We start from the raw sequence: 112,406 nt of genomic DNA on the forward strand, positions 1-112,406 counted from the left end.
GGTCGCTTCTCCGGTCACCGTCTGTTTCGTTTTGGACGCGACGACGCCGCTAGAAACACCCGAATCGGGGGAACACGGCATCGAATACGACGTGTGTTTTCGAAATTCTCGGGCTCGGTCACACGAAACGCCGACCACGAACGTCGACACCCCGTTCGATTTCGTCACCGATGCGACGGGAAGAACGAGCGCGCCGTCGTCCGCGTCAACGCGGGCTTCCTGCATCGTCTCGTAGTAGGTCGCTCGTCCGCCAGCATCGTACTCCTTGGCTATAGACGTCGTCTGGGAACCCGCGGCGAGAACGACCAGTGTTACGCCCGTGATGAACGCCACGGTTACGACGACAACGAGGACGGCGAGCGCATCACGTCGAGACCACCGTGTCAACAGGTGTCGTCGATACCCCATGTCTTACCCTCGCTCTCCTCGTCGGGTAGTCTTCGATTCGTTCGCCGGTGTGGTCCACAGATGTGTTTCCTGCGCCGCGCTGTCCATCGTCGGCGTCGGTGGTGGGCCACCCTTGTAGAGGAGGAATGCCACTCGCTGACGGTTTCCGACGACGGTTGGCGGAGCGGAGTAATCGAGTTGTCGCCTCTCACCGTCGGTGAGGGTCACTCGAAACCGTTCGAGCGTTCTTCGGTTCGTTACCGACGTCGGGTCGTCGGCAGCGACCTGCTGTCGCTGGACGATGACGGTATACCGAACGGTGCGACCCTCGTGGTTTTCGACACCGATTCGTAGGTCCCGTGGTTCGTCGCTCCGGACGAGCGACCGTCCGTCCGGCGGTACCATCTCCGAGCCGTTTTTCGTGAGGAGGGACATCGTCGTGTACGACTCGGTATGGTCGAGACCGGCAAGTGCGAACCCGATGCTCCCGACCGATGCAAGAATCAGGAGGACCAATACGACGTTCAATCGCCGATCCAGATTCGAGCGGAGTCGGGGAGCAATCTTCGGTGTTCGAACCCGTCGCCGAGATTCATTCCACCAGTTCCGTATCGAATCGCCGAGGCATCTGTCACCGACCGTTCGGAGACGCAGTGCAGCGACCACTGATGCGGCGAAAGTGCAGACACCCGCCGACACCGTCACCGGAACTGCTCGGATGCCGATACCGGCATGATCCAGCGTCAACGCGATTGCGGCGACGAGGAGAACGCTGATACCGATGGCAAACACGTTACGCTCCAACTCATCGAACTGGATCGCTACTGTTCCGTTGGAGCGGTTCGATTTCCCGCCATCGGCCACTGGAAGCAGGGCTGTGACGACGGCGTAACCGGGGAAGAATAGGAGCAACGGTAGCGTGAGAACCAATCTAATCGGTTGTTCGCGGATCCCCGGAGCGAACGGAGCGATGGCCCCGAGAACTGAGAACACGTCCACCATAACGAGAGTAAAAAATAAACGGAGGGCTCGATGGGAGTCCGACGTGTCACTCATTCTGCTAGTCCGACAATAGCCATCGTCAAGTATCCTTCTGAAATTTTGACACTCGGTTGCGTGGTAAGAAGGGAAATAGTTAGACGTTTGTCCTGCTGTTTCGACGGTTTTTCGTCGTATATCGAACGATTGGAGGACGGAAAACAATGGCCATAGACCGGAAACGGTCGGTTTCGGAAGGGTCACTTTCGCCCGACGCCGGGGAACTGAGAGTCTGCTCACGTTACCATCTTGGAACTCTTTCCAACTATCGGATCCGCGTCGCTAGCACGTCGATTTGATGGGCGATGTACGTGAGTTCTCCCCGTTCGACCTGTCGCGTACGCGTTCGAAACCACTCCGCGAACGCGTCCGAGTCGATGTCGCGGTCGTTACCGACCACCGACGCCACGGTTTCCAGAATGTAATTCAGAAACGTGGCTTCGTCCGCAGGATACGAACCATCCCGTGGATACACCACCCAGTCAGAACTTCCTGCGGCGAGTATCTCTGCTTCGTGGCCCGGGAGGTCGGCCAGCAATCGACGTCCTGCGTCGCTGAACCCCCTTCCCCCTCCCATGTTTCGATGATACAGCCGCTCGACCTGTTCGTCCAGTGGATTCGGCGGATGAAAAAACGACCCTCCGTCGAAGGTGATCGGAAAGTAACACACGCCGCCGGGCGCGAGTGCCGAAAGAAATGCGGGAAGTGCGGTCTCGAGGTCGAACAGGTCCACGACCGCATGCCCGATGAGTGCGTCCCACTGCTCGTCGGTCTTTTCCACGAATTCCACGGCGTCCGCGACTTCGAACGTCACCCCCAGCTGGTGATTGCCGTCGTCGAGTCGCAAAGTCTCATCTTCGGGTTCGAATCCGTAGGCGACCAATCGCTCACGAGCAGTTGCGACGTTCTCCGGATCTATATCGAGGACTGTGTACTGCACCCGTTTCGGAAGACGCTTCCACGAGACGAGTCGCTCGAGCATCGCACCAGTTCCACCACCAATTTCGAGGATTCGAATTCCGTCCGAAAGCTCACACTCGAACTGACCGAGTACGCGGCGATTCAACGCCCTATCGTCCACCGTCCGTTTCGCGTCGAGATACTGTTGGAACGTCATGGTTTCGTGGAAATCGGTTCGTGTTCGATGACGGTATCGAGCAATCGCTCGACCGCGTCCGTCGCGTCGTCCCATCCCGTTTGCGCGTCGTATCGGTCCCGTGCTGCCGTGCTCATTCGTCCGAGTTCGTCCCTGTCGTCCCGCACCGTTCGAACCGCTTCGGAGATCGCGCTGGGGTCCGCCGGTGGAAGCAAAAACCCGTTTTCGCCATCGGTGACGATTTCGCTCGCGCCGCCCGCCGTCGTCGCGATGGCAGGAAGCGAGAACGCCATTCCTTCGAGGTAGACGAGACCGAATCCCTCGTACAGCGACGGAACGGTCAGCACGTGGCTTCGAGCGAGATGCCCGGCAACAGCCTCGTCGGGAAGTCTCCCCGTGAACGAGACGTTCCTGCGGAGACCGAGGTCGTCACGAAGGCGACGCATTCGGTTTGCATACTCCTTGTCCGTCGATGACCCGATAACCGTGAGATGCCAGTCTCCGGACACCGACGAAAGCCCGTTGAGCAGAACGTGCAGTCCTTTTCTGGGAACGAGATTACCGAGGAAGACGAGATGGAGGGTTCCATCGAACGTCCGACGAACCGGTGGCAATGGTTCGAACCGGTCACCTGCCGGGTACGCGACCGTCGTCGGTAAATAGTTCGAATCGTTGGAATCGAGCAGGTCGAGGACGGACCGTCGCGTCGTCTCGCTGTTACAAATCGCACCATCGAGAGTCAGGAAGTAGTTGCGCTCGACCCGCCGATAGCCACGGTTTTTCCACCCCGCTCGCGGTTCGTCCGACCGAAGGTGATGAACAACGGAAACGACCGGCACGTCGAGACCGTGGTTCAGCCAGATCAGCGATGGATGACAGAGGTGGTCCTCCATGAGGACGTCGAACCCCGAGAGTCGCGATCGGAGTCGGGACGAGAGATTATGTAGGAGACAGCGACCGTACGACTGCCACGGGATAGTGATGACCTGTACGGTATGCCCTCGCTCACGGAGGGTTTCGACCAGTTTTCGGTCGTATCGAAACCCCCCCGAACGCTCCGAAAGCGACCCGTAGACGACGAATCCGAGACGCATCACACTGGCCGTTCGAAACGAGCGTATGCATCGTCGTCTTCCCACAGTGTGACCCCGATTTCCGTGACTTCCGGGGTATCGATATCGCCGAGCACACGTTCACAAAACGATCGGGCGAAACGCTCGACACTGGGGTTTCGTCCTTCGAACTCCGGCAGGTCGTTCAACGTTTCGTCCTCGTACCGGCTAATCGCCCCGTTCATCGACTGACGAACGGCGTCGATATCCACGAGATAGCCGAACTCGTCCAGCGAGTCGCCACGGAGATGGATTTCCGCCTTGTAGCGATGGGAGTGGTGGTCCCCTTCCTGACCGGGGTTCGGGACTGTCAAATAATGCTGTGCGACGAACGTCTTTGAAACGGTTACTTCGTACATTGGTTAGTCGTATGTCAGGAGTACACCCACCGCCTCGTCCGGCCGTTCGTCCAACAGCTGGTACGCTTCGTGGGCGTCTTCAATGGGAATTCGATGCGAAACGAGGGAACTGGAATTGAGATGTTCGAGTCGTTGCCAGGCGACGGTGATCCTGCGTTCGGTATCCCACCGCCCTCGCAGCTCTGGGTCGAGCGTACTCACCTGCGTGCTTTCTATGTTGATACGGCTCCGATGAAACGACCCACCCAGATTCAACTCGGCACGCTTCTCACCATACCACGACCCGACTAGCAACCGCCCATCGTATCCCGTCACCGCCACTGCATCGTCCAGCGCTGCGGGATTGCCGGAGAGTTCGTAGGTCAAATCCGACCCGTTCGGCGTTCCCATTTGGGAAAGGACGGTTTCGATTTCTTCGCGCACGTTACCGCTCGCGTCGAGACAGCAATCCGCACCCATTTCCCTGGCGAGTTCGCGTCGCTTGGCGTAGCAGTCGAGCGTCACGAGGTTCGCGAGCGGGCAGTCCGCAAGGAGGGCAGTCGTTACCAATCCGACGAGACCCTGACCGAAGACGACCGCCTGTTCACCGATTTTCGGTGCGCCATCGAGGACGAAGTTCACCGCCGTCTCGACGGTCGGTAAGAGGACGGCGTCCGCCGGTGAGATCCCACCCGGTATCCGGATGAGATCCGTCGGCGACGCGAGGAAGCGACTGGTATGTGGATGAAACGCGAACACTGACTCGCCCATCCACTCGTGCGAAACGTTTTCACCGATTGCCACCACGGTTCCAGCCGTTGCGTAGCCGTATTTGAGCGGGAACTCGAGCGTTTCTGAAAGCGCGCTAATCGTTTCGTCAGCTGCCAATTCTGTCGGAGCGTCGCCCCGATACACGAGGAGTTCGGTACCCGGACTGACCGCCGAAACCTCCGTTCGAACGAGCACTTCGTCCTGTCCCGGTTCGGAAACCCCTTCCACGCGAATGTCGAGTTCGCGTGCCCCCGTGAAGTAAACCGATCGTGCGGATGGCACATATGTCATGCAACGGATTTGAACAAATCCCTTTCGGCTACCACGTTCGGCCACGACGTCGCCGAACGAGGTCGCACACTGACTCTCGAATGGATTCCAGTAGCGATTTCGAAGGAACGCCAAGATATGCACGTACTGTGTCGTAGGAACCTAATTCTAGCATCCGAAGCGCCCGCGCAGTCGCTCGATAGTTACCGTCCGCAACGCGTGGCGGCAAGCAGTCACGATGGTCGATCAAGACGAGTGGGTCATCGGATGGGTTTTCGGAAAATGCCCGCACGCGACGTACATCGACTCCCGTCTCTGATTCCAGTATGGCAATATCACCCGCTGAAATACGTCTTGCCGCACCCAGAATCGTATCGTCCGGAGAGAGCGCTCGCCACGACAGCGTTTCCGGTCCGTCGATAACTCGTAGCCCCTCGAACGCATCTCGGGAGAGCGTTAGCCGTCGCCATTCGATAGGTGCCTTCCGCCAAACGAACGACGCGGCACCTGGCTTCGCATTCAACAGTTCGTCGAGCGCTTCTTGTTCCGAGAGGGAACTGACGTCCATTGTCGGGACGTCCGGCTTTTGGACTTCGAGTTCGAGCCACCGTTTGAGGACGTATTCCTGTGACACACGAGTCATCTTCTCGTCAGTTCGACTCCGGAGAACTCGAATTGGGAGCCCCCACCCATCGCTTCATAAAGCGGACTATCCGTGGGAGACGTATCGCTCATTCTGCTCAGTTTTCTCGATAGAGACTCCATACTGGCATAATTGTTATGGATGAAGAATGTTTTTCGGCGGGTGGGCGACCACCGGCGCGTATCTTTATTCACGCTTCGCCCGTCAATTCAGACGGGGAAACCATGTTCAAGGACAGAACGGATGCGGGGGAACGACTCGCGGAACTCGTCCGTAGTGAGGAGGTAACAACCGATATTGTACTCGCGATTCCGCGCGGTGGATTACCGGTCGGACGTCCGGTGGCGGATGCACTCGATGTGCCGTTGGATGTGGTGGTCGCGAAAAAACTGGGCGCACCCGGCAACCCGGAACTCGCGATCGGTGCCGTCGGAGCCGATGGGAGCGTCTGGTTGAACGACGCACTTATCGAGCGTGTTGGGGCCACTGACGCATACGTCGAACGGGAGCGCCAACGAAAGGCCGAGGAGGCTAGTGTGAAAGCGACACAATACCGTGGTACTGGATCGATACCGGATCTCGATGGCAAACGCGTCGTCGTTGTTGACGATGGAGTTGCAACCGGTGCGACGACGGTTGCCTGCATTCGCCAGGTGAAGAATGCGGGTGCGAGTCACATCATCCTCGCCGTTCCGGTCGGATCTCCCAGTTCCATCGAGCGACTGCATAGCGAAGCGGACGAGGTCATTTGCATCGAGGCACCACCGCATTTCGGGGCAGTCGGCCAGTTCTACCGTGTGTTTGGCCAGGTGCCGGACGAAGTTGCACGGACGTATCTGCGTGAATAAGTGCAGATGACTGTCTTCGAAGGAAAAGCGCTCGTTCGCATCGGCCGCAATCAAAACATCGGTACTGTCGGGTGTGAACAGACACCGTATTCGCTCGTTTTGTTCCACTGAGGGCGACGTAATTGACAGCAGTATAGAGGACAACAGCAGTAACCGGCGGACGTAATATCGAAACGGTTTTGTCGGTTTCGCCTCACCTTTTTCAGAGTAGTGTCCGTTCAAACTGCGATTAACCCCGGATTCAGACTTCATTAACCGGGAATACGGTAGAGTGAAGATCACACCATATTCCGAAATGCTTAAGTACGTTTCGTCCTAACTACTGGTTAGGAAGCAAGCTTCCGGGATTTTTCAGGTTTTCCCTGCCGGGAGCCTCCGCCAACGCACAACCATGACTTCAACAAGAATCCAGCGCTACGACGAGTCCGGCGTAGCGACCCACGAAAAAGAGCGCGAGAGCGAGGACGAACAGGAACAGGAGAACGTCTGCCCCGAGTGTGGTGGGAACCTCATCACCGACACGGGCCATGGCGAAACCGTCTGTGCCGAGTGTGGTCTCGTCGTCGATGAAGACAACGTGGACCGAGGGCCGGAATGGCGTGCCTTCGACGCCAAAGAGAAGGATGAAAAATCCCGCGTCGGCGCGCCGACGACGAAGATGATGCACGACAAGGGGCTTTCGACCAACATCGGCTGGCAGAACAAGGACGCCTACGGCAACACTCTCGGCGCCCGTCAGCGCGAGAAGATGCAGCGACTCCGAACGTGGAACGAGCGGTTCCGCACCCGCGACAGCAAGGAGCGCAACCTCAAGCAGGCGCTTGGCGAAATCGACCGGATGGCCTCCGCACTCGGCCTGCCGAAAAACGTCCGCGAAACGGCGAGCGTCATCTATCGACGCGCGCTCGACGAGGACCTCCTTCCGGGCCGTTCCATCGAGGGTGTCGCCACCGCGTCACTGTACGCCGCCGCTCGACAGTCCGGCGTGCCTCGCAGCCTAGACGAAGTAGCAAGTGTCAGCCGAATCGAGGGGATGGAGTTCAAACGCACTTACCGGTATATCGTGCGTGAACTCGGCCTCGAAATCCAACCGGCCGACCCGCAGAGCTACGTGACTCGGTTCGCCTCTGACCTCGACGTCAGCGATGAATCCGAACGGAGGGCACACGACCTGCTCGAAGCCGCGAAAAAGCAGGGCGTCCACAGCGGAAAGAGTCCAGTCGGACTCGCTGCGGCGGCAGTATACGCCGGTGCGTTGCTCACCAACGAGAAGGTAACCCAGAGCGAAGTGAGCGAGGTCGCGAGCGTGAGCGAAGTCACGATTCGTAACCGATACCAGGAACTGCTCGAATCGGCGGAAGACCGTCGTGCCGTCGCCTGATCTCTGGTAACAGCGAACGGGTCCGTACTCGAATCGGCCGCCACACTCATTTCATACGATGCTGTATCAGTTGATTATAGATGCCCGAGTCTCGAATCGGGTTGCGTCGCTACGTCGCATCGATTTTCGCGTTCCTCCTACTCGCTAGTCTTCTCGTCGCTCAGCCAGGGATTCTCACGCAGACCACATCGGATGAAGACATCTCGAAGGGCGCTGAGGACGTACGGATCGTCTCGCCGCATCCGAACAGCGAGGTACAACTGTGGCCCTTCACGAGTCGGCGCAAGTCGTTCGACTCGTTGACGCTCCCTATCAACGCTGTCGTTCGCGGCCATGCTTCGCGCGTCGTAACTCAACTACGCAATCGCCGGGGATCGGAGTGGCGAAACGACAGTCGTGAGTGGCAAGGTATCGGCGGTGAGGACGACCCGAGAAAGACGGACGGCGAGTCCGTTCAATGGGACAATACCACCGGTGCGGTGCGATACACCTACATTCAGGCACCCGGTTCACGTGGCGGCTGGATCTCGGAGACGGCCCAACTCCACGATGGTACCTACTTCGGGTCGCGCTATCACCTCAGGTTGTATGAAGGCGGCAACGGAAACGAAACGTGGACGGCGATTCAAGCACACCACGAACACTGGGACTGGTTTCGACTACGGCATTCGGTTGGGTCGCTCGCGTCGGCCCAGTACTACCTCGATAGCCAGTTCTACGGGAAATGGTACGTCGATGGCATTTCCCGCAAACGATTCGCAAATGGTGGTATCGCTGATGGCGACGGTTGGGTTTCGGTCGTCGATTTACGGCCGGTGAGCGACCTGCATCCAGTGACGCTCCTCTGGATTGCGCTCTTCTTCGGTTCGGTCGGCGTCGGGCAATCCCTGCGGTCATCGGCTCGAAGGGTCGTCTCGTGGCTATCGATGGAAACGTCCCAACGGGGCATCGTTCTCTTTTTCTGTCTTTCCTGTTTGCCGCTCGCGGTTCGTACTACGAGCATCACCGTTGAAACCACCGTCTCGGCGATTCCGGTGAAAGCTATTGCTGGTGTCGGCTACCTGATTCTCGTCGTCGGTCTTCCTCTCGTCGCCGTTGGACTCCCGGCGGGTGGCAAATCGCCCGACTGGTTCAGTGTCGCGACGTTCGGGTTAGGGCTGGGATTCCTGCTCGATTATGGATACATCGGCGTCACGGTCCTCCCGATTATGGTCGTCCTTCACCGACTCTCCATTATCGGCATCGTTGGTCTGCTCGCGGTCGGCGGTGCTCGACAGAACGAAGCGGGTCGCTGGAACACGGTGGTGAAAATCGGTCTCGTGCTGTGGGTCTGTGTGCTGTCGTGGCCGCTGTTTTACAGCCTCTGAGTCGACCCTCAGTTCCCGGTACCCAAATGGGCTACACCGAAAACTGCATCTTCGGCATCGTCATGAATGCCGTCTCGTAGCCTTCGTGCCGGGAAACCTGGGGGACCGAATCCACGGCGACGACCAGTTTATCGCCCGATTTGACGCTCGACACGTTCGCGCCGTAATGATACCCAACGTCGGGGTCGATGGTCGGTTTCAACGGTCCGTCGAAGATGGATTCACCATCCCGGTTCAGTTGCGCCGAGAGCGACATCATCGGGATTGGATACCGGTTGCTGTACGGCGTCCGCGGCGAAACGAGCAGATAGGTGTCCTGCGCGAGGTTCGAGTCGTTCACCGCCGTCACGAGGAATTTCGCGTCGCCGCTCGTGGCCTCGCCGACGAACTGTCCCGGAAGGTCGTTTTTCGGCGGAACGTGGCTCATTGGCATCATCTCCATCTCCATCGGTGGGACCGACCCCTGCGACCCTTTCTTCTTGTCCAGGCGGTCAAACGATAGCTCATCTAACTTTCGTTGACTGAACTCGAACTCGGTCGAAAGCGTCGTGGCGGATCCGAACTGCCCGGAAAGCGCCCCGGTTCGGCGGATACCCAGCCCGCTAACCTGCACGTCTGCCTTGTATTTCCCCTCGCCGTTCAATTCCATGTTGTCGCCGAAGTGGAACCCCATGTTCTGGGAAAGCATCGGCCACATCGTCCGGGTATCGCTCCAATCTCCCTTCGAAAGTTCTACGCGGACGTCCCCGGCAGGGAGTACTGTCATCGTCTCGGAATCCCACACGGTCGCCATCAAATGCAGGTCGTCGCCTTCCTGAACGGTGACTTTTTCCTGCTGTTTCGACGTTCCGCCACCCATCAGCCAGAACCGGTGTGGAAACGAGTACATCAAACCGAGTCGCCAACGACCTTGCTTCGCCATTCCCGCCATTGCCATCCCTTCGGTGTGCGTCGGGTAGTACACCGCATCCGGTCGATTTTCGACCATCGGCGGTTCGCGAGGTATCGATCGTGTCTCGAACAGCCCGGCACATCCCGCAAGCGCAGTCGCGCTTCCGAGGGCTGAAGCCTGCAAAAACCTCCGTCTGTTCATTGGCTTGGAGTTACAACTAATCGGGAAAAGGGGTTCTGGTACACCCGTCGAAAAGGCGAACAGCTGAGACGCGGATTCGTCGTTTTTCAGCCTCAACGGACGGTTTCTAATCGCGGTTCGGGTTTGGAAGCGAACGAAGCGAACGAGGTGGCACCAAAAAGTTCCCCCGGCGCTCTACGGTCATGTACTGCAAAATACCGTTGTTCACGCGCTGACCGACGGAGGAGTTCCCGGCGAGATCCTCACCGTTCATCGACTCGCGCGTCCGCTCGAAATCCGCGATAGTACGCTGAACGGCGACGAAGTGAAGCCCTGCCTCACCGCCGTCAGTCGAATCGAAATCACGGCGAAGAATGACGGGGGAATCGTCTTTTCGTGCCCCGGCGGATTTCTGGGAATGACCAACCATCCCGCGTTTTCGGGCGTGTTCCTCGACTTCGCCGATACAGTCGTCACCCATCCCGCTCGAATCGCCGAGGTTGTCGCCCGCTCCCTCGACGCGGCCCTCCTCGGCGTGAACTGGACAGAACATCTTGGCGACGCGCTGGTCGCGACTGTCCTGTTCGTACCACTGGTCCAAATGCAGGCTGATGTTGGAGACGTGCTGTGTCGTCCCCCCGGCGAACGGGCCGTCCTGAATCGTTACGCTGTCCTCGCTGGCCTGGTTCTTCTTGAACCCGGATTTGAACCCCATGTACAGTGGCGATTCCTTCGGAACAGGGTTCGAGTCGGGGATCCCGTTCACGTCCTGATGGTCGGCGGGGAGGCCGTCGCCGACGAATCCGGTGCGACGGTCGGCTTTGTTGAACACGGCTGAGAGTCCAGTTACGTCCACGCCGTTCAACTCGTTGCGGTTTCCGAGCAGGGCTTCTTCCGCCGCAAGCACGAGTTGCGCGTGGTCGCTGGCGAGGTGGACGACGGCGTCCTGTTTGTCGAGTTTCGGGTCCTCGAAGGACGCGAGGGACTTCGGTTTCGGCAGTACGTTGTCGGCACCGAACCGGGTGAAGTACGACGGGGAATAACCGACCGAGAAGAGCAGTCCGTCGTGACTTCGTCTGTACGCGCGTTCGAGACTCTTGAATGCCGATTCTGTCGTTTCGCGCTCCGATTGAGTCGGTGTCGCATTGCTCGCGCCGGCGTAGTTCAGGAAGAGGAGCACCTGGTGCCGGGGAGCAACGTCGTTGCCGTGTTCGTCGTTCTTCAGGAACCGATTCCACGCGTGCTGGCGCTCGGGAAGCGTCGAGAGGTCGTTCGGCCCTTTCGGAACGTCGGGCATGCCACCTCTGTCGAGGCAGGCCGACAGCGCCGCAGACCCGCCGATGGCGACGGCGGCTTTCATGAACTCCCGTCGAGGAATTCCACGCGTCGAATCGCTCATTACTGGTCGTTAGTGACCACGCGAGAAAAGGGGTTCTGGTACGTCCGTCGAAACTCACGTCGCCACTGGGCGCGAGATAATCCACAGCGAAAGGACAGTGTACCCCACCATCAACGTGGTCAGGGGAAGGTGTGCCCACCCAACTCGATCTGTGCGTTCCAGCGCCACATAGTGTGCAGAGAGAACGGCGACGAGGTGACCAGCGACGATGAGGAGGACCTGTGACACCCAAAACGCCGAGAGCGAGAGCCACGCGAGCAACTCGATTTCCGGACCGCCGAGCACCGATAGCAGGCGCGAGAACTGCTGGAGTACAAATGGATAGTTGTGAGCGATTTCGTAGGCGACCGCGATCGGAACGACGGTCGGAGCGAGTGCGCGGGACATGCCGTCCCACGATTCGTCCGATTTCGTGCGTCCAGCGATTTGCCGTGTCAGCGCCGCGACGAGGGTGAAGGCGGCGAGAAACACCAAAAGGCCGCCGAGATAGAGCGGAACGGAAACGACCGGACCGAAGCCTGTCGCATCCCGCGCCGAGAACAGCAGTGTTTGATACTCCGGCGTTTCGGTAAACCCGTCGAAACTAACCGTGTAGACGCTCGCCACGACGAACGCCGAGAGTGCAAGCGACCGAGCAGGTGGGAGACATCCCTGCCACGGTGGTCGGAGGTCCATTCCGTTCCCATCTATTTTGAACGGTGCTACCCGTCCGAAGAGGCCATAAAGGACTGCGAGCGGGTCGGCACGCTCGAACCACGACTCCCCGAATAGGACGCCACCGACCAACATGAGGAGGGCATACCCCGCGAGAAGTACGGCAGTAAGCCGCGGCGAATCCGGAACGCTGGTCAGGTTCTCCGCGATTCCGACGAGGACGAGAAAGCCGACGAGGGCGGGCCAGTCGCCGAGACGGTCCGGGTAGACGAACAGTGCCACCTGCTCTCCCTCCACCTTCGAGAGGCCGTCGTATATCGTACGCCACGGGGCGAGCGTCCGCCAGGGACTGCCGAACAGCACCGCGAACAGGCCGATGCCCTTCAGCCAGACCGACCACGTGAACAAAGTCGCAGGATTGTCCCGCGCGTTCGCCGGGCCGACGGCGCCGACGACGAGAACGAACGAAAAGATCGCCAGAAAGACCACACTCGCGATCCGTCGAAGCAGCGATGTGGTGTCGGACGAGAGTAGGGAAAGTCTCTGTACACCAGTCGGCGTTTTCTCGACCGTGACGGTGAGAAACAGCGCCGTAAGCGCGACGGTCACCCCCGCGCCTCCGAACAAGAGGGGAAGTGGAATTGGCGCGTCAAAACGCGTCGTGACACCATGGGCTGACGCGACGCCCGCGAAAAGCGACAGCGAAGCGAGGGCGAGAAGGAGCGTCCGTCGAAGTCGCATACCGGAAACTCGGGGGGCCGAGGAAAAGTGGCTGTTGGTCTACGATTCGAACCGTTCGAGGATCGGTCGAACATCCCTGAACCGGTCCCCCCGTCGTACTTCGTCAGTTCCCTCATGCCACTCGACGAGCTCGAGTTCGTCCAGTTTCGGCAGATGGATGGCGTACAGCGCCAGTTCGATATGCTTCCGTTCACCCCCGTATTCCCCTTTCAACCGCCGGGTAAAGTCGTGAAGGTCACACTCCCCGTTCAGTAGTTCGGACAGGAGCCGTCGTCGGTAGGCGCTCGAAAGGGCGTCGAATACCGTATCGAGTCTTGTTGACTTCCCGTGCAGTTCACTCTGCATGTCTCCTGCTAGCGATGGCGTTGATAAAGAAATAGTCCCTACTCTGTTTGGGTTACGATTCGTCTAGTACGTCGTCCACTCGGTCCGCCGTCTCGCTCGCTCGAATGTTCGAGTAGCTTTCGTGCGTCGTCGCAATCGATGCGTGTCGAAGTGCGGATTGGGCGAGTTCCGCGTGGCCCTCGCTGTACAACTGGTGTCCCAATCCACGTCGCGCGCCGTGTGGTTTCAGATATTCGCCATCGATATCTAGTCCAGCACCCTCACAGAGCCGTTTCATGAGGTTGCGTGCGCCGCGAGTGGAAATCGCTGGGATGACGATTTCGTGTTCGCGGATCACGTCGTCGATGTCGTTTTCGTCGAGAAGCGTTTCGATTCGACGCTCGCTGTAGTCGCCGTCTAACTGCTCGCGGACGGCGCGATATTTCGACGGAGCGTGGTCGGTCGGAAACACCGGAAACCGTGGTGTTGGCGGGTCGAAAACCCGGTGATAGCGCTCCAATGCGTCGGCGGCTTTCTTCGGGAGTTGGGCGTGCTCGTACTCCCGTGATTTTCCGAAGACGCGAACCGCGCCACCCTCGATATCCACGTCCTCCCACGTGATGCCGGGTCGTTTGTCGTCGGCAGGGGCGCGGAACACTTCCGCGCCCCGAACGCCCGAGAGGGCGAGCAGACGAACCAGTGCTCGGTCACGGTAGGCGCGTTCGCGTGAGATACCTTCTCCGTCCAAAGCCCGCTCGACCCGCTTGTCCATGAACGCGAGGATCGCTTTCCGGTCGCGTTCCGACCAGAACTGGCGGTTCGCGTCGGCGGTATTTTCCGGCAGTTCGGCTTGTGCTCGTGAAACAGCGGCCGGGTTGGTCGTGATGAGTTCGTCGGCCTCGCAGAATCCGAGAAACGCCCGAACGTAGGCGTAGTACGTGTGAGCCGTCGATGATTTCAACTCGCCCTCGCGAACCCGACGTTTGAGATGGCGGGCGTATCGACGGCAGTCGATGACTTTCACGTCGTCTAACTGGGACACGCTTCGCTTCCGTTCGAGCCACTGTTGCCACTGCCGAAGGGCGGAGTTCGCGTTGGTGCGGTAGTTCCCAGCTTCGATACTGGACAGGTACTCGCCGATCGCTCTGGAAAGTGATGTCCCTGTCATGCCAACCGTGGGTCGAATGATCCGGGGAGTCCAGTCCCACACCGGGGACACGTCAGTTCTCGCTCTTCACCGACAAAACGCCCGACTGGACCGAGGTAGCCGCATTCCGAACATCGCCGTATCGGTAGCTGAATCATCGCATCTGTCGATTGGTGAGGGCGGGAAGGATAAAAATCTACGTCCCTTCGTCGGGTGGATGAATGGCGATGAGGCCGTTGCTCTGGACGTAGATGTGATACCCCTCGAACGTGAATCCGATGTGGCTCCCCGTTGGGGGATGTCCACCGGGTCGTGAGGAGAACAACCCGTCCAATGCATCGGGGTCGAACTGATCATACAGAGGACCGATTTCCCGCGGATCTTTGTTCATCGCCTCCGCAACCGCCGTCATCACTGTCGTGCTGAGTGGTTCCGTATCGGTCCAGTCGTGAGTTGTATGGTACGCTGCCGGGGTCGCTCGCGATTGGGTCGTGTTTGACTTGCTCATTGTGGGCACCTCTGAAGTATGTGACTCGTGTGCGTCACACATAAGACCTGAAAAATCATAAAGCCCTGTCAGACGAAATATGGGTGAAAGTCATACGGTCGGAGTCAAAACAGCAAGAAGGGGGAACCGCACTGTTCACGATGTTTGTCTTACGTACTGCTGTCATGCGATTTTGCGTTTTGTGTGGCGATCTACCCTCACTATTGACGTCGAAACCGAACCCTGCCGGGACCATACGGTTTGAGGACACGTTCGAACTCATCAGTCCGACAGTCGATTACTAATCAGTTAGATCAAGTTATCCGTCAATAGTATTCGTTTCAGTATATGTGGCTATTATCATGTCGTTGACCGAAGTCGTTACATCGTTCAACGATCAGTTCATCGCTGCACCGGTTCAACTCGTTAGCTTCTGGCTCTCGGTCACTCTCCCGTTGTTCTACGTTCCACTGTGTGTCGAAGAAACTGACGGCACGACATGCATTCCATCCCTGCCAGCGGATCGTCTCGTCGTTGATACCGTAATCAGGCGCTGCGTCAGAATCCAGTTTTGAGCCCGGGTGATGATGAATCCGTCGTTCGTTGAAACCGTTGATCACTCCCAGTCGTCTCTTTCGATGGTGTACCCGCCACATTCGGGACAGACCTGATAGCGAACCGTATACGTGGTATCACATCCCTTGCATACGTACACAAGGTCCGATACCGATTCCGAATCGGAATGCACACCGAGTCGGCGCATCAATCCCATGCCCCGCGCTTCGAACGTGACAAGTATATAGTTCACCAGAGCGGAGTGAAAGTGAAATTTTTCGGACTTACCGTGACAGCCCAATGGGGCGATCTATTTTCACTCGGAGAATCGGTGTGGAGAGCCAAAAGGAGAACCAAACGGGTAGATCGCCGAGCTATTCAAACGGTATTCATTCGCGTGCTTGTGGTAGTCCCGCAGAGAAGACAGTCAGTGACGCGATACGGTTCACGCGAGAACGCAGCGTTTTCACCCTCGCTTTCCGCTCGCACTTCGATGCTGACCTGATGCCTGGTTCGTCGTCGGCACGTCGAACATTCCTCCGTTCGATTCCGAACGCCTGAATCTCGGGTTATCATGGTTTCGTGTGGTTGGTCGTGTCGTTTGGCCGTGTCTCGCACGATCGTGTCAGTTGTCGATTTTCTCCGGGGAAGTGACGATGAATTCCCCTACCATGTCCATCGTCGGTCGTTAAAAGGAGGTTATGACCAGTTTCTCGAAACCGACTCAGTCGGCGTCGAGAGCGTCACGGACTGTGTTTGTGAGGCTCGTGACGACGGCGTTGCCGACGCGTTCCCGTTCGACGAGTTCGTCGTCAGCGAGTCGCTCCAGATGGTACGAAACGGTCCCTGGCGTCAGATCGAGCGTGTCCGCGAGTGCGGACACGCTCACGGGCTCGTCGCGGGCGACTGCATCGAGCAGTGTGGCCGTCGAATCGTCAGAAAGGGACGCGGATAGGGCGGGGTTCTCGTTTTCGGCCGGATAGACACGGTGTTTGCCGCGAACCGTCGCGGTTTCTACCAACCGTTCTTCCTCCAAGATGCGGACGTGATAGCGGACCGTAGAGCGAGGAATATTTGTTCGTTCGCTGATTCCCGAAAGCGACTGTCCGGGTTCGTCACCTACGGCGTCGTGAATCGTTGCGCGCGTCACGTTTTCGAGAGGGTTCGAACTATCATATCGACTGTAACTTCTGACGGTGTTTGCCGCGACCATCGAGTCGGGTTCGATGTACTCCGTGGATGCGAGGACGAATCCTGCGTATGGGTTGCTAAGGGAGTTCGACACGGTTAGTACGTCGATAGTTTGGAGGTCGTTCGAAGAGTGGTCTCCTGCCGTGGAATGATGAGCGGGGACGTTCGCGCTCACGGGGAGCACGAATCCGAATGGCACGGCCACTGCCACGAGGAGGGCGACGAACGTCACGAGGACCTGATTGACATGTGAATTCATGATACCACGTCGATTTGGTCGGTCTGAGAGTGGGTCTGTGTTCTAAACGAGCATCACCTTTTTGGTGGAGTTCAGTATCAAACACGTGAATAAAGGTCGGAAAGGATACGAACAATACGGAGCTTCGTTGTAGTGACCCCGGAGAGTGGTGGTTCGATCTGCCACCGATACTGTATGGGAACAACAGCAACGATGCAATACCGCTCGACGAACTTCCGCCAGTCGGGTGTTCGTCCGTCAGCTACAGGGTCCACACATCTCCGATTCGGTCACCGACGTCGAGTCCGGTTTCGAGCGCAGGAAGAACGCGACCGTCCCCGACTATCCAATCACCGGCGAACCGGAGGTTTGCACCTTCCGCCTGCCGGAGAACCTCCTTGTCGGCACCCGAGTTTGGGAGTGCATCGCGCCAATGGACCACGTCGTACCAATCCGGCGCGGAGAGTGCGTGGTCGGAGAGCAAGTCAGCAACGAGGTCCGCTGTCGCAGCGACGATTTCCGACTGCTCGTCGTCGTAGTGTTCGGCTGACCAGTCCGGCGCCATCTGAACGACGAGAAGGCTTTCTCCCGCCGGAACGTGCCCCGGTTTACAGGACTCGCGGGCGAGCCACCCGATTTCGTGGTCTTTGTCCGTATTCACCAACGCATAATAGGGTCGGTCGAGTTCGAATGGATAGTGCAGTACGACCGAAAGGATCGTTCGGTAAGGTACGTGCCCGATATGTTCCCGAAGTTCCCGTCGCAGGTCGCCGTCCCACTCAGTGAGGTCCAGTAGGGACGCAGTGACCGGAGCCGGTGGAGTCAACACGAGTTCGTTCCATGGACCGTATTCCCGCCCATTTGTGTCCGTCACGTGCCAACTATCGTTCCGTCGGATTTCCGAGATTCTGGTGCCAGTTCGAACCGTTGCCCCGCTTGCGTCGAGCAGTTGTCGGCCCATCCGTTCGATACCCTCCCGATACGTCCATTTCGGAGCGTCCTCGTCTCTACCTTCGGAAATCTCCCCGTCAACATCGAACGTCCAAACCGGATCCTCGATATCGACGAGTCCATTCGAGTGCCCCTCTGCGAGTTCTCGAACGACGTGAGAGGCGCGTTCGCCGTCTCCTTTAGCGTAGTTTGCGCCGGTGTCGTATCTGCAACCAGCCTGCTCGCGCGTGGCGACGCGGCCGCCGACACGCTCAGTCCGTTCGAACAGGGTAACCGTCGCCTCGTCCCGCAACGCGTAGGCGACACCGAGACCTGCGACGCCAGCGCCGACGACGGCGACACGAGTCACGTTAACGCCCCTCCAACTGCCCTTGCAGACAACGTCTTCGTTCGATTTGACTGTGCAGATTCACGAGCAGAACGTTCGTCGGCCGGCAGGAAAGCGGTTGTGGCGAAGCAGTTCGGAACCGATTCATCGAGCGAAGGATTGTATACTTCAACGGGAGCAGATCATCCGTCGTCAATAGTCAATTGTCCGACCTGTGATGCAAAAATTCAAGGAATCTCTGTCGAATCAAGCACGCAAGAAGATGGACAACGAACAGCAACTGCCGGTCGGGCATCTCGTTGCAGACGACACCGAGGTGTCGATTCCCGTGGTCGAAATTCTGACGGGACGCGGGTTCGTCACCGGTAAATCCGGGTCGGGCAAGTCGAACACCGCGTCGGTCATCGTCGAAAAGCTTCTGGATGCGGGCTATCCGGTCGCCATTATCGACGCGGACGGCGAGTACTACGGCCTGAAAGAGGAGTACGAGCTGTTACACGCGGGAGCGGACGAGGAGTGTGACATCCAAGTTGGCGCGGAACACGCCGAGAAGATCGCATCGCTCGCACTCGAGCAGAACGTTCCTATCATCGTGGACGTGTCCGGCTATCTGGATGACGACGAAGCGGACGAACTCATCCGCGAAACCGCACGTCACCTGTTCGCCAAGGAGAAAAAACTGAAAAAGCCGTTCTTACTCGTCGTAGAGGAGTGTCACGAGTACATCCCGGAGGGTGGCGGAATGGGCGAAACCGGGAAGATGCTCATCAAAGTCGGCAAACGTGGACGGAAACACGGACTCGGTGTCATGGGCATCAGTCAACGACCTGCTGACGTGAAAAAAGACTTCATCACGCAGGCGAACTGGTTGGTCTGGCACCGACTGACGTGGGAAAACGATACGAAAGTCGTCAGTAGAATCGTCGGCGACGAATACGGTGATGCGGTTCCCGACCTCGATGCGGGTGAGGGGTTCGTCCAGACCGACTGGACAGACGGTGGCATTCGGCGAGTCCAGTTTAACCGTAAGCAAACGTTCGACGCTGGGGCAACCCCCGGATTGGATGATTTCGAACGGCCGGAGCTCAAATCGGTCAGCGATGCGCTGATGGGTGATTTAGAGGAAATCACCGAGATACAAGAACAGGAACACAACCGAGTTGCAGAACTCGAAAGTCAGTTAGAGCGCAGAGGCGAGCAAATCGCGGAGTTGGAAAACGAACTACAAACTGCCCGAGACGTCTCCGCCGCCGCGCGAAAGATGGCGAACGCCCTCGCGCACGGCGATGTCGGCGGACCTGAGGACTTCGAACAGCGATTGCGGGAGAAAAACGAGCGAATCCGCGAACTCGAAGCGCGTATCACGGAGTTACAGGACGAACAAACCGATCTGAACGCCTTCGAGACTGAGCCCGAAACCGAGCGAGTGGAACCGTCGGCCGAATCAGCAGCGACGGATGAACAAGGGGAAACGGAGGATGAACCGGAATTCGAGACGGACGATACCACGACGGATGAGGAACCCACGGAAGGCGAGATAGGTCCTGTCGAAGCCTATCGAAAACGCCTTCGAAAACGTGGCTACGAACTCGGAAAGACGGTCTCACGATCATCGAACGACGAATCGACGTCCGTGGTCGAATTAGCCAACTCTGACTCCGTAGTCGTCCGAATCGATGCGGCGCGCCGCGAATCACTCTGTAACGACGACCACACGTGGGACATCATCGCCACTCTTGCGGCGGACGGCCCGATGACTGTTCACGAAATCGCGGACAACGTAACGGCATCCGTCGAACAGATTCAGAGCCTCCTTGCCGAACTTAGAAGTCGCTCGCTCGCCACGCGAGACGAAACTCGAAAGTATGCGCTCGACCGTGCAGGGATGATGGACATTATTACTGATCCCGATGAACGCGCACACGACACGGAACTCCATAGCCAGTGGCGAGAGTAGTGGGAAGCTATCGCCATTCCTCTTCGATACCGGCGTCGTGTTCCGCGTCCTGTAGCCCCCGCGGTTGCCACTCACCGGACGCTCGACATCGATGGATGAGAATTCCGCCGGCCGACAGAAGCACGACTGCAACGAGGAGTTCGATGAAGAGGAATACACCGACGTTCATCGATGACAGTACGGGACGCGTCAGCCTCGTTCTTTCGGTCGTTCTTCTTTCTCGGTAGTAGTACGGAGGAACCGGAACACTCCGGCGAGCATCAGTCCAGCACCGAGCGTCATAGCAACGAAATCGACGTTCGCACCATCTCCATGGAGCTCTGAGTAGCCGAGAAACGCCAGCCAGCAAACTCCTAGCAGGGGGAGGACGAGTGTGCTCCGGTGGCTTTCGGATGTTTCGGTGTTCGATTTGTCGTTTGTTCGTTGGTCCACTCCTGACCAGCCTGTATCGCCACTGTCTCCGCAAGGGTTATAAATTTTTGTTAGATGTCGGCATCTGTATCAGAAACACACCGAAATCACCGACTCATAATTATCTCAAATGTTTTACTATGGATTAATCTATAAACTCAACCGGGATGCCATCGTCGTCGCTATCGTCCACGCTTTGATGTGTCCATCTGGCCGTACTGCGATGGATAGTGGGGCTGGGGAGAATGTCGCGTGTCGCTTGCCGCGTGCCATACGTATAGATGGTCAAATCCGTCGTTCTTGAAGCTTCCCATCTGTGTTCAATGCAGGAACAAAAACTTAAATAGTAGCTACCTTATCGCACCGGAACGCGCTGACCTGCCGAAGTACGAATCGCGTCGAGATGCTTTTGAATCCACAGCTCGAGTGTCGTCAACGCCGAAATCGGTTTTATGTGATCAGCGCGGCCATCCAAATGATCACGCTGGAGGTCACGAATCGTGTTCGAATCGAAGATCTCACGACTGCAGGCATCCTCGAGCAATTCGTCGATGAAAGCCCGCATATCAGTATCGTTTCGATACCAGAGACCCATTTGCGAGGTCGTTTGTCCGAGAACACGTTTCTTGACGTTGTCCGCGACGAACCCCAATGCATGCAGAGTGAGGGGCGACGTCGGTGGCCGTTTCGTTCGATTGTACGGGACGGTAGCAGCAGGTCCTGCGACTCGTCGAGCGACTTCGAGTTTGAGGGGTGCAACGGCGGACGGAACTTTGCCGCGTGTGCCGGGAATCGATCCGATTCGGTATCGGTCGTAGGGCATTTGAGCGACGTGGTTCATGAACTCTCCATCCGCAAACGGTACGCGAGTACCAGCCTGGCTCCGATAGAGCCGATTCGAACGGAAATGTGAATCCGCGAATATTTCCCAGAGTGCATCGAGCGTTCTGTGCTCACGCCGAGGTTGCGCGCTTCGTTCGACCACGCGGCCCAGCGATTGTTCCGGGGAAACGTCCACGGAGAGGAGGTTCTGTACGTCAGCGGGGGATAACTGGCTTTTCAGGGAGGTGAGCGCATCCACAGGCTGTTTGCCGGTGAGATACGACCGGTACATCACATCGCCGAAGAATTCGCCTTGGCTGCTTCCCTCGAACAGCACGTCCACCTGCCCGGAAACGCTGTTCAGCGAAGGAGCGAGATTGACGAAAAACGACCACTGCAGCATCCCGTCCATGATGTCCACGCCACGTTCGATGGCCTCCACGAACTCGGTGGAGGAGTAGTCGTGAAACTGGTTCGGCAGTTCGAGCGACTGGGCGACCCGTTCCGCGCCGATTCGATCCTCTTGTGTTGCGGAGTTATCGTAGGTGAACGTCTGAACTGAACCGATTTCGTCCCTCAGCGCGGCGGCGAGCGTCCTGCTATCGAGACCGCCGGAAAGCCATACACCTGCCCGACCGTCGATGGTATCCGCGACGTTGCTGACGACCCGCCGATACCGGCGAACCGCTTCTTCGACGTATTCCTGCTGCGGGGCGACACCGAAATCGGGAGTCCAGTATCGAGACATTTCCACGTTACTCGCCTCGTGACGCAGATACGAAGCTGGTCGAAGCGAGCGAATGTCGGAGACGAGCGTCTTGCGACCGAACACATACCCCATATGCAACATATCGCTCACCGCTCGTTCGTCCACTCGTGGGTCTTGCAGTTGCGTGACCAGCGATTTGAGTTCGCTTCCGAAAAGAAACCCGTGAACGGTCGAATAGTAACACGGCCGCGTTCCGATTTTGTCAGTGGCGATGATAGTAGACGTCTCGTCGGCAACAACGAGCAAGAACGGACCGCTCAGTTCCGGAAGCGTGTGGTCGGGATTGGAGAGAACACGCTCAAAAATTTTGGCGGTCGAAAGCCCCAGCTCCGCGCGGTTCGAGATAACACCGTGGAGCACGCCGACTCGTTTTCCATCACGCCACGTCGTCCAACCGTTCGAATCTCGCTCGCCATGATGGACGAATCCGATTCGGCAGTCGCCAGCCGAAAGTTCGGCAGTCTCGTACCACTCCTCGTAATCCATCGCGTCGAACATCTCACCGAGAGATCGACTGCTGACAGTACCACCAGTTACGCCAGGCATAGCGGATAAGTTCACGACTGCCTATATTGTTATGAGACGCCTTCGGCGGAATTAGGCGACGTTTGCGCGAATCGTAGGACGACAAAACCCGATTTGGATCGGTCTAACGGGAAGTAGGCATCGCGTTCGGTCGAAAAAAGATTGCGAAACTGAAAGCCGCGGTCCGGTGTTTATCCGGAAGCGTTAGCCGGTGCCGTTGGTTCCGGCTGTGGCGGTTCGGTCGGTTGTGGTTCTGGTTGGGTTGGTTGTGGTGGTTCGGTCGGCTGTGGTTGTTCGGTTGGCTGTGGTTGTTCGGTTGGTCCTTCGGTTTGGGTTCCGGCCTGCGTTCCCGTCGCCGTCCCATCGACTTCCGCGGTCTGCTCCGCGGTGTTTTGAATCTCTTGTAGGCTCGCACCGGTCGCGGCTGCATTGACGCCCTGCTGAGCGCCGTTTGCCGCGATGTTCTGGATGACGTTGATGTTGACGTTCTGGTTCACCGATGCCGTCTGTATCGCACCAGTTGCCCCACCGTTTGCCGCGGCTTGGACTTCCTGTGGCGAGACGTTGGGGTTCTCTGCGGCCGCGCCGACAGCGCCCTCCGCGCTACCGAGCACGGCGTTGAGGATGATGTTGATGTTCACGTTCTGATTCACTGCAGCGGAACCGACGCCACCTTCAGCGGCACCGAGCGCCGCGTTGAGGATGACGTTGATGTTGACGTTCTGGTTCACTGCACCGGCCTGTCCAGCACCCAATGCAGCACCCTGCGCTGCGTTGAGAATGACGTTGATGTTGACGTTCTGATTGACCGCTCCCTGCACGGCACCCTGTGCGCCACCGAGTGCCGCGTTGAGGATGACGTTGATGTTGACGTTCTGATTGACCGCTCCAACACCGACACCACCCTGTGCTGCACCGGCAGCTGCGTTGAGAATGACGTTGATGTTGACGTTCTGGTTCACTGCACCCTGCACGGCACCTTGCGCACCGCCGAGCGCGGCGTTCTGGATGACGTTGATGTTGACGTTTTGGTTCACCGCCCCTTGCTGCACGGCCCCACCAGCCGCGCCGAGTACGGCGTTCTGGATGACGTTCACGTTCACGTTCTGGTTCACTGCACCAGCTTGGACGCCCCCCTTCGCCGCACCGAGTGCGGCGTTCTGGACGACGTTCACGTTCACGTTCTGGTTCGCGGCAGCAGCTTGCACGGCTCCGCTCGCGGCTCCGAGCGCGGCGTTCTGAATGACGTTCACGTTTGCGTTCTGGTTGATCGCCCCGGCCGCCGCGCCAAGTGCGGCGTTCTGGACGACGTTCACGTTCACGTTCTGGTTGACGGCGCTCTGAACTGCACCGGCGGCCGCCCCGAGCGCGGCGTTCTGGACGACGTTCACGTTCGCGTTCTGATTGACGGCTTGTTGCAGCGCACCCTTCGCTGCACCAAGCGCAGCGTTCTGGACGACGTTCACGTTCGCGTTCTGGTTCGCGGCCGACACCGCACCGCCACCCGCTCCGAACGCTGCGTTCTGGACGACGTTCACGTTCGCGTTCTGATTGACGGCTTGCTGAAGCGCACCCTTCGCTGCACCGAGTGCGGCATTTTGGACGACGTTCACGTTCGCGTTCTGGTTCGCAACACTACCCTGAACACATCCGTTCGCAGCGCCGAGCGCGGCGTTCTGGACGACGTTCACGTTCGCGTTCTGGTTGATGCCCTGCTGAGCGGCACCGTTCGCCGCTCCGGAAGCAGCGTTCTGGACGACGTTCACGTTCGCGTTCTGGTTGACCGCTCCAGCGGCCGCACCGAACGCCGCGTTCTGGATGACGTTGACGTTAACGTTCTGGTTGACTTGCTTCAATCCCAGTTTCGAGGCCGAACTCGCGTTACTGGTTGTCGTGTTGTTTCCGGAAGTCGTCGTTCCGACAGCTCCGTCGGTGAAGTTGCCGGTCGTCGCGTTCTCACTTGCGTTCGACGCACCAGTGAGGGCACCAAATGCTGCTCCTTGTGCGGACGCTGCGAGTTGTTCAGGGCTCGCATCTGCATTCTGGAGCGCACCGCCAACGGCGCCAGTGACTGCCGCCTCTCGCTCGGCGGAACTCACGTCAACTCCAGCGTCGGTCGCTTCCTGAACGCCCTGGAGCGCACCCTGGACGGCGGCCTGTCGGCTTTCGTTGCCCTGTGTCGCGTTGCCGACCGTCGTCTGGTTACCAGTTTGATTGCCGAGTTGTCGGCTACTGATCGCCAGTTTCGACGGGCCATCGAGCGAGTTTAGGCCATCGACTGGAGAAGCTTGCGAGAGATACTCCGGATTCGGTGTATCCTGTATTGCTACGCTATTCGACTGACCAAGCGCGACGAAGGGGACGCTCGTGCTAGCAATCAAGAAGATTGCGACGGTAGCGACAAGTCCTTGTTTTACGCTTATGGACATCGTCCCACCTGTACGTCCCGAAGTCGTATTCGCTGTACAGTACGTTCGATGTTCGGTGTTGAAATCATGGTCTTTTGTAGCGGCAGTGCCGCTCAACAGGACAGTATCGCGAGACGCCGTTGTTAAGCCAGTATAGTGTTAATTACGTTCAACAAAAGTAACGGAAGTGACGATGGGGGGATCCGATCGGTATTCATCAAAACCGATAGTAGAGCTTATGAACGCAGGTATTTTGTACATTCGAAAAATCCGACCGATACTAACTGTACATTGGACCATATCATAGTTCTACCGCTACGGGCAACCAGTGTATCGTACGATAGAGCGCAGTAATTGACCGCTGCCCTCCATCTCCGAACAGACACGGAAAAGTATCGAACATAGAAACCCTAGAAACGCAATCGTATCCACTTTGCTTTCTGGACAATCAAATGAACGGTTCGGCAATTTTCGTGTTTTGGAACGAAACCGACTTTGGATATCGACAGTACGCGAAAAAAGGACTCAACTTTCGATCGGTTATTTCGTCGCGTCCCGTGCCGCCATGAGGTTGAAGGAATCACAGTCCGGTTCATCGTCCGGCATCAGGGTATCCCTCCACAAATGTATTGTATGCCCGTCCACCGTCCGTTCGATGGCTGTTCGCACCGACGACTGCCGCCGAGCATAGCCAGTGTCCCTGCATATCCGATAGCATTTGTCGTCTCCCGTCGGCTCGTCTACGTCGATCACTACGTCCTGATGACAAATGATCGACACTAACCGAGATCGACCAACTAGTTTGATCGGACTGCCCCTGAGTAATATTGATGGGTTTTCCACATATTACGTGATAAGTCGTTCTCACGGCTATTTCGGTCTCGTCGGTGCTCACCGCGATCGCGATGCTCGTGTGCGAAAAGAGGTAGTACTCTTCCGACACGGATGGTGCCTAAAAAACGAACGACGACTCTCAGACCACTTCGTCGCCGAAGAATTCACCGCAGAGTTTACGCTCCGCCGCTCTGAGATGTTCGTGGAACGTCGAACGTGAGATCCGCATCGACTCGGCGAGTTCTTCGCCTGTCACCGGACGCGGCCAATCGAAAAACCCGCTAACGTAGGCGGTCTGGAGCGCAGTCAACTGCCGTTCGGTGAGATTGTCGGTCAGGTTTTTGATGAAGTCCTGCTTTGTCTTCGCTGGACGCTCCCGATGCCGGTAGGCGAGTAGTTCGGTTCCTGGATACGAATCCTTCAACCTCTCGACGAGTCCACGAACGTCCGCCGCCTGTGGAAATTCGACGACGACTCGCGACTCGCTCGGTGTCGCCGTAATCGCCTGTGTTTTCCCGCCGTACTCCGACATGGTCGAAACGAGCGTCCCTGCCGGGAGAACGAACTCGAACAAGGCTTCACCATCGTGTTCGGCGACAAGTCGAGCCTCGGTCACACCCGATTTGCTTTCGACAACGTTCAGTACGTCGTCCGTGGATGCATCACGAACCGAGAAGAACGAGACGACGGAGCCATCGTCCCGGTTAGTCGATTGCAGATATTCGACGTTTCCCCCGGTACTGTCGGCGATATCTACGAAGAAGAGGTCGGAGCTTTGGAAGGCGAACTCGGTTTCGACCACGCTGTCGGCAATGAGAATACGGCGTGTCTCGCGGGCATTGATGGCACTCGCGATGGCTCGGCTCAACGACCGAAGAACGACCTGTTCCCGTTCGTCGAACGCGTCCGATTCCGTCGCACAAATCGTGAGGACACCGTACTCCGTGTCGTCGTATGCGATGGGGAGCGCGGCGACTGCGGCACATCCTTCGATACCGAGTTCGTCGACCTGTAGTTCTCCGGTTTCGAGCGCCTCAGCGACGATCGGATGGTCCGGTTGAGGCTCGCAGTCGCCCGCCATCGCGCGCACTTCGACGCTATCCGTTCTGATGTCGTGCTCTCCGACCCAGGCAAAGTTGTACGGCTCGACGCTCGATATGCGGTCACAGACAGCCGTCTCGATCGCCTGTCTGGTGGGTGCCTCGACCACTGCGCTAGTCACATCGCCGAGAAGCCCCTCGATTCGTTCGAGCAAATGCTCCCGTTCCTCAGCACGCCTGCGGGCCGTGAACTCGGCGTTTTTACGTTCGCTAATATCCGTCTGGAAGCCAACGAAATGGGACACTTCGCCATCCTCGTCGCGTATCGGTGCGATATCGACGCGGTTCCAGAACTCTTTGCCGTCCTTCCGGTAGTTGCGTAGTTCGACCGAAACTGGTTCCTCCGCATCGATTGCGGCCCGCATTTTCGCGATGGAACCGGGGTCGGATTGCTCGCCCTGAAGGAATCGACAGTTGCGCCCGATCACGTTCGCAGAATCGTACCCGGTCAGCTCCTCGAACGCCTCGTTGATGTAGATGAGCGGTTCATCGTCGGATTCAGCATCGGCGATGGTGATGCCGATGGGAGCCTCGTTGATCGCTCGCTCCTTTAGTTCGAGTTCAGCCGCCACATCCTCGAACGAGCCGACTTCACGGAACACGATCGTCACGCCGGAGTCGTCCGGATGGGTAGTCGCTTCGTAGCGTAAATCCCGAAACAGCATCGAAAACGTCCGGGATTGCCCATCCGCAATCGACGTTCGACAGCGTTTGTGGATCGTCTCGCCTGCAGTCGTCGGTAAGGCGTCGGGCAGTCGCTCGCCGATGCCGAGTGCAAAAACGTCGCGTGCAGGGTCGTTTAGATAGGTGACTCGCCACTCGTCGTCGAGCGCGAGCACCGGGTCGGTGAGACGCTCGACGGCGTGTCGCGCCGTGCGAGTCTGGTCAGCTGAATCCATACGTGACCGTACGTCCTGCCGAACAATAGTCGTTCAGTTATCGGTGACGTCTCGCCGATTTCTCCCAAGTAGCTGTAAGGCGTGCCGGGTTGCTGAGATTCTTGATGGTCCAGTTGGAGAGGACACCATGTCACGAATTCCCAAATCGGTCGCCGGTGACGCCATCACGAGCACTGAATCGTGGGAGACACTCGAAGCGCTCGTCTCGATCGGCAACCGAATGGCCGGACAAGACGGGGAAGCGAGCGGCGCACGGGTCGTCGCGGACACCTTCGAAAACGTTGGTGCGCGGGAGATCGAAATAAACGAGTTCCAGATTCCCGGATGGTGGCGCGAATCGTCCTCGCTCGCGGTCGAGGACGAGGATTTGTCTGGTGACCACGAAGTCATCGCACTTCCCGGAACGCCGAGCGGTGAGGAGACAGGGGAACTCGTCGATGTCGGCTATGGTTTGGCAGCGGACTTCGAGGAACGAGATTTGGAGGGGAAGGTCGTCATGGCATCCAGCGAGACCCCCGACGACCACGGTCGATGGATTCACCGGATGGAAAAGTACGCAAGCGCCGCGGATGCAGGAGCGGTCGGTTTCATCTTTCGAAATCACGTCGAAGGCTGTCTGCCGCCGACCGGCGAGGTCGGCTACCACAACCGTCCCGGACCGATTCCGGCAGTCGGCGTCTCCGCCGAAGTCGGGGCGCGGTTACTGCGTGAATATGGGGGAGCGAAAGCGGAAACGAAGGGTGAAAAAGGAACCGAGGCGACGATTTCGGTGGAGTGTCGAAACGAACCGACGAACTCCCGAAACGTCGAGGCGGTAATCGGACCGGAAACCGAAACGGAAGTCCTCGTAACCGCTCACGTCGATGCCCACGACATTAGCGAGGGTGCCAACGACAACGGTGCGGGAAGCGCACTCGTCGCCGAAATCGGGCGACTGCTCTGCAACATAAACCTCGATACGCGGATCAGACTCGTCACGTTTGGTTCGGAAGAAATCGGACTCTACGGTGCGTACCACTGGGCACAAACCCACGACTTGGACTCCGTAAAATGTGTCATCAACATCGATGGAGCAGGTAACTCCCGAAACCTCGGCGTCGGGACGAACGGGTTCGCCGAACTCGGCGAAACCTTCGAGGAAGTAGCTGACGACTTGCGGGTTCCACTGTCAACCCACGAGGGAATCAGTCCACACGGCGACCAGTGGGCGTTCGTCCAAGAGGGCGTTCCGTCGGTGATGGCCTACTCGCGGTCGGAGGGAAGCGGGCGCGGATGGGGTCACACCCACGCCGACACGCTGGACAAACTCGATATCCGAGACCTACGGGCGTTGGCCATCGTTCTCTCGAACGCCGTCGTCGCGGTTGCGGAAGAGGGGCGCGAAATCCCACACAAATCACGTGAGCAAATTCGAAAGGAAATCGACGACGGGTACGTTGAGGAGTTGAAAATCGGCGGGCGATGGCCATACGACGAGTAGTTCGAATCGGGTGGAAATCGTCCCTTCAACGGCGTCAGCGTATCACCTACCGATATCCCTGCCCATTCATGCAAGGGGATTTTGAGGTGTCAGCTTCGTTTTTTAGACATGCCGAACACAGTCAGCCTCAGTGACAGCGAGATCAATCGTCTCGTTTCGATACTCTCCGAGTACCAGATGCAGACGGGGAAGAGCGTCGAAGACCTCCTCGAAACGTTTCAAGAGTACGAACGAGAACCGGAAAAAGTGTATTCGACATCGATGAGACCGCCCGACGATGGCGACGAAGGCGAATCGTCGTGGGAATCGGAAACGAGGGAGTAGTGCCGTTCACACGAGCGTCGTCGAGCGATTCGAGAGATAATCGAACACGGCACCGAGAGCGAACCCGTAGGCGAAGTGGGCGATGAGGGTGAGCACGAGATACAGTGCGAGCAACACCCCAGTGTAACCCTCGTAGAACGCGAGGGCGAACCCAGTCCAGAGGACGAACCCATACGGAAGCCCTTTCGTCGCGTATTTTTCACCCGGGAGATACGACCCGATGGAGGCGAACAGAAGCGGCCACGTCACCATGCCGCCGCCGAGGAAGATGAGGTAGCCGATAGCCGCGGGATTCGAGGGGAAAAACGTCTGCGTTCCGGTGAGTTCGGCAAGAACGGCGAACGAGTTCAAATCGAACGCCCCGAGCGTTGCCCCGACCAACAGTACAGCGGTCATAACTGCCGTGCCGACGAGGCCACCGACAGCACCGATGAACCCGTCAACAACGATGCCAGTGATGCTGTCGTAATCCGGCTCTGTCGCTCCCTCGCTGACATCGACCTCCATGACCGTTTGTGTGTCATTATCTGCCATGATAGATGCTACTGTGGGAAAGAGCAAAAACGTTCCCGACGTTTCCTCCGAAACACATAAGTAAATAGAGATCATTAATTATTAGGGATGGTGGGGTTTGGTCGTCTAGTTCCACTACATGACGGCGCAAGCGGACTCATACCACGTGGGACGCGAGCAGAGGTGTTTGAGCAGATTTTCGGCGTGTTCCTCCTTCTTGGTATTCTCGTCACCGTCGTCGTCATCGGCTATATGCTGTTCACCGCGTACAAATACCGGGACGGCAACGGAACTCACGAATTCGACCCACCCACACTCGGTGAACTCCCGACGGGCGACTCCCATGGCAGCAAAAAGCTACGATTGTCGTTTTTTTTGAGCGCTATCATTGTCGTTTCGCTCGTCCTTTGGACGTACGGGACGCTCCTGTACGTCGAAGACGACACCACGGTGGAGGCGAAAGACGCAATGCAAGTCGAGGTCGTCGGTTCACAGTTCAACTGGAAGTTTGTCTACCCGAACGGGCACGAGAGCACTACGCTCCGAGTACCGGAGGGGAAAACTGTCCAGCTCACCGTCACATCAACTGATGTGTTCCACACGTTCGGCGTCCCAGAGCTACGCGTAAAAACGGATGCGATACCGGGACAGCAGACCGATACGTGGTTTATCGCCGACGAGACGGGAACCTACGAAGTTCGATGTTTCGAACTCTGCGGAGCGGGCCATTCCTATATGACCGCGGACGTCGTCGTGATGGAGCGAGACGAGTACCGGTCTTGGTACGATGGTACCAACGAATCCGGGAGCGATTCTACGAACAACACTTCGAACAACTCGACGAATAGAACGGAAAATAGCTCATGACCGACGAACCTCACACTCACGGCGCCTTTCCGCCAACGAGTTCCGTCCGGCGATGGCTCGTCACGACGAATCACAAGGACGTTGGGATCCTGTATACGATAACCGCGCTCTTTTTCCTCGTCTTTGGCGGCGTACTCGCCCTGTTGATACGTCTCCAGTTGTGGACGCCGGGGACGGGAGTTCTCTCGGCCACGTCGTACAACCAGGCGGTCTCCACCCACGGTCTCATCATGATCTTTTGGTTTCTTTCCCCCTTCGCGTTCGGCTTTGCGAACTACGTCGTCCCGCTCCAGATCGGGGCGAAAGACCTCGCGTTTCCGCGACTCAACGCGCTTTCGTACTGGCTCTACCTCTTTTCCGGTATCCTGCTCGGCGTCTCGTTCTTCCAAGGCGGTAGTTTAGCGGGCGGATGGACGATGTACGCGCCGCTCAACCTTCCAGTCTACACGCCGAACATCGGGGCATCAACCGGGATACTCGCGTTGATGCTGTTCGTCGCCTCGGTAACCGTGTCGTCCGTGAACTTCCTGACGACGATGCATCGAATGCGAGCGGAGGGGATGACCCTCTGGCGAATGCCACTCTTTTCATGGACGATTCTGCTTACGGTCTGGATGATGTTGTTCGCGTTCGCCGCATTGCTCGCCGCGCTGCTCATTCTCGCCTCCGACCGACTACTCGGAACGACGTACTTTACCGCGACCGCGGGTGGGTCGATTCTTTGGGCGCATCTGTTCTGGTTCTTCGGTCATCCCGAGGTGTACATCGTCTTTTTCCCTGCGGTCGGGGTGATGGCAGAGACGTTCCAGACGTTTACCGGTAGGCGGCTCGTCGGGCGCAAATGGTTCATTTTAGCGATGATTCTCGTTGCTGTGCAGAGTTTCGCGGTCTGGATGCATCATATGTTTCTGACGAGCATCAACCTCCAGATCAAGACGTTGTTCATGGCGACGACGATCGGCATCTCGCTTCCCTTCGATCTAATGGTGTTCGCACTCATCTACACAACAATAAAGGGTCGCGTTCGGTTCGCTACGCCGTTTCTCTTCTCGTTCGGGGCGCTCTTGCTCTTCGTTCTCGGTGGAGTTACTGGCGTTTTCCTCGGTGCGGTCGTCCTTGACTACGAGTTCCGGGGGACGTACTGGGTGGTCGCTCACTTCCACTACGTGATGGTGGGCGGCGTGACGGCGCTGATCGGCGGTCTCTACTACTGGTTCCCGAAAATGAGCGGCAAGCAATACGACGAGTTCCTCGGGAAAGTCCACTTTGCGCTGTATTTCGTCGGATTCAACCTGCTGTATTTCCCCATGTTTCTCGCTTGGGAGACGCCACGCAGGGATTTCGTCTACGATCCGGCGTTCATTCCGTGGCACCAACTCGCCACAGTGGGCGCGTTCGTCCTCGGTGCGTCCTTCCTGGTGATGTTCTATAACCTCTCGAAAAGCCTCGTCGTGGGCGAGCCAGCAGACGGCAATCCGTGGTCGTATTCGACGACAACCGAGTGGGCGATTTCCTCGCCGCCGCCGCTCGAAAACTTCCCCGGTATTCCGAGTTTCGCTGATGGAAAACTCCGATTCGAAAGCAAGGAGCACGGTACCTTGGAGGCCGGAGGTGCGGATGGAGCGACCGACGGGGGCGTAGTCACACACAAGAATATGCAAACGGTGCACGACGACCACGACGAAGACCATGCAAGCATCTGGCCGTTCATCGTGAGTATCGGGGCGTTTTTCACGCTGCTCGGACTGTCAGGGTTCGACCAAGGTCAGTTTACCGGCGGGACGACGTCTCTCCTTATTCTGGGCGGCGGGATCGTACTCATGGGATTCGCCCTCGTCTCGATGGCCAGGGAGAAGTTCAGCGGCCCTGAAGGGTCGTTCGATGAAAGCTGGCCGTTCGCGGACGTGGAGAACACGAAACTCGGGATGTGGATCTTTATTGCTTCGGATGTGGTGTTGTTCGGGGCGTTCATCGGGTCGTATGCCTTCATCCGGGTCGCCTACGGGTGGACCGACTGGCATCCCGTTCCTCACGACCCGCTGCCCGGATTGGTGAACACCTACTTCCTGCTTACGAGCAGCTTCAGCGTCGTATTGGCACTCGTCGCAGCGGAACGGAACAGCAAGCGCGGACTCATAGCAAGTCTCGCACTCACGTTCACCCTCGGCGTCGCCTTCCTCATAAACAAGGGACTCGAATGGCAGGAGCTGTTCCACGAGGGGTTGACAGTGTCGAATGGCGTGCGCACCTCGACGTTCTATTTGACGACGGGACTTCATGCGGCTCACGTTATCGTGGGGCTACTCATCGTCCTTTACCTCATCGCGCGGGCATGGAATGGGGCGTATCTCGACGACGAACGACCGGTGGAGTATTTCGGCCTCTATTGGCACTTCGTGGACATCGTTTGGCTGTTCCTCTTCCCGCTGTTTTACATCCTGTAACCATGACCAACGCAAAACTGTACACGGTGGTTTACGTCCTGCTGTTCGTGATGGCGACCGCGCAGGTACTCGTGGAACTCGCGGGGCTCTCGTACTGGACCGCCTTCGTGGGAATCATCGCGCTGTCGTTCGTGAAGGCACTGCTCGTCGCGGGCTACTACCAACATCTACGATACGAACCACGGGCGATTACGGCCGTCGTGTTGGTGGGGTTGCTCGCCGCGCTCGCGCTGACGCTCGCGGCGTCGTATTCGATCCTCTGAACCGTCACTCGACATCCCTCGATTACGCCGTCACGAGTTTGAGAACGACAGCCACGATGAAAAGGATCCCCCACACCCAGAGCGCTGCGAGGGTTGCCTGTGCACTGTCCAGACCTCGGTAGCGCGAGGACTGGTAGGTTCCCCAAAAGATGTAGCCCGCGACGAGTGCAATCGAGAGGGAAACGACCGAAAGCCACGCGTTTTGGCGAAGCGATGCCGGAACGGTGGTTCCGCTTACGAAGAGAACGGCACCGGCACCGATGCCAAGCGAGAGAAGAATAAACGAGAGCACCCAAACCGTCGAATTCGTTGCAACCGCTCGGAGCAGTTCGAATTCGGCCTCGCCATCCGACCAGTTTGCCCCTGGCTGCTTCGGTAGGATATACCTTTGCCAATCCCTCGCTCGAACAAGGGCGAGTCCGAGGACGGTGAGCAAGAACCCCATCACGAGGGCGCTTGCGACGTACTCCACCGGCGCCATATGCTACCATTTATCATTACATTTCCAACAGCATAAACGTTCGTTCGACAGGATGAGGGATATGCTGAGGTGTCGGTCGAGTTTCGAAGCGAAATTAGTCCACTTCGGCACATAGCTCTGGAAGTACCTCAGTTACGTCCCCACGAATATCGAAGTCTGCGAGGGGACTGAACGGCGTTTTGTCCAAATTGATAACTGCGGTGGTCGCCCCGTTTCTGTCGGCAGTACGAGGCAACGATGCCGCCGGTTCGACCGAAAGGGACGACCCGATCGCGAGGAACACGTCTGCCTTTCGAGAAAGCTCACGGGCGCGACGAAGGTCGGTTCGGTTCAACTGTTCGCCGAACAGCACCACGTCCGGTTTGAATACACCGCCGCATTCAGTGCAACTGGGTGGTCGCTCACCGGATGCGACACGCGACCGAATTGGGGCCGCATCGGTTCGGCGGCCGCAAGAATCGCAGACGACTCGATGGGCGTTGCCGTGGAGTTCGACGAGTTCCGCGGCCGTCGCGTCATCGTGGAGACCGTCGGTGTTCTGCGTGACGATTGCATAGAGGAACCCATCCCCGGCGAGTTCGTCGAGGGCGGCATGGGCGGGGTTCGGTTCGACGTTCCCGCTGAACATCGTCTCATGGAGTTCGACGCGGTCCGTCCAGAACCCCTCGGGGTCGTTGCAGAATCGATGATACTGAAAATCCTCCGGATCGAAATGGTTCCAGATGCCCGAATCGCTCCGGAAATCCGGAATCCCCGACGCGGTGCTCATGCCTGCACCGGTGAGTGCTACCGCGGTTTCGGCACCTCGAATCGCCGCCGCGAGGGATGCGACCTGGTCCATACGACTTTGTCAGGCGTGGCGGGGTTGAATAGTTGTGGAAGTTCGGCCGTCGAACTGTACTCGTGACCGAGTCGCAGGAATTTCCCCCGCCATCCACTTTATAATGTCCCCTGCTCTCTCTCCGCACATGACGCACATCGTCGTCGGAACCGACAGCGACGAGACGAGCGAAAAAATCTGTGAGTACCTCGAGTCGCGACTCGACGGGGACGAAACGGTTTCCGTTCTCAACTCGCTTCACGGTGGAAACGACGAGGAGAAAGTCCGTGATGGAAAGGAAGCGCTCTCTGTATTCGAGGAGCGACTGGCCGGGATGGTCACAGTCGAGACCGAGCAGAACACCGGAGCCAGCGATCCAGCACACGACATTCTCACGCTCGCGGATGCGGAAGATGCCGACGAAATCGTCATCGGCCTCAGCCAGAAGCGGAGTCCGGCCCAGAAAGTACTGTTCGGCAGTATCACCCAATCAGTGCTCACCCAGACGACCCACCCTGTCGTCGGCGTTCCTCTTCGGGACGCCAACTAGGCGGTAGTTGCCCGTTTTCACTCCATGGGAATGGCCCGGAGGATTAAGAGACGTCCGTCCTAACGTCGAGGTGAGAACCTGTATTGCCCGTTGACTATCGCCAGCATTCGACGACATCGCGTATTCGATCACAATGAACCTCTTCGGTGAAGCCGCCGCTGGTGCAGGACTCGGAATCGCACTGGTAGCGGTCGCACTCTGGCTGTCACGTTCGATAGATTATCAAACAAAAACCCCGACTGCCAAGGCTGACGGGGGGTACGTCACCGGCTTCGAGTCCGGTTACGGCAAACCGACCGGCCTCATTCGATGGATAACGACCGTCGATCACAAGGACATCGGTGCTCTCTACTTGTTACTCGGTGCACTAGCGTTCTTCTGGGGTGGTACCGACGCCATGATGATTCGGACCGAGTTGTTCACGTCACAGGTGGACGTGTGGAACGCCGAGACATACAACGGTCTGTTTACGATGCATGGAATTACGATGCTCTTCTTTTTCGCTACGCCCGTACTGTTCGGGTTTGCGAACTACTTTCTGCCCCTCCTTCTTGGAGCCGACGACATGGCATTTCCCAGGCTAAACGCCATCGGGTTTTGGCTCCTCCCGCCTGCCCTGCTGTTGGTTCGATTCGGCCTCATCTCCGACGTGGGAGGGCATATAATCCAGCCGATTCTGGGGCAAGCAGCTGCACAGCCGTTTTTCGAGCTCAAACCGCCTGAGACGGGGTGGACGATGTACACGCCGCTTTCGGCGGAGCAGCCGAATCCCACGATCAACTTGATGCTGCTCGGACTGCATCTATCCGGGGTTAGCACCACCATCGGCGCGATAAACATCATCGCGACAACATTCACACAGAAGGAAGTCGCGTGGGCCGAGATGGACATCCTGTCATGGACGTTCCTCACGCAGGCAGGGCTCATCCTCTTCGCGTTCCCGCTTTTGGGCAGCGCGCTCATTATGCTCCTGCTCGACCGTACCTTTGGAACTACCTTCTTCGCCCTCGACGGTGGTGGGCCCATCCTCTGGCAACATCTGTTCTGGTTCTTCGGCCATCCCGAGGTGTACATCCTCGTTCTCCCGCCGATGGGATTGGTCAGCCTCATCCTCCCGCGGTTTGCGAGCAGGCGGCTATTCGGATTCAAATTTGTCGTCTATTCGACGCTCGCCATCGGCGTCCTCTCCTTCGGCGTCTGGGCGCACCACATGTTCACCACGGGAATCGACCCGCGAATCCGGGCGAGTTTCATGGCCGTCTCGGTAGCGATCGCAGTTCCGAGCGCGGTGAAGGTGTTCAACTGGATTACGACGATGTGGAACGGAAACGTCCGCCTCGAAGCACCGATGCTATTCTGCGTCGGGTCGATTGCGACGTTCATCATCGGCGGCGTGACTGGTATTTTCCTCGCGTCGATTCCGGTGGATCTGGTGCTTCACGACACCTACTACGTCGTCGGCCACTTCCACCTTATTATCATGGGATTGATTCCGTTTGCCATGTTCGCCGCCGTCTACTACTGGTTCCCACTCTTTACGGGACGGATGTTCAACAGGACGTTAGCACGGGTTCACTTCTGGCTCACGTTCATCGGGGTGACCGTGACCTTCAACGTCCTCATCGTGCTCGGAATGCTCGGGCTACCACGCAGATATGCGGCATATCCGGCGGAGTTCCAATTCCTTCAACAACTCGCCACCGTCGGTGCAGTCATCATCGCGCTAGGGACGCTCGTCTGGATGTGGAACATGTTGCAGTCGTTCCGAAAAGGGCCAGTCGTCACTGACGCCGACGTGTGGAACCTGAAAGAGCACGGCTTTTTCTCGGGCGAATGGCAGTGGTTCGAAAAGCGACTAGAGTAGAAGTTTTCGACGGTTAAATAACGTAATGATATAGATGACGCCGATTATCGTGCAAACCAATGTGATAATCATGGTTCCAATCACCCGACGGTGAGCAACTAACCATCTCGCTTATTATTTACTCAGTCGTATAGGGAGTGAGATGCGATGCGGCTGACTTCCACGAAAATCGCGGTTATCGGTATCGCCTTCGCTGTCGTAGTCGTGGGCGGTCCAGTGGTCGCCGACATCTTTTTGCCTGAACGGTCCACGACGGTAACCGAAGCGTCCATCCCAGCCGATGCAGAGGTCATCAAGACGGGAGCGTTCAGCGGCGCGGACGCCGCCCACAGCGTGTCCGGGACCGTTACGCTGTATCAGGACGGTGATGGCTACTTCCTGTATTTCGAATCGTATCAACAGACGCAAGGCCCGGACGTGTTCGTATATCTGACTCCGTCCGAGAACCCGGAAACGGAGACCGACATCGCGGCCGGAACGAAAGTCCGGATCGACGGCGGAGCTGACGGCGGCGAAAGCACGAAAGAGGGTACGTTCATCCAACGGCTCCCCGCCGATTTCAAACCGGGACTGTACAACGGCGTGAGTATCTGGTGCGACGATTTCGGTGTTCCGTTCGGCTCGGCGACGCTCTCGGACGCATGAGGCGACAGCGCGGACCGTCAGTGAACGCTGAGTTCGTCGTCTTCCTGGACCTCTTCGCTGGCCCATCGGAGCGTAAAGCTCACGCTTTCCTCAGCACCCGAATCCATCAGTGACGAGTCCGAATCGACAGCGACACCAAACGAGAGCGTCTCGGGAGGGTTTACGGTCGCGCTGTCGTTCCCGACGAGTATCGTCACCTTTTCTTGATCGCTTGTTTCGGTCGATTGCGACGAATCGTCGTCCGTCGTGTCGGTCGGAGGGGTCGTCTCTTCAGACCTTCGGGTTCGACCGCTCGTCCCCGAACGAAGCGTTCCGTTCGAGTCCAGTTTGTCAGCGAACTCACGGAGGTACGATGCGACGTCCGACCGGCTTTTCTCGAACTCGGCTTCAAGTTCTGCCATACGAGTTCTTCCGTCACACTCCGAATACCTCCACTGGTTGCTGGAACAAGGTGCTTTTACCTTCCGTCCCGACAGCCGTTGAAAATTCACTTCAGAATACATCCAGTTCGGGACCACTCAAACGCCGACGATACTTGAGGTCCGTCTTCGACTAGAAAGCCACCACAGCCGTCCTCAACGTGTGGTCGGCTGCCGTGTGAATCGTGCGTACAGAATACCGAGCGAGTAGCCGTACGCGAGATGGGCGAGTAAGGTAAAGACGAGGTAAAGAACGAAAAACGGCCCGGCAAGTTGGAGTCCTGCCGACCCCAACAGCAGGAAAGCAGCCCAAAGAATCAGCGCGAAAACGATACCGCGGATGCCGACGTCTTCACCGCCCGGAATCGTCCTGAGATTATCGTCGATGGCCGCGAACAATAATGGCCAGACGATGACACCGGCGAAGACGAAGACGGCGAATCCGAGGTACAACTGGCCGGGCATCCGGACGAATTCCGCGATAGCGGCAGGGACACCGAGCGCGAATCGAGTTTCAGCCTCCGCGATGAGAAAGATAAACAACATCAGGCCGGTGCTCAGAAAACCCGCCTTGACGGTCTGGAGGGCCTCCCAAACGGCGGGCGGGAGACCGGATTCATCGTCGAGTCCCGCGACTTCCTGTGACATACTAACAGGCATGTTCGGAAAGAATTTATAAGTACTGCCATTCTTCGCGTCGTCCCTTAACAGTTTCAGACACCCTACATTGTTTGCCACAAGACGTTACTCGGAGCTTCACAACCATCCAATATGGCACTCGAAAACCGGAGCGACACGTTCGACATCGGTGGCGACATGACCGTCCATCGACTGGGCTACGGTGCGATGCGACTCACCGGAGAGGATATCATCGGCCGACCCGACAACGAGGAGGAGGCACATCGAGTCCTCCACGAAGCGGTCTCGCTCGGGGTGGATTTCATCGACACGGCGGACTCCTATGGCCCCTGCGTTAGCGAACGACTCATCGGAGAGGCCTTGCATCCGTATCCCGAGAATCTGGTGGTCGCGACGAAAGGCGGACTCCTCCGGAACGACGGCGGCGATTGGCTTCCCAACGGCACGCCCGATTACCTCAGAAATGCGGTTCTAGGGAGTCTTGACCGCCTCGGAACGGACAGCATCGACCTCTACCAACTGCACCGTCCCGACCCGGACGTGGACTTTTCGGATTCGATACACGCGCTCGCGGAACTCAAAGACGAGGGAAAGATCGAACATATCGGGGTGAGCAACGTGGACATCGACCAACTCGACACTGCGCGCGATATCGTCGAAATCGCGACCGTACAGAACCAGTACAACGTCGCCAACCGGGAACACGAAGCCGTCCTCTCGACCTGTGAGGATGCCGGAATCGGATTCATCCCGTGGTATCCGCTCGGTGCGGGTGACTTGGGCGACAAAGCTGACGCGTTACGGGACATCGCGAACGACCACGACGCCTCTCAGCGTCAGATCGCGCTCGCGTGGTTGCTCCACCATTCGCCGGTTACGCTCCCGATACCCGGCACGTCGAGCGTGGAACATCTACACGCAAACATCGCATCCGCCGCCATCAACCTTTCTTCCGACGAAATGGAACGACTCGACTGACGTCCGCGGTGACCCGGATTACACCGTCCGGCCCGTCGCGGTTCCGTCCGAATCGCCAGAAACCCCCCAAGAGATGATTCGTTTCGGGGTGATACGTATCCATGCCGCACCGAAACCCGGTCCGAATCGCTCGCCACCTTCACCGAACGTTCGGGCACGGCCGCGTATCTCGATGCCACGCGGTCGCCACGGGTCGATGCTGGCCAAATCGTCCACGACGAAGGCGACGTGCGGATCGTGTTCGACATCGCGGAATTTCTTCGTCTCGCTCAGATTGCGCCCGCCGATGTGGATCGCGTCATCATCGGCATCGTAGCGAAAGCCGACGGGGACGACGTGTGGTTGGGTATTCGCGCCGACGGTAGCGAGACGCCCCAACCGTTGCTCGTTCAAGTATGTGATCTCCCTTTCAGTGAACACGCTCATGCTAGTTTCCCCATGATACAGTTACTCGTTCAACATCTAAACACCTCCGTGAGAGTCGAACCGATGCAAGAGGGGCAGTTATCACGCATCGGTGAGAACGCCACGACGAATGGAGCCGACGACGCGCGAGGAACTGCTCACTGCCGCCGAACGCTATGCTAGGACCGTTCCAATCGAGGTTGACCTGTCGGGGATCGACTGGGAGTGCTCGGACCGTGCGGTTCGGCGTGCGGGGGCGTGTATCTACAACCGACGAACCGGAAACGTCACGATTCGATTGACGTGGAGCGCCTACCGTTCGTTCGGTTGGGAGGAGTTCACCGGTACGATACGTCACGAGCTGACACACGCGTGGGAATTCCAGCAGTTCGGCGAGTCGGGACACGGAGGGCGATTTGCCGAGAAAGCACGGGAACTCGACGCACCACGACACTGCCGGTCGTTTTCGGATGCCAGACTTCGGCTATGCTGTTCTTCCTGTGATCGGGAAGCACGCCGATATCGTGCGTCGAAAGCGGTCAAGCGACCGGCGAAGCGTCGGTGTGGTTCCTGTGGGTCGCGATATCATGTCAAACACGTCGAGAGCGGACACAGCTGGCGAACGCACGCGGGATATCTAATTGCGCGCAAGAAACTCGATGAAGATTGGTAGCCGACGTGCTGCGGTCGACGGTGAACAGTGACGATACTTGGTATCACGTCGAAAGATCGTCCACGGATGAGAGCAGTTCGGCGATCGGCTCCGCATTCTCGCCCGGGTACAACGTTTTGCTCGGACCGTCCGGTGCTAAGAGCACTCCAGCGTCCTCGAGCACCGAAATATGCTGCTGTTAGAATGTCGTATAGACGGTCGTCCGTTGGTTACTGGTCGCATTCGAACCGAACTCCCGAACCGTCACCTCATCGACTAGCGTTCGCATCAGTATCGAGTCCTCCACCTCGGCCATGATGGAAATCGCGTGTCGGCGACGTTCGGCCCGGCAGAGGTTGAACAACTCGTCTTTTGGGCAGGTTTATGGGCCCTAAACCCGGCTTTCTACCGAGCAAACGTCCCACATTCAGTTGAATTGTCACTGGATTATCATCTTACCAATTGTGATTCGAATCGCCGCTATTCGGTGACGACGGTGACTGCACCGTCGAAATCAAGGATAACGGCCTGTGTTCTGTCGCCGAAGATGGCTTTCCCGGTCGGCGAGCGTTTACGGCCGGCGAGGAAGACGTGGTCGCAACCGTACTCCTCGGCGATGTTGAGGATCTCGTCGCGTTCGTCACCGACACGGCCCACAGCTTCGTATTCGATATCGACACCCTCCAGAACCTCCCGGCCGATATCCTCTGCGAACTGCTGGGCACCATCGAACGCCTGACCAGCAGTGTAGGATGTCTCGAGATTCGGGATCCCCTCCAGTGACTTTCGTGTGTTTTCGTACTCCTCGTCGCTCGTAATGTGGAGTAAAACGAGGCTCGCCCCGACACCGTCAGCGAGTTCGCCCGCTTCCCGAACGAGTTCTTTTGCCGATTCGGATGCTTCAACGACAGCGAGTGCTCTGTTCATACCAGAAATTGCCGCGGACAGAAGATAAATAAATTGCCTTTCGGAAACGGTTGTTCTAATCGACGTAGCCAGCGACCAGTTTCGCTTCGATTCGTTGGAAATGTTCGCTCACAGTCCCGGTAGAGAGGTTCAGTTTCTCGGCGAGTTCCCGATGCGTCGTCTCACGTGGAACTTCGAAATACCCCTCACGAACGGCGAGTTCGAACAGTTCCAGTTGACGGTCCGTCAAAATCGAGGAGAGTTCTCCCGCGCTCGGTTCGTATTCACCCAGTCGTTCGAGGCGGAGGGTAATCCCGTCGGGAAGGTCACTCACGGCCCGTCGAATTGCCGAATTCGTACCGAGGACAGTCAGTTGAATCCCACGCGAACTACCGACGTCGATGTACCGTATCGGCCAGTCGAGCACGAGTTCGTGTTCGTGGAGTATCGAGAGCAGTTCATCGACGAGACCTGCGGTTCGACACTGGAGGTACGCCACACCGCGCCCCCCACTTCCGACGACATCGTATTCGATTGCGTCCGGCGAATGGTCCAGTAACGCCCGTGCGTGGTCTAGATCGCCGCGTAACTCGAGCAGTTCGACATACATTCCGTCGTGAACGGGACTCAGATACCGAATCGCTTCGACGATCACGGTCTCGTTTTCCGCGAGCAGTTCGTCGATGGGGTGGACCTGAACCTCATTCCACGTCAGTACGACCGTTGCAGACCTCATGACCTCCCGTCGCATCCGCCGGCATATAAATACGCCTAGGATAGTCGGATATAGAGATAGAGGGAAGGGACGTCATGGAAAAACTAGAATGAGTAGCGACACTCCACCGATCACGAACGAGACGCCGCCCGGTCCCAGCGGACTCCCAATAGTGGGAACTCGACTGGCATTCCTTCGAGACCCGTTCGGGTTCATGACTCGTACGGCACGTGAGTACGGCGACATCGCGTATATGGAGGAGCCACACGGGAGTATGTACCAGCTCAATCATCCGGACTATATCGAGCACGTCCTCGTGAAAAACAATCAGAATTACGTCAAAGGCGACATCTTTCAGGGTACCTTGAGCCCGATGACGGGTAACGGAATTTTGAACAGCGAAGGTGCCGTCTGGCGGCGAAATCGCCATCTCATTCAGCCCGCGTTCCATCCGCGTCGGATCGAAGCCTACGCGGAGATGATGACGGAGCTGACCGAGGAGCTACTGGACACGTGGCAAGACGGCGAAACGCGACTGATCCACGAAGATATGATGACGTTGACGCTGAAAATCGTCGCTCGCGCGTTGTTCGGCGTCAATATCGACGAGCACGTTGAACCAATCGCCGAATCTCTCGAGGAGTTCATGGAAGCGACGGAAAGCCTCGCAAATATGGTTCTTCCACCGAGCATCCCGACGCCGTCGCGCCGACGAATAAGGGACGCTCGAAAGAAACTCGATACCGTCGTCTATCAACTCATCGAGGAACGGCGAGCCAATCCGGGCGATCAGGACGTTCTCTCCACGCTACTCGAGGTCACCGATGACGATGGGAACGGGATGACTAACGAGCAGATACGAGACGAGGTCGTGACCCTCTTGCTAGCCGGACACGAAACGACTGCCCTCTCGCTGACACTGACGATGTACGTGCTCGGTGAGCATCCAAAAGTCGAGAGGAAACTCGTCGCTGAACTGGACGGCGTTCTCGACGGACGAACGCCGACGATGGAAGACCTCTCCGAACTGCCTTACACCGAACAAATAGCCAAAGAATCGATGCGGCTCTACCCACCGGTGCCGGGAATCATCCGCGAACCGGTCAAACCGGATATCGTCGGCGGTTACGAGATTCCCGCCGGTTCGACGGTACAGATGAACCAATGGGTCGTTCACCGTGACCCACGATGGTACGACGACCCGCTCGCGTTCCGACCGGAACGCTGGACCGACGAGTTCGAACAGTCACTTCCGAAACTCGCCTACTTCCCGTTCGCGGCGGGTCCACGCCGCTGTATCGGCGACCGATTCGCCATGTTGGAAGCGCGACTCCTGCTTGCGACTATCTATCAACAGTACCATATGGAACTCACACCGGAGACGGAACTCGACTTGATGGCGACAGTAACCGCCCGACCGAAGTCGGAGATTTCGATGACGATTCATCACCGAGGTGATTGATAGGAACCTTCGTGGACGAATTCGATGGAACCGGTATGTGAATCGAGCGCGACCAACCCCTTCCCGACCGCGAAAAGGATCTCGGCGAGGCAGTACCGCCGGAAAACCCACTCGGGGTCCGACGCCATTTCTCTCGGACATCGTCTTTCGGCCCGGTCGCGTTCGGGTTGTAGCAGGTACCTGCGGCGTCATAGCGTGCCATCGGCTAGTCGAAATCGGAATCGGATTCGAACGCACTGAAACCGACAGCAGCACCAGAAAGGACTGAGCTGCTCGAAACACCAGCGACAGCAAGACCACCAAGACCGACGATGGAACCGATAGTGGAGAGAGCAAGCCCGCCGGAAGTTGTCGGGAACCATTCTAGGAACGTGTTGTCGATCTATAATAGATGGAGACTTCTCGGACGAGTGACTCCCCGGAATCACCATTCGACGATTTTCTTATCTCTCCACAGGCGACCGGTCGGATTTGATCGCTCGAACCGAGCGAGCCAAACAGGCGTTTCAGCCCTTTCTCGACGCTTCGAGGGGCCCCCGATCCGCCCATCTCGGTTCGAACCCACCCCGGACAGACGGCGTTCACGAGGAGGCCGGGATACTGTGATGCGAGGGAATTCGTAAACGCGTTCAAACCCGCCTTCGATACGCCGTAGGGAAGATGACCCGCATCGATACCGCCGCCGCTGAATTGCCCGGAACCGCTCGAAACGTTCACGATTCGGACACCCGCTCGCTCCGAAAGGAGGGTCAGCGCGTGTCTGCTCAGAATCATCGGCCCGTGGAGGTTCGTTCGGAGTGTCGTTTCGATATTCGGGGTATCGATGGTCCCGAGCCGTCCAGTTGGCCCGTAGACACCGGCATTGTTGACGAGAATATCGAGTCGTCCTCGGTCCTCCCCGATCGTCTCGATGACGTTTCGAATCGTCGATTCGTCCGTAATATCCAGTCGAATCGGAACGACTGACGACGTGCTGGTCGCCACGTCGTCGGGATTTCGTGCTCCGGCGTATACCGTCGCACCGTGGGCTGCAAGTCCCTCCGCAATTTCCGCGCCGATGCCTCGGTTCGCACCAGTAACGAGTGCGATCTGGCCTGAAAGCGATTCGTAGAGGTCGATGTTCATAGTCGATGTCCTCGTTTCGCGGATTACCCGGTCGTGCGTTCGATCCTGAGCACGTCGATATCGGTTCCCGTATCCGTCGTTCGTTCGGCGACGGCGTGCAGCGTCCGCCGGACGAGCGCCTCGGTAGCGTCCAAATTGTCGTCCGTCTCCGCCTCGTCGAGTAACCCGAATGCGACGGGAGAGCCACTTCCGAGGGCGGCAGTTTCGGTTTCCAACGTTCGTCCGTCACTTCCAACCTCGTGGAGGGAGACCAACCCATCCCCATCCTGAACCGCGACGAGCGCATCGATACCCGTTTCCTCGGCGATTTCGCTTGCGGTGCGAGCGACACGAACGGGCGACATTCGTTCGCCGTGCTCAGTTCGATACGTTCGGAGTTCGGAACCGAATCGGCGGTCGAACTCATCGATGGAACCGACCTCGCCCACGACCGCACATCCGGCGAAATCGTAGTCGAACACTCGCTGTACCACCTCCGATGTAACGGTATTACTGTCCGTCTGTCGTCGGTCACCGGCGAGAACGGCCCCATCTGGACGGACGATTCCCAGTACAGTTGCCATAATCGACCAACGATAGAAGACTAAAAGAGCGTTGTTGTAGACCGATTTTATTCGACCGATTCGAGAAATCGATCGACTCGATCGGAGACGGGACCGATTTTGCGACCGGTCCGGCCACTGTCGAGGTGGTCGGTAAGCGTTCGTCGGATCGTTTCTTCCAGTGGTGTCGATTACCATCCCAATGCGGTCAGTTTACTCGTACTTCCGACGAATGGAACTGGTGTGTAGAGCGGAAAATCAGTAGGCGAAAGGTCGTAATCAGCGAGTTCGCGCTCGCTCGCATGAACGATTTCGAGTTCGGTATCGAGTGTTGCAGCCATTCGTGAAAGCGAACCTTTGAGTATCATCAACTGTCGGTCACCGACGTTCTACGCTTCACCAGGGGTCCCCATTTGGCGACGGTTCGAATCGAGCTCGCAACATCCTCGACGTATACACGATGGAGAAGGCTGTCACCGTCACCGGGAACGAGAACACGGTCGTGGTTTGCTACGCGGTCGGTCCAATAGTCGGTTCGTTCGGTGTAATCGTACGGTCCGTAGACGAGAAACGGACGGACAGTCATCGCATTAACGCCACGTTCCGCGGCGGAGAACACCTCGCGGTCGCCCTCGGCTTTTCGGGCACCGTAGGTTTCCATCGAATCGTCCGTCGCCTGTTCGTCGGAACACGGTTCGAGTGGCGCCTCGTTTTCACGCTGTGGAATCATCGGTTCTGCATAGGCGGACCCACTCGAAATGTACACGTAGGCATCGGCAACATCGAAAATATCGGTGGCACTGGCGACCGACTGTGGATGGTACGCGACGCAGTCCACGACGATATCAGGGTCGGTGATTTTCGCCGCGTTTCGAAGGGCATCTTCGTCCGTTCGGTTCCCTTCGATGTAGGAGACGTCGTCGTTCTCGGCGAACGGATTCGAATGGTAGCCACGGTTGAACAGCGTCACACGATAGTTATCGTTCAGAGATTCGGTAACGGTGTGGTGACCGATAAATCGGGTACCACCGATAACGAAAACGTGGTTCATATCGGTATCAGTATGGGTGATACCCTAAAAATTCGGTTGTCGGACGAAAATGTAAGCACGATTCAACGTGATAGATTGTATTGATTTGCAGATAAAAACACGGGCGAAGGATTAGGTATCATCGAGTCGCAGTATCGAAGAATGGAGCCACAGGAACCCCTCGGTTTTCACTCGCTTACCGACGAGATCGTGACGGACCTGATAATAGAGGGGACCGTCCCGAACTGGCTCTCCGGAAGTCTCATTCGGAACGGACCCGCTGCGTTCGAAATCGGCGACGTGGGAGTCGAACACTGGTTCGATGGACTGGCGATGCTTCACAAGTTCAGGTTCCGTGACGGAGAGGTGCAGTATCGAAACCGGTTTCTTCGTACCGAAGCGTACGAGCGTGCCCAAAATGGCTCCTTCGAGGGTGGGTTTGCGACGGGAACGACCACGCTGTTCGACCGTCTGAAACGGTATCTCTTCGATGCCCCCTACGACAATACGAACATTATCGCCGAGCGTCTCGGTGGGCGATATTTCGCCCTGACAGAAACACCCAGATGGGTTGCGTTCGACCCCGAATCGTTGGCGACGAGGGGCTACGTTCAGTACGAGGGGCCTGAACCATCTGGAAACCTCGCCTGCGCCCATATGCGACGCAGCTCCAAGACGGGAGAGATGGTGAACTTCGAAATCGAGTTCGGTCGGACGAGTCAGTATCACGTCTACTCGATGACCGCTCCGACGGAGCGCGACCACATTTGTTCGGTACCCGTTTCGGAACCAGCGTACATGCACAGCTTCGCGATGACGCCGAGCTACGTCGTTCTGACCGAATTTCCATTCGTGGTAAACCCCCTCGATCTGCTTCGTCCTGGGAAACAGGGGCCGTTTATCGAAAACTTCGAGTGGAAACCGGACCGGGGAACCCGGTTCATTATCATCGACCGAAACCGTGGCGAAGTCGTCGGAGAGCCACGGACAGGGGGGTTTTTCGGATTTCACCACGCCAACGCATACGAAGAAGACAACGAACTCGTCATCGACCTGGAAACCGTTCCCGACGCGCTCGCGATCGACACACTCTATCTTGACCGACTTCGGGCGGGTGAACTCGATGTGTTTGCCGGGCGAATGGAACGGTTTCGTGTCCATCCGGGCCGTTCGGGGGAGACGACTATCGAACGCGAATTACTCAGTGATGGAACTGCATTGCCAACCGTTTCACCGGCGAGGTGGTGTCAGGCGCATCGATATATCTACGCACAAGGGACGGAGCAGCCAATGGCCGAGTGGCCGCGAGAAATTCGAAAAATCGACACAGAAACCGGTGCCGTCACGGTGTTTAGTGATGGTGAGAACAACCTCAGCGAACCGATTTTCGTTCCCCGACGGACAGGGGAAACGGAAGATGAAGGTGTGGTTCTCTCCGTCATGCTCGATGTTTCGGACGAACGTTCGTGGCTCGTAGTGTTGGATGGCGAGTCATTCACGGAACTGGCGAGAGCGCGGATTCCACACGCGATCCCGTTCGATTTTCACGGCCGGTTTTTTTCGGAGCTGGACTGATTCGAGTCAGTCACATCTTCGGCCTCCCGCACAACTGCTGAACAGAGGAGTTCCGGTGTTCGTTGGTGACGTGGCGTCTGTGCGAACTTTTTTATTTGCCTGAAATCGTCGTCTGTAAGCCCGGTTACCATACAGTAAACGCGTCTTTATTCAATATAAATATACCCTAAATAGACACAGAGATGAGTTATCAAAAAAGAAGGATGGGTCAGTAATCGAAATCGTAGTGGACCAACAATTTCAAGAGCGTCTGACGGGGATTTAAATATAACATCGTTGCGAATGGTTGCAGACAACGCGAGTGAGGCAACAGATGCTACCGAATCACACGCCGATGCCAGAGACACCAGCAATGACCACGAGTGAACCGCCACAATTCTACACGATACGCCCCGACGAACGAGCGAGCGAAGCAGTCATTAGAGCAGTCACTGCGGAAGAGGGGACGGAGTTCCAATTGGACAGTCCGCTGTACGACCATATCGAACCGGACGCGCTCGACAGCCTCTTTCGTTCCGATCAGGAGCGACCCAACAGGCATATTTCGGTTGAATTCGACTACTGTGGGTACACAGTAGTCGTCAGCGCTAGAACAGTCGAGTTACACTAACAGCAGGGTCGTTACATCTAACGCTCCGAACAATTATCTCCTCCCGGTTTGACGATGGAGTATGAACGAATCGTTCGACTGGTTTTCCGCGGACGAGGGCGAGGAAATACTGTGGGCGGGCAAACAGCACAGCTACAGCCTCGTTCCTGCATTCGTGGTCGGGGTCCCGCTTTCCATCGTCGTCGTCGGACTCGTCATCATCTCCTCCGCATATCTCTCGTATCAGAACACGAACTATGTGGTTACGAATATGGCGCTCTACAAGAAAACGGGCGTCCTCTCGCGAAACGTCCAGCGTATCGAGTTCGACAAGGTACAGGATACGTCCTACCGCCAGAGCTTTTTCGGCGCGCAGTTCGGTTACGGAACCGTCGATATCAGCACCGCTGGAGGCAGTGGGGTCGAGATGAGTTTCGACGATATCGACGACCCCCAGGATTTGCAGTCGCTGATCAACGAACGGAGTAAGAAACGAGACGGGCCGAATACCGAAGGGGACAACAAAGCAGCCATCCTGGACGAAATATTGGTCGAGCTGCGAGCGATTCGAGAATTAGTCGAGGGAAATGAATCAACCACGATGGATACGACACGGAATCGAACGGCAGATGATCGGCGATGAGTGAGGACGATTGGCTCGTTCTCGACGATCGAGAGACGGTGCGTTGGCGAGGAAGACCGAGAGTGGCGACCGTCCTCCCCGCCGTACTGGTCGGCATCGTGCTCGTCGTCTTGACACTCGCCGTCACCGTCATTACGGGTCAGCGGATAGTACTCGTTCTAGTCCCGTTCGGCGTCTCGGTTCCCCTCCTCTCGTATCTCATCGTGTCGAACACACGGTTCGTCGTCACTGACCGTGCACTGTACCGAAAGACGGGGGTTCTTTCCCGAAACGTTCAACGCCTCTCCGTAGATCGGGTTCAAAACAGCAGTTTTCGACAAGGGATCCGCGGGTCACTGCTCGACTACGGTACCGTTGAAATCGAAGCGGCAGGAGGCGGACGCATTCGATTCGACAGCATCGAAAACTCACGTGACGTTCGGGCGATAGTGGACCAGCATTCGACACCGGAATCGATTCCCGGAACTCTCGACCAGTGGGAAGCAATCCTCACGGAAGTGCGTGCACTTCGGTCGGCGATGCAGGGTAGAGAGACGAGTCGATAACCACAGACCGCAGTAGTACGCCGTCGTCATTCGTCGGAAAAAGAGCTGCTGGTGTGCCCTAACTTCCCGACTGAGGAGTACATGGCTCGGGTTTGGCGTGCGAAACTGATCGATTAAGTAGCATATAAAAGAAAAATAGCACCATAGAAATATACAAAATTAATATAATAAGTTTATAAATAATAGTTATATGTGTGATCATGATTATAGATGGAGTGTCATGCAACGTCGAACATACTTGGGGGCATTCGCCGGTGTAGGGACGCTAACGTCTACGAGAAGAGCGCTCGAACCCGACGAAAGCGACCGTGAACCTCCGAAAGAAACGGCGACAAGAGACACGCTACTCGATGAAAGCGAGCGAAAGAGAATAACGGAGTTCCTCGAAACACATGTCTCCGAGGGGACGTTCCCCGGAGCGGCCGTGGCAGTCGTCAACGAGGACGGACAACTGTATCGAAACGCCGTCGGTGCGGCTCAGAACGTCCCAGTGGTGCGGGAAATGACCGAGGAAACCGTCTTCGACCTCGCGTCGGTGACGAAGGCGGTTGCGACGGCAACGTCTGTCGTCCAACTGATCGACCGCGGCGCGTTGCGCCTCGACGACTCGCTCTGTGGCATCTACTGTGGCGTCCCTGAAGAGGAGTACGGAAAGTGCGATATCACCATCGAACATCTTCTCACGCACACGTCAGGGTATCCGGCGTGGTTACCACTCTGGACGGAAATGGACAGTCCTGACCACGTGATAGATCACATCCTTCGTGACACGCCGCTCGACGCCGAACCCGGAACTAAGGTCACCTACAGCGGTCTCGGCTATATCTTGCTCGGAGATATCGTACACCGTGTGAGCGGTTCGCCCCTCGATGAATACGCCGACGAGAACATCTTCGAGCCGTTGGAGATGACGATGACTGCATACAATCCGCTCGATACGCTTCCGGACGATCGCAGTTATGCGGCGACTGAAGATAGTGCGTACTATGGCGAAGTCGTCGTCGGGGAGGTTCACGACGAAAACGCCGCCTTCCTCGGTGGAGTCAGCGGAAACGCCGGGCTGTTTTCGACTATCGATGACCTCTCGACGTACGCGATGGCGATGCTCAACTGTGGAAAAGTGAACGGGACACAAATCCTCTCGAAGCAGGCAGTAAAAGAGATGACCGGAAACTGGACTGCCGACCTCGACGGGGAACGCGGTCTCGGGTGGGATTTGACCGAAATGTTCGGCCACCGTGACAGCGGAACCTCCTTCGATACGAGAACGTTCGGCCACAATGGGTTCACGGGGACCTCGATTTGGTTCGCACCGCAGATGGACTTCTCCGTCGTCACACTGACGAACCGCGTGCATCCGAGCCGCGATAACTACGCTATCACCGACTTTCGTCCCGCGTTCCACAACCTCATCGCCTCACTTGTCTCGGGCTAACCGATATGGGGGAGTGTAACGATTGGTTTGCGGTCGTCAGATCCCTATAGAGCCGGAATTCTCATGTGAAGAGTTCGGGGTTCGTAATCGCCCAATAGCTATTTTCTACAACATCCCCAAACACGAGTACAATGTACGATCGAATTCTCATCCCAACAGACGGAAGTGAAGGGACACAGACCGCAATATCTCATGCGATTACGCATGCAAAAACGTACGATGCGGAACTCCACGTACTCCACGTCATCGACCAATCGGCCGTCGAAGTTACGGCGCCGATGGCCGATGGAGTGCCCGTAGAAATAGTGCAGGAACAACTCGGTGAACAGGGACAAATGCTCGTAGAAGCGGTTACGGAGCAGGCGACAGCCGCAGGCGTCTCTACTACCACAGAGCTCGTAGAATACGGTCAACCACACGAGAGGATTCAAGCGTATGCAAGCGAACACGGGATCGATCTCATCGTTCTCGGCACCCATGGACGATCAGGAATCCAACGCCACTTGTTAGGGAGCGTCGCCGAAAAAGTCATTAGAAGTGCGGAAATTCCTGTCTTAGCAGTACAACTCGACGAGGATGAGTGAGTCAATACTGACACGAACTCGGTCGAGATTATTGCCTGAGATAATCGACAATACAGTCATAAAACGGGGCGATATGGGGTCCAAGTCGGGAGATACGTAGCTGTACCGTACCCCGCTGAGGATACGATCGAGTATTCACCGCTGGGACTCTCGAAGGATGAGCGGACCGATAGCGAGCGTTCGCTTCGCGACCGGAGCGATACGGAGGATGTAGGAGGTAAACAGGAGGAACGGAACGAGGGTCACAGTAAATGCCGCTACGACTATCCACGAGATGTGAGAAATCGTGAAGAGCTCTCCACTGAACGTTTCCGCCCCGACGAATATCAACATGCCACCGGCGATGATGAGGGCTGGAATCGCCGCGTAGAGGATATACTGCGAGAGATCTACGAGCGCCCATTGGAAATAGAGCGTCTTGACGTGCTCGCGCGCCGGACCAAACATCGTCAGTGCCGTTCGAAGATCGTCGAGCGCGGTCCGTTGCTCATCAGTCAACGAGTCGTCGAACTCGGACATGATCCGTTCGACCTGATAAATCTTCCATCCATAGTTGAAGTTCAATGCGGCAAACAAGACATCGAACGTCCCAAATTGTGATCCTTCGAGTTCGTCCTGTACTTCCTTTGCGTTTCCGTGGAGACTATCGACGAACTCCGAGACCTGTTCGACGAGCTCCGCATCGTCGCTCTCCCCGATCAGTCGGTCGAGCACCTCGGCTCGCCGTTCTGTTTCGTTTACGAGTTGGCTCAAAAATGCCGACGGGTCGGCTGGTACGACGGAATTGAATAGATCACTCGTATACGTTCGAAAGTCCATCGCATCGCTCATTCGCTTGCGTTGGTCTCCCAATGGACCGTTTTCTTGCGAGAGAACCAACTGACTGATCGTGACGACGAGTGTCGTTCCCGTGACGATAACACCGATCATCGCTGAGAACGTCGTCTCAATGGTGTCCGTCGATTTGATTTCACTCGCAAGTGACGGGGTAAGTGTCGCACTGAATACGAGCAAAACGCTGAAGATGAGAAGCGCAAGCAACGCGGTGACGTAGAACCGATTCATACGGAACAACAACCACATTTTGAGACGGCTCTCTTCCGATCGTCCTCGCATCGTGTTCGCGGTGCCGATGTCGTCCGTTCCGGTGTCACTCATCATTCGACTCACTCCCACGATTACGGGGTCGTTTTAGAATCAAATATTTCGTCCCACCACCTGAATACTCGATCGTTTCGGTAAGCTCCCACCCTTCCGCACCGAGTTCGTTGAGTCGGTCTATCGGATCGCTCGCTTCTTTTTTGGTCTCTTCCCGTGGCGGTCGAAGACTCCGGTACTCCCACCGGTCAGTGGATTGAATACTCATCGGAAATTAGTCGTCGCCCAAGTATAAGCATATTATCACCGTATGGCCGTTCCGGGACCGGAACAGGCACAGGAGAACATTTCGGCCGGAAGCTACAGCAAGAAGGGGATACATAGATGAGTGAATGCGTGAACTCCACGTCCGAGTCGCTGACGACCACGTCGACGAAGTCACGTCGATTCTTAATGAACACGATGCCGATTTCACGACCGTTCCGCAGAACGACGATACGCTCGTTCTGTGTCCATTGCCGACGGCAGCGGTTTCCCCGGTTCTCGATGAAATACGGGAATCGAATGTCGCCGATGACTCGTATACTGTCGTAACGAAAGCGGAACTGGTCGAAACGCCGAATTTTGCTGATTTACGTCAACGGTATTCGTCGTCGCTTCGCAAGCTCGCAAAATCCGAAATGCACGCGAAAATCCGGGAGCTACAGTGGCCCTTTCAACTGTACTACCTGGGAACTATCCTGAGTGTCATTGCGGCGGCGGCCGGACTCCTTCTCGACCAACCAGCGCTCATCATCGGTGCGATGGTAATCGCACCGCAGGCGAGTTCGGCTCTCGCCGCCCCTGCTGGCACGTTACTGAGTGACTGGGAACTATTCGTCGAGAGTATCAAAGAGCAGATTCTCGGTCTCGGAGTCGCAATCGTGGGTGCTGCACTCTTTGGGTGGTTCGTTCGTTCGACGGGGTTCGTGCCGCCAGGACTGGCGATTACCGAAATCGAGTTGGTCGGAGTTCGTCTTGCCCCGACGTTTCTCTCAACGATCGGGGCCGTGACCGCGGGAATCGTTGGCGCGTTCGGCTACACGACTGAGCAATCGACCGCACTGATCGGGGTGATGATCGCCGCAGCGTTGATACCTGCGGCAGCAGCGACCGGGCTCGCGATCGCCTGGGTAGCCCCCATTTTCGGCCTCGGCGCATTGTTGCTTCTGTTAGTGAACGTCTTGGCGATCAACCTCGGCGCGTTCATTACGCTGGTCGCAATGGGCTACCAACCCGACTGGCGGAGGTCTGGAACTTCGTTTCGGGAGTCGATCTCGTCCGGTCGTCGAACGGCTGTCTACGGAACGATTCTGTTACTTTTGGTAGCAACGATCGGAACCGGCTATCTAACTGCAGCGAATATCGTGTTCGCACGGTCAGTCAATCAGGAGGTCGAACTGACACTCGACCAACCAGCATATTCGAACCTCTCGATCTCGGGTGTGCAAGCGGCATATGGTGGTCCAAAGTGGCAGGCAGGTGCGACGAACGTGACAGTGAGTGTGAGTCGAACGTCGAATCGTGAGTACGAAAACCTCGCGAGCCGGTTGGAACGGAGAATCGAGCGACGGACAAATCAGGACGTCCGTGTCACGGTCGAATTTACCGAGTCACGGACTGTCAAATCGAATGAAAAGACGACAGCGAGGGCTGCCATTTGAACATCCCGAGTAGCAACCGCGTACTGTGGACTATCGATCATCACCCTTCGTATCCATAGAACACAATCGGCGGTCGTTCTGATCCGTCCCACGAAGACAGAGCGTCGGCATCGAGAAGTTCACGTCATTCTTTCGTCGTTCGCGAGCGAACGGAATCGGTGCGTCCACGAACGGAGACGCGATACCGACCCGATCAACAGTGTCGTATCGAAGCTCGGCGATACCAGAATACGCTTACCATCGGGAGCCTATTGATTCGACTATGGTCGATGTTAGTGGACATTTCGCGATGGCATTATTGTTCGCCACGCCGGCGTGGATTATCTGGGGGGGACGCGGTGCGTTGGCGTTTACGGCATTCACACTGGTAACCGCGATGCTCCCGGACGTCGATCTGGTTCTCCGACATTTCGTCCCGGTCTCACATCATGGAGTGACCCACACACTGCTATTTGTCGTGGTTGTGAGTAGCATCATCGGGGCGATCTCGGCACGATACCTCACCAGTTATCTCAATGCTCATAGTCGGATTCGAAGCACTAGGATAAGCCGCGAAACGGTCTTCGTCTTCGCAACGGCCGGTTTTATCATCGGTGGTGTCAGTCACATTTTTGCGGACTTGCTTTCTGCCCCCGACATCGCAGCACCGCTCGCACCGTTTTGGCCGATCTACCGTCAACACATCGTAATCGACGTGATCTACTATGATTCGCCGATCTGGAACTTTGGATTGCTCGGTGTGGCGGTTGCGCTCCACTATCTTCTCGCCCGGCACAAGCGATATCCACTCCACACACGCTACCGAATTGGTGACCCAAAAAAAGGGAACAAATCGTGAGTGTTCAGGAACTGATCGTAGGATAGATCGTCCATGTGCTCACAGCAGTATACGTCATATGATAACTAATCAAACACCCCGTGAGATTGTTTGTCTACCCGGGAGTGCCTTTGGTCGTCGTTTGTTCCAAGTCGAGATCCTCCGCTAATCGAATCCCCTCCGTTTCCGTTATTGGCCTTCCCATCGTTTTCCATCTTCGTGTATCCGAAAAGCACAAAACGAAATCGATCGACAACTACTCATCTTCCGTCTCGCCATCGATCAAGGGGCCCATCGATCGTTCGATGATTTTCTTGTTCGCTCGTCGAAGCCGTTCGGATGCCGCTTGGTGGCTGATTCCAAGAAGCCGACTGATATCCTTTTGTGAAGCCTTTCGAGGAATTTCGTAATAGCCTTGATTGTAAGCGGTCCGAATCGCTTCTAACTGCTCAGGGGTAAGACCGAGTCGAAACACATCGGGAGGATAGACGTCCCGTAATTTGTCGAGAGCGAACTGTATCTCGTGGTTTTGGCAGTAATTATCGAATCGAGAGAGATCCGCTTGCGTGCCGAATCGGAGACGAAGCGTCCAGATACCGTGCTCACCGAATCCTTCGATGATCGTTCCCTTTGTCTGGCGTACACCGTCAAGCAGACTCGTACCCGATGGCTGCCACTGAAGACGGTAGAGTCGTTTTTCTTCAACGATGGTCAATAGCTCGAACTCCGCGATATCGTCACTACTGGCAAACGCTTCTTCTATACCTTCCGGGTCCGGCGTCGTCTGTGTACCTGCCACCCACACAAACGGGAGGAACTCATCTTCACGTCCGGTCGGAACGATGCGGTCAAATTCGATACGCAACGCGGACATCGTCTGAAAAACTTGCCCGAAAGCAAATTCATCAGCATCGATACGAATATCGATTTCGATGGACATGAAGGGTGGTACGACCTCCGACCCACTGACCTTTTCGTCTCTGAAAGTCCGAGACGTGTCGCGTCGAATCTTTGATATCGATAAATTATAAATAGTTGCCGGCTCGGAGCCCCCAGCCACATATTTGGAAAGGAGTGTTACGCTACAGCGATATACGAATCACCCTGCCACAACTCCTATTGGACAGTTCCTACAATTATCCGACATGGTACGACCCTCGACGTTGGTACTTCTCATTGGAATCGTCCTGTTGTTTGTTCCGATTCCTCCAATAGCGACGATTCTCGGTCTTATCGTGATCGTTATCGGTGTTGCACTCCGGCTGCTCACCGATCGATAGCCGAAAATACGGTATCAAGGTTTCTCATACTCCGCCACTAGTACGAACTTCGAAACGCTCGTCAGCACCGGTACCTCTGACGAAATGGACAATGTCTTCGAACCGCTTCCTCAATCATCACGACTAGTGGTAGTTCGTTGGCACGAACCGGTGCCCGTAAAAACGTTGCATCCGAGCCGACTCCGGGGGAGGTCATCGGCCGCCGTCGGTGGCTTCACCGCCCGTCGCCGTGTCGTCGAAACTATCGTCCGTTTCTTGTGTCGTCGTGGGCCCGATATCGAATCCGGTCGTCGGCTCCTCGCCGCGAAGTCGGGGGACGACGACCTGAAGGAACTGGACGACGATGACCATGACCAGCGGCCCGAGAAAGATACCGTACCAACCGAACAGAATCGGTCCGAGCAGATAGGCGAACATGACGAGCGAGAGATGGAACATTTTTCCCGAGAGATACGGGCGAATGTAGGTTCTAACGACGTTATCGAACGCGAGTGTCATGAACAGGAAGAACACGATGGGATACCAGAGGGCGGTCGGATCCCGTTGAATCGCCTGCACTGCGAGGACGGCAGCGATCGCGAGATAGACGACTGATCGGCCGACCAATGGAACTAATGTAAAGATACCCGTGATGACTGCCAGCAATATTGCCACAGGGATCAACAGGTTTCCTGGCGCGAAGAAATTGAAGACGTTGTAAATAACGGCGGTCAATATCATGATGACGAAGATGGTGAGCGTGTAGCCAAAGTAAATCGAGTTGAGTCCTTCATCGACTGCCACGAGAAAATCGATCGATAGCGGATCGTTTCCGAGGATCTGTTCCTTGCTCCACCGAGCGAGGCGTTCGTCGTTGACCAAGAGGAAGAACCCTAACAAAACCGACAAGAACATCATGAACACGCTGGATGCGGCGGCACCGAGGAAAGCTTGTGCGCCAGTGAGTGCGGATTGCACTGAAGGGTCTTTGAGCGTAGTAGTCGCCGTGTCGAGCAACTGATTCGGATCGTTTGGGACCGTCCCAACGTTGATCGGTAGCTGTTGTAGGAGTTGCGTCGCTGCGTTCGAGGTCGCAAATGCGGCTAATTGAGCGATCGCAATCGATAGGAAGACACCCAGGAAAAGGATGATCGGCACGACGATGAGCAACAAAGAAATCGCGGCCGAAAGGTTTTCTCTCTTGACTCGAGTGCCGAGACGTCGGTTTATCGGCCGTGCGACGTAATAGATGAACACCCCGAACACGACCCACGGAAGGAACGCAAATACGACTGCGGCGATAATCCCAAACACGATCAGACCGGCGATCCACCATTTCAAATTCGGTCGCACGACACGAATTCGCGTCGCTTCTGACCTCTTCCCACCCATGGCCATATGGTACCATAGGCCATCGGTGAGGTTAGCTTTGCCGACGGATGAGATGACGGGTGACAAAATGAGATGTTCCATCTTCACGACATCTTGAGCGATTATTTGTGAAACCACTCGTAAATTACTGCATTAACCCCGTCGACAGCGATTTTTCTCTATATTTATAAGGTCGAGGAGATAAGAATGGACCACTCGCTGGTGATGGAGGGTCTCGTGCTTTCCCGAGGGCATAGGACGACATAGGAACTCATAGACACAAAGAATCCCGTTGAATGATTCTATTTTTCTCGTAGCCGTGTTTCGAGAGCGTCCAACACTTCCCAGAGAACTCCAACGACTGAAGTCGCGTGAAGGGTGAACTCGTCATAGACGCAGTTTTCGTCCGATGACTCCCGTTCTAGAAAATGGAAATGACCGCGAATATGCGGATTTGGTTCGAGATGCCATCCGCAATCGAATCCCGAGGACTCGCTGTAATGAAAGGCGAAGTTGGATGTTAGCGACGTACGTTCGCGGTCTTCGAGCCCAATCTCTGGTGGAAATGTAGGATTCGGTTGCCATGTCATTCGAAATGTCGCTTTGTCAGCGTTGCGTCCAAAATACCGAGGATCAACCTGTGCTTGCACTTCAGCATAGTACCCATCTGGAATGCCATGTGCGTTCGTGATCGCCGGATGTCGATCGAGTTGTCTCGCAGCGCTCGAAGGATGCGGTGAAGTTTCTCAGCTGCCTCATCCGGGTTGTGTGATCCACCATCCGGTCGAAGACGTACCAATGATTCACTCACTGCTATACCTCGGTCTGATCGATAGTGAGTCGGCAGAACCGACCATTCAGACGAATCTGTCATGGCGAGGCGGATGGGTGAGCAGTGTAGCAGTGAGTACAAATGCCTGAAACCACAGCAGTGAATATCGGCAGCCTACCTTCCTTGATATCGTGTCTGGATCGGTCGTATTCGAGCGTTGAGTATTGGTTGAGATAGTTACTTGCACCCCATGGAGAATCCATTGGCAAGCAGGTTCGTGGTTCCGGGAATCTTACTCAGTAGATGATTTCCGCGGTGTACCCGGCAACATCCTCGATATCATCCCCCGAACAATTGCTCTATCAAAGTGCAAAAATCCATCTATCGGAGTGGTTCGGATCAGCCTTCGGCAAAAAGGTCATATTTGTACGTATTATAATCAATATATCTTTTTCCACTTTTAGGTGGTTATTCATCATATGGGGGATATCACAACCATCCAGATGGACGAGGAAGAACGAAACGAGCTTCTCATGACTGGAGGAACTGGCGTAATTTCGTTCTCGGCTGGCACCGAAGATTCACCGTACACACTACCGGTATCGTACGGATATGACACGACTTCCACTCGCTTTCGGCCCAGACAGCAAGAAAGAAGAGTTGATCGATCGTCCTATCACGTTCGTCACGTATGACAAGACGGTAGAAGGGTGGTGTAACGTCGGCGTTACAGGACGACTGAAAGGAGTGGCGGAAGCTGACATCGACTCGAACATCGTGCAAGGAATACAGCACGTCGACGATTTCGAGGATCTCTTCGAATTTCCTTGTTTAGCGGCGATGGACGAACGCCTTCAGGAGAAAAAACCAGTTCGGAAAGACCTGTTTAATCTGGTGCGGATGGCATGGTGGCTACCCCAGTATCGAGACGCTAGCGCGGGAGAGTTTATCAAAGATATGAAAGACCTGTTCTCTCGGTGGCCCTGGTATGATGAAGAGACAACGGAGTACCAAATTCGATACGAACTTGCGAACAATATTGGCGGTGAGATCCTCCTCCCAATGAATTGTTCGAACGATGATATGAAGCGCTATTGCATCGGACGCGACCAGTGTCCATACTCGATCTATGGCAGTCTTCCGTTCCCTAACGATATGTACGAGCAACTCGATAGTCGGTCAGAGTAGCCATCGTGATGACCTCCCGTTGGGGGTTGCTTTCCACTGTTGTATCATATTTGTTACCTACTGTTCGACTTCTTTCTTGGAGTGCTTGTACTACCGATTTTGCAAATACGAATGAGCTATTCTGTGCAACGGATTCAGGCGTCTGAGCCGTTTTCCGACCTCTATTTTCACATAGCAAATCCAACTTTATTCATATAGCATGAGTAACAAGAATAGACAATTCAACTTCAAACGCGAAATTCAAGGGCGAGAAGGCCCAAAACAGTGCATATATCTCTGAAAGAAGCCAAAATCAGTTGCATATAACAAATAACGGATTGAGAGAAGCCCTAAGTTATTATATGCAAACCTAACGCCGCCATATTGCTTTGCGTACCTCCAAAACCGTCCAAAGTAATAGGGGGGTACGAAGAACAAACGAGACTAGCGCGACCGGGGGAAAACAAGCGGAACAAGCAATCAGGGAAAACTGCCGAATTATCAGCAATCTAGAAGAGGTGATCCGAGCAATCTGGACGCTGAAAACGGAGTGGCATGCGATAGTGCAGAAGAAAGATGGGCAATCAAACGGCAGATGGTACTGATATGATAGTGACCACTGGATTTCCTCAATCAAGTTTTCAGGGTTTAGATGATTTGAGACGAGTGCGTGTATTGACTGCTGGACGATCAACGGATGCTACGATGGAGTGAATCGAGTGGAACCTCGTCTCGTGAGCAGCATGAAATTGCGATCTCTTTCCGTCGTCTATCAAAGTAAGCACCATAGATAGAATGCAAATAGTACGTCTCGAGAGGGAAGAAATACTGGGTCGTGAATGAGGATTGAATGGCATGCGAAGTGACCGATCTATCACTATTGAGAGTTACTGTTCGGGTCCATCTGTGATATACCCATGAAGAATTGCTCTCTCGACCAAACCGGAAATGATTCCTCGAAGTAAGAACTATATCCTGCCAGCTCTAACACGTAATATGGCTAATTCAGATCCCACCGACGGGCCACCCCCCTTCGAGGACGCATTCAGCGGCGACGACGTCGAACAACAAATCTATGGGACTGTCCTCCGGACGCGCGAGCCAGTAACGGCGAGTGCAATCGCAGATCAAATCAATTGTGATCCGAAAACTGCTCGGAAATACCTCAACTGGTTTGCGGATCTCGGGATCGTCACCCAACACGACGGGCATCCAGCCACCTACAAGCGCAATAACGCCTATTTCGAGTGGCGACGCATCAATCAGCTCGCGGCACGTCATTCACTTGAAGAACTCCAGCAGCGCGTGCGTACGTTGACGACAAAGATCAATAGTTACGAAGACGAGTATGACGCTGCGATCCCGGCAGACGTTGATGCACTAGCCGTTGTCGAGACAACCGTTGATCGATCGATCGATGACGTGTACAGTGATCTCGCCGACTGGATGACTGCTCGCGAAGAGAGAACACGCTATGAACGAGCACGCCAGCAACGCGCGGGTACCGCCGACCACGAACAAGCTTCTGGATAGCAATGGTACCGCCAACTGGTGATGGGGGCAGTCCTGCACCCATCGACCACCCAATCCTTGAGTTTCTACAGACCAGGCTCAGCGCCACACAGCAAGTCGAACAGGCAGTCATCACTGATGCCAACGAACATCTTGAGCTTCGCGTTACATTCGCCGAGCCATATTATCCGACGTGGGTAGATGAGGCGACGCTCGCTGTCCGGTGGTACACGAACGGCGACTTCAAAATTCACTATCGAGAAGTACACGCCGATAGCGCCTGGGAGTGTCGCTGGGATCGCCATCGGAACCCGCACAATACTGGAGATCATTTCCATCCACCACCCACTGCTCCGACGCTTGGTGAGGATGCCACATGGCCAATTGATCATCGTGATATCCTGACGCTCGTCCTTGACGAGATTGAACAGCGGATCACGACGCTGTGGGACGAATAGGTAGTGAGGTCGTCGACGGACAATTATAAAGTACGGCACACGTAGCACTGAACGATACGAGTGCGCCTAAGAGCTCACCCTAGAGCGTGAATTTCCATTGCAGGTTCAGACGCAATTATTGAATTCAACTTTTCACGAACGGCACAAGTTCTGGTCGCAATCATCATTCTTGGCGCCGGTGGCATAGCTGTAAACGGCGTTATGACGCCAGATGATCTTTCTGATAGTGCTTTCGTCGATGGCGATCTTTGCGACAGTGGCGTTCTGGCTCGGGATGAAATACGGTGAACACCCGTCTCTCTAGTAATTTCTATTGCACATCACCACATAGATTGGCAAGGTGGGTTTGTCACACGGGCCTTCAAATTTCTGTCTTCATGAAGAAACAGAAAGGGTTTGACAGTGTTCCGAGAATCGAGTACACAGACTGTGAATGACCGACCAACCACAGAGGGTTCTCAACGCGAGACACTAGGCCTGCTCATCGGTTTTTTCTTGCTTTCGACAGCGGCCGCAGCCTATGAGATCGCCCCGGCAAGCGTCTTGCCGGTGATTCAAGAATCACTCGAACTCAAGGCGAGTACTGCAGGATGGCTTGTCAGCATTATGTATGCGACTGCGGTCGTCACCAGCGTCCCCGCTGGCATCGCTATCGACCGCTTCTCGGTGCGTCGGATGATCGTCTTCGGCACCGTCGCACTCGTCGTCGCGGGTGTCTGGGGCTGGTATGCGGCCACGGCCAGCGCGTTTCTCTGGCTGCTCGTTTCGCGCGTCCTCGGCGGTATCGCGTATGTCATCTTCTGGAACGCAGGTGCGAACGTTGTCGGAAGCGCCGTCGCACCTCGCCATCGGGCAACCGTAGTCGGCGTGTTTACCGCGAGCGCACCCGTCGGATTCGCGCTCGGCCAGTTCGGCAGTCCCCTCATCGCAACCGTTGCTGGGTGGCCAGCGATCCTCCCGCTGTATGCCGCCATGGGTGTCGTCGGTGTCACTATTTTCTTGCTCGCGACCCGCCACCACGTTCCTGGCGTTGACGCATCGGCACCGGATCGCACGGCGCTGCGCGGAATGTTCACTAATCAGGGGGTCTGGATGATCTGTGTGCTCTGTTTCCTTGCCTACTCGCTGTATCTCTTCGTCAACACATGGTTACCGAGCTATCTAGTCGACGGATTCGACATCTCGCTAGCGGCAAGCGGCCTGCTGACAGCGCTGTTCCCGGCGATTGGAGCAATTGGACGGTCAAGCAGTGGTGTCGTCTCTGATCGGATGTTTAGCGGGAAACGTCGCCCCGTTGTAGCGTCGTCGTTCGTCGTCGCACACCCGCCGTCGTCGCCTTCGCGTTTGTCTCGCAGCTCGGGCTCGTCGGCGGGGCGGTGGTCGTCGTCGGCTTCGCTATCCAACTCGTTACTGGACTGCTCTTTTCGTACATCGCCGAACTCGTCCCGCCGGCGGTGCAGACTACGGCTGTTTCGTTGCTGACGAGTGTTGGCTTGTTAGGCGCGTTTGCTGCACCGATCGCCGGCGGAATCATTATCGACCGTGCAGGCTACAGCCCGGCGTTTTTCGTCGCCGGTGGGGTCGCCCTCGTCGGTGGGATCTTAGCTCTGCGGGCACCTGAACCCACCTAAGAGCACGTCTCTTCTGACAGCAGTTGGTGGGGTTGTTCTGATGGTTGCCGGAGGGGTTTCAACGAGCATGCTGAATGTCGAGTATATTGGTCCGAGGCTTTCTGGATTATACTGTTTGAGATTGCGGTGCTTAGCTTGCGAGAGCAAGCTCTCACTGCTTCTCACTCGCTCACGTTCGTTCGTGGAACGTCGGCTCGCTCGACGAGCGCACGACCCTTTTCAATCCCACCCGGAGTGGACTGTCGAGATTTGTACTCACTGTTTAACTGGTGATTCGTAAACGGCACGCCCCGATTGCGACCGATCAGTTAAGGCGTGCGGCGCGGGATGCTGGGTGAGCATTAGCTCATCAGAAACGATTATCGGGTGGCGTGAGAAAGCCAAGCGTGTGACTGACGACGTCGAGTATCCTTCCGTCGAGTTGATTCTCACCCTCCATGAACAAATCGTTGAGGAGGGCGACACTACGGAACCAGATGTTCAGTCAGAGGACTCGATTAAATCCGCATTGCAGTACGTTTCGGAGGGATTCTTCGGCGAAGTACCAGAAACACTCCACGAAAATGCGGTGCATCTGATGCGACTGCTCGTTGCAGACCATCCGTTTGTCGACGGGAACAAACGAACTGCACTCCGAACGGTGGTCATCTTCTACATGCTGAATGGATATACATTCAAGTATGGCGACGAAATTCGCGCATTACTCCATCGCTTCGCGATTGACGAAGCCACAGTCGACATCGATACCGTAGTCATCTACTTCCGTGCCTGCGCTCGTCGCAACTGCTAAAGGGACACGATGAATATATTCAATCCAGCAATGGCGTCCAGCACCGATTCCTCAGAGACGGTCGATGAAGAAGTTCGCCGACTGTACGAACGGTATCAGTCAGCGGAGAGTGACGAAGAACGTCAAGAGATCGCCCTCGAGATGGGGAAACTCGATGGGCGTCGTCACGCCGATATTTACGCAGCACTTGAGGACGAGTGAACTGCCTCAGGATCAAGATCCGTATCATCCTTCCACGAATTTCTGTGAGTCTTTGAGCAGGCACGTGGTAAACATTTAATTCACATTGAAGCGCAAATACTCAGTATCACCATTAGTCCGCATTAGCGCTTGACAACCCACCGTCTGCCGCCAAGATACATGAACGAACGGATGAAGGTCTCGATTTATGGCTGCTGACAAAGCACTCTACAACGTTCGAGAGCAATCTGGAAACCCTGCCCACACGTCGGTTGAGGACGTGGTCGAACGTGTGTTTGAGCGAGCAAGGAACCCGCGTGAAGACTATCAGGACGCGCATTTCGACGGGATAATGGCTGACGTCGTTGATCGATATGGAACTACTGTCGTTCGCACCGTCATCCATCGCGTCCTCGTCGAGCAGTACCCGTTTCGGACAGCCACGATTGGGCTTGATATGCGCACCGTTGATGGCGTTCGAATCGGGACGACAGCTATCTGGTCCCTTCAAGAGTTGAACCGCAAGCAAGACGCCTGAGAGAGATATGGCCTTATTTTTGCTGTAAGTCTCTCCAATCATCAGTCCTTCTATCGGGAGAGAAACGGTGACTGGTTCGTCTTCGAGAAGCGGACGAAGTTCACTGTAATAGGCCTCTCCGGCGTGGATAAAGAGGTGGACGTCGTTGCGAAGGAATCCTCGGTCACCGAATTCGTCGACGATATCCGCTGCCCACGCTCTTCGGGTTGCAATAGATGCATTCGTCAACGTCTCGTCGTACGGTTCGATAGGCGGCCCGTCCGGGTCAAGGAGACCGTGTTTCGCCGAGAGGATATACCATTCATCGTACGTGCGCTCACAGTACTCGCGAGCGTTCTGAAAGAGCGTCGAGGGTTCAGAGAGGTCTCTTGGGGGAGCAGGCTCGTCCGTTTTGGACTTCGTACAGCTGATCAAGCCGGTCTCTCGAGTCATGTAACTATGAGCGATCTAGAAGTAGTAGGCGGTTATTCTTCCAGTATATACGTCATTAATTGAGAGTGTAGTGTCAGTCTCGATCTGATCTTTGTTCCGAGGATTGCAGTCAGTATCCATAGTGTTCCTAATTCGGTTTTCGAATCGATCCTTTGTTTAGGACAGAAATTGCACGCGCGCCGGAAATTCACAGGAACACCGATACTCACGAGCCGCAGTCCCGCAGGTGGTTTTTTCGCACCCTGAGGGTGCGGGGGGTTCCAGAACGAGCGTCTCGATGAGGAATGGTTTCGATGATACTCAGCGACAGCTACGCAACCGGCTTCGACGAAGATGTACCGAGCGAACCAACTTCCCAGTGTCCGAAATGCGACGGCCTGGTCACAACCAATGTGGTCGAAACAGTCTGCGAAGACTGTGGGCTCGTCATCAACGAACAACAAATCAATTACAGACCGGAGTTTGCATGAAAGACCTCCTGATGCAACTTACTGGCCGGTCACACAGCACAGTCATTGCTGAGTGTCGGCAGTGTGGAACCACGGTCGAGGTCGAAACGAGCGAGTGTCCGGAATGCAACCACGATGGGATCGCGATTTACCGATTCGACTAACCGACCTGGGTTCCTGTCGACCCTTGCTACGAGTGATCCCGTTCTGTACACGTAGAGAGCGTGTTATGTTGGTCCTATGAATGCAATTAGCACTATTCATTCATACTGACCGATATCGGCACGTGAAATTTGCACCACTTGCCTCCATGAGCGTCGATCTCACTGCGATTTTCATAGAACGGTCTAGCTGTAGTGTTTCGATATAGAATGAATTACCCTCAACCTATATGAAGATTCAACCCATACGTACAGACATGGACAAGGATTCAGAGGAACCAGACACAGGGCTCATGGAGCGTCACACGACAGGCGAAGACCGTGTCCGGATGGTGGCCCGCCAAGTGTCTGAACCCCGTACTGTGAATTGGATTGCCTCGGAGGCAGAGTGGTCACACGAGCCGACCAAACGCGTTCTTGAGCGACTCGTGGATGATGGCGTGCTCCGCCGCGATGAGAGTGGTGCTCACACGACCTACTCCCCAGACTATCGTCGACAGGCAATGCAAGAGGCCGTCCGACTTCGCGATAGCCACCGGACAGTTGAAGAATTAACTGATCGGCTGTCCGAGATGAAAGCCCAGATCCGGGACTGGGAAAAGACATTTGCAATCGAGTCACCGAATCAATTGCGGGCGACGATTGCAGATGAAACTCTTAGCTCGGATGAAGAAGCCCAACGACGGGAAATCGCCCGAGAGTGGGAGCATCTCCAACAACGAATCCAGATCGTCGGATTTGCAATTCGGGAATGGGACTTCTTGGCCCCAAGCGCAGACCGTGCCGAGGCAAGTAACTGACAGATGTCCGTCCCACATCCAGGCGGAAATCCGAATGCACAGTTATACGAGCAGCTGAAACGAGATGTCCTCGAACGCGTTCCCCACATCACAACGATCGAGTACGTTCCGGACGACGTGGAAGCCACACAGCTGCGGGCAACCTTCGATCCGAGCCGCATCAATCCACCCACTGGTCCAGAGGCACCCGAACTCGTCATCAAGTGGTATCGCCAAACACCGCATGATTGGTTTCGTATCAACTATAGCGACCCGAACACAGATTTCCATGCTGGGTGGCACCAGGACGAGGATCACGAAGACCTCGGACGAGAGCATTTCCAGTACTCGATTGACGAGGAAACGATGCACCAGCCAGTGACGTTTCAACACGAGACCCCATCGCTCATCCTCTGGGAAATTATTGAGAATCTTCTGGAGGAAATCCTTCCGACCTACCACCGCTAGTTACGCACACACTCATATTCACTAACTGACTCTACTATTCCCTCCGACACCTCACGTGTGAGAGCAAAGTAGTCTGGGGAGATCCTGCCTAAAGATCTCTGGGCATTGAGTTGAAAATCATCGTCGAAAACGTGTTTTTGTACCTCCAAGGGATACAAACGATGTAATGATGTTCTCGACAGCACTCGCTGCATAGATTGAAGCTCAATATTAGTGCTGTAAAGTATACCTGCATATATATTGGTTGCACAGAGAGGCCGAATTGAGGGTTGGAAATATACAATCCGGGCTCGGTTTCCACGTAATACTCCCTTAGCGAGCCATTCGTATACCGAGTATAAAAACAACTATACCAATAGAGACATAGAGTGGTACTACAGAAATGCCCACGAGAGAGCTTCCTGATAATGCACCGGGAACGTACGTCCCGTATCACCCGAATCCGTACTATTCTCCAGAAGCGCTCCCAGTAGAGCCGAAGCTCGAGATTTCTGATCAAACACGTGACCTCGTGGCCGATGCCGCGTATCAGATCGGCCGTGTCGACGGGATTAGCTCAACAGTCGACTTTTCCGCCGTTCTCTACACGTCTCTCATTCGTATCGAAGCTGTCGAATCTGCACGTATCGAAGGCGCAGACGTCGAGTATCAGGATCTCGAAGCGTATCACACACAGCACCCCACAGGAGAGACAGATCCAACAATTGAGAAAGATCTGAAAGAGGCACTCAACTACGAAAATGCACTCAACTACGGGCTCGACAGAATAGCGAACGGGGATTCGATAACGCTCTCACTCATTAAAGAACTCCGCTCGATGCTCCTTGAAAACGTCCGGAAAGACGGTGACGTCATCGGCGACTTCCGTGACCACATGGTTCATCTCGCAAGTTCGCGGTCTGGACAACGTCCGTTCGTTCCCCCAACCCCAGAAGGCCTCAATGGACTCATGCAGTCGCTCGAGTCATACATCCAGATGGGTGGACAGTACCATCCGCTCATCGACGCTGGCATTATCCACTATTTCTTCGAGACAGTACATCCCTTTTCAGACGGAAACGGTCGGCTCGGACGCCTTCTCATCATTCTCTACCTGACGAGTGAGGGCTATCTCGAAAGTCCGTACATTTACCCGAGTGCGTATTTCAATCGCCACAAAGTCGAGTACATCGAGCGAATGCGTGCAGTGAGCGAGGAGGGTGCGTGGGACGAGTGGCTTACGTTCTTCATTGAAGGGCTTCGGAGTCAAGCCGAGACATCGTACACCCGGACACAACAACTCCGAGAACTCCAAGAGCGGTACGAGAACGAGTACTCGGGGAGTACAACCACGGACGCATTCGCTCGTCAGTTGCTCCAACATCCATATTTCACTGCGCCAGACCTGGTGGAGTATCTCGATGTTTCACGTCGAACCGCCTACAAGATCGTCGACAATCTCGAAGCAGATGGCCTCATCGAGGAAGTGACTGGAAAGGAACGCGGAAAAGAGTACAAAGTAGTCGATGTGTTCGACATCCTCGAGTGAGGAGCGAGCGGACACGAGACGACGTACAGCTGTTTTTTTTGAGCCCCCGAGGGGTGCGGGGCACACTTGCCTCGTGGAGTGAGTATGTCCAGTAAACCTAACCCACCCGTATACAAATCAACATTCGAAATCAAATCATGAATCTCATGCGCCTCCTTGACGAGTTGCGTATCCTTAGTCAGAACGGGGTAAAGTACGCCGAAAACCCATACGACAAACAACGCTACGAACGGATACTTACGCTGACGAATCAGTACTATGGAGAGGCACTCTCGCTTCCCCCGGCCGAAGTTCGTAACCGGTTTGCCGCCGAACTCGGACATATTACACCAAAGGTCGGTGCAGAAGCTGCGATATTCAACTCCGCAGGAGATATCCTGTTGATGCAACGTGTCGACGATGGCACGTGGTGTCTGCCCTGTGGATGGGTTGACCCAAATGAATCGCCCGCCGATGCTGCAGTCCGGGAGACAAAAGAGGAGACGGGCCTCACCGTCGAAGTGGTCAAATTAATTGATGTATACTATCACGCACCGAGTGCCGAATTCGGTCCACACGGCCGCATCGACGTTCTCTATTACTGCTCCATCGTCGGCGGATCACTCGAATTATCGTACGAAGGTGACGCGCTCGAATACTGGAACATAGACGATGTTCCGGTCTGGCACAAACAGCACGAAACGTATGCGCGAGATGCCGAGCATATGCGGAGCAAGAATGCGTGACGAATATTTTATAATTTTGATGGCGGAACGGCTATGTTAATAGCACACATCTCTTCAGTGAAATGGTTCGACCGGCGATTCAACTGTACACGCTCCGTGATCTCGAAGAACCGTTGACTGAAACACTTCACCGTATCGCCAATACTGGATACGAAGGCGTTGAGTTCGCCGGATTTAGCGACGAGTCGCCCGAAGCTATCGCCGACGCTCTTGACGATACTAATCTCAAACCTATTGGTGGCCACGTCGGTCTCGATATACTTCAGACCGACTACGAGGAAACAGTTGAGTCATACCAAACGCTGGGTTGTGAGCGTATAGTTATTCCCTCCTACGGCGAGGATGGCTTCACTTCCAAGTCTGCCGTTTCAGAGCCTGCAAATCGACTCTTGACGCTTGCCGACCGCCTCGTCGACGACGGTTTCGAAGTACACTACCACAACCATACATACGAGTTTACAGAGTTAGGGGGCAGTTTTGACACCACATATGACGCATTTGCTGCACAGACGGACGATCGGCTCGGTCTTGAGTTCGATGTTGGCCTTGCGCGTCACGGCGATATTGATCCAGTACTGTACCTCGATCGCTATTCCGATCGGATCTCGCTGATTCACCTGACTGATACGATCCCTGGTGACGACGACTCACTCCATGTTGACCTCGGTGAAGGTGTTGTCGACCTCAATGCATGTGTTCGTGCAGCCCTCAACGCCAATGCAGAGTGGCTTGTTTATGAAAATGGCCAGACAACAAATCCAATAGCGACGCTTACTTCAAGCAATACTCGTATTCAAGAACTGCTCGACACCGTCTGATCTCTCAGTCGCCGACCCCAAACCGACATAGCACGTGGGCAACTGACCCTACACCGGCTACGAGTTCACAATACTTATCCCAAGTGCTATGAGACGTATCCCTATGTCTCGCATCGTCATGGTTGGAGAAAGGGCGGCGGTGCAAGCGCATGCTGAACGCTACAAACGGTTCGACGAGGCAACCGTCTGTGGGGCCGTCGAACCTACCGATAAGTCACTTGACGAACTCGACACACCGGTCTACGATTCATTAGCCCACGCCCTTCGGGACAATAACGTAGATGGGGTGGACATCTGTGGACCGGGCGCAGCCTACGACGACTCGCTCAACGCAGCTCTTGATGCGGGAATACCGATTCGCTGCGATCCGCCATTCGCGCTCAATGAGGCGCAGTTTGATCGACTTGTCTCAGGAGCGTCGAACGAGAAGGGGTGGTTGATGGCAGACTCCCCACACCGCTTCTCACGGCTGTACAGCCGACTCCGGTCGGACGTTGAAACAGGTGCTATTGGAACAATTGGCGTCGCCAGAATCAAGCGAACCGCACCATTTGGCGGCCCAGGATGGAACACCTCGTATGACGGCGTCATGGCCGATACCGACTACGTGGAAGTGCTTTGTTCTGTTCTCGCGCACGATATTGACGTTCTTGATTGGACATTCGGTGCTGTCAGACGCGTCTTCGTTCGGGCTCGCTCTAGCGAGCGTTATGACCACGCACATGCTGTGCTCACGTTCCAGGACGGAGGACGAGCGACCATCGAAACGACGTGGAGCAAAGAATGTACTCCTTCGCCACGCGTCAATGTCGAGTATAGTGGCAATCACGGGCGTCTCGATTTCAATGAGCGTGATGCAACATCTGCGCTCCAAGAAAATTCAAAGTCGTTGAACGTAGATCGGCCGGAAGACGACTGTCGGGGTCGGGTGCTACGTGAGTTCGTTACCCAAATTCAGGACAGTGAAAAACCCCCATCGAATATCACTCCGATCAATCCCTCGCGAGTCACAATCGCTGTGCGCCAGTCTATCGACGAGGAACTACCGATTACGATTTCGGAGGATTCGTTATGACAGTTCCCATTGGTATTTGTTCAACCGCCCACGTTAACGCTGGGGTGTACGCAGCGCTTCTGTCGAAATTACCAGAAGTTGACCTTGTTGGAATCTCGGATCAGACGACTGACCAAGCGCGTAAACGAGCGAATGCCGTCGGCACGTCGATAATGTCACATCGAGAACTAATGCAGGTAGCCGAGGGAGTTATTATTTGTTCGACAACTGCTGCTCATGACAAGCTAATCGACCTTGCACTCCAGCATAACGTTGCTATTCTCTTGGAGAAACCGATCGCGACGTCACTTGCGGAAGCGAAGTCAATACAGAACCGGTGTGATGAGAGCGATGTCGTCACAGGAATGGCAATGCCGCTTCGTTACAGTCACCCGATGCGGCAACTCAAAGAGCGATACGAAGCAGGATCAGTCGGCGAACTCGTCGCCGTCTCGGGAGTCAACCGCGGTCGAATGCCGGGGGGATGGTTTGTCAACCCTGGACTGGCCGGTGGTGGAGCTGTTGCCGACCACACAGATCATATCGTCGATATCGTGCGCTGGATTACTGGTGAGGAAGTTCGAGAGGTATATGCCGAAACGGATACTCGATTCTACGATCTTCCGGTCGAAGACGTGAATTTGTTGTCGATGACGCTCTCAAACGGTGCCTCATTCTTTCTCGATGGGTCGTGGAGTACACCGCAGAAGAACTCTTTTTGGGGTGATGGTAGGGTCGAGCTCGTGGGGACAAAATCAACGTTTTCAGCAGACTGCTTCGGCGACCGGTACACACATGTCAAAGACACTGCTCAGGGAATGCACAATGAATCCATTTACTGGGGTGCTGACCCGAACAACGCCCTCCTTCGGGATTTTGTCATGTCTATCCAGGGTGGGTCCGCCCCTGCGACAACCCTCGAAGATGCCGTCCGGACTGCTGCAGTTATTGATGCTGCATACGAGTCAGTCGAACAGGGTAAACCGGTCAAAGTCACATATTAGGCCATATTAACATCTGGGAACCGTCTAGTTTAGCTCTTCTTTGACAGGAGCTTGATTGTCGAGCGATTGATGTGGTCACTGATGGTTACAGTAATGCACAAACTACTCAAGACAGCTCTGGACGCAGGGCCGACTGCCTACCCTGGACGTATGGAAGGGTCAATCCGGTGGTTGAGCGTTTGAAACCTTGTTTCGATCAGTGTAGCTGAGCTAACCGTTCAATCCCATCTGAAGGGGGACAGTCCGATACCCATAGCCATCAGCGAGAAACACAGGGTCTGAAAGATTGTGTTTTTCGGCCAATTCAGCCAGAAACGAAGTCACCGAGTCAGTGCCATGCCGATCAAACACGTTGACATCGAGTAACAGCTTAGTTTCGGTTTCTATTGCGATGTTTCCCCAAGACCATTCACTGTTGGTTTTGACAACGGTTTCGTCCACCGCGACCCACGTTGGCGTCGCCGACGGGTCAGAAAATATATTAGAAATTTTATATATTTATTGGATGATCGTATGTTTCGGCTGTTCCACGCCAAGAAACGCAAGAATTGTTTTTATCTCTCTGAGAGAACAATTGGTCGCGTGGAGGCAGACGGTGAACGGCCTGACGGGCGTCCCCAGATATCTCCGATGTCTGGTGCGCGAACGAGACGCAACGCGTCTCATAAACGTCGCCGTCCGCTCATACTCCCAACATTCGCCGTCTCTAACGTCTCGCTGAGCAGTTCTTGGTTGAGCATAAACACCAAAACCACTGAACTTCTCGCTTCTCAAATTAGCTTAACTAGACAATGATGACATCTTCAACATCCATTTAGTTTGTCGGAACCGTGGTTTCGACCGTTTCCACGGTGACAGACTTGGTTCGCTCTGCGGACTCATAAGCTGCTTCGATGACAGCGACGTCGTTGACGGCGTCTGCACCCGTTTTCAGTGGCGGTCGGTTTTCCGCAACAGCGTTGACAAAGTCGGCAACGAGCCCGTCGTCAGGATTTGACCCCCAATACACCGACTGAATCCCAGGGTCGCCAGTATCACGCGTCTGCTTTATTTTTTGGTCGAAACAGTCAATGGAGACGACTCCTTCTGTGCCAACAAGTCGAAGCGTCGCGTCCCCCCAGAAGTCCCACTCGTCGGGTTTGCTCCACGACCCGTCGAGGACGAACTCCGTTCCGTCGGTGAGTGTCATCGATAGGAGGTTCACATCCTCAACAGAAATGTCGTGGAATCGGGTATCCGTTTCGGCATACACTTCTTGGACCTCTTCGCCGGTAATCCAGCGCACGATATCGAGGATGTGTACCGAGTGATCCATCACTGCGCCACCGCCGGACGCTTCGCAGTCGACGAACCACCCACCAGGCATTTGCCCGCGATTCGTTCCGCTGAGGAATTTCAACTCTCCAAGCACGCCATTTTCCATCGCCGTTTTCGCGTTTCGAACCGGTTGGCAGAAGCGAAGCGGCATCGCGACACCAAGGTTGATGTCCGCTTCTTGGCAGGTATTGACCATCTCCTGCGCTTCGGTAACGGTCGGTGCCAGGGGTTTCTCGCAGAGAACATCAACGCCAGCGTCAGCGGCACGTTCAACCCACGCGACGTGATCAGCGTTCGTCGAACAGACGATAACGCCGTCAGCCTCGGCAAGCAACTTGTCAGGGTCAAGATAATCGACACCGTACTCATCAGCTTTCGAACGTGTGTTGTCGACATGGTCACCGACATCGGTAACACCGACGAGCTCGGTGTTCGTTCGATCAGATAGCGAGGCGGCATAGGAGTCAGCATGAAGATGCGCGGTCGAACAAATACCGATTCGTACAGTCATGCGCCCACCTCCATGGGTGAGACGGGTTCACCGCGTTCGCTTGACTCGATAGCCGCGAGAGCGATTCTGACCGCTTGACGCGCATCATCCGGTGAGATATCTGGGTCGCGTCCATTCTCGGCACAGTCGATGAAGTGTTCGAGTTCCTTCGTGTATGGGCTCTTCGCCAGCGGACTGACAGGGGCATTTGTTCCCTCTGCACCACCAGAGATACGAACGGCATTCTCGTCTCGTGCGTCGAACTCTAGCAGCCCCTCGTCACCGGCGAGTTCGTAGCTGGTAATAAAGGGTGATCCTTCTGGGTAACCCCATGACGCCTCAACATGAGCGGCCGTTCCATCTTCAAAGCGTAGTAGTACCGAAGAATGCTCATTCAGGTGGCCATCATCCCACTCGGCAGTGCGGGCGAACACGTGGTCAACCTCACCCACGACCCAGCGGAGATAGTCGAAATCATGAATTGCCATATCGAGTAGTACACCCCCACTTTGTTCTCTGTCACCGAACCATGAGTTAGTACCATATCGCGGCGGCGACGAGAGGCGTTCGGTGTGTAGAGTGCCTAGTATGCCGACTTCACCAGCGTCGATACGTCGTTTCGCCTCAACGTACTCGGGAAAGTATCGAAGTACATGACCAGTCATAAAAGTGATGCTAGTATTGCTCACTATGTCGACGATTGCGTCTGCGTCTTCTACAGTACGAGCAAGTGGTTTTTCACAGAATATATTCAGTTCGTGTTCGACGGCTGCCTCGACGAATGGTCGGTGCGTCGGCGTCGGTGTACAAATATCGACGGCCGTGATGTCAGCTTCAGCCATCATCTTCTCGGCATCGTTGTAGACGTCGGCGTCCGGTGTTTTTTCCGCCGCGAAGGTCTCTCGATCCTCATCAAGCGATGCGACCGCAACCACCTCGGCACACTCTATTTCTTGGTAACTGGTAGCGTGAGTCATGGCCATAAAGCCACTACCCACTAACCCGATTCGTTGCATCAACTCTAATGTGCGGAACTATCAGTATTAAAACTTCCCCAGCAAGAATTTGTGTGTAAACAACTACGGGTCACCTGACCAATGGAACTCTCACTATATTCTTTAGATATTCGACCAAGTAGTTGTAGTCGTACCGGCCGTAGTGCTGATCCGAGCAAATCGGTCGCTTTTCTCAAACGCTGAACGGATGACCGACGGATCCTCAAGCAGGCGATGCCGGAGATAACTCCCACGAGCTCGTCCACCACCCGTCCGAGTGATTTCGAGCACTTCAAGGAACTCCCACTCCCGCAAGAGGTCATGGATGCGCCGCTTCGAGAGCGTCTCCAAGCCCAACTCAACGCAGATATCTTCGTAGGCAGCATACACTTCTGGTGTCCTAAACGTCCTTGTCTTCTCGACGAGTGCTAACGAGACGACTGCGAGTAGCGTTGCTTTCTGCTGAATCGTCGACCCAGCGAGAAGCGCATTGACTCGGTCACGCTCAGCTAAGTTATTGGCGCTATGCACGTGCTGGACAGTGATTTTATCTGCTCCGTTTGTTGTGGCGAGTTCACCAGCGTGGCGAAGCAGGTTAATCGCCTTTCGTGCGTCGCCATGTTCGTCTGCAGCGAGAGCTGCACACTTCGATACCACGTCGTCGGAAAGTACGTCGCTGTTGAAGGCGTTTGACCGACTTCGGATTATCGCACGGAGTGCATCGCGGTCGTACGGTGTGAAGATGATTTCGCGCTCTTGGAGGCTGCTTTTAACACGTTCTTCGAGCCGATTCCGATATTTCATCTTATTGCTGAGACCAATGAGACCAACCGAACAGCGTTCGAGCTTGTTCGCTTCAGTTGCACGCGATAGTTGCATGAGAAAGTCCGTTCCTTCTAGCCGGTCGAGTTCGTCGAGGACGATAAGTACGACGTCGAAGCGTGTATCAAGAATGTTCCAGAGAAGACTGTAATATCGTGAGCGTCCAAACCCCGTTTCGGGAACGGTGAGCCCAGTCATTTCTGGGTCGTTTAATCCCCGTACAGTTGCCCTGATCGCACGAGTCTCGGTGTTCTCTTGTGAACAGTCGACGATAACGCGGCCGACCGAAACATCATTTTGTGCTCCTTCAACGACCCGACGAGTAGTATATTTGGCACAAAGTGACTTTCCGGTTCCTGTTTTCCCGTACAGGAACACATTGTTCGGTTCCTCTCCTACAATGGCGGGAGTGAGCGAGCCTGCCAGACGGCGAATCTCCTCGTTCCGAGCTACGATATGATCCGGATCAGGGACGTATCCGACATCGAGGAACTGTTTCTTTGAGAAGACGTGATCTTGCACACTAAATGCGTCTCCAAGCGCACTTGCGTTCTCGACCGATTCGTCGCATCCTGGCATAGCTCGACAATACATACACGACCATGATAAATTTTGACAAACCACACATTTCATTGATAAATGTGACTAAATTTCGGTCGTATGGAATCGCTCCGGCCGTTAAAGAAAGACACTCCCCCACCCCTCATTTCACCTGTAAACCGTTACAGTACTACAGTCGTAAGCCAGAGAGGAGATCACTACTATGTCAAATATTATATTAAAGTGGTAGCTAATCAAATGGGCTACCGTCTCTGTCAATACGCTACCCTCGAATGTTATAGAAAGGCGGGCTATACTCAACTAAGAAACTCAGTGGCACTTTTATGGAGTGGAACGAAGCCTTCAGCGAATTTGACTCCACGAGTGCGACCCAATACACGAGCTTCGGCGCGTGTGTCCTCAATGAGTCCATCAAACTCCGCATCGATGCCGCCGTGCTCTTTGAGCCATTCAACCTGCGATTCATGTTTGAGAATTGCCTCCTCCTTTGTCGATTGGTAATCACCGATGTCAATATACATCTCGGGTTCGAACGAGGACGTTGGTTTGCCGAAATAATAGACGTTCTGTGGTTCCCACGGCTTTGCTTCCGTCTTCAATAGTGGGAGCGAGCACATGTAGTATGCGTCGCTCACCAACTGAGAGGTTGTTCGGTGATCAGGATGCATGTCATCGCCGAAGTGCGTGAGCACGATGTCCGGTCGGTGTTCGCGGAGTACGTCCACTAACTGAAGTCGGTTTTCCATCGAGTACGTAATGCGACCATCCTCAAAATCAAGGAACTCCGCTTCAGCGCCGAGCGTTTCAGCGGCAGCTTCAGCTTCAGTTTCACGCGTGGCTGCCACTTCTGTTTCGGTCGTGTCGAAGCCACCATATTCGCCGCGAGTCATGTAGACTATCGTCACGTCATCACCGCGGTCGGCGTGCTTGGCGAGCGTTCCGCCACAAAAGATTTCCGCGTCATCGGGATGTGCAACTATTGCTGTGAGATGCATACGCAAGGAAATTTAAGTCAACAATAATAAACATTGTGCCGAAGCCCATCAAGTTAACAATAATCTGATATCGTCACACGTCAGACCTAGACGAAAGGGCGACGCCGCGATTCTCACACTACGAGAAAAGATAGTTGAGATCAGAACAGACGCGCGGTGGCATTCGTTCGGGTGCTGTCCGGTACGGTGGTACTTCGGCCGTCACCCATCCGTCGTAGCCAATGGCTAACAGTGCCTCAGTAACGGCCGTCCAGTCGACGTCACCTTCCAATGGGTAGGTGAAGGCGTCTATCGTATCTACATCGGCCCGGTAATCTTTCACGTGGATGCGTTCGATTCGTTCGCCGAGGATTCGAATCCACTGTTCAGGATGACCGAAGCGCTTGACGTTTCCAACGTCGAAATATGCCCCGACCGGCCCGGATTCAGATGCTTGATCGATAAATCTGGCAAACTCCAATGGCGAGAGCAAAAAGTTGTTCCAGACGTTTTCTACGCAGACTACCACATCATTTTGAGCTCCAACCTCGGCGAGGCGCCGAACTGAGTCTAGCGCACGGTCGTATGCCGTATCATAGGATGTCTCCTCGTCAACGATAGCTGGAACGATAAGCACAGCCCCAGCATCAAGTGTATCTGCAACTTTAATCATCCGTTCACCGGCCTCGACGCCAGCCATGCGTGTTTCTTCGTCCGCGCTCGATAACTGCTGCTCCCAGTGGATTGTCGTTGATACGGCGGGAACATCAAGCCCGAGTTCGTCAACTCGGTCAGCGAATTCATCGACCACCTCGTCATCCCACAGCGGCCCGTCGACGGTCAAATTCGGTTCGATACCGTCATATCCGGCGGCTGCAAGGAGTTCTGCATTCGTTTGAAGACTGGTCTCTGGGAACCCCATTTGATTGAGTGCAAATCTCATGTATACCAATGTGCTCTTTACGCTGATTTATAGATTTATGTAAAATCACTTTCCTCGCTCAATAGCGGATACTTTTAACACCTCGTGAACGAGTATGGGTGAGCGTGACACTCTCGATCGGGTTCATCGGCGCAGGAGGCATCGCTTCGGTTCACTTAGAAACTCTGGATAATGCGATAGATGGGGGACTGAAAAATCACAACGGGGACACTATCGACGTAGAACTAGCGGCCATCGCCGACGTCAACAAGAACCGAGCGCAGGAAGCCGCTACCTCTCAGAACGCCACAGCATACACTGACGGAGTGGAACTTCTCAGATCCGAATCGATTGACGCGGTCGTCGTGACTGTTCCACCATTTGCTCATGGTGACTACGAACGGATAGCAGCAAAGCACGACATCGACGTTTTTGTCGAGAAACCAGTCGATCTGTCTCTCGACACAGCGCGCGAGACAGCGCGACGAATCAAAGAATCGAATATCCTTGCACAGGTTGGTTATGTCTGCCGCTATGGACATATAACAGAGCGAGCAATTGAATTGCTCGATGGCCGTCAGATCGGTCACATCGATAGCACATATTGGGCTCCGATTCCCGAGACACCATGGTGGCAAGAGCAAAGGCACTCGGGTGGACAGATTGTCGAACAGTCGACGCACGTGTACGACCTCCACCGATACCTCGCCGGTGAAGTAACGGATGTGGTTGGGAGTGGAACCGACCAGTTGCTCGTTGACGAAATCGACTTTCAGGACGCGACGTCGGTGACGCTCGATCACGAGTCGGGTGTCGTCTCACACATTTCCTCGACCTGCACCTCCCCGACCTTCCGTTTCGAGGTGCGCATCGCCGCAGAAGATGCGTATCTCGAACTCGACTATAGTGATCACTCGCTCTCGGGCACCGTCGACGGCGAGGTAGTTCAGTTCGAGACTGATGACAATTGGTATGCTCGTGAGTTTGAGTCGTTTATTCGTGCAGTAGCCGAACGTGACAGTACATGGGCGAAGACATCGAAACATGTCGATGTGCGATCGGATTTCGAAGACGCAGTAAAAACACTTGATCTCACTCTTTCCGCACGTGAAGCCGCTGAATCGTTTGAGCCGACATTGCGTGAATAGTCTATGCGACGATCGCCCTCAACTCATGAAGTTACCTGTAAATTTATTATGGTCGATCGCAATGCGCCATGTAGTGACTTCGTATGGGTAAGTTAGACATCCGCAACCTCCGGAAAGAGTTCGCGGACGAGAATCAGTCGATCATTGCAGTTGACGATCTGAACATCGATGTTAAAGATGGAGAATTTCTCATCTTTGTTGGTCCATCGGGGTGTGGGAAGTCGACGACGCTTCGTTGCATTGCCGGACTGGAGTCGGTCACCAGCGGTGAAATTCTCCTCAACGGTGACTCGATCACGAATCAACCACCTACCGAGCGCGACATTGCAATGGTCTTCCAGAATTACGCACTGTACCCGCATATGTCCGCCCGAAAAAACATCGGTTTCGGGCTTAAGATGTCGACGAACATGTCGGGAGATGATATTGATCGGCGCGTAGAGCAGGTAGCAGAGATGATGGGCATTAATGACTTACTTGACAAGAAGCCGGGAGAACTTTCGGGCGGCCAACAACAGCGCGTCGCGCTTGGACGCGCTATTGTCCGGGAACCAGAAGTATTCCTGATGGACGAACCGCTGTCGAACCTTGATGCGAAACTTCGGACGACAATGCGTACTGAACTTCAGAATCTCCAGCAGGATCTCGGAATCACTACGATCTACGTTACGCACGACCAGACCGAAGCGATGACGATGGGCGACCGAATTGCCATCCTCGATGGCGGTGAGCTTCAACAACTTGGGACGCCATTGGAATGTTATTACGAGCCAAACAACCGATTCGTCGCCGGTTTCATTGGATCCCCGTCGATGAACTTCTTTGAGGTCGAGTACACCAATGGCACGCTGGTTCACGATGGTTTCCAGCAGGAACTTTCACAGGAAACCCGGGAAGAACTTGCTGGACACGAAGGTCCATTGACGCTCGGTATTCGTCCCGAAAGCCTCGACATTGCTACAGGCAACGAACCCGGTTCGATTTCGGCTCCAGTTTCTGTGACGGAACCAATGGGGGAGATTACCTACGTTTACGTCGACATTGGCAGTAACCGGTGTACGGTGACGCTCAATGGAGAGCAGGTGGTCGAAACCGGAACGACGCTTAACCTTGTTATCCCTGAGGAAAAGATGCATCTCTTCGACGCCGAAACCGGCGAGGCGATCAAATCGCGAAACGTCTCCACTGCTACCAACGTCGACGTGAACGCTCGCGCCTAAGTTCGAGATTTCGCACATACGGTATGTGTGTGCGCTTTGGTCAGAACTGGCAAGGCTCTAGCTAGATATGTTATAACGTACCTAAGATTTATTGTATATCACCTGTATGTTCTCTCAAGGGTAGTATGAGCAACAGACATCTTACTCGACGACAGATCATGACTATGGCCGGTGCGGCTGGTGCAGCAAGTTTAGCTGGCTGTTCGGGCAGTGGTGATAGCAATGGAAGCGGCTCCGGTAACGGAGGCGGAAACGGTGAATCATCGGCAACGCTGTGGGCATGGAATGACCCTGGTCTCTCACCGATTCGAAAGAAACAGGCGAAGGCTCTTGCAGAAAAGAGCGACAAAATATCCGACATTAGCTGGGAGTACTATCCGTTCGAGAACTACCTAGCGAAGGCAACAACGGCCATCCCTGCCGGAAACGCCCCAGATAGCCTGGCGCTTTCGGTCCTCTGGGTTCCACGATTTGCTGACAAAGGAGTCGCACTTGATCTCGAAAAGAACGGTTTCAACCCTGACGACTATGTCCCGGCTGCAAGGAGCAACGCTAGCTATAATGGGACGCTGTGGGCAGTGCCATGGTACGCAGACTGCCGCTTAGTCGCAATTAACAAGAAGATGTTCAAGGAGGCAGGACTGGAAGTACCTGACCCTACGCGCCGTCCTAGCTGGGAGGAATTCGGCTCTTGGGTCGATACGCTAGCCAAAGAGCATGGAACCGGCTACTCGATGTCGGCAGGCGAAGGGTTTGACTGCTTCGCGCTTTCGAACGGAAGCGGCTATCTCAACGACGATGGTACAAAGGCAATGATCAACAACGACGCTGCACTAGAGGCAGCGAACTTCCTGCAACCCAAGATTGTCAAGGATAAGTCGATCATTGCACGTAACCCAGGTGGAACCTTAGCTATTGAGGATCTCCTCGCTGGGGAGTCGGCAATGTGTTTTGCTGGGTCCTGGAACTACCCACGTCTGCGCGACAGTGGGCTAGACTGGCAATACATTCCATACCCAAGTGGCCCACAGATAGATAAAAGCCATACATGGAGTGCTGGAGTATTTTATAGCATTCCAAGTCGCGGCGGTGCAAACCAGGAAATTGGGCTAGAATGGCTGAACTATATTAACTCGATGGAAGTTCAAAAGTCCGTGACAAAATCTATGGGTGGCTTTCCTGGTCGTAAGGATGCATATGAAACGGACACTTTCAAGCAATTCATCAAGGACAATCCAAAACTAAAGCCGGTCGCTCAAGAGATGGAGAATACGGTTTCGTTCCCAAGCCATCCGGAAGTGTCGAAGATGTGGGATAGTGTTCATACACAGGCGCAGGCAATGTGGCAGGGGACGGACCCGAAACAGGCGCTTGATAAGGCAGCCCAAGACATCAACGCATTACTCTAACCATGGCACAGTCACAAGAGTTACAGCGCATTCGACGTCGCTTTAGTGGATATTTGTCAGTCTCGAATGTTGGGGAGAACGATACCGACTTGTCATGGTATGCCATTGTGCTGCCAAAGGTGGTTCTCTTTGCGGCGATCCTCCTTGTGCCGTTTCTTGGAGCTTTTTACATCAGCCTTCACGAATGGGCCCCGCTAGCACAATCGCATCCCTTTGTTGGTCTAGACAACTATGTGAGGTTGTTCAATGATCCGGTCTTTTGGAATGCAATAATTAACACCGCAGGATACAGCTTCGCGCTCCTCGTCTTCGACGTGCCTATCGCGCTTGGGTTAGCACTGTTATTGAATATGAACCTCCGCGGGACGAAGTTCTACTCTGGCGCGATTTTCCTCCCTGTCGTAACTTCGTGGGTTGTTGTTTCACTCATCTGGTCGTGGCTCTATAATCCCGAATACGGTTTGTTGAATGCCGCACTTGGAACGATTGGACTGCCGCAGCTATCATGGCTTCAAAGTTCAAGCACAGCGTTGGCATCAATTGCACTCATGAGCATCTGGAAGCATATTGGCTTTAACATGGTCATCTTCCTTGCTGGGCTGAAAGGCATCCCAGACGATTTCTATGAAGCAGCGATTGTCGACGGGGCAAATCGCTGGGAACGCTTCCGCTACATCACACTGCCACTGTTGAAGCCGACGACATTCTTCGTGGTCGTCGTGACACTTATCTTCTCGTTCCGTGTCTATACACAAGTGTACGTGATGACACAGGGCGGGCCAGTGCGATCAACATACACCATCGTCTATTATTTCTGGCAGACAGGGTTCCAGCAGTTCGAAATGGGATATGCAAGTGCGATCGCAGTTGTGCTGTTCCTCATCGTTTTCGGGTTGAGCACCCTGCAACAACGTACCTGGGGTGATAACGTTGAGTACTGACGGACTTGAGTTCGACGACAATCGACCAAGTGTTGAACAGGAGAGGTCGTGGTACGATCTGCTCGCAAAGAGTGTCGCCCACTTGATCCTGATCGCTGCAAGTGCGATCATGACTATCCCGTTCATCTGGGCGTTTCTCACCTCTCTTAAGCCCGAAAACAAGATATTTACCACTATTAGGCAAATAATCCCAGCAAATCCGACATTTGCCAACTACATTAATGTCTGGATGCAGAACCCACTCGACCGTTGGATTCTCAATAGTCTCGTGTTGGCAGTCGGTGTCGTGTTCTTTACGTTAGTGCTAGACACGCTTGCTGGATATGCGCTCGCAAAGGGTGACTTCAAGGGCAAGTCACTCGTCTACACTCTCGTCATTGGGACGCTCGTCATTCCACCCCAAGTGGTGCTCGTCCCACTATATTTGGAGATGAACGCACTAAACTGGTCGAACACGTACTGGGCGATTATGGTGTTGTATATCGCCAACCCATTTGGGACATTCATGATGCGTCAATTCTTCCTTGGGGTTCCAGACTCACTCCTTGAGGCGGCGCGGATGGACGGCTGTAGCACAATTCAAATCTATACGCGCATTATGCTGCCACTGGCGAAGCCGGCGCTCTCGTCGTTGGGTGTGTTCACCTTTATCTTCGTCTGGGGAGCGTTCCTCTGGCCCCTGGTCATTCTCAACGACTCGGCGATGTACCCCCTCCAGGTCGGTATCGGACTGCTCACCGGACGATATAGCTCGCAGTGGGGACAGCTACTTGCGGCGGTTATCCTGGCCGCATTGCCCGTCATTGCTGCATACCTGCTCGCGCAGCGAACCTTCATGGAAGGTATTGCACTCACAGGAGGGAAAGGATAGATGCTACTCGATATACCCACTATCGTGTTGCGTCTCGGCTACGCTGGTAAGAACGAGCCGGTTGTCGGTGGTGCACTCGTCTTTTTAGTTGCCGCGATCGGCGTGCTTTACATGTCATTTATCCGTGATGAGATGGACGCTGGCCCGCTGATGAAAATTGGAGGAATCCTCCTTCTTGGGATGACGCTCTTAGCGTACTTCTGGCCGATGCGTCCGTGGCCACACTAAGAGGCACGAATACCGTTTCATCAGACAGAGAATAGCTTAGACCGCAGGTCCAAGTCTTTTTCCAAACAGCGTATTTGTTCAACATCATGCCCTCGACGCGACGTAGATTGCAGGGAGTTATTCATAATAGTTGGTCGTAAAATGAGTTGTATGAAAATCGCTGTTGGAACGATGAGCCATGAGACTAACACGTTTGCGAAGGGTTCGACCGGATTAGGAGCGTTTTCGACCGCAATCGATACTGACCTATTGAAAACAGATAACGTAGGACGTTCCCTTGGCGGTATCGTCGAAAAGCTTGAGCAAAATGGTGTAGAAATTGTGCCAACGATTGGTGCGAGTGCCCTCCCGTCGGCGACTGTCGAGCGAGAAGCATTTGAGTGGGTAAAACAGCGTCTCGTTGATCGACTCGACGGCGAGGATATAGATGGGGTTTGTCTCGACCTTCACGGTTCAATGTTTGTTGAAGGCGAACCTGATCCAGAAGGGAACCTTCTCTTAGCGGTTCGCGACGCCGTTGGTAGTGATGTGCCAATAACCTCGGCACTCGACATGCATGCGACCATCACCGGACGGATGGTCGAGCAGCTTGACGGCATCGCAGGCTATCGAACTGCTCCACACACCGATGTATATGAAACGGGTGCCCGAGCAGCGAATTTGCTGCTCGCTGCTGTTCGCGGCAAAGTTTCGCTTGCTATAGGATGGAACCGGCTCCCCATGATACTATCTGGAGAGCAATCGGAGTCCGAGGCAGAACCAATGCGTACGCTCATCGGTCTGCTCCGTGAGGCAGATAAAATTGATGGCATCTACGATGCAAACTATTTCTTGGGGTTCCCATGGGCCGATACGCCCCACATGGGATGTCACTCGCTCGTGACCGGGGACGCATCTGGATCAGCCATCGTCGATGAGACCGCAGCCGATCTTGCACGCGAGTTTTGGCAGCGACGGCATGGTTTTGCATTCACCACAGAAGCACATAAACCATCGACCGCACTGAATGAAGCGATAAAAACGAATGTTCGACCGGTTGTTATCGCCGATACAGGTGACATCCCCGGCGCGGGTGCGAGCGAGAACGCAACAAACCTCCTTTCGGAGATTTTGAACCGAACCGACCTCGGAACAACACTGATCGCTGTAATTGCTGACGCCGATAGCTACGATACGTGCTGCACAGCAAGCGTTGGAACCACAGTCTCGCTTTCAATCGGTCGTGTCTATCCAGACAGATCACCGCTCGAAGTTACAGGAACATTGGTCAGACATCTCAATACCGATGCCGTCAGGACCGTCCTCATATCGATCGACGACGGCACAGACGTGGTAATCAGCGATCGCCGGACAAACGTCCACCGCGACCCTGAATTTGTTCGACGGTTCGAAATCGAACCCACAGAACGGGATGTCGTCGTACTGAAAAGTGGATATCTTAGTCCAGCCTGGAAAGAAGTCGCTGCGAAGCGTCTCTTCGCGTTGACACCTGGTGAGACTAATCAGCGACTTACTGAATTGCCATACGAGCGTATTCCACGTCCCATCTTTCCACTAGACAGTGACACGACATGGTCGTCATGAAGTGACGTTCATTGTTAGTGGCGGATTTCACGAGAAATCAGACCACCCGTTGGCACAAACGGATCACTGTGTACCAAACTCAACAACGGTTTTAATAACGTCGTTACCAGTCTCAAACGCTGTTTCGGTCTCATCAGGTGCATATACACTAGTCACAAATACGTCGAAGAACCAGTCGGGAAATTCCGTAAGTCGCGCTTTTGCCGCCTCAAACTGCCTGACATTGGAGTTGACGCTGCCAATGAGTGCTTTGTTTTTTAGTACAATTTCGCGGTGCAGTCGCCCGCCATCAACCTCAAATTCCCAGTCTCTCGGAATGCCGAGTAGCGCACCAACCCCGTTCGGTGCGAGCGCATCTACCGTCTCAAAGGCATGCTTCGCATACTCCGTTGCCTCGTAGACGAAGTCGACCGCCTCATGAGCGTCGGGCATCCCATCTACTGGTGTTTCGCGGGAGCCGACATACGTACTGCTGAGACGCTCGATGATTTCGATTGTTGGGTCAGGATGGTCGCGTCGAGCGAGACAGTAGTTTCGTTTAAATGATGACGACGGCGTTTCTAACAAAGCAAGCGTAAGAAGACCGAGCGGTCCGTTGCCAAGGACGAGTGCCGACTCCGGGTTCCACTCGAATGCCGAGCGAGAGGCAACGGCGTGTTCAAACACCTTTTCAGAGTTCAATATCGGCTCAACAAGGAAGCCGTAATCTGAGAATGAATCTGGGACGAAATCAAGAAACTCCGGTGAACTCGTGAAAAATTTGGACATATAGCCATGTGCGCCAACAATTCCCCGCTCAACATAGTATCCATCAGATTTCATGTCAGGCTCACCTGCTTGAAGTAGTTGTTTGTCTCATCTGGTGGTCGACGGACTGTCGGCACGACAAGGTCTCCGTCTTCAAGGTTAGTACCGTTGGCGTCTTCAACGACAGCGACGGCCTCATGACCGAGAACTTGGTAGTCATCTCCCTCAGGATATCCACCGTGATTTCCTTGTATTACTTCGTGGTCTGTGCCGTCGATGCCAACCCGCAGCGTCCGAAGGTGTGCTTCGCCCGCCGCGGGAACTGGGTCAGGTACTTCGGCAAGTTCCCGGTGAGAGTTCCCACGTTTCACAACGATGGCTCTCATTTGGTGGCACCTCCGATCGACGCTGTGCGATCAAATTGCTCTGTTTGATAAGTAATTGGATAACCAATGAATACCATATAAAGACATTTCGCAATAGATAATGAATATTCCGACAATAAGAAGTAGTTTCATAAAATTCAATGATTATTAAACATAATACACCAGTTGAGATTAGTCACTGATGGGCATTAGAATCAGGGTTGAAGACTGTGATGAACGGCTTGACACTAGTCGAACGATACTTGGAACAGAACAAGAACATCATCATATGGATAATATGATACTTAAGTTGTCATGTGGAGCATCCGTACTGATGCAACGTTTGTCGGTGATGCTAGAGTATCAGGACAATTCAAAAGTAGTATTGACACGTGTGAGTCATCAATTCATTAGATCAGCAGCTTCAAAGAGGTGTTTGTGAAAGTGCCAGTGAACCATATAAACCAATATGTTCACCTAGTTTGCTTACTGTGATATCCGGCTCTTGGACATATACATATGAATCCAAATACTCATATAATGGGTTCAATATTGATTCTTGATTGTTTAGTACGACACTTCCACTGAGTGTCACTAACCCAGGGTTATATGCATTAATCAGATTTCCCATGCCTGCTGCATTATATCTTCCAATTTGGTCGAGATAATTTCTCGCTACATCGTCTCCTTGTGCTGCTTCGTAAAAGAGATCTTTCGCACTCAAGCTATTATATGAATAAAGTGAAGAATCACTATTTTCTTGTGTTAATTTCTGCGCCACGAACGAAGGAATTCCACGTCCAGAACAATACGCTTCCCACGCCCCTTTTACCCCGCAGCTACTATGATCACTTGAATAGTCTACAGTTAGAAGTCCGATTTCAGCACTTTGACCATCTTCTCCGGTTAAAAGATTCCCATTTTGAACGATACCGCCACCAATTCCTGTGGAGATTGATACATGAGCAACCGTATTATATTCGCTTCCTTCTCCAAAAACCCATTCTCCTAATACTGCACTATTGCAGTCATTCATCAATAGCACGTTGACATTATACTTGTCTTCGATCTCATCTTTTACTCTTATATTATTATATTCAGATCCTTCAGATGAGTCCAAGCTGGTAATTATACCGTCTTCTTTACTGATTAGACCCGTGCTAGAGATATTGATAGAGCTAATGTCGAATTTACTGTAAGATTGTGCCCATTGAATAACCTCATCAATTTGCTCAATAAGTCTAGCCGGTTGTGTAAATTGGCAGTTGACCTCTGTGAGAAATTCACCGTTATGCGTACCGACAACAGCCTGTAATCGTGTACTTCCGATATCTATGGCAAGAACTTTTTCTTGTAATCCTATTTGTGATTTAATCATCGATGTTTAACAATGAGCCGACCTCCGACAAATAGCTTCATAGGTTAATTTTCATCTGGTCTTGCTACTCTCGATGTTCTGCAGCTAATTGTGCGTACAAACGCTCAAAACTTTAGCTACTGAACTATACTCTCTATATCTCTCGCTCTGTGAGTTGTCTCGGAACGTGACCCTAAAACACTCACCTTGTGCTTTTGTAGAAGATCATACCAGCGCCAAATTACGTCAAAAGTGATTTGTTAAACACCAAACCCGACGGTTTCAGTCGATCCACAGGTAAGTCATGTCTGTCCGGTCGTGTTGAGTGACGTCCCGTAGTGACGACATTCGCAAATAACACTCTCATCCCTAGAGAGCCACCACTGTACTATGCCAGGGAGCGTCATATTATCTGTCCTTTCTGGCTCAACGAAATAAAAATCTTTTCCACCCTTATATTGAATTAATTATATATAAGAAATAAAATCAGTCACGCAAAGACACACAGATTCCCAAAATCGAACGACTCCACTAAGGATATTATTTCGCCCCCAAGGGATGCGGGCGCTCGATAAAAGTGTCCGTATTCGAAAAGCAATAGCGACGAGTTCCAACTCTGCGGTGTCGTTCGATGATATCTTCGGCAGTTGGCTGCTCGAGCTCTTCACGATCTTTGAGGGTGGTGTACGCTTGCTCGTATGTGAGTTCTCCGTCACTCGGCAGTGCGTTTGCGAGTGTCTCGAGCGATTCTTGCGCAAGTGGTGTGAGTGGCGATTGCCGATTCGAAATCATCGATATTTGCAAAAACACGAGCCAGCGGCCTAAATCCTCGGGACAAATTGACACACGCTCGCCTCATTAGGGGTCTGATGATGTAAGGGAAATACACGACGTACCGGGTGCTGAAAGTTAGTATAGTATACTAACCAAGAGTGATCGACCAAACCCAGGAAAGATGCGCCCCATCGACTTGTCCACCGAATCCCCTCCGGGATCTCGAGTATCCGATATTCTAGGTGAGCAGTCGCAACCGAATGGATTTTTGAACTATTTATTCGGTAACATTCTGGCGTTGCTGGCGAAAGCAAATAGAGAGCAGAATACACAAACAGCCGGTGGTTACAATAATATACTAACAACGCCGGTTCGCAATCGGAATAGCAAAACCCAATAGAATGTTGCGGAAGAAATTCAATTTGAGCTGATAGCGTTAGTTTCCAAAAGCAAGTGACTTAACCACGACCGGGACAGTCCTGCCAGTCATAATCGACTCACCAATATCTATGTAATCGCCATCGTTAGCTGCAATTTCGTCGATGACAATAAGGGGCGCAGACGATTCAGAGACAGCTCTCAGCCGCTGTGCAAGCGCTTTCGCACAATTCTGCTGTGTAAGTATAATACGAGGTTGATCGTTGGTAAATCGAGTTTCGTAAACGTCCGCTAGAGCCTGAGCGAGAGTTGATATCCGATCATAGCTCAGGGTTTCAATCAACGGAAGCGAAAGTACAATCGGGTTACTGTTGGTCGTATCATATAGTTCATGCCCTCGATCAACACAGTACCCAATTTCATGCGCGATGTAATCTCGATCCTGACCAGATTCAATCGGCGGTCCTTCGATGACGGGGAGGTTCTTTAATGGCAGTAGTGAGTCATCGATATGTACAGTGGTCCCGCTGAAAGATGTTGTCTGCGTACCAGCCCCGATAACAGTTGCACGAATATCTTCGGTCGGCTCATAGACAGAAAGAGACGATTGCTCGAGTCGGGAGTGTATCCTTGACGCAAGGACCTCTCCAAAGTCATGAACGGTGAATTGTGAGTCGATCGATGGATTTCTTTCTGCTTGAACGAGACGGCCCACACCACCACTAAACATGACAGTGGAGACCCCACGAGTAGAATATTCAGTATCCCCGATTGTCAGGGCTCTAGTGTCGGACTGGATGGAATCTCCGACAATCGTCTCAAAGATAGCATCAACCATCACTGTAGCGAGCTGAGACAACTGTTCATCACTTGGTTTCGTGTCAGCACGAATCTCGAGTTCACACGCATCGATCAGAAACTTTGCTGGCTCAGAGAGGTGCGTGATACGGCCATCCGAAGTGAATCGAAGCAATCGCCCACCGACATTGAGACAGCGAGTTTCCACGACCTTCGATCCAGAAAAGAGGCACATGTTTGTAGTCCCGCCACCAATATCCACATTGAGAATCGATTGGTGGTTTTCTGCAGCCCATGTCGCAGCACCGGATCCATATCCTGCTAGTACTGATTCGAGTTCGGGGCCTGCCGTTGCAACGACAAACTCCCCTGTATCTTCAGCAAGTAGCTTCACCAGTTCCTCTGCGTTCTCCTTGTAAGAGGATTCACCAGTGACAATAACGGCCCCGCTATCGATATCTGTCGGTGAGTAGCCCGCTATCTCGAACTCGGATTCGATCAGATTTTGAATTGTAGGGACATCGAGTGTGTGCTCATCCACGAGTGGTGTCTCGTAAATTTCCCCTCGATACGTAATCTGAGACTCCTCAATATCGGCAGTGACAGCACCGATACCCGAAGAAGAAACGGTGAGTTCACTGATGATGACCTGCGTCGTCGTCGTCCCGATATCGATACCGACACTGGTCAATACGGTAGAATTAGAACCAGACATAGTTCACTCACCGTTACTCAAGATCAAGACCACTCCCCTCGTTCTCATCCATCTGTTTGACAAGGTCAACAATTTGAGCGCCTGCTTCGATTGCGGGAAGTCCATCAGGGTGTATATTCGAGATAACGGATTTCTTTGCCGTCGCCATTCCTCGTTGCGGACTATAGACGAGGTATGCACTCAAGCTCTTAGCCGTGTTCAATCCTGGTCGTTCTCCAATCAGGTTCACAATGATGGTTGCGCCGAGCTCCTCGCCGATTGCATCCATCACATCGACACGACCATATCTTACAAAGAGTGGTGTTCCAACCTCGAATCCTTGCTCTTCAAGACCGTCGGTAAGCATCGGTAAGAGATCTGGGATGTTCTCTTCCACTGCTGTGGAGCTTAACCCATCACAGACGATGATCTGGACATCTGGATCCTGGATACATTTCTTTCGAATCAGACTCATCGTTTCGTCCGATAGCTGGCGCCCCAGATCGGGTCGGGCAAGATATTGATCTTGATTGGTAACGCAACTCTGGATCTGCATGAGTCCCAGTTCTTCAAGCGCTTCTTCATCGACCTGTGTGAGGACTGCATCACGTGCTTGTGCATGATCTGCCCGAAACGAGAGGATAGAGGATGTGCGAGGCCGGGTGCCACTCCGTCCAACCCCAAGTCGGGATGCACTTATATTTCTAATTTGCTCTAAGGCGTTCTCGTGGTCTGTATCATCCACGTGCTGGGTTTCTTTATTAGTCATTGGTTGTTTTTGAGGAACACAGTTGGGTCACCAGCTTTCTCGGTGAGCCGTCCGTTATCAGTGATTCCCATTGCTTCGAGCCATTTTGCAAATTCGGGTGCTGGCCGCACATCAAAAATGTTCCAGAGAGCAGAGGCATCGTGATAACTATTTGATTGATAGTTGAGCATGGTGTCATCGCCCATCGGAACACTAATGAAATAATTTGAACCCGCAGCGGTCAGCAACACCGCGAGATTCTCGATATCGTTCTGATCGGCTTGGATGTGATTCGTATAGCATGCATCGATACCCATCGAAATGCCCGTGAGTTTGCCCATAAAGACATCCTCAAGACCAGCTCTAATGACCTGCTTTCCATCATAGAGATACTCGGGACCAATGAAGCCAACAACGGTGTTCACGATGAAGGGATCATAGCGTTTGGCGAGTCCGTAGCATCGTGCCTCCAACGTAACCTGGTCAATGCCTGCATGTGCATCACTCGAGAGTTCAGATCCTTGTCCTGTCTCGAAGTACATGAAGTTCGGGCCGGAACCAGTACAGTGCTCCTTGCCAAATTCGTAGGCATCATCGAGGAGATCAACATCAATTCCGAAGCTTTCGTTACCAGCTTCTGTACCGGCGAGACTCTGAAAGAGGAGGTCGGCAGGAGCGCCATTCTTCACCGCTTTGATCTGTGTTGTGAGATGCGAAAGAACACAGTTTTGAGTGGGAATATCCCACTCATCGATGAACTCTTTCGTCATCTCGAGCAGCCGCCTTGTATTGTCAGCATTATCCACAACTGGGTTAATACCGATAACAGCGTCACCAACTCCATAAGAGAGACCCTCACGTATTGAATGTTGGATATTATCTACATCATCAGTTGGGTCGTTTGGCTGGAGTCGGAATGAGAGTGATCCCGCCGATCCAATTGTGTTATTACACCGGGCGGTGATGACCATCTTCGATGATGCCTGGGTCAAATCCATGTTCGACATGACCTTTGTAACCGCTGCAATCATCTCGCTGGTCAATCCTGGTCGAATTCGATCTATATCCTCCTCAGTCGTCTGTTCATCAACGAGGAACTCACGAAGATCAGCAACTGTCCAGTCACTGATTTCGTCATAAATAGCATCATCCACTGCATCCTGGATAACGCGTGTCACTTCATCGTCTTCGTATGGGACAACTGGATTCTCCCGAAGAGTCGCAAGTGAAATTCGGCTGAGTGCGTCTTTAGCAGCGACGCGTTCGGCTGCCGATGAGGCGCCAATGTCTGCAAGCTCGTCTCCAGATTTTTCCTCATTTGCTTTCGCTAACAGCTCTTGCATCGAATCGAACGATTGTTGTGATCCAGTGATTGATGATTCTAGCTTCATCGTCCAATTCTCATATTGGTAGGAAGGAACCTACTAGAATCCATTCTCGGAGCTGGTTGCGATTCGGTACTGTGGTCTGTTATAATACCCGAATCTGAATATTGTGACGCGCTAGCTTGAACCATGTAACGGTGCGTAAGGACATTCTATTGGAACTTAATTATCCCGTTTCTTCATGGGCGCTTGTGACAGAGATAGATGAACGAACGACATGAGTGACACGAACACTTCACGACGTACCGTAGCGAATCAAAATTACAGCAAGTGTGTCGGAAAAGAGTGACGTAGGGGTGTGATTCACAGTTGTGGACTATTTCGTCACCGTCCGCAGAACAGCACCATCTTCATTTACGAACCACTCGGGGTCGGTCAATAGAAGAAAAATATCGGCCCAAGCCGCCGCTATAGTTCTTCCACGCCAAACATGATATGGCGAAAAATGTTATCATCCCTCATGTCATAAACTCTCACACGATGATTGATAAGGTGGAAGAGGAGGTAGAGATACTTAATCGGCATCTGATGATTCTCCAACAGGTTTCTGACAGTGAGCCGATCGGGATTGTGAAAATGTCTGATGAGTTGGGGCATGCGCATCACGAAATCCGCTATTCGTTGCGACTGCTCGAAGGGGAGAGTCTGATCAATCCAACGCAAGAAGGTGCGATTACAACTGACGAGACAGACCCATTCATTGAGACCCTTGATGACCAGATCGACGATGTCATAACTAGACTCAGTACAATGAATATGAGCGACTAGTGATCAGTGATTCGGAATTTTCCTTCAACCTCATACAGATAGCCCTTCATGTATAACTGTTCGACGATATCTTCGGCAGCGGGTCGCTCGAGGTCTTCTTCCTCCGCTAAAATTGTATACGCTTGGTCGTAGGAGAACTCCTCACCGCTTGGGACTGCCATCGCAAACGCGTCTATTGCTTCTTGTGCAAGTGGTGTGAGTGGCGACTTCCCATCTGAATTCATAGCTACTAGCGGATTCAGCAGTCGTAAAGTAAATATCTAGGGAGAGACGTGGAACGCTGGCTGATTCACTGCGACAAGGGGAATGAGCACACGGTGTGGAAGAATGGATTGGATTGAGCACAGAACCACACCGCCTGCTGGGGTACACTGACTGCGTTCTACTGTTGGTACTCCATGGATAAAGTCGTCAGCCAACCGGAGCGAAAGTGAAACTGCACGCAGGCGCGTGAGAGAGAATCGAGCACGTCCTCGAACGTTCCACAGACGACTAGAGATACTGCACCAAGAACGCGACTGTTTAGACGACCATTCATACGGTAGTATAATATACTAACCTAGTAATGCCCAACAAAATCTAAACGCTTCGGCGATGGTCTCGCCCACCAAGTTACGAAATCCGCACGGACATCTGGACTCATTGCAGAGCCCAACATTAATACACCCGCCTGGTGGTACACTCGTACAGAAAAGCGATCACTGTCGTTGTTCAAGTGACCCATACAGTTCTTCGTTTTGAATATGAGTACAGAACTGAGCACACAGCCGACAACACTCGGTTGCATCGTTGAACGTTCGAACACTGGCATCCCAGCGAGCATGGACTGACGCGAGCATTGCACTTCGAACCGCTGGCTCTGTGGCAACCATCACTCGTCGTGTCTGTTTCGAGGGGGTTGTAGTAGCTGCCGACCCCTGCATTTCGTCAAACGGCAATAAATCCTCGAGTACGCTACCGATTTCAATCCCAACTCCAAGGTTGTCGCCGACCTGTGGAGCAAGAAAAACGACGACGTTACTAGCGCGAGCAAAGGCAATGCTCTGTGTCGCAGCATCCATCTCGTCCAGCGGTATTCCTACGTCGATTGCAAGAAAGGCATTGAATCCACGGTCTCGAAGACAATCACGCGTTCGCTGCAGTAGTTCTAAAACTTCGTCTTCAGAGTATTCACCAGAAGCGGTGTCCCACGTTGCGAACGACGGAGCACTTGTGGCACCAGTTGCGTCTTCCGAAAGAAGTGCATCAACATCGAACGTTCGGTATGGACCCATCAGATACACGAGAAACTGCTCACGACGCACTGGTGGAAGGGCGTCCGAGTCGTCCACTTCACGGGGAAGGTGATCGATAATCCGCTGGCGCATTCAGTGAATAGAACAATGCGGCCGTATATAAATCCCGGAGTTCTTAGGTATCGTCTAGTCGAGAATGGCTAAGTAGCTGGAAAAACAATCGTGTAGTAGAGGAGATCAGAAATGTCCGGAACCGATAACCACCCCCGAAAAAAGGTACGGCAACCAGAGCCACCGCTCCCGAAGGAAAGCGGATTAACGCTCGAAGAATATCTTGCCATGCAACAGGCGATTGGCCACCCAACTCGGTTTCGTATTCTGCGAACACTTGTCGCCAATGAGGAGCTGAGTGCCTCGGATCTCAAGACAGCGGTTGACGTCGAATCCCACAACTTCCACTATCATCTTGAGGAATTAGTTGACGTCGGTCTCGTTGACAAACGCCAACGACGGACGGCAGACAGCCAGGGATTCTACACATACTATCGGACGACAGGAATGGGTCGAGGGATTCTTGAACACGGCGTTGAGGAGCTCATGCGTCGTGAGCAAGAGTTCAATGATGTGTATTCGTAGTGGCTTCACTACGGAGTACAAGAATGATAAGGACGTGCGTTTGGATAGCACGATGTTGAATATGAGCGATCAGGACATACTCCTTGCACCTCTTGAAAATGACAGAGAACGATAATTCACGTAATAGTCCGATCTTCAACGAAGTTATTATTATTTTATTATAAACACCCCTCCATTATATTCCATGGAACTCAAATATGATAATATACAGTAGAGTACGGAAAGCGCTATTTTTCTAAGAAAATATTTAACATTCACAGAAGAATAGATATCCGATGCTCCCAAATAAAGGGATAGATGAGCCACGCGCACCGGACGAGTCTTCCCGAGGTTGTTTTATCGAGGTTTGGGTCTCAAAGCCGCAAGAGCGAATCATCTGAAGCCCTTAGTACTAGAGATGGAAGTGCTTCACCGAACTCTTGAGAACGCACCCGTCATCACCCGTAACGAGTACGAATATTTCGTGCATCCAGTGACCGATGGCATTCCGTTAGTCGAAGCAGACTTACTTCGCGAGATTGTCGATGGTATCCTGAAACTCACGACAATCGATACGGTGGATGTGATCGTCACACCAGAGTCGATGGGGATACATCACGCAACAGCACTTACCCTTGAGACTGGTGTCCCATTCACCGTCGTTAGAAAGCGACCGTACAACTTCGAGGACGAGGTCGCGGTCGAACAACGGACTGCTTACAGCGAACAGAAATTGTATATCAACAACGTACACACAGGTGACCGCGTTCTCGTTCTTGACGATGTCTGTTCGACCGGTGGGACACTCACGGCGATTTGTTCCGGTCTCCTCGATGTCGGTGCCGAAATCGTCGATGTAATCGTCGTTATTCAACGGAAAAATGACCAACGCGCAATCCTCCCTGTCGAGGTGAAAAGTCTTGTTAATGTGGAAATCACAGATGGACGGGTCGTCGTTCACCCGTGAGTTTCATTCGTTTCCATCAGTGTGAATCTCAATCCAAGTAGAGTGAATAGGCTATATTTAAATCATCAAAGTACAGGTTCGACCAGTAGATGGAGAGGACCATGCGATCACAGTCGTCTCGATAGCAGAACTGCTGCCGTCACAATAGGTGTGAGTATCCCTGTGATCCCACCGAGAAGTCCAGTACGAAATCCAGCGACATCTGGGTTTGTCGAACGGAGTCTAGATAGAACTCCCGCGATGAACGCACCGAAAATCATGATGCCACCCGCCATCTCTGCCTTGGAATTCGGAAGCCAGTTCACAAAAACAGTGACAGGGAATGAAGCGAGTGCGCCAATGAGCGCGAATCGCCATGTCGATGGAACAAAGCGGAGGGATGATATAGATATTTTTCTCATAATATGATCGAGAGAAACCATATACCCTTCGTAAGGATGAATTGGGAGATACTATTTATAAGAGGATGGTGGTATTTTGAATGGTCCGCTCCGAGACTAGTAGGCATGAGTAGCCAAGTAGCAATTGCTCTTCGCCGTGCGTTACTCTATATCGCAGCCGCTACCGGATTAGCAGTCGTTATTGGTAGTCTCAAATTTGACTCAATTGGGGGGCGGAGTAGCAGTCGGGATTGGCGCGACTATCGGTATCACTTTCCTCAAAGTAATTTCTCGCTACCGAAATGGGTACTTATGGATACTTCGTCACTACTGGGTTGATCGACTCGTTGTCTCTCGCGGGTCGTCACACATATGGCCTCACGAACGCGACCAGTATCGAAGTTGAATTCTTGGGTATAATCGAGTGCTCAAAAACAGGAGACACTCATTACTCTCTGCGCGTCGCAATGAAACGAACACTCGAGAGTGCAGGTCGGCCAGAGAACAACGACTGGTGTATTCAGTCGGGACTCTCAGGATAGCGGCGTCGCCCACAGAATGGTTGAAATGAGCGAGGTGGGAGAGATGTGTGCGAGCGCCTACGCACGGGAGAATGATTGGTTTCCAGATAGTGGATGATGCCGGCCCGCGTGACAGCCATACGCGAGTCACCATCGGCGGTGCTGGCAGACCATTCACAGACATCGCAAAAAAGACCGTATGGGTCAGTCATATCGTCTGGACAGTCACTCTCCTGGCAGGTGTGACTTCGATGTGGTAGTCAGCGTAGTCGAACTCAATTCGTGGTGACGCTCGCACATAGAGGGCATCGAGTGCCTCAGGATCAAGCGCATCGTACAGTGGCGGCGCGACCATCGACGGGTCGCATTCCTCAGCGTCGGCGATTGCTTGGATCACGAGTTCGCTCATTGGCGTCTGTGGTGAGCGGGTGGTGCGAAGCGGATCGGTCGGAGGCGTTTGTGTGTTGGTGTCGTCCATTGGATCCTCTGAAGTGGGTTGTCTGTCGGTGTGTACCAGGCGAGTGGGGGACACGAGTCGTGGCCGAGTGTTCTTCAGAGTATTCTCTATATCGCCACAGGGGTAAGGGCCACTCTCAGGCTTAAGGGGGGTTGTCATGAACCCCCATCAGTTATACTCAAACGCGAATGTTCGATTGGGAGCACACCCAGCCACACAGCGTTACTGCGTAGCATCCGGAAACAGGACTTCCGCGACGAGAGTCGTGATTCCACGCCGTAGGCGTTGGGAGGCTGAATTCCCACTGATGCTGAGCTCTGCCGCCACATCTTCAAGCGTCGCGTCACGCGGAATATTCCAAAAGCCGCGCTCATAGGCCGTTGCGATGATCTCGTATTGATCGTCAGTCAGTTGGCCGCCCTCGTCTGGAAGCGTAGGATTGTAGAGCCGACGAAGCTCGATTGCAACGCCGTGCTCGCGACATTGGGTTAAAAAGTCGGTGAGTGCCTGTCGGGTCGGAAATTGCAGGCGGAACTCCCAAGCATCAACGGTGCCTTCTGCGATGAGCATCTCGGCATCTGTCGAGAGCAAGGGTTGGACGAGATGGTTGACATCCGAGCTCCATTCGATCTCAAACAGCAGGCGACCATCTGCTTCGGTGAGCAAGCGGATGTCCTGTGTCAGCGGATCATTTCGGAGCGTGGCTTCGATGGCGTCGCTCTCACCACCTTCAACCCAGAACAAGGGAATGATGCCTGATTGGAGTGGGACGAGGCGTTCGATTTCGATCTTGATGTTGGGGTATTCGTCAAGGAGGCGTCCGAGGGCGAATTGGTCGGCGGGCACCGTGATATCGGTGATGATCATGGGAGGGTCTCTGTGCAGGGGTATAGATATAGGGCTACTAACTCGATCAAAACAACCCTTTCGCTTGTAATGTCAGGGGTGGTGCTCGGTATCAATAGATGGTGAAAATTGGGTTATCGTTTCCGGGGAAGGATCAGAGACTGACATACCCTCTCTGATCCCCTTTTGGCGAGTTGAAAGTCGGCGGAGACGTGGTGGTGAACGAACTATCGTCATACTAGTGAACCGCCTGGCACTCGATATCAGTCTGGTGTCGGGAAGTCACATGCGACCAAGCACTGCACCCACCTGTTGACGGCCCTGACATCACGTGGGAGGTAGCAACCGATTGCATAATCATAACCCACACTCACACGGTTTTCCGAAGTATAAAGCGGTTAATATTCTCGTCCATTCTCGATGTCAAGAGCGGATGAACCAAATAATTTTGATTGGAAGGCGTGTACATGTGTTTACGAGAATATTATCGAAGAGCGCAAGAGGCAACCTTTGAGAGAATCGGCGTCTCCAAAACGTCCAAGCTACTGCTGGTCGATGATGTTGGACAACCCTCAGCATCTACTCTTCGGTTTGGTGAGATTCACCTACAGATGAGTAAAATGAATCTCAAACACGTCGTTGTTGAGCCGTCCATTCGAGTAGTCGACTGACGTCCAGGCAAGGGAGTGCGTGCCCCATAGATCGACTCGACTTTGAGAATGAGCTCGGTGGGATCACTCGTAAAGCCGACGGTGAGCTCATTGATGGTGACGCCAGGTAAATCGGCGACAACAGTGCGTGAGGGGACAGAGTAGTCCTTGTAAGTCTGTTTCCCCCCAGACAGCCAGCAATTGTTATCCAGTAACTTGTTCGATAGTTTTACCACCCCGGTTTGTTTGTCTCCAGTAATGGAGGGCGTTTTGTGGTACGTGTTTACTGGAACCCGCGGGGGACCCAATCGCGTTCGTATCGTTCGTACCCTCCGTGAGCGACCTCGTAACGCAAACCAACTTGCTGAGGATCTGAATCTCGATTATAAGACGGTCCGTCATCACCTAGATGTACTTCTGGAGAACAATATCCTCGACTGTGGTGGGGATGGGTATGGCGCAATCTACCTTATCAGTGACCAGGCGGGGCAGCATTGGGAGACTATTGAGCAAATTAGTGAGCAGATGGGTTAAACTATGGTTGAAATTGGGAAAGCACGTAACCGTATCCGCGACCGAGGGAGGAATAGATAGATGGCAATCTGGATCGACGCACTGCGTCTCACCATCGGTGTCAATCTGCTATTGATACTGGGATTGCTCTCGGTTTGGGGCCAAAATTACCTGCAATTTCGATCAAAGCATACGCTTGGTCTCTTCGTCTTCGGGCTCATGTTGTTCTCTGAGAACCTCTTAGCGTTGTACTTTTTCCTCTTTGATCCGGTACTGCACGTGTGGTTTTCGGCGGACATGCCGATGATTGCTCAGCGAGCCATCATGCTCATTCGGGTCTTTGAGACGATTGCACTTGTCTTTTTGACCTGGATCACCTGGGATTGAGGTCGCTATTTTTAGTTGGGTTGGATATCGGAGTATCATCTATCTGGGTTCTGGCAGTGATATTGGGTTGAATTTGGGTGAGAATCCGGAAATCGTTCTTGTAGTACATGGCTGTATCTAACGATGTACCAGCTGGGTACAGTGATCGATCATGACCCAGGATCCACCTACCAAGCTAGACACCAAAGGCATCGAACAAGCAAATACCAGCATGCGCGAGCAACTCAGTTCTCGGCGCACGTTCCTTGCTGGCGCTGCAGCTGTCGGGGCGGCGGGGATGACGGGCCTCGGCATGGGGACGGCCGGAGCGGATGAGCATGGATCGGACGGCGACGATAGCGACAGCGGTTCCGGAGACAACAGCATGAACGACGTTGACATTCTGAATTACGCACTGACCCTTGAACACCTCGAAGCAACCTTCTACCAAGAAGGGCTTGAGGAATTCTCCGCTGACGACTTTATGGACGCCGATCTGGGCTGTGGTGTCTGTGATGAAGTCAAAGAACAGATCCCAGAACAGGTCAAAGTCGTTGGTGAACACGAGGCAGCTCACGTCGACCAACTCACGAAAGTGATTAACGATCTCGGTGGCACGCCTGTCGAAGCCGCTGAGTATGACTTCGGCTACGAGACACCTGCTGAGTTCTTGGGCGTGGCGATGGCCCTCGAAAACACGGGCGTGGCCGCCTATGCGGGTGCCGCACCCTCGATTCAAAACAGTGACTTGCTGTCGGCAGCGCTCTCGATTCACAGTGTCGAAGCCCGCCACGCAGCAGTCTTCAACGGGGTGAACATGGAGTCGCCGTATCCAGATGCCTTTGACGAGGCCAAGCCGATGGACGAAGTTCTAGAAATCGCTGGCCAATTCATCGTCTCGGAGTAATCAATCGGCGTTCCAAGTCGATTCACATAATAAAGCAATATTTTATCCAGTCATGCCAGAGGGAAGTTCACGACGACAGATTCTGCAATTACTCGGAGCCACGGCGACCACATCACTAAGCGGGTGTGCAAGTGTCTTCGGTCGAAATGAAACCACGACCACAGCAACCACACCAGATCAGCATACTACGACAGCAGTCGACATCTCGACACCCACGACAACAACAATAAAGCGCGAAATCGAATCACCGTCGAGCGTCGTTAGTGACGTTTCAATTCCGGAATCCCCGACAAAATATACCTACGCACGAATGGGGCCAGCCACTGCTCCAGTCACTGCAACAATCTACGGTAGCTGGAAGTGTACGTATACACAGGACTTTGTCCAAACCCTTCTCCAGACGATTATACGGAAATTTGTACAGCCAGGACAGATATCGCTTGTCTTCCGCGAAGTCGCATATCGAGATGGCAAACCGTTTCATGGCCCAGATGAACTCACTGCTGGGCATGCTGGGCTCGCAATGTGGAATCACGCTCCTGAGTCGTATTGGTCGTATTTCGCTACTGTCTTCGCAAATCAAGAGGCAGGAACCGAACCATGGGCAACCGCTGATCGACTGCTCGCATTAGCAGAGGCTGCTGGTGTTCCAAATCAGAAACAACTCCGTCGTGAAATCAAACAGGGTGCCTATCAGTCGGAACTCAAACAGACAATGGAACAGGTCGCGAACTTCGGATTCGGAGCTGTGCCGCGAGTTGTCGTCGATGATAGTGTGACCGCACCCACCGCTGATCCTCAATCCACGATCACCCAGCTCAAACGAGCACTCGCGAACTCAAACTGACTCTGACGATTAGCGCTTTTTCTGATCAGTGGTGAGAATTACGGTGGTATTTACTAGGATATAATGGTGAGCAGCCAGACAAATCCCCGTGTATGACCTGGTTATACTATGTATGAGGGTGAGAAATTTGAGTTGGATTTGGGTGAGAATTCGGAAAACACTCTTTGAAAATAGAGACCAGCACTACGGTAGACCACCATGACTGACCCAACTCGGCGGAACCTCCTCCTAGGAATTGGTGCTAGTGTAAGTACAGCGGCACTCGGGAGTACTCGGCTCGTCCAGGGTGCGACCCAATCGAGGGCACAATCGAACCAGGCACCACGTAATTCGACACAGGAAAGCAACCGTACAAACAAAGGTCGCGTACGAATCATCCATCTCTCACCGGATGCACCGCCGGTAGATGTGTACATCAATGGAACACTGCTCTATCAGAATGTCACCCCGTTCAATACGGGGAGTGGATATGTGGATTATAAAGCGGGAACACACAGAGTGAGTTTCGTTCCCGCTGGAAAAGGACTTGAAGAGGCGGTGATCGATACGCGAGTGACTATACAAGCGAATGACTATACACTTGCTGCAATTGGGGAAGTTGCGGGGTGTACTGATACCCCCCTTCGGTTAGTGCAGTTCACCGATGACAATAGCGAACTTGAGCAAAACAGGGCCCGGCTGCGATTGATTCACGCATCGCCGGATGCGTCGCAGGTTGATGTCACAACCGCAGAGGAGGGACGTACCCTCTTTGAGAATATAGAATTTGGTGATGGTGAGTACGCGACCCTTGCCGCTGGTGACTATACAGTGTCAGTCGGGGCAAAAGAAAGTAGCTGTGGTGGGACAAATGCCCATTTTCCCCTAACCTTGCGTGGTAGGAGAATTTATACAGCGTTTATTGAGGGGTATCTGACGCCGGACAATGAACCAGCAGATAAATCGCTTGTCCTTGCACTTTCCCCACCAGTAACGCCATAATTCAAGTTCTCCAGAGTCGATCGATGAGCAACGAATCATTACCATCCAAATGAGTCAAAAAGATCCGAATCAGACATTTAATCGCGTCTTTATCGGCTTGGGAATTGTTTTGTTTAGTATTGGTATCAGCATGACTGGGCTGGGTAGCACACTTTTGGGGACATCGGGTCCAAGCGGAGGAAATGCGGTAGACAATTTATCATCAGCACAGGCGTCTGGAGCCACTACGACTCCACAACAATCAACAGAAGCAGCAACTACTGCAGGAACGACGACCCTCGCACAAACATCGTTACCAACACAGTTGAGTACACTAACCCCTATATCTTCAACGATATCGACACCGACAGATACGACTCCGAATCAGACCGATATACCACCATCTGAGCCAGAAACATCCCGACAGGATGCATCTACAACCCACGATACAAGAACCACGATACAGTCGGGGTCGGGAGAAGTCACAACAACTGAACAAGAATCAGTAACGATAACGACAGAGGTGCCAAATCGGTCAAAACAGGATTTCGCTGACGGAGAACATGCTGGTGAAACCCACCCATCATCTCGTGATTCCGAGAACCATCCCGATGAGTGGACAACTGGTGACTCGATGGCACTGTTTACGGTCTGTTTTGGCGTCTTACTTCTCGTGAGTCCGACTGTCTACTCGCATTTTCCCCTGTAGAAAGAAATACGTCTGTCCTGGACGACAATTTCTTGATCTAATTGGTCAATGATGAATTGCCCGGCAGCAGCCAGTACCTCCTCCGTCGTCTTCGGCTCGTCGAACGCCATCGAGAACGGCATGTCCTGATTGAGGATATTGAAATAGGATGCGTGATGGGCTTCAATAGTCGCAATCGTCGCGCCTGCCGTGTGGAGATCCGGAATCTCAATGAGTGCAATCGCGCCATCATAGGCGGACACACCGAGATTTTCGAATGTTTGGGCGAGCGCGAAATACTCCTCACCAGTGTCGAATGGGAGTTCGAATTCGAGGTCAGAAACGGGCTCACCACCGAGATCTTTGCTCACCTGCGTTAGCGTCTTGACGTGCGTCTGTTCGTGATCACGGATGAGATTGAAATAGCCGTAGATTGACATCTGCAGTTCTTCTCTGAGTCGCTTGGCAGCCGCAGAGCTTTCGGTTTCACATTCGCTGAACATCTGCTGGCCCTGCGTGTAGAAGGCAGCCTCTAACTTTTCGAGTATTAGCGCATAATTCAGTATGTCGATGTCAGTGATGGAGTCTTCCATTCCGTCACCCGTAACCTGCGTTGCCTTCCCCGACATGAGATCGATCGTGTACAGTCCAGTCTTCCCATCAACAGTCAACACTGTGGAGGCCGTCCCAGTTGTCCCCGAGATGTCGAAACCGTTGATCGCGACGACATCAATGCCGAGCTCACCGATCGTTGTGAGTTCACTAGTGTTCGGTCAACGATTTTCGTAACAACAATTATTCTGGTCGAACGATTTCACGACAACCAGGGCATTCCGCATAGACTGTGTTCCCAATCTCTGTCTCGTATTCGATGTGGAGACTACTTCTTGGAACCGTCGCCCGACAGAATGGGCACGTGCCTAACATCGAATTACAGTTTGTCACGCACTAGCACCCACTCAAGTCGCTACTGTGGCAACACACAAACGCTTTGTGAACAGAAATCTGCTTTGCATCGTTACGACCACGCGATGATCGATAAATGGAATACAAATTATGCCGCTATACGTCACGGTCAAATCTATAACTGGAATCAATCGACAGTGAGCTGTGGATCAGGAACCGTTTCGGTCGCAGCGGTGTCCCACGAATGATCTGGCACCCACTCAAGGAGTTCTTGAGCCTTTCGTGTCGTGAATGCCGATCCATCACCATCCACGTCGAACGTTTCAGGAACTTCTCTAAAGTACTCGGCGATCAACTCTCGTAATGGTCGATCCATGTAATTCTCCGCAGCTACACCTAAGAATGGTTCGTGACCATCGAAGTCCGCTTCTAGTCCTGCTTGAACGAGCGATGCGATATCACGCACGTCGACGTATGACCAAAAGTTTCCAACACCTGCAGAGAGGTCGTCACGGGTATCGAGACATCGATATTCATTTGGATATTGAATCCACGATGGGCGGATCGACGCGATCTTGACGCCGTTTTTCCGTGTGACCATGTCTGCAATATTCTCCCCGACGACCTTCGATGTCCCGTAGGAGTCCTCAGGTCGCAATTCATGTGTCTCATCGATCGGGAAATAATCGGGGAGCCACGGTTCTTCAGCGAATGCAGTTCCGTACGCGCTCTCACTTGAGGCCGCGACGATGTCGGCGCCTGCTCTACCCGCGGTAACCAACACGTTGTACGTTGCCATGACATTGTTCTCAAATACTTCGACCCCAGCGGTTCGTCCCATTGCTGGAATTGCACCCCAGTGAACAACGTGATCCGGATCGATCTCGGCGACGATATCCGCTACTTTTCCGAACTCGGTAAGGCCACATCTCCGAAATCCGACATTTTCTCGGCCCTGAATGCCCCACCCGGGATGGGAGAAGTCGACAGAGACGACGTCGTAACCCGCATCTGCGAGAGTGGTAACTATCCACCGTCCTGAACGACCAAGGCCACCGGTTACAAGAGTTGTCATTTTTTATCCTCAAAAAGAGTACCCAGAATACCGTTGTAAATCTTTGTGAACCAGTACATTGAACGGTAGTTATCGGCTGTCTCATCAGAAAAGTTGGAGCCTGTACTGACGGTTGCGTAGCGACATTGGGAGTGTATATAGATAAATTAAATTACTCCTTTATTATCAAATTATCTAGCCGTTGTTCGTTCTCGCGAACCGCCACCCCTATCGAAGGGGTTCACGCAAGAATGGAATATCCTCATCAATCGCTTGTAAGATCGTGGCGGTTGAATCGAGAAACAGTCTCCTACTGGTGGAACAAATTTCGTGCTGTCCCGAGACGGAGACTCATACTCCCACATTTTGCACTAAGCAGACGTGGACACACCCACTCTCGAGCGAAATACAGTGATCGTATGATTCCCGTCCTGTCGCACTGGGTTTGCCCCGAAAATCCACCATTAGTATCTCCTTCTCGTCAGAAACGACGATGAACAAAAAAGTACGACGCACGAATAGCTCACTAGCGGTGATGCGGACAGTGATAACGAGTGGTGTAGACCGGTGGGGTGAACCTCGAAGTTTCGAGGGGAAGTAGACGTAAAATAGGCAGTGCGAGGCGAATCTATAAAATCAGTCTCACCAGTAGATTGTCAAAAAGGTTGATACTGATCCCGACTAGAATGCACTCAAATGACCCAGCATCACGATGACGACGACGATACGGCATCGGAGGTGCCTTCCGATGCCGGTACCCTCCCGGCGATCCCCGAGCACATTCTGGAGTTAGACTACGTCTTTCAATCAGTCGCGAACTCTCGGCGTCGCTATCTGTTATACACGCTCGACTCGAACACCGAATGGTCAGTGACCGACCTTGCAATCAAGATTGTTGCCTGGGAGACCGATACGCCAGAACAGGCTGTCTCCCAAGAGGAAATCGATCGGATGTACGCATCGCTGTATCATGCGCACATTCCCAAACTGGTTGACGAGCGGGTGATTGAGTTCGACAAAGAGAGCGAGACAATTCGGCCTGGTGACTACGCCGAGCAAGTCCTGACCGCCTTGGCAGGCGCGGGTGCCAGCCTTGATACCCGGCAAGAAATCCACGCACGGAGGGAGATGGATGACGAGAAGTTCTGACAATGAGAGTGACGACGAACATCTTGATACCGACACCAACGCAGACGGTGGTGAGTACCTCGTCGAGCAGGCGCATTACGAGCGGGCGGGCCGAGATGATCTCACGACCACGATTATTGGGGCGATTGCAGCCGCCGAAGGCGTCTCACCACGGGAGCTGAAAGAGCCGGTGTTGTACGACTGTGTTGATATCGCCGCCTTGGAAGATTCGTTCTTTGGGCCGACGGTTGCCGGACGGCGCCGTAATGCGATTGGGAGTGTCGAATTCCACTTTGGTGAGTATCGCGTTGAAGTCAAAAGCGATGGCTGGGTTTCCGTGTACGGAGAGTCCTGAATCTCCAATCGCACTCGCGATTCACACTCGACGGAATTGCTGATAGGAACGACTCATCTAACGGTGCTGAAGGTAGTAAATCAGCACTCCGCCTGAGAGACGCGAGTGTTCGGATTGTCGTGAACACGAATTTTTCTGTCTGTAGCCGCTATGCGGCTCCATGTTCGTTGCAACGTTTTCGCTCCCAGCGCAGGGATTTGCCCTCGGACACACGCTCGATGCAGCACCAGAAATGACAGTCTCCGCTGAACGTGTCGCTGCTCATGGCACGGTGCAGGTCATGTCGTGTCTGTGGGTCACAGGTGGTGATTTCGACGCCTTCGATGCAGCACTGGCTGCTGATCCGACAGTTGAACGGGTGATTGAAACCGAGTCGTTCGACGACGAAACATACTACCAGGTCGAGTGGGGTGACGGCGTTGGAGATTTTGTGGATGCGCTGATCGACTCGGAGGGCTCAGTACTCAATGCGAAAGCGCATGACGGCACGTGGGACCTCCGAATTCGCTTTGCCTCCCGTGAGCAGCTGCAGATGTTTCAAGCGTATCTCTCGCGCCACGACCACCCGTTTCAGTTGCGAAACCTGTTCGAACCACGGTTTCCGCGCCAAGAGCGCGACCAACTCACCGCCGCGCAGCGTGACGCCCTCGCCATGGCGGTTGAGCAGGGGTACTATCGGATTCCTCGTGATGTAACACTCGAGGAACTCGCGGACTCGCTGGGGATTTCGCGGCAAGCTGCGTCAGAACGGCTGCGTCGGGGTATCGACCAACTGGTCACGAGTGTGCTGCTCGAGCCGGAAAGCGGGTAGATCACTCAGTCGAGTAGTATATAAAAGCATGAACGGTCATGCCGTTTTCTTTCCTTACTAAGTGAATGTATTACTGCTATGGAGACAGATTCGCTACCAAATCAACCGAGCGATGGGAGAACAGCTGCTCCCTCATTAGATGCCGTCTTTGATGTGCTTGCTAATCTTCGTCGGCGCTTCGCCCTCTCGTATCTCCAGGATCGGTCCACACCGATCGCGATTGCGGATCTAATTGCGGAAGTTGCGGCACATCAGCACGAGACAACCCCGAACGAGATTCCTGATGAGATTGTACAGAGAGAAAGGATCCGATTTCACCATATTCATCTCCCGAAGTTAGTGGATGCAAATCTGGTGGCTGTCGATACCGATCGAAATACCGTGGTGGCAACGGACGCACTCCAAGCCATCGACCACTTGCTCGCAATCGCAACGGAGAATGATCCATAATTGGTCAGGTCGGTAAAGTGCTCGAGAAGTGAGGGACAGTGCGCTGTGAGGAGACCGTAGATGCGAGCCGGTGGTTTCACTGTGCGTCCGGTTTGTGAGACGGGTCGATGAGCCGAATTGCGAGCACTGGGGCTTCGGCGCGTCGAATGACTTTCTCAGTGACGCTACACCGTAATGCATGTCGAAACCCACTCCGCCCGTGTGTCCCCATCACGATCAAATCAATGTCCTGCTTGGCGGCGTATTGCAAAATCGCTTGATGTGGTTTGCCCTCGGCGATCGATCCTGCGGTGGTGCTAATGTCGCGACGTTCGGCTTGTTCAACAACGTCTTCGACCATCTGTTTGGCTTCGACTTCGAACTCTTCATACATCGCTGCACGCTTCTTATCGAGATCCGATTCATCCGTCTCAACCACAGAAACAGTGTGAAGAGCCGCATCGTATTGCTCGGCGATGTCGAGTACATAGGGGATTGCATTCTGTGCAGTGTCACTCCCATCGATTGGTAACAAAAGTGTGAAAAATAATATGGAGAAGTTACGTGCTTAATTTTTATAACTATATCGCTGGCGAGCGGAGGCACACCTCTGATCGCCAAGGCGAGCAGTGAGCCAAAAGAAAAGGTATACTCGGAGTCGCCCACTCCTCGTACAGAAACGTGATGTTGCTATCGGTAGGCTCGAATCACCAATACTTTTGAAGAGAATCCACTTCTGCTTATACTGCCCACAGGAAGTCAACCACCCAAATTAGACAAATTCAGGAAATCGACCTTACCGCCGTCGTACGTTCTACTTTAGATATAGAACCAATCGCGCATCTTGAAACACGTCGAGCTCCTAGAAATCAGACTGCTTTTTGCATAACTGGTTAGAACAACTGAACATGGTTGCCTATTTCATTACCGTCTCACAGATTCAGTCGACTGTATGGGCTCCATCGACCCCTCAGCAATAGTAGAAGAGCCCTAATCGGTATTTTCGCTTCTAAGACGTGAAATCGGTTAAACGGGCCATTGAGAACAAAGCTTATGCCATTTGATATCTAATTAAAATTATGACATATCCAAATAGTTCTCGCCGTGCAGTTCTCACTGGAGCAGCAGCGCTCGGAGCATCTTCACTAAGCGGCTGTGCAAATCTTTCACTCGGTGCAACTGAAGAACCGACGTTCAAACACGGTTCGCAGGTGCCTCTCGATCAGCAGCCACTCACCAATACGTCTTCCTCGGCTGATGCGGTGTCACTCCAGGCAGCGGTGTTCACAGCGAAACAGGATATGCATCAACGAATCAAGTGGAGTGCACTTCCAAAACCAACACAGCATTTACTCCGGACAACTGATTACTCGACGCATTTCATTGCGACGCTTATCGCAGATACACAGCTGGTTTCGCCAACTACGAACACTAGTTGGTGCCCCACCTCAAGCGTTGACGGCGATCAATTTGTCTTTCAGCTGCCGGTGAAACAGTGGCCGACGCAAAAAGCGCTAAAAAGTCCGTCGCTGGTTGGAAAGTTCGAACAGTGGAAAATTGGGAAGAATGCTGCCCCATCTCGAGCGGTTGTTGAAATCGAGTTTCTGGCGCCAGACGAAGACAAAATATGTGGCGAATAAACGGTATCTCAAATACTACGGCCCTCCACGTTCGGTAGTGAACCTAGTAACTGCTCATTCTAGCGCATTCGCGTTGCAAGCCGTTCATCGTCAATTCTCTCGTCTCGTGTCTCCCCCAACACGGTAGTAAGCTCATCCACGAGTACATCAGCCTCCTCGACATGAAGGATACCGCCACAGTCACCACAACTGTACTTCTCGGGGTGTATGGCCTTCGAGCGCCGATAGGTGCGAACCGTTCGTTACAATCCTCTTAGATCGGCCACCAGTTCAGGGTGAGAAAGCGTTGCGCACAGATTGATTCGAGGGTACCGGGGTGGTTGCACTTCCGCTTATGGATTTAGTAGACGCTCGACGGCTGAATGCCATTCACAACTCAACAGCACTCATTAATTCGATACTGTTCGCTTTGGTAGATGAAGCGAGATATAATAGTTTTCAATCGCTAGCCGAGTAAAAGAGAATATACGAAAGTTAGTATATTATACTAACCTACGTTATCGCCTGTACCGTTCGAAAACAAACGAATGAGAGAATGGGAAGGGCCGATGCTTCAGAGAGCTAGTTTTCGTCAGCGGCGGCGAGAAACTCTGTGACCCACTCACTGGGCGACAATGGATCAAGGGCCGGAACGTCGATCAACCGGCCTTGTGGCCGATTTTGTGCCCGCAGGGAGAGACCGTAATCGACGACGGGCCGCGGGTCGTCGTTACCAGCACCGTTTGGCCGCACACCGGGCAGCGTTGTGGATTCATTCGGTGGCCACCTCAACCCGCAGCGACCCACCGCAATCGCCGCAACTGTACGTCTCAGGCTGTTTGACCAGCTTCGAGGCGAGGGTGACGAAAATCGTCGATCCTGTTCATTTGGCCACCGATGACCTTTTTGAACCATAAGAATAGTGCGATTGTATATTTATCCATGGTATTACCCACATACCCAGTAGTATTTCGCGCTATATTATTATAATATTCATTCTATAGACCCATAACCACATATTTGGCCAAAGATTTATACCCACCCAACCCATGCTATGAGTTGGCATGAAACTTTCACACGGAGGTGGGAAACCGAATTACGTACCACTGCATTGACTAAGAACACCCTCTAGTTCAGGTTTTAACCAACCCACCTCAACTACCTTCCTGGTTGTGAACAGATGCTATCTTGGGAATGATACCCATTCCCAGTTCCAACTTAGATAAGCATCCAAATTTCACTCATGTGATGAGGTATTTCGCTAGAATACATCATAACCAATAGCCAACCAAGCTGGAAGTGATCACATGCGGGTTAGTATAGAATACCAACCATCGTTAGCGCCTGTACCGTTCAAACACAAACGAATGAGAGACAGGGGGAG

General features: G+C 54.1%; 115 protein-coding genes and 9 pseudogenes (1 of these 124 cut by a window edge). 62 read left to right on the plus strand and 62 right to left on the minus strand.

Annotated features, from left to right (window positions below; genetic code table 11):
- The 7 genes from OOF89_RS15115 to OOF89_RS15145 form a co-directional block, all read right to left on the minus strand.
- Positions 1 to 408: the beginning of an FtsX-like permease family protein gene (locus OOF89_RS15115; RefSeq protein ID WP_266080505.1), read on the minus strand. The gene continues 2,592 nt to the left of window position 1, outside the view; 408 of the gene's 3,000 nt are visible here — the first part of the coding sequence; the start codon lies at positions 406 to 408; the stop codon falls past the left edge of the window.
- Positions 409 to 411: 3 nt separating this feature from the next.
- Entirely contained in the window at positions 412 to 1,443 is a 1,032-nt protein-coding gene (locus OOF89_RS15120) for a DUF1616 domain-containing protein (RefSeq protein ID WP_266080507.1), read from the minus strand.
- Between the two features lie 247 nt (positions 1,444 to 1,690).
- Positions 1,691 to 2,542 carry a class I SAM-dependent methyltransferase gene (locus tag OOF89_RS15125; protein ID WP_266080509.1) on the minus strand — a complete coding sequence of 284 codons (852 nt, stop codon included), beginning with the start codon at positions 2,540 to 2,542 and terminating at the stop codon, positions 1,691 to 1,693.
- The gene (locus OOF89_RS15130) at positions 2,539 to 3,615 is read right to left on the minus strand and encodes a glycosyltransferase family 4 protein (protein WP_266080511.1); all 1,077 of its coding nucleotides are present in this window, start codon (positions 3,613 to 3,615) and stop codon (positions 2,539 to 2,541) included. Before OOF89_RS15130 ends, OOF89_RS15125 begins: the two co-directional genes overlap by 4 nt.
- Positions 3,615 to 3,992 (minus strand): 6-pyruvoyl trahydropterin synthase family protein, encoded by a 378-nt coding sequence (locus OOF89_RS15135; protein ID WP_266080513.1) that lies wholly within the window; start codon positions 3,990 to 3,992, stop codon positions 3,615 to 3,617. The genes OOF89_RS15130 and OOF89_RS15135 overlap by 1 nt, the downstream gene beginning before the upstream one ends.
- Before the next feature lie 3 nt (positions 3,993 to 3,995).
- A complete protein-coding gene (locus OOF89_RS15140) occupies positions 3,996 to 5,024 on the minus strand; it encodes a zinc-dependent alcohol dehydrogenase (RefSeq protein ID WP_266080515.1) in 1,029 nt (342 codons plus the stop codon).
- A gap of 37 nt (positions 5,025 to 5,061) precedes the next feature.
- Positions 5,062 to 5,655, minus strand: a complete 594-nt coding sequence (locus OOF89_RS15145) for a hypothetical protein (RefSeq protein WP_266080517.1) — start codon at positions 5,653 to 5,655, stop codon at positions 5,062 to 5,064.
- Positions 5,656 to 5,879: 224 nt separating this feature from the next.
- Between OOF89_RS15145 and OOF89_RS15150 the strand changes: the two genes are divergently transcribed.
- The 3 genes from OOF89_RS15150 to OOF89_RS15160 all read left to right on the plus strand — a co-directional run bounded on the left by OOF89_RS15150 (position 5,880) and on the right by OOF89_RS15160 (position 9,251).
- On the plus strand, positions 5,880 to 6,503 hold the full coding sequence (locus tag OOF89_RS15150; RefSeq protein WP_266080519.1) for a phosphoribosyltransferase: 624 nt from the start codon (positions 5,880 to 5,882) through the stop codon (positions 6,501 to 6,503).
- A 391-nt stretch (positions 6,504 to 6,894) separates the two neighbouring features.
- On the plus strand, positions 6,895 to 7,884 hold the full coding sequence (locus tag OOF89_RS15155; protein WP_266080521.1) for a transcription initiation factor IIB: 990 nt from the start codon (positions 6,895 to 6,897) through the stop codon (positions 7,882 to 7,884).
- Positions 7,885 to 7,964: 80 nt separating this feature from the next.
- On the plus strand, positions 7,965 to 9,251 hold the full coding sequence (locus OOF89_RS15160; protein WP_266080523.1) for a hypothetical protein: 1,287 nt from the start codon (positions 7,965 to 7,967) through the stop codon (positions 9,249 to 9,251).
- 31 nt (positions 9,252 to 9,282) lie between these two features.
- On the opposite strand, the gene OOF89_RS15165 is transcribed toward OOF89_RS15160, so the two are convergent.
- The 6 genes from OOF89_RS15165 to OOF89_RS15190 form a co-directional block, all read right to left on the minus strand.
- Positions 9,283 to 10,344 (minus strand): DUF7350 domain-containing protein, encoded by a 1,062-nt coding sequence (locus tag OOF89_RS15165; protein WP_266080525.1) that lies wholly within the window; start codon positions 10,342 to 10,344, stop codon positions 9,283 to 9,285.
- Positions 10,345 to 10,450: 106 nt separating this feature from the next.
- Complete coding sequence (locus OOF89_RS15170; protein ID WP_266080527.1) at positions 10,451 to 11,722, minus strand: DUF7405 family protein; 1,272 nt, start codon at positions 11,720 to 11,722, stop codon at positions 10,451 to 10,453.
- Positions 11,723 to 11,776: 54 nt separating this feature from the next.
- Positions 11,777 to 13,117 carry a hypothetical protein gene (locus OOF89_RS15175; RefSeq protein ID WP_266080528.1) on the minus strand — a complete coding sequence of 447 codons (1,341 nt, stop codon included), beginning with the start codon at positions 13,115 to 13,117 and terminating at the stop codon, positions 11,777 to 11,779.
- A gap of 39 nt (positions 13,118 to 13,156) precedes the next feature.
- Positions 13,157 to 13,462, minus strand: coding sequence for a DUF7344 domain-containing protein (locus OOF89_RS15180; RefSeq protein WP_266080530.1), 306 nt, complete (start codon positions 13,460 to 13,462; stop codon positions 13,157 to 13,159).
- Positions 13,463 to 13,514: 52 nt separating this feature from the next.
- Complete coding sequence (locus tag OOF89_RS15185; protein ID WP_266080532.1) at positions 13,515 to 14,609, minus strand: tyrosine-type recombinase/integrase; 1,095 nt, start codon at positions 14,607 to 14,609, stop codon at positions 13,515 to 13,517.
- A 175-nt stretch (positions 14,610 to 14,784) separates the two neighbouring features.
- Positions 14,785 to 15,096 (minus strand): HalOD1 output domain-containing protein, encoded by a 312-nt coding sequence (locus OOF89_RS15190; protein ID WP_266080534.1) that lies wholly within the window; start codon positions 15,094 to 15,096, stop codon positions 14,785 to 14,787.
- Positions 15,097 to 15,437: 341 nt separating this feature from the next.
- Here OOF89_RS15190 and OOF89_RS15195 point away from each other — a divergent pair, with 341 nt between their 5' ends.
- Complete coding sequence (locus OOF89_RS15195; RefSeq protein WP_266080536.1) at positions 15,438 to 15,650, plus strand: hypothetical protein; 213 nt, start codon at positions 15,438 to 15,440, stop codon at positions 15,648 to 15,650.
- 358 nt (positions 15,651 to 16,008) lie between these two features.
- Here the strand turns inward: OOF89_RS15195 and OOF89_RS24765 are convergent, their stop codons facing one another.
- The 3 genes from OOF89_RS24765 to OOF89_RS15210 form a co-directional block, all read right to left on the minus strand.
- Positions 16,009 to 16,206 (minus strand): DUF7835 family putative zinc beta-ribbon protein, encoded by a 198-nt coding sequence (locus tag OOF89_RS24765; protein ID WP_266080538.1) that lies wholly within the window; start codon positions 16,204 to 16,206, stop codon positions 16,009 to 16,011.
- Positions 16,207 to 16,354: 148 nt separating this feature from the next.
- Positions 16,355 to 17,080 (minus strand): winged helix-turn-helix transcriptional regulator, encoded by a 726-nt coding sequence (locus tag OOF89_RS15205; RefSeq protein ID WP_266080540.1) that lies wholly within the window; start codon positions 17,078 to 17,080, stop codon positions 16,355 to 16,357.
- 241 nt (positions 17,081 to 17,321) lie between these two features.
- Positions 17,322 to 18,359, minus strand: coding sequence for an NAD(P)/FAD-dependent oxidoreductase (locus tag OOF89_RS15210; RefSeq protein WP_266080542.1), 1,038 nt, complete (start codon positions 18,357 to 18,359; stop codon positions 17,322 to 17,324).
- Between the two features lie 241 nt (positions 18,360 to 18,600).
- On the opposite strand from OOF89_RS15210, the gene OOF89_RS15215 reads away from it, so the two are divergent.
- Complete coding sequence (locus OOF89_RS15215; RefSeq protein ID WP_266080544.1) at positions 18,601 to 20,295, plus strand: ATP-binding protein; 1,695 nt, start codon at positions 18,601 to 18,603, stop codon at positions 20,293 to 20,295.
- A 7-nt stretch (positions 20,296 to 20,302) separates the two neighbouring features.
- Here OOF89_RS15215 and OOF89_RS15220 read toward each other — a convergent pair whose 3' ends face one another.
- The 6 genes from OOF89_RS15220 to OOF89_RS15245 all read right to left on the minus strand — a co-directional run bounded on the left by OOF89_RS15220 (position 20,303) and on the right by OOF89_RS15245 (position 28,063).
- Positions 20,303 to 20,464: a hypothetical protein gene (locus OOF89_RS15220; RefSeq protein WP_266080546.1), complete on the minus strand. Its 162-nt coding sequence runs from the start codon at positions 20,462 to 20,464 to the stop codon at positions 20,303 to 20,305.
- 20 nt (positions 20,465 to 20,484) lie between these two features.
- Positions 20,485 to 20,727 carry a hypothetical protein gene (locus tag OOF89_RS15225; RefSeq protein WP_266080548.1) on the minus strand — a complete coding sequence of 81 codons (243 nt, stop codon included), beginning with the start codon at positions 20,725 to 20,727 and terminating at the stop codon, positions 20,485 to 20,487.
- A gap of 334 nt (positions 20,728 to 21,061) precedes the next feature.
- Positions 21,062 to 22,843: an asparagine synthase-related protein gene (locus OOF89_RS15230; protein ID WP_266080550.1), complete on the minus strand. Its 1,782-nt coding sequence runs from the start codon at positions 22,841 to 22,843 to the stop codon at positions 21,062 to 21,064.
- Positions 22,844 to 23,013: 170 nt separating this feature from the next.
- A complete protein-coding gene (locus tag OOF89_RS15235; protein ID WP_266080552.1) occupies positions 23,014 to 25,251 on the minus strand; it encodes a hypothetical protein in 2,238 nt (745 codons plus the stop codon).
- 519 nt (positions 25,252 to 25,770) lie between these two features.
- Positions 25,771 to 25,983, minus strand: coding sequence for a hypothetical protein (locus OOF89_RS15240; protein WP_266079923.1), 213 nt, complete (start codon positions 25,981 to 25,983; stop codon positions 25,771 to 25,773).
- Positions 25,984 to 26,203: 220 nt separating this feature from the next.
- Positions 26,204 to 28,063, minus strand: coding sequence for a bacterio-opsin activator domain-containing protein (locus OOF89_RS15245; RefSeq protein ID WP_266079925.1), 1,860 nt, complete (start codon positions 28,061 to 28,063; stop codon positions 26,204 to 26,206).
- 127 nt (positions 28,064 to 28,190) lie between these two features.
- Here OOF89_RS15245 and OOF89_RS15250 point away from each other — a divergent pair, with 127 nt between their 5' ends.
- Both OOF89_RS15250 and OOF89_RS15255 read left to right on the plus strand, forming a co-directional pair.
- Positions 28,191 to 29,543 carry a M28 family peptidase gene (locus OOF89_RS15250; protein ID WP_266079927.1) on the plus strand — a complete coding sequence of 451 codons (1,353 nt, stop codon included), beginning with the start codon at positions 28,191 to 28,193 and terminating at the stop codon, positions 29,541 to 29,543.
- Positions 29,544 to 29,651: 108 nt separating this feature from the next.
- Positions 29,652 to 29,867, plus strand: a complete 216-nt coding sequence (locus OOF89_RS15255) for a hypothetical protein (protein WP_266079929.1) — start codon at positions 29,652 to 29,654, stop codon at positions 29,865 to 29,867.
- Between the two features lie 6 nt (positions 29,868 to 29,873).
- On the opposite strand, the gene OOF89_RS15260 is transcribed toward OOF89_RS15255, so the two are convergent.
- Positions 29,874 to 30,401, minus strand: a complete 528-nt coding sequence (locus tag OOF89_RS15260; RefSeq protein WP_266079931.1) for a DUF6789 family protein — start codon at positions 30,399 to 30,401, stop codon at positions 29,874 to 29,876.
- Positions 30,402 to 30,488: 87 nt separating this feature from the next.
- Between OOF89_RS15260 and coxB the strand changes: the two genes are divergently transcribed.
- From coxB to OOF89_RS15275, 3 genes are read left to right on the plus strand one after another with little or no spacing between them, the layout of a single operon-like run.
- A complete protein-coding gene (coxB, locus tag OOF89_RS15265) occupies positions 30,489 to 31,247 on the plus strand; it encodes a cytochrome c oxidase subunit II (protein ID WP_266079933.1) in 759 nt (252 codons plus the stop codon).
- Entirely contained in the window at positions 31,244 to 33,691 is a 2,448-nt protein-coding gene (locus OOF89_RS15270) for a cbb3-type cytochrome c oxidase subunit I (protein ID WP_266079935.1), read from the plus strand. Before coxB ends, OOF89_RS15270 begins: the two co-directional genes overlap by 4 nt.
- Positions 33,692 to 33,693: 2 nt before the next feature.
- A complete protein-coding gene (locus tag OOF89_RS15275; protein ID WP_266079937.1) occupies positions 33,694 to 33,954 on the plus strand; it encodes a cytochrome C oxidase subunit IV family protein in 261 nt (86 codons plus the stop codon).
- 22 nt (positions 33,955 to 33,976) lie between these two features.
- On the opposite strand, the gene OOF89_RS15280 is transcribed toward OOF89_RS15275, so the two are convergent.
- Both OOF89_RS15280 and OOF89_RS15285 read right to left on the minus strand, forming a co-directional pair.
- Positions 33,977 to 34,435 (minus strand): hypothetical protein, encoded by a 459-nt coding sequence (locus OOF89_RS15280; RefSeq protein ID WP_266079939.1) that lies wholly within the window; start codon positions 34,433 to 34,435, stop codon positions 33,977 to 33,979.
- Positions 34,436 to 34,529: 94 nt separating this feature from the next.
- Positions 34,530 to 35,276, minus strand: a complete 747-nt coding sequence (locus OOF89_RS15285) for an NAD-dependent protein deacylase (RefSeq protein WP_266079940.1) — start codon at positions 35,274 to 35,276, stop codon at positions 34,530 to 34,532.
- Positions 35,277 to 35,403: 127 nt separating this feature from the next.
- On the opposite strand from OOF89_RS15285, the gene OOF89_RS15290 reads away from it, so the two are divergent.
- The 3 genes from OOF89_RS15290 to OOF89_RS15300 all read left to right on the plus strand — a co-directional run bounded on the left by OOF89_RS15290 (position 35,404) and on the right by OOF89_RS15300 (position 38,314).
- Positions 35,404 to 35,805: a universal stress protein gene (locus tag OOF89_RS15290; RefSeq protein ID WP_266079941.1), complete on the plus strand. Its 402-nt coding sequence runs from the start codon at positions 35,404 to 35,406 to the stop codon at positions 35,803 to 35,805.
- A gap of 133 nt (positions 35,806 to 35,938) precedes the next feature.
- Complete coding sequence (locus OOF89_RS15295) at positions 35,939 to 37,669, plus strand: cbb3-type cytochrome c oxidase subunit I (protein WP_266079943.1); 1,731 nt, start codon at positions 35,939 to 35,941, stop codon at positions 37,667 to 37,669.
- A 147-nt stretch (positions 37,670 to 37,816) separates the two neighbouring features.
- Entirely contained in the window at positions 37,817 to 38,314 is a 498-nt protein-coding gene (locus OOF89_RS15300) for a DM13 domain-containing protein (RefSeq protein WP_266079945.1), read from the plus strand.
- 17 nt (positions 38,315 to 38,331) lie between these two features.
- Here OOF89_RS15300 and OOF89_RS15305 read toward each other — a convergent pair whose 3' ends face one another.
- The gene (locus tag OOF89_RS15305; protein ID WP_266079946.1) at positions 38,332 to 38,715 is read right to left on the minus strand and encodes an amphi-Trp domain-containing protein; all 384 of its coding nucleotides are present in this window, start codon (positions 38,713 to 38,715) and stop codon (positions 38,332 to 38,334) included.
- A 174-nt stretch (positions 38,716 to 38,889) separates the two neighbouring features.
- Positions 38,890 to 39,381 carry a DUF6789 family protein gene (locus OOF89_RS15310; RefSeq protein ID WP_266079947.1) on the minus strand — a complete coding sequence of 164 codons (492 nt, stop codon included), beginning with the start codon at positions 39,379 to 39,381 and terminating at the stop codon, positions 38,890 to 38,892.
- Between the two features lie 123 nt (positions 39,382 to 39,504).
- Between OOF89_RS15310 and OOF89_RS15315 the strand changes: the two genes are divergently transcribed.
- Positions 39,505 to 40,350 carry an aldo/keto reductase gene (locus OOF89_RS15315; RefSeq protein WP_266079948.1) on the plus strand — a complete coding sequence of 282 codons (846 nt, stop codon included), beginning with the start codon at positions 39,505 to 39,507 and terminating at the stop codon, positions 40,348 to 40,350.
- Positions 40,351 to 40,368: 18 nt separating this feature from the next.
- Here OOF89_RS15315 and OOF89_RS15320 read toward each other — a convergent pair whose 3' ends face one another.
- Positions 40,369 to 40,776, minus strand: a complete 408-nt coding sequence (locus OOF89_RS15320; protein WP_266079950.1) for a PPOX class F420-dependent oxidoreductase — start codon at positions 40,774 to 40,776, stop codon at positions 40,369 to 40,371.
- Between the two features lie 109 nt (positions 40,777 to 40,885).
- Between OOF89_RS15320 and OOF89_RS15325 the strand changes: the two genes are divergently transcribed.
- On the plus strand, positions 40,886 to 41,428 hold the full coding sequence (locus OOF89_RS15325; RefSeq protein WP_266079951.1) for a SprT-like domain-containing protein: 543 nt from the start codon (positions 40,886 to 40,888) through the stop codon (positions 41,426 to 41,428).
- 459 nt (positions 41,429 to 41,887) lie between these two features.
- Here the strand turns inward: OOF89_RS15325 and OOF89_RS15330 are convergent, their stop codons facing one another.
- Together OOF89_RS15330 and OOF89_RS15335 are read right to left on the minus strand one after the other, a co-directional pair.
- Positions 41,888 to 42,334, minus strand: coding sequence for a universal stress protein (locus OOF89_RS15330; RefSeq protein WP_266079952.1), 447 nt, complete (start codon positions 42,332 to 42,334; stop codon positions 41,888 to 41,890).
- A 55-nt stretch (positions 42,335 to 42,389) separates the two neighbouring features.
- Entirely contained in the window at positions 42,390 to 43,049 is a 660-nt protein-coding gene (locus tag OOF89_RS15335; RefSeq protein ID WP_266079953.1) for a helix-turn-helix domain-containing protein, read from the minus strand.
- An 88-nt stretch (positions 43,050 to 43,137) separates the two neighbouring features.
- Between OOF89_RS15335 and OOF89_RS15340 the strand changes: the two genes are divergently transcribed.
- On the plus strand, positions 43,138 to 44,490 hold the full coding sequence (locus OOF89_RS15340; protein ID WP_266079954.1) for a cytochrome P450: 1,353 nt from the start codon (positions 43,138 to 43,140) through the stop codon (positions 44,488 to 44,490).
- Here the strand turns inward: OOF89_RS15340 and OOF89_RS15345 are convergent.
- The 4 genes and pseudogenes from OOF89_RS15345 to OOF89_RS15360 form a co-directional block, all read right to left on the minus strand.
- Entirely contained in the window at positions 44,475 to 44,618 is a 144-nt protein-coding gene (locus OOF89_RS15345) for a hypothetical protein (RefSeq protein WP_266079955.1), read from the minus strand. The genes OOF89_RS15340 and OOF89_RS15345 overlap by 16 nt on opposite strands.
- A 296-nt stretch (positions 44,619 to 44,914) precedes the next feature.
- Positions 44,915 to 45,615 (minus strand): annotated as a pseudogene (locus OOF89_RS15350) (SDR family NAD(P)-dependent oxidoreductase).
- A gap of 23 nt (positions 45,616 to 45,638) precedes the next feature.
- Positions 45,639 to 46,178 (minus strand): Ntn hydrolase family protein, encoded by a 540-nt coding sequence (locus OOF89_RS15355; RefSeq protein WP_266079956.1) that lies wholly within the window; start codon positions 46,176 to 46,178, stop codon positions 45,639 to 45,641.
- A gap of 47 nt (positions 46,179 to 46,225) precedes the next feature.
- A pseudogene (locus OOF89_RS15360) lies at positions 46,226 to 47,208 on the minus strand (NAD-dependent epimerase/dehydratase family protein).
- Positions 47,209 to 47,349: 141 nt separating this feature from the next.
- Here OOF89_RS15360 and OOF89_RS15365 point away from each other — a divergent pair.
- The 6 genes from OOF89_RS15365 (at position 47,350) to OOF89_RS15390 (ending at position 52,558) form a co-directional block, all read left to right on the plus strand.
- The gene (locus OOF89_RS15365; RefSeq protein WP_266079957.1) at positions 47,350 to 48,762 is read left to right on the plus strand and encodes a carotenoid oxygenase family protein; all 1,413 of its coding nucleotides are present in this window, start codon (positions 47,350 to 47,352) and stop codon (positions 48,760 to 48,762) included.
- Between the two features lie 313 nt (positions 48,763 to 49,075).
- Positions 49,076 to 49,372 (plus strand): HalOD1 output domain-containing protein, encoded by a 297-nt coding sequence (locus OOF89_RS15370; RefSeq protein ID WP_266079958.1) that lies wholly within the window; start codon positions 49,076 to 49,078, stop codon positions 49,370 to 49,372.
- A gap of 61 nt (positions 49,373 to 49,433) precedes the next feature.
- Positions 49,434 to 49,994, plus strand: coding sequence for a PH domain-containing protein (locus OOF89_RS15375; RefSeq protein ID WP_266079959.1), 561 nt, complete (start codon positions 49,434 to 49,436; stop codon positions 49,992 to 49,994).
- A complete protein-coding gene (locus OOF89_RS15380; protein ID WP_266079960.1) occupies positions 49,991 to 50,539 on the plus strand; it encodes a PH domain-containing protein in 549 nt (182 codons plus the stop codon). Before OOF89_RS15375 ends, OOF89_RS15380 begins: the two co-directional genes overlap by 4 nt.
- A gap of 220 nt (positions 50,540 to 50,759) precedes the next feature.
- Complete coding sequence (locus OOF89_RS15385) at positions 50,760 to 51,974, plus strand: serine hydrolase domain-containing protein (RefSeq protein ID WP_266079961.1); 1,215 nt, start codon at positions 50,760 to 50,762, stop codon at positions 51,972 to 51,974.
- A 131-nt stretch (positions 51,975 to 52,105) separates the two neighbouring features.
- Positions 52,106 to 52,558: a universal stress protein gene (locus OOF89_RS15390; protein WP_266079962.1), complete on the plus strand. Its 453-nt coding sequence runs from the start codon at positions 52,106 to 52,108 to the stop codon at positions 52,556 to 52,558.
- A gap of 135 nt (positions 52,559 to 52,693) precedes the next feature.
- Here OOF89_RS15390 and OOF89_RS15395 read toward each other — a convergent pair whose 3' ends face one another.
- Both OOF89_RS15395 and OOF89_RS15400 read right to left on the minus strand, forming a co-directional pair.
- Positions 52,694 to 53,716, minus strand: a complete 1,023-nt coding sequence (locus OOF89_RS15395; protein ID WP_266080566.1) for a hypothetical protein — start codon at positions 53,714 to 53,716, stop codon at positions 52,694 to 52,696.
- Complete coding sequence (locus OOF89_RS15400) at positions 53,709 to 53,924, minus strand: hypothetical protein (RefSeq protein ID WP_266079963.1); 216 nt, start codon at positions 53,922 to 53,924, stop codon at positions 53,709 to 53,711. Before OOF89_RS15400 ends, OOF89_RS15395 begins: the two co-directional genes overlap by 8 nt.
- Before the next feature lie 124 nt (positions 53,925 to 54,048).
- Here OOF89_RS15400 and OOF89_RS15405 point away from each other — a divergent pair, with 124 nt between their 5' ends.
- Positions 54,049 to 55,359 (plus strand): TIGR00341 family protein, encoded by a 1,311-nt coding sequence (locus tag OOF89_RS15405; RefSeq protein ID WP_266079964.1) that lies wholly within the window; start codon positions 54,049 to 54,051, stop codon positions 55,357 to 55,359.
- Positions 55,360 to 55,621: 262 nt separating this feature from the next.
- Positions 55,622 to 56,197 carry a metal-dependent hydrolase gene (locus tag OOF89_RS15410; RefSeq protein WP_266079965.1) on the plus strand — a complete coding sequence of 192 codons (576 nt, stop codon included), beginning with the start codon at positions 55,622 to 55,624 and terminating at the stop codon, positions 56,195 to 56,197.
- 235 nt (positions 56,198 to 56,432) lie between these two features.
- On the opposite strand, the gene OOF89_RS15415 is transcribed toward OOF89_RS15410, so the two are convergent.
- Positions 56,433 to 57,116: a helix-turn-helix domain-containing protein gene (locus OOF89_RS15415; protein ID WP_266079966.1), complete on the minus strand. Its 684-nt coding sequence runs from the start codon at positions 57,114 to 57,116 to the stop codon at positions 56,433 to 56,435.
- A 205-nt stretch (positions 57,117 to 57,321) separates the two neighbouring features.
- On the opposite strand from OOF89_RS15415, the gene OOF89_RS15420 reads away from it, so the two are divergent.
- The gene (locus OOF89_RS15420; RefSeq protein ID WP_266079967.1) at positions 57,322 to 57,456 is read left to right on the plus strand and encodes a transporter; all 135 of its coding nucleotides are present in this window, start codon (positions 57,322 to 57,324) and stop codon (positions 57,454 to 57,456) included.
- Positions 57,457 to 57,648: 192 nt separating this feature from the next.
- Here OOF89_RS15420 and OOF89_RS15425 read toward each other — a convergent pair whose 3' ends face one another.
- Entirely contained in the window at positions 57,649 to 58,833 is a 1,185-nt protein-coding gene (locus tag OOF89_RS15425) for an AI-2E family transporter (protein WP_328517193.1), read from the minus strand.
- Between the two features lie 1,540 nt (positions 58,834 to 60,373).
- On the opposite strand from OOF89_RS15425, the pseudogene OOF89_RS15435 reads away from it, so the two are divergent.
- From OOF89_RS15435 to OOF89_RS15465, 8 genes and pseudogenes are all read left to right on the plus strand, one after another.
- Positions 60,374 to 60,766 (plus strand): annotated as a pseudogene (locus OOF89_RS15435) (primase-associated protein); the annotation flags it as partial.
- A gap of 975 nt (positions 60,767 to 61,741) precedes the next feature.
- Positions 61,742 to 62,278 (plus strand): DUF7342 family protein, encoded by a 537-nt coding sequence (locus OOF89_RS15440; protein WP_266079968.1) that lies wholly within the window; start codon positions 61,742 to 61,744, stop codon positions 62,276 to 62,278.
- Between the two features lie 2 nt (positions 62,279 to 62,280).
- Positions 62,281 to 62,715, plus strand: coding sequence for a hypothetical protein (locus tag OOF89_RS15445; protein ID WP_266079969.1), 435 nt, complete (start codon positions 62,281 to 62,283; stop codon positions 62,713 to 62,715).
- A gap of 211 nt (positions 62,716 to 62,926) precedes the next feature.
- Positions 62,927 to 63,019 carry a DUF7333 family protein gene (locus tag OOF89_RS24770; protein WP_456071286.1) on the plus strand — a complete coding sequence of 31 codons (93 nt, stop codon included), beginning with the start codon at positions 62,927 to 62,929 and terminating at the stop codon, positions 63,017 to 63,019.
- Between the two features lie 125 nt (positions 63,020 to 63,144).
- Positions 63,145 to 64,346 (plus strand): annotated as a pseudogene (locus tag OOF89_RS15450) (MFS transporter).
- 388 nt (positions 64,347 to 64,734) lie between these two features.
- A complete protein-coding gene (locus OOF89_RS15455; RefSeq protein ID WP_266079970.1) occupies positions 64,735 to 65,136 on the plus strand; it encodes a type II toxin-antitoxin system death-on-curing family toxin in 402 nt (133 codons plus the stop codon).
- Between the two features lie 30 nt (positions 65,137 to 65,166).
- Positions 65,167 to 65,337 carry a hypothetical protein gene (locus OOF89_RS15460; RefSeq protein WP_266079971.1) on the plus strand — a complete coding sequence of 57 codons (171 nt, stop codon included), beginning with the start codon at positions 65,167 to 65,169 and terminating at the stop codon, positions 65,335 to 65,337.
- A 187-nt stretch (positions 65,338 to 65,524) separates the two neighbouring features.
- Positions 65,525 to 65,854: a hypothetical protein gene (locus tag OOF89_RS15465; RefSeq protein ID WP_266080572.1), complete on the plus strand. Its 330-nt coding sequence runs from the start codon at positions 65,525 to 65,527 to the stop codon at positions 65,852 to 65,854.
- 39 nt (positions 65,855 to 65,893) lie between these two features.
- Here OOF89_RS15465 and OOF89_RS15470 read toward each other — a convergent pair.
- Positions 65,894 to 66,286 (minus strand): annotated as a pseudogene (locus tag OOF89_RS15470) (DUF6884 domain-containing protein); the annotation flags it as partial.
- 293 nt (positions 66,287 to 66,579) lie between these two features.
- Here OOF89_RS15470 and OOF89_RS15475 point away from each other — a divergent pair.
- From OOF89_RS15475 to OOF89_RS15520, 9 genes and pseudogenes are all read left to right on the plus strand, one after another.
- Positions 66,580 to 66,750: pseudogene (locus tag OOF89_RS15475) on the plus strand (TFIIB-type zinc ribbon-containing protein); the annotation flags it as partial.
- Positions 66,751 to 66,752: 2 nt separating this feature from the next.
- Positions 66,753 to 66,899 (plus strand): hypothetical protein, encoded by a 147-nt coding sequence (locus OOF89_RS15480; RefSeq protein ID WP_266079972.1) that lies wholly within the window; start codon positions 66,753 to 66,755, stop codon positions 66,897 to 66,899.
- Between the two features lie 254 nt (positions 66,900 to 67,153).
- Positions 67,154 to 67,696 carry a DUF7342 family protein gene (locus tag OOF89_RS15485; RefSeq protein ID WP_266079973.1) on the plus strand — a complete coding sequence of 181 codons (543 nt, stop codon included), beginning with the start codon at positions 67,154 to 67,156 and terminating at the stop codon, positions 67,694 to 67,696.
- A gap of 3 nt (positions 67,697 to 67,699) precedes the next feature.
- Positions 67,700 to 68,143, plus strand: coding sequence for a hypothetical protein (locus tag OOF89_RS15490; RefSeq protein ID WP_266079974.1), 444 nt, complete (start codon positions 67,700 to 67,702; stop codon positions 68,141 to 68,143).
- A gap of 382 nt (positions 68,144 to 68,525) precedes the next feature.
- On the plus strand, positions 68,526 to 69,671 hold the full coding sequence (locus OOF89_RS15495; protein ID WP_266079975.1) for a Fic family protein: 1,146 nt from the start codon (positions 68,526 to 68,528) through the stop codon (positions 69,669 to 69,671).
- A 137-nt stretch (positions 69,672 to 69,808) separates the two neighbouring features.
- Positions 69,809 to 70,396, plus strand: a complete 588-nt coding sequence (locus OOF89_RS15505) for an NUDIX hydrolase N-terminal domain-containing protein (protein ID WP_303657569.1) — start codon at positions 69,809 to 69,811, stop codon at positions 70,394 to 70,396.
- 62 nt (positions 70,397 to 70,458) lie between these two features.
- Positions 70,459 to 71,214 carry a sugar phosphate isomerase/epimerase family protein gene (locus OOF89_RS15510; RefSeq protein WP_266079977.1) on the plus strand — a complete coding sequence of 252 codons (756 nt, stop codon included), beginning with the start codon at positions 70,459 to 70,461 and terminating at the stop codon, positions 71,212 to 71,214.
- Positions 71,215 to 71,317: 103 nt separating this feature from the next.
- On the plus strand, positions 71,318 to 72,289 hold the full coding sequence (locus OOF89_RS15515) for a Gfo/Idh/MocA family protein (RefSeq protein ID WP_266079978.1): 972 nt from the start codon (positions 71,318 to 71,320) through the stop codon (positions 72,287 to 72,289).
- Positions 72,286 to 73,272 (plus strand): Gfo/Idh/MocA family protein, encoded by a 987-nt coding sequence (locus OOF89_RS15520; protein ID WP_266079980.1) that lies wholly within the window; start codon positions 72,286 to 72,288, stop codon positions 73,270 to 73,272. Before OOF89_RS15515 ends, OOF89_RS15520 begins: the two co-directional genes overlap by 4 nt.
- A gap of 75 nt (positions 73,273 to 73,347) precedes the next feature.
- Here the strand turns inward: OOF89_RS15520 and OOF89_RS15525 are convergent.
- The 6 genes and pseudogenes from OOF89_RS15525 to OOF89_RS15550 form a co-directional block, all read right to left on the minus strand.
- Positions 73,348 to 74,046 (minus strand): annotated as a pseudogene (locus OOF89_RS15525) (IS6 family transposase).
- A gap of 40 nt (positions 74,047 to 74,086) precedes the next feature.
- Positions 74,087 to 75,100, minus strand: a complete 1,014-nt coding sequence (locus tag OOF89_RS15530; protein WP_266079982.1) for a Gfo/Idh/MocA family protein — start codon at positions 75,098 to 75,100, stop codon at positions 74,087 to 74,089.
- Complete coding sequence (locus tag OOF89_RS15535) at positions 75,097 to 76,095, minus strand: Gfo/Idh/MocA family protein (protein WP_266079984.1); 999 nt, start codon at positions 76,093 to 76,095, stop codon at positions 75,097 to 75,099. The genes OOF89_RS15530 and OOF89_RS15535 overlap by 4 nt, the downstream gene beginning before the upstream one ends.
- Before the next feature lie 102 nt (positions 76,096 to 76,197).
- Positions 76,198 to 77,475 carry a Cdc6/Cdc18 family protein gene (locus tag OOF89_RS15540; RefSeq protein ID WP_266079986.1) on the minus strand — a complete coding sequence of 426 codons (1,278 nt, stop codon included), beginning with the start codon at positions 77,473 to 77,475 and terminating at the stop codon, positions 76,198 to 76,200.
- Between the two features lie 278 nt (positions 77,476 to 77,753).
- Positions 77,754 to 78,452: a PIG-L deacetylase family protein gene (locus OOF89_RS15545; protein WP_266079988.1), complete on the minus strand. Its 699-nt coding sequence runs from the start codon at positions 78,450 to 78,452 to the stop codon at positions 77,754 to 77,756.
- 118 nt (positions 78,453 to 78,570) lie between these two features.
- Entirely contained in the window at positions 78,571 to 79,353 is a 783-nt protein-coding gene (locus OOF89_RS15550) for a sugar phosphate isomerase/epimerase family protein (protein WP_266079990.1), read from the minus strand.
- A gap of 125 nt (positions 79,354 to 79,478) precedes the next feature.
- Between OOF89_RS15550 and OOF89_RS15555 the strand changes: the two genes are divergently transcribed.
- The 7 genes from OOF89_RS15555 to OOF89_RS15585 all read left to right on the plus strand — a co-directional run bounded on the left by OOF89_RS15555 (position 79,479) and on the right by OOF89_RS15585 (position 86,754).
- A complete protein-coding gene (locus OOF89_RS15555; protein WP_266079992.1) occupies positions 79,479 to 80,501 on the plus strand; it encodes a Gfo/Idh/MocA family protein in 1,023 nt (340 codons plus the stop codon).
- Positions 80,502 to 80,584: 83 nt separating this feature from the next.
- A complete protein-coding gene (locus OOF89_RS15560; protein ID WP_266079994.1) occupies positions 80,585 to 81,721 on the plus strand; it encodes an ABC transporter ATP-binding protein in 1,137 nt (378 codons plus the stop codon).
- A 158-nt stretch (positions 81,722 to 81,879) separates the two neighbouring features.
- On the plus strand, positions 81,880 to 83,130 hold the full coding sequence (locus OOF89_RS15565; protein WP_266079996.1) for an extracellular solute-binding protein: 1,251 nt from the start codon (positions 81,880 to 81,882) through the stop codon (positions 83,128 to 83,130).
- A 2-nt stretch (positions 83,131 to 83,132) separates the two neighbouring features.
- Complete coding sequence (locus OOF89_RS15570; protein WP_266079997.1) at positions 83,133 to 84,071, plus strand: carbohydrate ABC transporter permease; 939 nt, start codon at positions 83,133 to 83,135, stop codon at positions 84,069 to 84,071.
- A complete protein-coding gene (locus OOF89_RS15575) occupies positions 84,052 to 84,942 on the plus strand; it encodes a carbohydrate ABC transporter permease (RefSeq protein ID WP_266079999.1) in 891 nt (296 codons plus the stop codon). Before OOF89_RS15570 ends, OOF89_RS15575 begins: the two co-directional genes overlap by 20 nt.
- Entirely contained in the window at positions 84,943 to 85,170 is a 228-nt protein-coding gene (locus OOF89_RS15580; RefSeq protein ID WP_266080001.1) for a hypothetical protein, read from the plus strand.
- Positions 85,171 to 85,320: 150 nt separating this feature from the next.
- Entirely contained in the window at positions 85,321 to 86,754 is a 1,434-nt protein-coding gene (locus tag OOF89_RS15585; RefSeq protein WP_266080003.1) for a M81 family metallopeptidase, read from the plus strand.
- Between the two features lie 63 nt (positions 86,755 to 86,817).
- Here the strand turns inward: OOF89_RS15585 and OOF89_RS15590 are convergent.
- From OOF89_RS15590 to OOF89_RS15615, 6 genes and pseudogenes are all read right to left on the minus strand, one after another.
- Positions 86,818 to 87,887, minus strand: a pseudogene (locus OOF89_RS15590) (glucose 1-dehydrogenase).
- A 403-nt stretch (positions 87,888 to 88,290) separates the two neighbouring features.
- Positions 88,291 to 89,244, minus strand: coding sequence for an ROK family protein (locus tag OOF89_RS15595; protein ID WP_266080004.1), 954 nt, complete (start codon positions 89,242 to 89,244; stop codon positions 88,291 to 88,293).
- Positions 89,245 to 89,763: 519 nt separating this feature from the next.
- On the minus strand, positions 89,764 to 90,015 hold the full coding sequence (locus OOF89_RS15600) for a hypothetical protein (protein WP_266080005.1): 252 nt from the start codon (positions 90,013 to 90,015) through the stop codon (positions 89,764 to 89,766).
- 418 nt (positions 90,016 to 90,433) lie between these two features.
- Complete coding sequence (locus OOF89_RS15605; RefSeq protein ID WP_266080006.1) at positions 90,434 to 91,888, minus strand: ethanolamine ammonia-lyase reactivating factor EutA; 1,455 nt, start codon at positions 91,886 to 91,888, stop codon at positions 90,434 to 90,436.
- 13 nt (positions 91,889 to 91,901) lie between these two features.
- On the minus strand, positions 91,902 to 92,636 hold the full coding sequence (eutC, locus tag OOF89_RS15610; RefSeq protein WP_266080009.1) for an ethanolamine ammonia-lyase subunit EutC: 735 nt from the start codon (positions 92,634 to 92,636) through the stop codon (positions 91,902 to 91,904).
- Positions 92,633 to 94,006 carry an ethanolamine ammonia-lyase subunit EutB gene (locus OOF89_RS15615; protein ID WP_266080011.1) on the minus strand — a complete coding sequence of 458 codons (1,374 nt, stop codon included), beginning with the start codon at positions 94,004 to 94,006 and terminating at the stop codon, positions 92,633 to 92,635. Before OOF89_RS15615 ends, eutC begins: the two co-directional genes overlap by 4 nt.
- Before the next feature lie 474 nt (positions 94,007 to 94,480).
- Here OOF89_RS15615 and OOF89_RS15620 point away from each other — a divergent pair, with 474 nt between their 5' ends.
- Positions 94,481 to 94,768 (plus strand): hypothetical protein, encoded by a 288-nt coding sequence (locus OOF89_RS15620; protein ID WP_266080013.1) that lies wholly within the window; start codon positions 94,481 to 94,483, stop codon positions 94,766 to 94,768.
- On the opposite strand, the gene OOF89_RS15625 is transcribed toward OOF89_RS15620, so the two are convergent.
- Positions 94,765 to 94,992 (minus strand): hypothetical protein, encoded by a 228-nt coding sequence (locus tag OOF89_RS15625; RefSeq protein ID WP_266080015.1) that lies wholly within the window; start codon positions 94,990 to 94,992, stop codon positions 94,765 to 94,767. The two genes, OOF89_RS15620 and OOF89_RS15625, sit on opposite strands and share 4 nt — an antisense overlap.
- A 474-nt stretch (positions 94,993 to 95,466) precedes the next feature.
- Positions 95,467 to 96,135, minus strand: coding sequence for a DUF7509 family protein (locus tag OOF89_RS15630; protein WP_266080017.1), 669 nt, complete (start codon positions 96,133 to 96,135; stop codon positions 95,467 to 95,469).
- Between the two features lie 111 nt (positions 96,136 to 96,246).
- Between OOF89_RS15630 and OOF89_RS15635 the strand changes: the two genes are divergently transcribed.
- Together OOF89_RS15635 and hpt are read left to right on the plus strand one after the other, a co-directional pair.
- Positions 96,247 to 96,639, plus strand: a complete 393-nt coding sequence (locus OOF89_RS15635) for a winged helix-turn-helix domain-containing protein (protein ID WP_266080019.1) — start codon at positions 96,247 to 96,249, stop codon at positions 96,637 to 96,639.
- Positions 96,640 to 97,036: 397 nt separating this feature from the next.
- Positions 97,037 to 97,585 carry a hypoxanthine/guanine phosphoribosyltransferase gene (hpt, locus tag OOF89_RS15640; RefSeq protein ID WP_266080021.1) on the plus strand — a complete coding sequence of 183 codons (549 nt, stop codon included), beginning with the start codon at positions 97,037 to 97,039 and terminating at the stop codon, positions 97,583 to 97,585.
- A gap of 107 nt (positions 97,586 to 97,692) precedes the next feature.
- On the opposite strand, the gene OOF89_RS24630 is transcribed toward hpt, so the two are convergent.
- The 3 genes from OOF89_RS24630 to OOF89_RS15650 form a co-directional block, all read right to left on the minus strand.
- Positions 97,693 to 98,007 carry a DUF5518 domain-containing protein gene (locus OOF89_RS24630; RefSeq protein ID WP_407661630.1) on the minus strand — a complete coding sequence of 105 codons (315 nt, stop codon included), beginning with the start codon at positions 98,005 to 98,007 and terminating at the stop codon, positions 97,693 to 97,695.
- 687 nt (positions 98,008 to 98,694) lie between these two features.
- Complete coding sequence (locus tag OOF89_RS15645; protein WP_266080023.1) at positions 98,695 to 98,964, minus strand: HalOD1 output domain-containing protein; 270 nt, start codon at positions 98,962 to 98,964, stop codon at positions 98,695 to 98,697.
- A 201-nt stretch (positions 98,965 to 99,165) separates the two neighbouring features.
- Positions 99,166 to 99,810: a helix-turn-helix domain-containing protein gene (locus OOF89_RS15650; protein WP_266080025.1), complete on the minus strand. Its 645-nt coding sequence runs from the start codon at positions 99,808 to 99,810 to the stop codon at positions 99,166 to 99,168.
- An 887-nt stretch (positions 99,811 to 100,697) separates the two neighbouring features.
- Between OOF89_RS15650 and OOF89_RS15655 the strand changes: the two genes are divergently transcribed.
- From OOF89_RS15655 to OOF89_RS15675, 5 genes are all read left to right on the plus strand, one after another.
- Positions 100,698 to 100,973, plus strand: coding sequence for an ArsR/SmtB family transcription factor (locus tag OOF89_RS15655; protein ID WP_266080026.1), 276 nt, complete (start codon positions 100,698 to 100,700; stop codon positions 100,971 to 100,973).
- Positions 100,974 to 101,033: 60 nt separating this feature from the next.
- The gene (locus tag OOF89_RS15660; protein WP_266080028.1) at positions 101,034 to 101,339 is read left to right on the plus strand and encodes a hypothetical protein; all 306 of its coding nucleotides are present in this window, start codon (positions 101,034 to 101,036) and stop codon (positions 101,337 to 101,339) included.
- Between the two features lie 151 nt (positions 101,340 to 101,490).
- Positions 101,491 to 102,225: a ferritin-like domain-containing protein gene (locus OOF89_RS15665; protein ID WP_266080030.1), complete on the plus strand. Its 735-nt coding sequence runs from the start codon at positions 101,491 to 101,493 to the stop codon at positions 102,223 to 102,225.
- Positions 102,226 to 102,277: 52 nt separating this feature from the next.
- A complete protein-coding gene (locus tag OOF89_RS15670; protein ID WP_266080032.1) occupies positions 102,278 to 103,072 on the plus strand; it encodes a DsbA family protein in 795 nt (264 codons plus the stop codon).
- Between the two features lie 198 nt (positions 103,073 to 103,270).
- A complete protein-coding gene (locus OOF89_RS15675) occupies positions 103,271 to 104,053 on the plus strand; it encodes a DUF4397 domain-containing protein (protein WP_266080034.1) in 783 nt (260 codons plus the stop codon).
- 666 nt (positions 104,054 to 104,719) lie between these two features.
- Here OOF89_RS15675 and OOF89_RS15680 read toward each other — a convergent pair.
- The 4 genes and pseudogenes from OOF89_RS15680 to OOF89_RS15690 all read right to left on the minus strand — a co-directional run bounded on the left by OOF89_RS15680 (position 104,720) and on the right by OOF89_RS15690 (position 106,701).
- Positions 104,720 to 105,313, minus strand: a complete 594-nt coding sequence (locus tag OOF89_RS15680; RefSeq protein WP_266080576.1) for a ferritin-like domain-containing protein — start codon at positions 105,311 to 105,313, stop codon at positions 104,720 to 104,722.
- A pseudogene (locus OOF89_RS15685) lies at positions 105,302 to 105,481 on the minus strand (DUF4394 domain-containing protein); the annotation flags it as partial. The pseudogene OOF89_RS15685 and the gene OOF89_RS15680, both read right to left, overlap by 12 nt.
- 34 nt (positions 105,482 to 105,515) lie before the next feature.
- On the minus strand, positions 105,516 to 105,647 hold the full coding sequence (locus OOF89_RS24775; protein WP_456071287.1) for a DUF7837 family putative zinc-binding protein: 132 nt from the start codon (positions 105,645 to 105,647) through the stop codon (positions 105,516 to 105,518).
- 166 nt (positions 105,648 to 105,813) lie between these two features.
- Positions 105,814 to 106,701, minus strand: coding sequence for an NAD-dependent epimerase/dehydratase family protein (locus tag OOF89_RS15690; protein ID WP_266080036.1), 888 nt, complete (start codon positions 106,699 to 106,701; stop codon positions 105,814 to 105,816).
- Positions 106,702 to 107,376: 675 nt separating this feature from the next.
- On the opposite strand from OOF89_RS15690, the gene OOF89_RS15695 reads away from it, so the two are divergent.
- The 4 genes from OOF89_RS15695 (at position 107,377) to OOF89_RS15710 (ending at position 109,424) form a co-directional block, all read left to right on the plus strand.
- Complete coding sequence (locus OOF89_RS15695; RefSeq protein ID WP_266080038.1) at positions 107,377 to 107,829, plus strand: DUF7344 domain-containing protein; 453 nt, start codon at positions 107,377 to 107,379, stop codon at positions 107,827 to 107,829.
- Entirely contained in the window at positions 107,813 to 108,163 is a 351-nt protein-coding gene (locus tag OOF89_RS15700) for a HalOD1 output domain-containing protein (RefSeq protein ID WP_266080040.1), read from the plus strand. The genes OOF89_RS15695 and OOF89_RS15700 overlap by 17 nt, the downstream gene beginning before the upstream one ends.
- A gap of 160 nt (positions 108,164 to 108,323) precedes the next feature.
- Positions 108,324 to 108,974 (plus strand): helix-turn-helix domain-containing protein, encoded by a 651-nt coding sequence (locus OOF89_RS15705; protein ID WP_266080042.1) that lies wholly within the window; start codon positions 108,324 to 108,326, stop codon positions 108,972 to 108,974.
- 78 nt (positions 108,975 to 109,052) lie between these two features.
- Positions 109,053 to 109,424: a DUF7344 domain-containing protein gene (locus tag OOF89_RS15710; RefSeq protein ID WP_266080044.1), complete on the plus strand. Its 372-nt coding sequence runs from the start codon at positions 109,053 to 109,055 to the stop codon at positions 109,422 to 109,424.
- A gap of 76 nt (positions 109,425 to 109,500) precedes the next feature.
- Here OOF89_RS15710 and OOF89_RS15715 read toward each other — a convergent pair whose 3' ends face one another.
- Positions 109,501 to 109,938, minus strand: coding sequence for a universal stress protein (locus tag OOF89_RS15715; RefSeq protein ID WP_266080046.1), 438 nt, complete (start codon positions 109,936 to 109,938; stop codon positions 109,501 to 109,503).
- Positions 109,939 to 110,482: 544 nt separating this feature from the next.
- Between OOF89_RS15715 and OOF89_RS15720 the strand changes: the two genes are divergently transcribed.
- On the plus strand, positions 110,483 to 111,043 hold the full coding sequence (locus tag OOF89_RS15720; protein WP_266080048.1) for a hypothetical protein: 561 nt from the start codon (positions 110,483 to 110,485) through the stop codon (positions 111,041 to 111,043).
- A 561-nt stretch (positions 111,044 to 111,604) separates the two neighbouring features.
- Here OOF89_RS15720 and OOF89_RS15725 read toward each other — a convergent pair.
- Positions 111,605 to 111,775: a hypothetical protein gene (locus tag OOF89_RS15725; protein ID WP_266080050.1), complete on the minus strand. Its 171-nt coding sequence runs from the start codon at positions 111,773 to 111,775 to the stop codon at positions 111,605 to 111,607.
- Positions 111,776 to 112,406: the final 631 nt, after the last annotated feature.

The organism is Haladaptatus caseinilyticus, from assembly GCF_026248685.1.
Lineage (GTDB): Archaea > Halobacteriota > Halobacteria > Halobacteriales > Haladaptataceae > Haladaptatus > Haladaptatus caseinilyticus.

What these genes read in the sequence shown, in the direction of transcription:
- OOF89_RS15620 (WP_266080013.1), top strand. Translation starts at nt 94,481, where the DNA reads ATGATTGATAAGGTGGAAGAGGAGGTAGAGATACTTAATCGGCATCTG.
- OOF89_RS15305 (WP_266079946.1), bottom strand. Translation starts at nt 38,715, where the DNA reads ATGGCAGAACTTGAAGCCGAGTTCGAGAAAAGCCGGTCGGACGTCGCA.
- OOF89_RS15580 (WP_266080001.1), top strand. Translation starts at nt 84,943, where the DNA reads ATGCTACTCGATATACCCACTATCGTGTTGCGTCTCGGCTACGCTGGT.
- OOF89_RS15400 (WP_266079963.1), bottom strand. Translation starts at nt 53,924, where the DNA reads ATGAGTATTCAATCCACTGACCGGTGGGAGTACCGGAGTCTTCGACCG.
- OOF89_RS15195 (WP_266080536.1), top strand. Translation starts at nt 15,438, where the DNA reads ATGTCGTTGACCGAAGTCGTTACATCGTTCAACGATCAGTTCATCGCT.
- OOF89_RS15510 (WP_266079977.1), top strand. Translation starts at nt 70,459, where the DNA reads ATGGTTCGACCGGCGATTCAACTGTACACGCTCCGTGATCTCGAAGAA.
- OOF89_RS15535 (WP_266079984.1), bottom strand. Translation starts at nt 76,095, where the DNA reads ATGCAACGAATCGGGTTAGTGGGTAGTGGCTTTATGGCCATGACTCAC.
- OOF89_RS15665 (WP_266080030.1), top strand. Translation starts at nt 101,491, where the DNA reads ATGACCCAGGATCCACCTACCAAGCTAGACACCAAAGGCATCGAACAA.
- OOF89_RS15720 (WP_266080048.1), top strand. Translation starts at nt 110,483, where the DNA reads ATGACATATCCAAATAGTTCTCGCCGTGCAGTTCTCACTGGAGCAGCA.
- OOF89_RS15250 (WP_266079927.1), top strand. Translation starts at nt 28,191, where the DNA reads ATGTCACGAATTCCCAAATCGGTCGCCGGTGACGCCATCACGAGCACT.
- OOF89_RS15565 (WP_266079996.1), top strand. Translation starts at nt 81,880, where the DNA reads ATGACTATGGCCGGTGCGGCTGGTGCAGCAAGTTTAGCTGGCTGTTCG.
- OOF89_RS15235 (WP_266080552.1), bottom strand. Translation starts at nt 25,251, where the DNA reads ATGTCCATAAGCGTAAAACAAGGACTTGTCGCTACCGTCGCAATCTTC.
- OOF89_RS15530 (WP_266079982.1), bottom strand. Translation starts at nt 75,100, where the DNA reads ATGACTGTACGAATCGGTATTTGTTCGACCGCGCATCTTCATGCTGAC.
- OOF89_RS15185 (WP_266080532.1), bottom strand. Translation starts at nt 14,609, where the DNA reads ATGACAGGGACATCACTTTCCAGAGCGATCGGCGAGTACCTGTCCAGT.
- OOF89_RS15595 (WP_266080004.1), bottom strand. Translation starts at nt 89,244, where the DNA reads ATGATTAAATCACAAATAGGATTACAAGAAAAAGTTCTTGCCATAGAT.
- OOF89_RS15310 (WP_266079947.1), bottom strand. Translation starts at nt 39,381, where the DNA reads ATGTCACAGGAAGTCGCGGGACTCGACGATGAATCCGGTCTCCCGCCC.
- OOF89_RS15420 (WP_266079967.1), top strand. Translation starts at nt 57,322, where the DNA reads ATGGTACGACCCTCGACGTTGGTACTTCTCATTGGAATCGTCCTGTTG.
- OOF89_RS15215 (WP_266080544.1), top strand. Translation starts at nt 18,601, where the DNA reads ATGGACAACGAACAGCAACTGCCGGTCGGGCATCTCGTTGCAGACGAC.
- OOF89_RS15370 (WP_266079958.1), top strand. Translation starts at nt 49,076, where the DNA reads ATGCTACCGAATCACACGCCGATGCCAGAGACACCAGCAATGACCACG.
- OOF89_RS15135 (WP_266080513.1), bottom strand. Translation starts at nt 3,992, where the DNA reads ATGTACGAAGTAACCGTTTCAAAGACGTTCGTCGCACAGCATTATTTG.
- OOF89_RS15170 (WP_266080527.1), bottom strand. Translation starts at nt 11,722, where the DNA reads ATGAGCGATTCGACGCGTGGAATTCCTCGACGGGAGTTCATGAAAGCC.
- OOF89_RS15680 (WP_266080576.1), bottom strand. Translation starts at nt 105,313, where the DNA reads ATGGAAGACTCCATCACTGACATCGACATACTGAATTATGCGCTAATA.
- OOF89_RS15165 (WP_266080525.1), bottom strand. Translation starts at nt 10,344, where the DNA reads ATGAACAGACGGAGGTTTTTGCAGGCTTCAGCCCTCGGAAGCGCGACT.
- OOF89_RS15560 (WP_266079994.1), top strand. Translation starts at nt 80,585, where the DNA reads ATGGGTAAGTTAGACATCCGCAACCTCCGGAAAGAGTTCGCGGACGAG.
- OOF89_RS15345 (WP_266079955.1), bottom strand. Translation starts at nt 44,618, where the DNA reads ATGGCGTCGGACCCCGAGTGGGTTTTCCGGCGGTACTGCCTCGCCGAG.
- OOF89_RS15605 (WP_266080006.1), bottom strand. Translation starts at nt 91,888, where the DNA reads ATGTCTGGTTCTAATTCTACCGTATTGACCAGTGTCGGTATCGATATC.
- OOF89_RS15290 (WP_266079941.1), top strand. Translation starts at nt 35,404, where the DNA reads ATGACGCACATCGTCGTCGGAACCGACAGCGACGAGACGAGCGAAAAA.
- OOF89_RS15120 (WP_266080507.1), bottom strand. Translation starts at nt 1,443, where the DNA reads ATGAGTGACACGTCGGACTCCCATCGAGCCCTCCGTTTATTTTTTACT.
- OOF89_RS15395 (WP_266080566.1), bottom strand. Translation starts at nt 53,716, where the DNA reads ATGAGTGACACCGGAACGGACGACATCGGCACCGCGAACACGATGCGA.
- OOF89_RS15690 (WP_266080036.1), bottom strand. Translation starts at nt 106,701, where the DNA reads ATGACAACTCTTGTAACCGGTGGCCTTGGTCGTTCAGGACGGTGGATA.
- OOF89_RS15155 (WP_266080521.1), top strand. Translation starts at nt 6,895, where the DNA reads ATGACTTCAACAAGAATCCAGCGCTACGACGAGTCCGGCGTAGCGACC.
- OOF89_RS15410 (WP_266079965.1), top strand. Translation starts at nt 55,622, where the DNA reads ATGGTCGATGTTAGTGGACATTTCGCGATGGCATTATTGTTCGCCACG.
- OOF89_RS15130 (WP_266080511.1), bottom strand. Translation starts at nt 3,615, where the DNA reads ATGCGTCTCGGATTCGTCGTCTACGGGTCGCTTTCGGAGCGTTCGGGG.
- OOF89_RS15340 (WP_266079954.1), top strand. Translation starts at nt 43,138, where the DNA reads ATGAGTAGCGACACTCCACCGATCACGAACGAGACGCCGCCCGGTCCC.
- OOF89_RS15270 (WP_266079935.1), top strand. Translation starts at nt 31,244, where the DNA reads ATGACCGACGAACCTCACACTCACGGCGCCTTTCCGCCAACGAGTTCC.
- OOF89_RS15480 (WP_266079972.1), top strand. Translation starts at nt 66,753, where the DNA reads ATGAAAGACCTCCTGATGCAACTTACTGGCCGGTCACACAGCACAGTC.
- OOF89_RS15245 (WP_266079925.1), bottom strand. Translation starts at nt 28,063, where the DNA reads ATGGATTCAGCTGACCAGACTCGCACGGCGCGACACGCCGTCGAGCGT.
- OOF89_RS15460 (WP_266079971.1), top strand. Translation starts at nt 65,167, where the DNA reads ATGGCGTCCAGCACCGATTCCTCAGAGACGGTCGATGAAGAAGTTCGC.
- OOF89_RS15570 (WP_266079997.1), top strand. Translation starts at nt 83,133, where the DNA reads ATGGCACAGTCACAAGAGTTACAGCGCATTCGACGTCGCTTTAGTGGA.
- OOF89_RS15495 (WP_266079975.1), top strand. Translation starts at nt 68,526, where the DNA reads ATGCCCACGAGAGAGCTTCCTGATAATGCACCGGGAACGTACGTCCCG.
- OOF89_RS15585 (WP_266080003.1), top strand. Translation starts at nt 85,321, where the DNA reads ATGAAAATCGCTGTTGGAACGATGAGCCATGAGACTAACACGTTTGCG.
- OOF89_RS15425 (WP_328517193.1), bottom strand. Translation starts at nt 58,833, where the DNA reads ATGGCCATGGGTGGGAAGAGGTCAGAAGCGACGCGAATTCGTGTCGTG.
- coxB (WP_266079933.1), top strand. Translation starts at nt 30,489, where the DNA reads ATGGTGGGGTTTGGTCGTCTAGTTCCACTACATGACGGCGCAAGCGGA.
- OOF89_RS15150 (WP_266080519.1), top strand. Translation starts at nt 5,880, where the DNA reads ATGTTCAAGGACAGAACGGATGCGGGGGAACGACTCGCGGAACTCGTC.
- OOF89_RS15545 (WP_266079988.1), bottom strand. Translation starts at nt 78,452, where the DNA reads ATGCATCTCACAGCAATAGTTGCACATCCCGATGACGCGGAAATCTTT.
- OOF89_RS24765 (WP_266080538.1), bottom strand. Translation starts at nt 16,206, where the DNA reads ATGATAACCCGAGATTCAGGCGTTCGGAATCGAACGGAGGAATGTTCG.
- OOF89_RS15440 (WP_266079968.1), top strand. Translation starts at nt 61,742, where the DNA reads ATGGCTAATTCAGATCCCACCGACGGGCCACCCCCCTTCGAGGACGCA.
- OOF89_RS15540 (WP_266079986.1), bottom strand. Translation starts at nt 77,475, where the DNA reads ATGCCAGGATGCGACGAATCGGTCGAGAACGCAAGTGCGCTTGGAGAC.
- OOF89_RS15125 (WP_266080509.1), bottom strand. Translation starts at nt 2,542, where the DNA reads ATGACGTTCCAACAGTATCTCGACGCGAAACGGACGGTGGACGATAGG.
- OOF89_RS15285 (WP_266079940.1), bottom strand. Translation starts at nt 35,276, where the DNA reads ATGGACCAGGTCGCATCCCTCGCGGCGGCGATTCGAGGTGCCGAAACC.
- OOF89_RS15275 (WP_266079937.1), top strand. Translation starts at nt 33,694, where the DNA reads ATGACCAACGCAAAACTGTACACGGTGGTTTACGTCCTGCTGTTCGTG.
- OOF89_RS15300 (WP_266079945.1), top strand. Translation starts at nt 37,817, where the DNA reads ATGCGGCTGACTTCCACGAAAATCGCGGTTATCGGTATCGCCTTCGCT.
- OOF89_RS15485 (WP_266079973.1), top strand. Translation starts at nt 67,154, where the DNA reads ATGGACAAGGATTCAGAGGAACCAGACACAGGGCTCATGGAGCGTCAC.
- OOF89_RS15630 (WP_266080017.1), bottom strand. Translation starts at nt 96,135, where the DNA reads ATGCGCCAGCGGATTATCGATCACCTTCCCCGTGAAGTGGACGACTCG.
- OOF89_RS15330 (WP_266079952.1), bottom strand. Translation starts at nt 42,334, where the DNA reads ATGAACAGAGCACTCGCTGTCGTTGAAGCATCCGAATCGGCAAAAGAA.
- OOF89_RS15695 (WP_266080038.1), top strand. Translation starts at nt 107,377, where the DNA reads ATGACCCAGCATCACGATGACGACGACGATACGGCATCGGAGGTGCCT.
- OOF89_RS15385 (WP_266079961.1), top strand. Translation starts at nt 50,760, where the DNA reads ATGCAACGTCGAACATACTTGGGGGCATTCGCCGGTGTAGGGACGCTA.
- OOF89_RS15365 (WP_266079957.1), top strand. Translation starts at nt 47,350, where the DNA reads ATGGAGCCACAGGAACCCCTCGGTTTTCACTCGCTTACCGACGAGATC.
- OOF89_RS15230 (WP_266080550.1), bottom strand. Translation starts at nt 22,843, where the DNA reads ATGCCTGGCGTAACTGGTGGTACTGTCAGCAGTCGATCTCTCGGTGAG.
- OOF89_RS15205 (WP_266080540.1), bottom strand. Translation starts at nt 17,080, where the DNA reads ATGAATTCACATGTCAATCAGGTCCTCGTGACGTTCGTCGCCCTCCTC.
- OOF89_RS15650 (WP_266080025.1), bottom strand. Translation starts at nt 99,810, where the DNA reads ATGATCATCACCGATATCACGGTGCCCGCCGACCAATTCGCCCTCGGA.
- OOF89_RS15335 (WP_266079953.1), bottom strand. Translation starts at nt 43,049, where the DNA reads ATGAGGTCTGCAACGGTCGTACTGACGTGGAATGAGGTTCAGGTCCAC.
- OOF89_RS15490 (WP_266079974.1), top strand. Translation starts at nt 67,700, where the DNA reads ATGTCCGTCCCACATCCAGGCGGAAATCCGAATGCACAGTTATACGAG.
- OOF89_RS15260 (WP_266079931.1), bottom strand. Translation starts at nt 30,401, where the DNA reads ATGGCAGATAATGACACACAAACGGTCATGGAGGTCGATGTCAGCGAG.
- OOF89_RS15380 (WP_266079960.1), top strand. Translation starts at nt 49,991, where the DNA reads ATGAGTGAGGACGATTGGCTCGTTCTCGACGATCGAGAGACGGTGCGT.
- OOF89_RS15190 (WP_266080534.1), bottom strand. Translation starts at nt 15,096, where the DNA reads ATGAGCAAGTCAAACACGACCCAATCGCGAGCGACCCCGGCAGCGTAC.
- OOF89_RS15675 (WP_266080034.1), top strand. Translation starts at nt 103,271, where the DNA reads ATGACTGACCCAACTCGGCGGAACCTCCTCCTAGGAATTGGTGCTAGT.
- OOF89_RS15145 (WP_266080517.1), bottom strand. Translation starts at nt 5,655, where the DNA reads ATGACTCGTGTGTCACAGGAATACGTCCTCAAACGGTGGCTCGAACTC.
- OOF89_RS15325 (WP_266079951.1), top strand. Translation starts at nt 40,886, where the DNA reads ATGGAGCCGACGACGCGCGAGGAACTGCTCACTGCCGCCGAACGCTAT.
- eutC (WP_266080009.1), bottom strand. Translation starts at nt 92,636, where the DNA reads ATGACTAATAAAGAAACCCAGCACGTGGATGATACAGACCACGAGAAC.
- OOF89_RS15520 (WP_266079980.1), top strand. Translation starts at nt 72,286, where the DNA reads ATGACAGTTCCCATTGGTATTTGTTCAACCGCCCACGTTAACGCTGGG.
- OOF89_RS24770 (WP_456071286.1), top strand. Translation starts at nt 62,927, where the DNA reads ATGATCTTTCTGATAGTGCTTTCGTCGATGGCGATCTTTGCGACAGTG.
- OOF89_RS15295 (WP_266079943.1), top strand. Translation starts at nt 35,939, where the DNA reads ATGAACCTCTTCGGTGAAGCCGCCGCTGGTGCAGGACTCGGAATCGCA.
- OOF89_RS15175 (WP_266080528.1), bottom strand. Translation starts at nt 13,117, where the DNA reads ATGCGACTTCGACGGACGCTCCTTCTCGCCCTCGCTTCGCTGTCGCTT.
- OOF89_RS15710 (WP_266080044.1), top strand. Translation starts at nt 109,053, where the DNA reads ATGGAGACAGATTCGCTACCAAATCAACCGAGCGATGGGAGAACAGCT.
- OOF89_RS15390 (WP_266079962.1), top strand. Translation starts at nt 52,106, where the DNA reads ATGTACGATCGAATTCTCATCCCAACAGACGGAAGTGAAGGGACACAG.
- OOF89_RS15405 (WP_266079964.1), top strand. Translation starts at nt 54,049, where the DNA reads ATGCGTGAACTCCACGTCCGAGTCGCTGACGACCACGTCGACGAAGTC.
- OOF89_RS15705 (WP_266080042.1), top strand. Translation starts at nt 108,324, where the DNA reads ATGTTCGTTGCAACGTTTTCGCTCCCAGCGCAGGGATTTGCCCTCGGA.
- OOF89_RS15505 (WP_303657569.1), top strand. Translation starts at nt 69,809, where the DNA reads ATGAATCTCATGCGCCTCCTTGACGAGTTGCGTATCCTTAGTCAGAAC.
- OOF89_RS15550 (WP_266079990.1), bottom strand. Translation starts at nt 79,353, where the DNA reads ATGGGGTTCCCAGAGACCAGTCTTCAAACGAATGCAGAACTCCTTGCA.
- OOF89_RS15515 (WP_266079978.1), top strand. Translation starts at nt 71,318, where the DNA reads ATGTCTCGCATCGTCATGGTTGGAGAAAGGGCGGCGGTGCAAGCGCAT.
- OOF89_RS15280 (WP_266079939.1), bottom strand. Translation starts at nt 34,435, where the DNA reads ATGGCGCCGGTGGAGTACGTCGCAAGCGCCCTCGTGATGGGGTTCTTG.
- OOF89_RS15415 (WP_266079966.1), bottom strand. Translation starts at nt 57,116, where the DNA reads ATGTCCATCGAAATCGATATTCGTATCGATGCTGATGAATTTGCTTTC.
- OOF89_RS15315 (WP_266079948.1), top strand. Translation starts at nt 39,505, where the DNA reads ATGGCACTCGAAAACCGGAGCGACACGTTCGACATCGGTGGCGACATG.
- OOF89_RS15355 (WP_266079956.1), bottom strand. Translation starts at nt 46,178, where the DNA reads ATGGCAACTGTACTGGGAATCGTCCGTCCAGATGGGGCCGTTCTCGCC.
- OOF89_RS15160 (WP_266080523.1), top strand. Translation starts at nt 7,965, where the DNA reads ATGCCCGAGTCTCGAATCGGGTTGCGTCGCTACGTCGCATCGATTTTC.
- OOF89_RS15320 (WP_266079950.1), bottom strand. Translation starts at nt 40,776, where the DNA reads ATGAGCGTGTTCACTGAAAGGGAGATCACATACTTGAACGAGCAACGG.
- OOF89_RS15645 (WP_266080023.1), bottom strand. Translation starts at nt 98,964, where the DNA reads ATGGACGACACCAACACACAAACGCCTCCGACCGATCCGCTTCGCACC.
- OOF89_RS15635 (WP_266080019.1), top strand. Translation starts at nt 96,247, where the DNA reads ATGTCCGGAACCGATAACCACCCCCGAAAAAAGGTACGGCAACCAGAG.
- OOF89_RS24775 (WP_456071287.1), bottom strand. Translation starts at nt 105,647, where the DNA reads ATGTTAGGCACGTGCCCATTCTGTCGGGCGACGGTTCCAAGAAGTAGT.
- OOF89_RS15670 (WP_266080032.1), top strand. Translation starts at nt 102,278, where the DNA reads ATGCCAGAGGGAAGTTCACGACGACAGATTCTGCAATTACTCGGAGCC.
- OOF89_RS15660 (WP_266080028.1), top strand. Translation starts at nt 101,034, where the DNA reads ATGGCAATCTGGATCGACGCACTGCGTCTCACCATCGGTGTCAATCTG.
- OOF89_RS15655 (WP_266080026.1), top strand. Translation starts at nt 100,698, where the DNA reads ATGGAGGGCGTTTTGTGGTACGTGTTTACTGGAACCCGCGGGGGACCC.
- OOF89_RS15180 (WP_266080530.1), bottom strand. Translation starts at nt 13,462, where the DNA reads ATGCAGAGTGAACTGCACGGGAAGTCAACAAGACTCGATACGGTATTC.
- hpt (WP_266080021.1), top strand. Translation starts at nt 97,037, where the DNA reads ATGGAAGTGCTTCACCGAACTCTTGAGAACGCACCCGTCATCACCCGT.
- OOF89_RS15700 (WP_266080040.1), top strand. Translation starts at nt 107,813, where the DNA reads ATGACGAGAAGTTCTGACAATGAGAGTGACGACGAACATCTTGATACC.
- OOF89_RS15625 (WP_266080015.1), bottom strand. Translation starts at nt 94,992, where the DNA reads ATGAATTCAGATGGGAAGTCGCCACTCACACCACTTGCACAAGAAGCA.
- OOF89_RS15600 (WP_266080005.1), bottom strand. Translation starts at nt 90,015, where the DNA reads ATGATTTCGAATCGGCAATCGCCACTCACACCACTTGCGCAAGAATCG.
- OOF89_RS24630 (WP_407661630.1), bottom strand. Translation starts at nt 98,007, where the DNA reads ATGGTTTCTCTCGATCATATTATGAGAAAAATATCTATATCATCCCTC.
- OOF89_RS15255 (WP_266079929.1), top strand. Translation starts at nt 29,652, where the DNA reads ATGCCGAACACAGTCAGCCTCAGTGACAGCGAGATCAATCGTCTCGTT.
- OOF89_RS15375 (WP_266079959.1), top strand. Translation starts at nt 49,434, where the DNA reads ATGAACGAATCGTTCGACTGGTTTTCCGCGGACGAGGGCGAGGAAATA.
- OOF89_RS15465 (WP_266080572.1), top strand. Translation starts at nt 65,525, where the DNA reads ATGGCTGCTGACAAAGCACTCTACAACGTTCGAGAGCAATCTGGAAAC.
- OOF89_RS15445 (WP_266079969.1), top strand. Translation starts at nt 62,281, where the DNA reads ATGGTACCGCCAACTGGTGATGGGGGCAGTCCTGCACCCATCGACCAC.
- OOF89_RS15220 (WP_266080546.1), bottom strand. Translation starts at nt 20,464, where the DNA reads ATGAACGTCGGTGTATTCCTCTTCATCGAACTCCTCGTTGCAGTCGTG.
- OOF89_RS15615 (WP_266080011.1), bottom strand. Translation starts at nt 94,006, where the DNA reads ATGAAGCTAGAATCATCAATCACTGGATCACAACAATCGTTCGATTCG.